Annotated in this window: 133 protein-coding genes, 8 tRNA genes, 1 other RNA gene, 1 pseudogene and 1 other annotated feature (1 of these 144 cut by a window edge); of the genes and pseudogenes, 127 read left to right on the forward strand and 16 right to left on the reverse strand. The window is 44.5% G+C overall.

The annotated features are described in order from the left end of the window. Positions 1 to 83 precede the first annotated feature (83 nt). The 10 genes from FFM75_RS02505 (at position 84) to FFM75_RS02550 (ending at position 7,549) form a co-directional block, all read left to right on the forward strand. Positions 84 to 156: transfer RNA gene (locus FFM75_RS02505), tRNA-Asn, on the forward strand. A gap of 47 nt (positions 157 to 203) precedes the next feature. Beyond that, a tRNA-Thr gene (locus FFM75_RS02510) sits at positions 204 to 276 on the forward strand. A 516-nt stretch (positions 277 to 792) separates the two neighbouring features. Next, entirely contained in the window at positions 793 to 2,265 is a 1,473-nt protein-coding gene (locus FFM75_RS02515) for a peptide MFS transporter (protein WP_137627629.1), read from the forward strand. A 77-nt stretch (positions 2,266 to 2,342) separates the two neighbouring features. After that, positions 2,343 to 3,188 (forward strand): metallophosphoesterase, encoded by an 846-nt coding sequence (locus FFM75_RS02520; protein ID WP_137627630.1) that lies wholly within the window; start codon positions 2,343 to 2,345, stop codon positions 3,186 to 3,188. 57 nt (positions 3,189 to 3,245) lie between these two features. Continuing rightward, positions 3,246 to 3,328: transfer RNA gene (locus tag FFM75_RS02525), tRNA-Tyr, on the forward strand. Between the two features lie 10 nt (positions 3,329 to 3,338). Next, positions 3,339 to 3,410 (forward strand) — tRNA-Gln (locus tag FFM75_RS02530). A gap of 166 nt (positions 3,411 to 3,576) precedes the next feature. Further along, on the forward strand, positions 3,577 to 4,515 hold the full coding sequence (locus FFM75_RS02535) for a helix-turn-helix transcriptional regulator (RefSeq protein ID WP_137627631.1): 939 nt from the start codon (positions 3,577 to 3,579) through the stop codon (positions 4,513 to 4,515). Between the two features lie 235 nt (positions 4,516 to 4,750). Continuing rightward, complete coding sequence (locus FFM75_RS02540; protein ID WP_137627632.1) at positions 4,751 to 5,947, forward strand: hypothetical protein; 1,197 nt, start codon at positions 4,751 to 4,753, stop codon at positions 5,945 to 5,947. A gap of 79 nt (positions 5,948 to 6,026) precedes the next feature. Then, positions 6,027 to 6,995 carry a helix-turn-helix transcriptional regulator gene (locus FFM75_RS02545; protein WP_137627633.1) on the forward strand — a complete coding sequence of 323 codons (969 nt, stop codon included), beginning with the start codon at positions 6,027 to 6,029 and terminating at the stop codon, positions 6,993 to 6,995. Between the two features lie 26 nt (positions 6,996 to 7,021). Further along, entirely contained in the window at positions 7,022 to 7,549 is a 528-nt protein-coding gene (locus FFM75_RS02550) for a hypothetical protein (RefSeq protein WP_137627634.1), read from the forward strand. 55 nt (positions 7,550 to 7,604) lie between these two features. Here the strand turns inward: FFM75_RS02550 and FFM75_RS02555 are convergent, their stop codons facing one another. Then, on the reverse strand, positions 7,605 to 8,096 hold the full coding sequence (locus FFM75_RS02555) for a GNAT family N-acetyltransferase (RefSeq protein ID WP_137627635.1): 492 nt from the start codon (positions 8,094 to 8,096) through the stop codon (positions 7,605 to 7,607). Between the two features lie 249 nt (positions 8,097 to 8,345). Between FFM75_RS02555 and proC the strand changes: the two genes are divergently transcribed. The 3 genes from proC to FFM75_RS02570 all read left to right on the forward strand — a co-directional run bounded on the left by proC (position 8,346) and on the right by FFM75_RS02570 (position 11,142). Further along, the gene (gene proC, locus FFM75_RS02560) at positions 8,346 to 9,137 is read left to right on the forward strand and encodes a pyrroline-5-carboxylate reductase (protein WP_137627636.1); all 792 of its coding nucleotides are present in this window, start codon (positions 8,346 to 8,348) and stop codon (positions 9,135 to 9,137) included. A gap of 140 nt (positions 9,138 to 9,277) precedes the next feature. Further along, entirely contained in the window at positions 9,278 to 10,417 is a 1,140-nt protein-coding gene (nagA, locus tag FFM75_RS02565; RefSeq protein ID WP_137627637.1) for an N-acetylglucosamine-6-phosphate deacetylase, read from the forward strand. 23 nt (positions 10,418 to 10,440) lie between these two features. Continuing rightward, positions 10,441 to 11,142, forward strand: a complete 702-nt coding sequence (locus tag FFM75_RS02570) for a GntR family transcriptional regulator (protein WP_137627638.1) — start codon at positions 10,441 to 10,443, stop codon at positions 11,140 to 11,142. A 61-nt stretch (positions 11,143 to 11,203) separates the two neighbouring features. Here the strand turns inward: FFM75_RS02570 and FFM75_RS02575 are convergent, their stop codons facing one another. Beyond that, a complete protein-coding gene (locus FFM75_RS02575) occupies positions 11,204 to 11,437 on the reverse strand; it encodes a hypothetical protein (RefSeq protein ID WP_137627639.1) in 234 nt (77 codons plus the stop codon). Between the two features lie 130 nt (positions 11,438 to 11,567). Beyond that, positions 11,568 to 12,302: a WecB/TagA/CpsF family glycosyltransferase gene (locus tag FFM75_RS02580; RefSeq protein ID WP_137627640.1), complete on the reverse strand. Its 735-nt coding sequence runs from the start codon at positions 12,300 to 12,302 to the stop codon at positions 11,568 to 11,570. Between the two features lie 160 nt (positions 12,303 to 12,462). On the opposite strand from FFM75_RS02580, the gene FFM75_RS02585 reads away from it, so the two are divergent. The 24 genes from FFM75_RS02585 to accA all read left to right on the forward strand — a co-directional run bounded on the left by FFM75_RS02585 (position 12,463) and on the right by accA (position 36,911). Then, entirely contained in the window at positions 12,463 to 13,929 is a 1,467-nt protein-coding gene (locus FFM75_RS02585; protein WP_137627641.1) for a nicotinate phosphoribosyltransferase, read from the forward strand. A gap of 14 nt (positions 13,930 to 13,943) precedes the next feature. Further along, a complete protein-coding gene (gene nadE / locus FFM75_RS02590; RefSeq protein ID WP_137627642.1) occupies positions 13,944 to 14,771 on the forward strand; it encodes an ammonia-dependent NAD(+) synthetase in 828 nt (275 codons plus the stop codon). Between the two features lie 312 nt (positions 14,772 to 15,083). Beyond that, entirely contained in the window at positions 15,084 to 17,735 is a 2,652-nt protein-coding gene (locus tag FFM75_RS02595) for a cation-translocating P-type ATPase (protein ID WP_137627643.1), read from the forward strand. Between the two features lie 47 nt (positions 17,736 to 17,782). Then, a complete protein-coding gene (locus FFM75_RS02600; RefSeq protein ID WP_137627644.1) occupies positions 17,783 to 18,217 on the forward strand; it encodes a hypothetical protein in 435 nt (144 codons plus the stop codon). Between the two features lie 108 nt (positions 18,218 to 18,325). Continuing rightward, positions 18,326 to 20,509, forward strand: coding sequence for a Tex family protein (locus tag FFM75_RS02605; protein WP_137627645.1), 2,184 nt, complete (start codon positions 18,326 to 18,328; stop codon positions 20,507 to 20,509). After that, the gene (locus tag FFM75_RS02610; protein WP_137627646.1) at positions 20,499 to 20,948 is read left to right on the forward strand and encodes a SprT family protein; all 450 of its coding nucleotides are present in this window, start codon (positions 20,499 to 20,501) and stop codon (positions 20,946 to 20,948) included. Before FFM75_RS02605 ends, FFM75_RS02610 begins: the two co-directional genes overlap by 11 nt. A gap of 71 nt (positions 20,949 to 21,019) precedes the next feature. Continuing rightward, entirely contained in the window at positions 21,020 to 22,306 is a 1,287-nt protein-coding gene (locus tag FFM75_RS02615) for a homoserine dehydrogenase (RefSeq protein ID WP_137627647.1), read from the forward strand. A 9-nt stretch (positions 22,307 to 22,315) separates the two neighbouring features. After that, on the forward strand, positions 22,316 to 23,191 hold the full coding sequence (gene thrB, locus FFM75_RS02620; RefSeq protein ID WP_137627648.1) for a homoserine kinase: 876 nt from the start codon (positions 22,316 to 22,318) through the stop codon (positions 23,189 to 23,191). Between the two features lie 53 nt (positions 23,192 to 23,244). Further along, positions 23,245 to 23,329, forward strand: a tRNA-Leu gene (locus tag FFM75_RS02625). A gap of 172 nt (positions 23,330 to 23,501) precedes the next feature. After that, positions 23,502 to 24,005: a Panacea domain-containing protein gene (locus tag FFM75_RS02630; protein ID WP_137627649.1), complete on the forward strand. Its 504-nt coding sequence runs from the start codon at positions 23,502 to 23,504 to the stop codon at positions 24,003 to 24,005. Continuing rightward, on the forward strand, positions 23,996 to 24,421 hold the full coding sequence (locus tag FFM75_RS02635) for a hypothetical protein (RefSeq protein WP_137627650.1): 426 nt from the start codon (positions 23,996 to 23,998) through the stop codon (positions 24,419 to 24,421). Before FFM75_RS02630 ends, FFM75_RS02635 begins: the two co-directional genes overlap by 10 nt. Positions 24,422 to 24,802: 381 nt before the next feature. Continuing rightward, a complete protein-coding gene (locus tag FFM75_RS02640) occupies positions 24,803 to 25,777 on the forward strand; it encodes a mannose/fructose/sorbose PTS transporter subunit IIA (RefSeq protein ID WP_137627651.1) in 975 nt (324 codons plus the stop codon). 33 nt (positions 25,778 to 25,810) lie between these two features. Beyond that, on the forward strand, positions 25,811 to 26,620 hold the full coding sequence (locus tag FFM75_RS02645; protein ID WP_137627652.1) for a PTS mannose/fructose/sorbose transporter subunit IIC: 810 nt from the start codon (positions 25,811 to 25,813) through the stop codon (positions 26,618 to 26,620). Positions 26,621 to 26,638: 18 nt separating this feature from the next. Then, positions 26,639 to 27,553: a PTS system mannose/fructose/sorbose family transporter subunit IID gene (locus FFM75_RS02650; protein WP_137627653.1), complete on the forward strand. Its 915-nt coding sequence runs from the start codon at positions 26,639 to 26,641 to the stop codon at positions 27,551 to 27,553. A gap of 149 nt (positions 27,554 to 27,702) precedes the next feature. Continuing rightward, a complete protein-coding gene (locus FFM75_RS02655; RefSeq protein WP_137627654.1) occupies positions 27,703 to 28,086 on the forward strand; it encodes a DUF956 family protein in 384 nt (127 codons plus the stop codon). A 117-nt stretch (positions 28,087 to 28,203) separates the two neighbouring features. Then, positions 28,204 to 28,416 (forward strand): bacteriocin immunity protein, encoded by a 213-nt coding sequence (locus FFM75_RS02660; RefSeq protein ID WP_137627655.1) that lies wholly within the window; start codon positions 28,204 to 28,206, stop codon positions 28,414 to 28,416. Between the two features lie 206 nt (positions 28,417 to 28,622). Further along, positions 28,623 to 31,484, forward strand: coding sequence for a sigma-54-dependent transcriptional regulator (locus FFM75_RS02665; RefSeq protein ID WP_137627656.1), 2,862 nt, complete (start codon positions 28,623 to 28,625; stop codon positions 31,482 to 31,484). Between the two features lie 68 nt (positions 31,485 to 31,552). Continuing rightward, entirely contained in the window at positions 31,553 to 31,972 is a 420-nt protein-coding gene (locus FFM75_RS02670; protein ID WP_137627657.1) for a PTS sugar transporter subunit IIA, read from the forward strand. Continuing rightward, the gene (locus FFM75_RS02675) at positions 31,969 to 32,493 is read left to right on the forward strand and encodes a PTS sugar transporter subunit IIB (RefSeq protein WP_137627658.1); all 525 of its coding nucleotides are present in this window, start codon (positions 31,969 to 31,971) and stop codon (positions 32,491 to 32,493) included. Before FFM75_RS02670 ends, FFM75_RS02675 begins: the two co-directional genes overlap by 4 nt. A 158-nt stretch (positions 32,494 to 32,651) precedes the next feature. Next, positions 32,652 to 33,623, forward strand: a complete 972-nt coding sequence (locus FFM75_RS02680; protein WP_137627659.1) for a ketoacyl-ACP synthase III — start codon at positions 32,652 to 32,654, stop codon at positions 33,621 to 33,623. Positions 33,624 to 33,633: 10 nt separating this feature from the next. After that, positions 33,634 to 34,020: an acetyl-CoA carboxylase biotin carboxyl carrier protein gene (locus tag FFM75_RS02685; protein ID WP_137627660.1), complete on the forward strand. Its 387-nt coding sequence runs from the start codon at positions 33,634 to 33,636 to the stop codon at positions 34,018 to 34,020. 2 nt (positions 34,021 to 34,022) lie between these two features. Continuing rightward, a complete protein-coding gene (locus tag FFM75_RS02690; RefSeq protein WP_137627661.1) occupies positions 34,023 to 35,342 on the forward strand; it encodes an acetyl-CoA carboxylase biotin carboxylase subunit in 1,320 nt (439 codons plus the stop codon). After that, complete coding sequence (locus tag FFM75_RS02695) at positions 35,339 to 36,145, forward strand: acetyl-CoA carboxylase carboxyltransferase subunit beta (protein WP_137627662.1); 807 nt, start codon at positions 35,339 to 35,341, stop codon at positions 36,143 to 36,145. Before FFM75_RS02690 ends, FFM75_RS02695 begins: the two co-directional genes overlap by 4 nt. Next, on the forward strand, positions 36,138 to 36,911 hold the full coding sequence (accA, locus tag FFM75_RS02700; protein ID WP_137627663.1) for a carboxyltransferase subunit alpha: 774 nt from the start codon (positions 36,138 to 36,140) through the stop codon (positions 36,909 to 36,911). The genes FFM75_RS02695 and accA overlap by 8 nt, the downstream gene beginning before the upstream one ends. Before the next feature lie 88 nt (positions 36,912 to 36,999). Here accA and FFM75_RS02705 read toward each other — a convergent pair whose 3' ends face one another. After that, entirely contained in the window at positions 37,000 to 38,160 is a 1,161-nt protein-coding gene (locus FFM75_RS02705) for an LCP family glycopolymer transferase (protein ID WP_137627664.1), read from the reverse strand. 283 nt (positions 38,161 to 38,443) lie between these two features. Between FFM75_RS02705 and FFM75_RS02710 the strand changes: the two genes are divergently transcribed. The 4 genes from FFM75_RS02710 to FFM75_RS02725 all read left to right on the forward strand — a co-directional run bounded on the left by FFM75_RS02710 (position 38,444) and on the right by FFM75_RS02725 (position 42,928). Continuing rightward, positions 38,444 to 39,397: an AEC family transporter gene (locus FFM75_RS02710; protein ID WP_137627665.1), complete on the forward strand. Its 954-nt coding sequence runs from the start codon at positions 38,444 to 38,446 to the stop codon at positions 39,395 to 39,397. A gap of 79 nt (positions 39,398 to 39,476) precedes the next feature. After that, positions 39,477 to 40,502, forward strand: a complete 1,026-nt coding sequence (locus FFM75_RS02715) for a DMT family transporter (RefSeq protein ID WP_137627666.1) — start codon at positions 39,477 to 39,479, stop codon at positions 40,500 to 40,502. 167 nt (positions 40,503 to 40,669) lie between these two features. Continuing rightward, positions 40,670 to 41,347 carry a 2,3-bisphosphoglycerate-dependent phosphoglycerate mutase gene (locus FFM75_RS02720; protein WP_137627667.1) on the forward strand — a complete coding sequence of 226 codons (678 nt, stop codon included), beginning with the start codon at positions 40,670 to 40,672 and terminating at the stop codon, positions 41,345 to 41,347. Positions 41,348 to 41,461: 114 nt separating this feature from the next. Continuing rightward, positions 41,462 to 42,928, forward strand: a complete 1,467-nt coding sequence (locus tag FFM75_RS02725; protein WP_137627668.1) for a multicopper oxidase family protein — start codon at positions 41,462 to 41,464, stop codon at positions 42,926 to 42,928. A gap of 57 nt (positions 42,929 to 42,985) precedes the next feature. Here FFM75_RS02725 and FFM75_RS02730 read toward each other — a convergent pair whose 3' ends face one another. The 3 genes from FFM75_RS02730 to FFM75_RS02740 all read right to left on the reverse strand — a co-directional run bounded on the left by FFM75_RS02730 (position 42,986) and on the right by FFM75_RS02740 (position 45,370). Further along, positions 42,986 to 44,317: a C1 family peptidase gene (locus FFM75_RS02730; protein ID WP_137627669.1), complete on the reverse strand. Its 1,332-nt coding sequence runs from the start codon at positions 44,315 to 44,317 to the stop codon at positions 42,986 to 42,988. Between the two features lie 66 nt (positions 44,318 to 44,383). Further along, positions 44,384 to 45,067 carry a ribose-5-phosphate isomerase RpiA gene (gene rpiA / locus FFM75_RS02735; RefSeq protein ID WP_137627670.1) on the reverse strand — a complete coding sequence of 228 codons (684 nt, stop codon included), beginning with the start codon at positions 45,065 to 45,067 and terminating at the stop codon, positions 44,384 to 44,386. Between the two features lie 24 nt (positions 45,068 to 45,091). Further along, a complete protein-coding gene (locus tag FFM75_RS02740) occupies positions 45,092 to 45,370 on the reverse strand; it encodes a GNAT family N-acetyltransferase (protein WP_137627671.1) in 279 nt (92 codons plus the stop codon). A 259-nt stretch (positions 45,371 to 45,629) separates the two neighbouring features. Here FFM75_RS02740 and FFM75_RS02745 point away from each other — a divergent pair, with 259 nt between their 5' ends. The 17 genes from FFM75_RS02745 (at position 45,630) to rplL (ending at position 59,141) form a co-directional block, all read left to right on the forward strand. After that, positions 45,630 to 46,166, forward strand: a complete 537-nt coding sequence (locus FFM75_RS02745) for a dCTP deaminase/dUTPase family protein (protein WP_137627672.1) — start codon at positions 45,630 to 45,632, stop codon at positions 46,164 to 46,166. Between the two features lie 114 nt (positions 46,167 to 46,280). After that, the gene (radA, locus tag FFM75_RS02750) at positions 46,281 to 47,654 is read left to right on the forward strand and encodes a DNA repair protein RadA (protein WP_137627673.1); all 1,374 of its coding nucleotides are present in this window, start codon (positions 46,281 to 46,283) and stop codon (positions 47,652 to 47,654) included. A gap of 19 nt (positions 47,655 to 47,673) precedes the next feature. Next, positions 47,674 to 48,882 (forward strand): PIN/TRAM domain-containing protein, encoded by a 1,209-nt coding sequence (locus FFM75_RS02755; protein WP_137627674.1) that lies wholly within the window; start codon positions 47,674 to 47,676, stop codon positions 48,880 to 48,882. 169 nt (positions 48,883 to 49,051) lie between these two features. Next, positions 49,052 to 50,542, forward strand: coding sequence for a glutamate--tRNA ligase (gene gltX / locus FFM75_RS02760; RefSeq protein ID WP_137627675.1), 1,491 nt, complete (start codon positions 49,052 to 49,054; stop codon positions 50,540 to 50,542). 284 nt (positions 50,543 to 50,826) lie between these two features. Next, positions 50,827 to 52,239 carry a cysteine--tRNA ligase gene (cysS, locus tag FFM75_RS02765; protein WP_137627676.1) on the forward strand — a complete coding sequence of 471 codons (1,413 nt, stop codon included), beginning with the start codon at positions 50,827 to 50,829 and terminating at the stop codon, positions 52,237 to 52,239. Position 52,240: 1 nt separating this feature from the next. Next, entirely contained in the window at positions 52,241 to 52,651 is a 411-nt protein-coding gene (locus FFM75_RS02770; RefSeq protein WP_137627677.1) for a Mini-ribonuclease 3, read from the forward strand. After that, positions 52,641 to 53,423 carry a 23S rRNA (guanosine(2251)-2'-O)-methyltransferase RlmB gene (rlmB, locus tag FFM75_RS02775; protein WP_137627678.1) on the forward strand — a complete coding sequence of 261 codons (783 nt, stop codon included), beginning with the start codon at positions 52,641 to 52,643 and terminating at the stop codon, positions 53,421 to 53,423. Before FFM75_RS02770 ends, rlmB begins: the two co-directional genes overlap by 11 nt. 2 nt (positions 53,424 to 53,425) lie before the next feature. Next, complete coding sequence (locus tag FFM75_RS02780; RefSeq protein WP_137627679.1) at positions 53,426 to 53,968, forward strand: NYN domain-containing protein; 543 nt, start codon at positions 53,426 to 53,428, stop codon at positions 53,966 to 53,968. 188 nt (positions 53,969 to 54,156) lie between these two features. Further along, on the forward strand, positions 54,157 to 54,714 hold the full coding sequence (locus FFM75_RS02785; protein ID WP_137627680.1) for a sigma-70 family RNA polymerase sigma factor: 558 nt from the start codon (positions 54,157 to 54,159) through the stop codon (positions 54,712 to 54,714). Between the two features lie 68 nt (positions 54,715 to 54,782). Further along, on the forward strand, positions 54,783 to 54,932 hold the full coding sequence (gene rpmG, locus FFM75_RS02790; RefSeq protein ID WP_137627681.1) for a 50S ribosomal protein L33: 150 nt from the start codon (positions 54,783 to 54,785) through the stop codon (positions 54,930 to 54,932). Between the two features lie 11 nt (positions 54,933 to 54,943). After that, entirely contained in the window at positions 54,944 to 55,129 is a 186-nt protein-coding gene (gene secE / locus FFM75_RS02795) for a preprotein translocase subunit SecE (RefSeq protein WP_137627682.1), read from the forward strand. Between the two features lie 104 nt (positions 55,130 to 55,233). Beyond that, a complete protein-coding gene (gene nusG / locus FFM75_RS02800) occupies positions 55,234 to 55,782 on the forward strand; it encodes a transcription termination/antitermination protein NusG (RefSeq protein ID WP_137627683.1) in 549 nt (182 codons plus the stop codon). Positions 55,783 to 55,806: 24 nt separating this feature from the next. Then, positions 55,807 to 56,694, forward strand: a complete 888-nt coding sequence (locus tag FFM75_RS02805; protein ID WP_137627684.1) for an alpha/beta hydrolase — start codon at positions 55,807 to 55,809, stop codon at positions 56,692 to 56,694. Between the two features lie 101 nt (positions 56,695 to 56,795). Beyond that, complete coding sequence (rplK, locus tag FFM75_RS02810) at positions 56,796 to 57,221, forward strand: 50S ribosomal protein L11 (protein WP_137627685.1); 426 nt, start codon at positions 56,796 to 56,798, stop codon at positions 57,219 to 57,221. 99 nt (positions 57,222 to 57,320) lie between these two features. Beyond that, positions 57,321 to 58,010 (forward strand): 50S ribosomal protein L1, encoded by a 690-nt coding sequence (rplA, locus tag FFM75_RS02815; protein WP_137627686.1) that lies wholly within the window; start codon positions 57,321 to 57,323, stop codon positions 58,008 to 58,010. A 57-nt stretch (positions 58,011 to 58,067) separates the two neighbouring features. Next, positions 58,068 to 58,184 (forward strand) — a sequence feature (ribosomal protein L10 leader region). A 29-nt stretch (positions 58,185 to 58,213) separates the two neighbouring features. Beyond that, a complete protein-coding gene (gene rplJ, locus FFM75_RS02820; RefSeq protein ID WP_137627687.1) occupies positions 58,214 to 58,717 on the forward strand; it encodes a 50S ribosomal protein L10 in 504 nt (167 codons plus the stop codon). Positions 58,718 to 58,772: 55 nt separating this feature from the next. After that, positions 58,773 to 59,141, forward strand: coding sequence for a 50S ribosomal protein L7/L12 (rplL, locus tag FFM75_RS02825; RefSeq protein ID WP_137627688.1), 369 nt, complete (start codon positions 58,773 to 58,775; stop codon positions 59,139 to 59,141). Between the two features lie 160 nt (positions 59,142 to 59,301). On the opposite strand, the gene FFM75_RS02830 is transcribed toward rplL, so the two are convergent. The 4 genes from FFM75_RS02830 to FFM75_RS02845 all read right to left on the reverse strand — a co-directional run bounded on the left by FFM75_RS02830 (position 59,302) and on the right by FFM75_RS02845 (position 62,341). Beyond that, positions 59,302 to 60,498, reverse strand: coding sequence for a tyrosine-type recombinase/integrase (locus FFM75_RS02830; protein ID WP_137627689.1), 1,197 nt, complete (start codon positions 60,496 to 60,498; stop codon positions 59,302 to 59,304). Between the two features lie 78 nt (positions 60,499 to 60,576). Continuing rightward, positions 60,577 to 61,476, reverse strand: coding sequence for a hypothetical protein (locus FFM75_RS02835; protein ID WP_137627690.1), 900 nt, complete (start codon positions 61,474 to 61,476; stop codon positions 60,577 to 60,579). A 23-nt stretch (positions 61,477 to 61,499) separates the two neighbouring features. Continuing rightward, a complete protein-coding gene (locus FFM75_RS02840) occupies positions 61,500 to 61,943 on the reverse strand; it encodes an ImmA/IrrE family metallo-endopeptidase (protein WP_137627691.1) in 444 nt (147 codons plus the stop codon). 8 nt (positions 61,944 to 61,951) lie between these two features. Next, positions 61,952 to 62,341: a helix-turn-helix domain-containing protein gene (locus FFM75_RS02845; RefSeq protein ID WP_223876594.1), complete on the reverse strand. Its 390-nt coding sequence runs from the start codon at positions 62,339 to 62,341 to the stop codon at positions 61,952 to 61,954. Positions 62,342 to 62,485: 144 nt separating this feature from the next. Here FFM75_RS02845 and FFM75_RS02850 point away from each other — a divergent pair, with 144 nt between their 5' ends. From FFM75_RS02850 to FFM75_RS03130, 60 genes and pseudogenes are all read left to right on the forward strand, one after another. Further along, complete coding sequence (locus FFM75_RS02850) at positions 62,486 to 62,710, forward strand: helix-turn-helix domain-containing protein (protein WP_137627692.1); 225 nt, start codon at positions 62,486 to 62,488, stop codon at positions 62,708 to 62,710. A gap of 37 nt (positions 62,711 to 62,747) precedes the next feature. Further along, a complete protein-coding gene (locus tag FFM75_RS02855) occupies positions 62,748 to 62,981 on the forward strand; it encodes a hypothetical protein (protein WP_137627693.1) in 234 nt (77 codons plus the stop codon). A 42-nt stretch (positions 62,982 to 63,023) separates the two neighbouring features. Further along, complete coding sequence (locus tag FFM75_RS02860) at positions 63,024 to 63,602, forward strand: helix-turn-helix domain-containing protein (protein WP_223876595.1); 579 nt, start codon at positions 63,024 to 63,026, stop codon at positions 63,600 to 63,602. Positions 63,603 to 63,607: 5 nt separating this feature from the next. Then, positions 63,608 to 63,898, forward strand: coding sequence for a helix-turn-helix domain-containing protein (locus FFM75_RS02865; RefSeq protein WP_137627694.1), 291 nt, complete (start codon positions 63,608 to 63,610; stop codon positions 63,896 to 63,898). 269 nt (positions 63,899 to 64,167) lie between these two features. Further along, on the forward strand, positions 64,168 to 64,461 hold the full coding sequence (locus FFM75_RS02870; protein WP_137627695.1) for a hypothetical protein: 294 nt from the start codon (positions 64,168 to 64,170) through the stop codon (positions 64,459 to 64,461). Then, positions 64,462 to 64,995, forward strand: a complete 534-nt coding sequence (locus tag FFM75_RS02875; protein ID WP_137627696.1) for a host-nuclease inhibitor Gam family protein — start codon at positions 64,462 to 64,464, stop codon at positions 64,993 to 64,995. It begins immediately after the preceding gene. 12 nt (positions 64,996 to 65,007) lie between these two features. Beyond that, complete coding sequence (locus FFM75_RS02880; protein WP_137627697.1) at positions 65,008 to 65,766, forward strand: ERF family protein; 759 nt, start codon at positions 65,008 to 65,010, stop codon at positions 65,764 to 65,766. Beyond that, positions 65,763 to 66,299 (forward strand): annotated as a pseudogene (gene ssb / locus FFM75_RS02885) (single-stranded DNA-binding protein). Before FFM75_RS02880 ends, ssb begins: the two are co-directional and overlap by 4 nt. A 42-nt stretch (positions 66,300 to 66,341) precedes the next feature. Next, positions 66,342 to 67,319, forward strand: a complete 978-nt coding sequence (locus FFM75_RS02890; protein ID WP_223876596.1) for a DNA replication protein DnaD — start codon at positions 66,342 to 66,344, stop codon at positions 67,317 to 67,319. A 2-nt stretch (positions 67,320 to 67,321) separates the two neighbouring features. Then, entirely contained in the window at positions 67,322 to 68,032 is a 711-nt protein-coding gene (locus tag FFM75_RS02895) for an antA/AntB antirepressor family protein (protein ID WP_137627698.1), read from the forward strand. Positions 68,033 to 68,034: 2 nt separating this feature from the next. Beyond that, positions 68,035 to 68,472: a VRR-NUC domain-containing protein gene (locus FFM75_RS02900; protein ID WP_307722389.1), complete on the forward strand. Its 438-nt coding sequence runs from the start codon at positions 68,035 to 68,037 to the stop codon at positions 68,470 to 68,472. Then, positions 68,469 to 68,882: a hypothetical protein gene (locus tag FFM75_RS02905; protein WP_137627699.1), complete on the forward strand. Its 414-nt coding sequence runs from the start codon at positions 68,469 to 68,471 to the stop codon at positions 68,880 to 68,882. Before FFM75_RS02900 ends, FFM75_RS02905 begins: the two co-directional genes overlap by 4 nt. Continuing rightward, positions 68,872 to 69,147 carry a hypothetical protein gene (locus FFM75_RS02910; protein ID WP_137627700.1) on the forward strand — a complete coding sequence of 92 codons (276 nt, stop codon included), beginning with the start codon at positions 68,872 to 68,874 and terminating at the stop codon, positions 69,145 to 69,147. Before FFM75_RS02905 ends, FFM75_RS02910 begins: the two co-directional genes overlap by 11 nt. A gap of 35 nt (positions 69,148 to 69,182) precedes the next feature. After that, complete coding sequence (locus FFM75_RS02915) at positions 69,183 to 69,542, forward strand: hypothetical protein (protein WP_137627701.1); 360 nt, start codon at positions 69,183 to 69,185, stop codon at positions 69,540 to 69,542. A gap of 1 nt (position 69,543) precedes the next feature. After that, entirely contained in the window at positions 69,544 to 69,912 is a 369-nt protein-coding gene (locus tag FFM75_RS02920) for a hypothetical protein (protein WP_137627702.1), read from the forward strand. Between the two features lie 12 nt (positions 69,913 to 69,924). Next, a complete protein-coding gene (locus tag FFM75_RS02925; protein WP_137627703.1) occupies positions 69,925 to 70,407 on the forward strand; it encodes a hypothetical protein in 483 nt (160 codons plus the stop codon). Beyond that, the gene (locus FFM75_RS02930) at positions 70,400 to 70,663 is read left to right on the forward strand and encodes a hypothetical protein (protein ID WP_137627704.1); all 264 of its coding nucleotides are present in this window, start codon (positions 70,400 to 70,402) and stop codon (positions 70,661 to 70,663) included. Before FFM75_RS02925 ends, FFM75_RS02930 begins: the two co-directional genes overlap by 8 nt. A 2-nt stretch (positions 70,664 to 70,665) precedes the next feature. Further along, positions 70,666 to 71,142, forward strand: coding sequence for a hypothetical protein (locus FFM75_RS02935; protein WP_130844037.1), 477 nt, complete (start codon positions 70,666 to 70,668; stop codon positions 71,140 to 71,142). Between the two features lie 17 nt (positions 71,143 to 71,159). Next, positions 71,160 to 71,300 carry a hypothetical protein gene (locus FFM75_RS13895; RefSeq protein WP_171001412.1) on the forward strand — a complete coding sequence of 47 codons (141 nt, stop codon included), beginning with the start codon at positions 71,160 to 71,162 and terminating at the stop codon, positions 71,298 to 71,300. 83 nt (positions 71,301 to 71,383) lie between these two features. Next, entirely contained in the window at positions 71,384 to 71,956 is a 573-nt protein-coding gene (locus FFM75_RS02940) for an ABC transporter substrate-binding protein (RefSeq protein WP_137627705.1), read from the forward strand. Positions 71,957 to 72,168: 212 nt separating this feature from the next. Then, positions 72,169 to 72,423: a hypothetical protein gene (locus FFM75_RS02945; RefSeq protein WP_137627706.1), complete on the forward strand. Its 255-nt coding sequence runs from the start codon at positions 72,169 to 72,171 to the stop codon at positions 72,421 to 72,423. Between the two features lie 10 nt (positions 72,424 to 72,433). Next, positions 72,434 to 72,745, forward strand: a complete 312-nt coding sequence (locus FFM75_RS02950; RefSeq protein ID WP_137627707.1) for a hypothetical protein — start codon at positions 72,434 to 72,436, stop codon at positions 72,743 to 72,745. Between the two features lie 78 nt (positions 72,746 to 72,823). After that, entirely contained in the window at positions 72,824 to 73,303 is a 480-nt protein-coding gene (locus FFM75_RS02955) for a hypothetical protein (RefSeq protein WP_137627708.1), read from the forward strand. A 130-nt stretch (positions 73,304 to 73,433) separates the two neighbouring features. Next, positions 73,434 to 73,505, forward strand: a tRNA-Asn gene (locus FFM75_RS02960). Between the two features lie 60 nt (positions 73,506 to 73,565). Then, positions 73,566 to 73,650: transfer RNA gene (locus FFM75_RS13900), tRNA-Ser, on the forward strand. 344 nt (positions 73,651 to 73,994) lie between these two features. After that, positions 73,995 to 74,066: transfer RNA gene (locus FFM75_RS02965), tRNA-Ile, on the forward strand. A 27-nt stretch (positions 74,067 to 74,093) separates the two neighbouring features. Next, on the forward strand, positions 74,094 to 74,390 hold the full coding sequence (locus tag FFM75_RS02970; protein WP_137627709.1) for a hypothetical protein: 297 nt from the start codon (positions 74,094 to 74,096) through the stop codon (positions 74,388 to 74,390). Between the two features lie 114 nt (positions 74,391 to 74,504). Then, complete coding sequence (locus FFM75_RS02975; protein ID WP_137627710.1) at positions 74,505 to 74,741, forward strand: hypothetical protein; 237 nt, start codon at positions 74,505 to 74,507, stop codon at positions 74,739 to 74,741. Positions 74,742 to 74,777: 36 nt separating this feature from the next. Continuing rightward, the gene (locus tag FFM75_RS02980) at positions 74,778 to 75,395 is read left to right on the forward strand and encodes a terminase small subunit (protein WP_137627711.1); all 618 of its coding nucleotides are present in this window, start codon (positions 74,778 to 74,780) and stop codon (positions 75,393 to 75,395) included. Then, a complete protein-coding gene (locus FFM75_RS02985) occupies positions 75,361 to 76,722 on the forward strand; it encodes a terminase large subunit domain-containing protein (RefSeq protein ID WP_223876597.1) in 1,362 nt (453 codons plus the stop codon). Before FFM75_RS02980 ends, FFM75_RS02985 begins: the two co-directional genes overlap by 35 nt. Positions 76,723 to 76,736: 14 nt before the next feature. Further along, entirely contained in the window at positions 76,737 to 78,473 is a 1,737-nt protein-coding gene (locus FFM75_RS02990; protein WP_137627712.1) for a phage portal protein, read from the forward strand. Then, positions 78,439 to 79,356: a structural protein gene (locus FFM75_RS02995; protein WP_137627713.1), complete on the forward strand. Its 918-nt coding sequence runs from the start codon at positions 78,439 to 78,441 to the stop codon at positions 79,354 to 79,356. Before FFM75_RS02990 ends, FFM75_RS02995 begins: the two co-directional genes overlap by 35 nt. A 110-nt stretch (positions 79,357 to 79,466) precedes the next feature. Beyond that, the gene (locus FFM75_RS03000; protein ID WP_137627714.1) at positions 79,467 to 80,096 is read left to right on the forward strand and encodes a capsid assembly scaffolding protein Gp46 family protein; all 630 of its coding nucleotides are present in this window, start codon (positions 79,467 to 79,469) and stop codon (positions 80,094 to 80,096) included. Beyond that, the gene (locus FFM75_RS03005) at positions 80,096 to 81,172 is read left to right on the forward strand and encodes a phage capsid protein (protein WP_137627715.1); all 1,077 of its coding nucleotides are present in this window, start codon (positions 80,096 to 80,098) and stop codon (positions 81,170 to 81,172) included. The genes FFM75_RS03000 and FFM75_RS03005 overlap by 1 nt, the downstream gene beginning before the upstream one ends. A gap of 15 nt (positions 81,173 to 81,187) precedes the next feature. Beyond that, entirely contained in the window at positions 81,188 to 81,526 is a 339-nt protein-coding gene (locus FFM75_RS03010; RefSeq protein ID WP_137627716.1) for a hypothetical protein, read from the forward strand. Then, positions 81,523 to 82,128 (forward strand): hypothetical protein, encoded by a 606-nt coding sequence (locus FFM75_RS03015; protein ID WP_137627717.1) that lies wholly within the window; start codon positions 81,523 to 81,525, stop codon positions 82,126 to 82,128. Before FFM75_RS03010 ends, FFM75_RS03015 begins: the two co-directional genes overlap by 4 nt. 2 nt (positions 82,129 to 82,130) lie before the next feature. Then, positions 82,131 to 82,439 (forward strand): hypothetical protein, encoded by a 309-nt coding sequence (locus tag FFM75_RS03020; protein WP_137627718.1) that lies wholly within the window; start codon positions 82,131 to 82,133, stop codon positions 82,437 to 82,439. A gap of 7 nt (positions 82,440 to 82,446) precedes the next feature. Further along, positions 82,447 to 82,806: a hypothetical protein gene (locus tag FFM75_RS03025; RefSeq protein WP_137627719.1), complete on the forward strand. Its 360-nt coding sequence runs from the start codon at positions 82,447 to 82,449 to the stop codon at positions 82,804 to 82,806. A gap of 7 nt (positions 82,807 to 82,813) precedes the next feature. After that, entirely contained in the window at positions 82,814 to 83,287 is a 474-nt protein-coding gene (locus tag FFM75_RS03030; protein ID WP_379831790.1) for a phage neck terminator protein, read from the forward strand. Between the two features lie 4 nt (positions 83,288 to 83,291). Further along, positions 83,292 to 84,395, forward strand: coding sequence for a hypothetical protein (locus tag FFM75_RS03035; protein ID WP_137627721.1), 1,104 nt, complete (start codon positions 83,292 to 83,294; stop codon positions 84,393 to 84,395). Positions 84,396 to 84,410: 15 nt separating this feature from the next. Then, on the forward strand, positions 84,411 to 84,905 hold the full coding sequence (locus FFM75_RS03040) for a hypothetical protein (protein WP_137627722.1): 495 nt from the start codon (positions 84,411 to 84,413) through the stop codon (positions 84,903 to 84,905). 74 nt (positions 84,906 to 84,979) lie between these two features. Further along, entirely contained in the window at positions 84,980 to 85,624 is a 645-nt protein-coding gene (locus tag FFM75_RS03045) for a hypothetical protein (protein ID WP_137627723.1), read from the forward strand. 151 nt (positions 85,625 to 85,775) lie between these two features. After that, positions 85,776 to 85,910 carry a hypothetical protein gene (locus FFM75_RS14120; RefSeq protein ID WP_263390547.1) on the forward strand — a complete coding sequence of 45 codons (135 nt, stop codon included), beginning with the start codon at positions 85,776 to 85,778 and terminating at the stop codon, positions 85,908 to 85,910. Then, positions 85,910 to 91,036 (forward strand): phage tail tape measure protein, encoded by a 5,127-nt coding sequence (locus FFM75_RS03050; protein WP_137627724.1) that lies wholly within the window; start codon positions 85,910 to 85,912, stop codon positions 91,034 to 91,036. Before FFM75_RS14120 ends, FFM75_RS03050 begins: the two co-directional genes overlap by 1 nt. Before the next feature lie 20 nt (positions 91,037 to 91,056). Continuing rightward, complete coding sequence (locus tag FFM75_RS03055; protein ID WP_137627725.1) at positions 91,057 to 92,253, forward strand: LysM peptidoglycan-binding domain-containing protein; 1,197 nt, start codon at positions 91,057 to 91,059, stop codon at positions 92,251 to 92,253. Next, positions 92,254 to 92,592 carry a phage baseplate plug family protein gene (locus FFM75_RS03060; protein WP_137627726.1) on the forward strand — a complete coding sequence of 113 codons (339 nt, stop codon included), beginning with the start codon at positions 92,254 to 92,256 and terminating at the stop codon, positions 92,590 to 92,592. Continuing rightward, positions 92,582 to 93,514, forward strand: a complete 933-nt coding sequence (locus FFM75_RS03065; protein ID WP_137627727.1) for a hypothetical protein — start codon at positions 92,582 to 92,584, stop codon at positions 93,512 to 93,514. Before FFM75_RS03060 ends, FFM75_RS03065 begins: the two co-directional genes overlap by 11 nt. Before the next feature lie 49 nt (positions 93,515 to 93,563). Beyond that, a complete protein-coding gene (locus tag FFM75_RS03070; protein WP_137627728.1) occupies positions 93,564 to 93,893 on the forward strand; it encodes a hypothetical protein in 330 nt (109 codons plus the stop codon). After that, positions 93,890 to 94,297: a hypothetical protein gene (locus tag FFM75_RS03075; RefSeq protein WP_137627729.1), complete on the forward strand. Its 408-nt coding sequence runs from the start codon at positions 93,890 to 93,892 to the stop codon at positions 94,295 to 94,297. Before FFM75_RS03070 ends, FFM75_RS03075 begins: the two co-directional genes overlap by 4 nt. Further along, positions 94,284 to 95,504: a baseplate J/gp47 family protein gene (locus FFM75_RS03080; RefSeq protein ID WP_137627730.1), complete on the forward strand. Its 1,221-nt coding sequence runs from the start codon at positions 94,284 to 94,286 to the stop codon at positions 95,502 to 95,504. Before FFM75_RS03075 ends, FFM75_RS03080 begins: the two co-directional genes overlap by 14 nt. Before the next feature lie 2 nt (positions 95,505 to 95,506). Continuing rightward, on the forward strand, positions 95,507 to 96,202 hold the full coding sequence (locus FFM75_RS03085) for a hypothetical protein (RefSeq protein ID WP_137627731.1): 696 nt from the start codon (positions 95,507 to 95,509) through the stop codon (positions 96,200 to 96,202). A 2-nt stretch (positions 96,203 to 96,204) separates the two neighbouring features. After that, on the forward strand, positions 96,205 to 97,044 hold the full coding sequence (locus FFM75_RS03090) for a hypothetical protein (protein WP_137627732.1): 840 nt from the start codon (positions 96,205 to 96,207) through the stop codon (positions 97,042 to 97,044). A 143-nt stretch (positions 97,045 to 97,187) separates the two neighbouring features. Beyond that, positions 97,188 to 97,607 (forward strand): hypothetical protein, encoded by a 420-nt coding sequence (locus FFM75_RS03095; protein ID WP_137627733.1) that lies wholly within the window; start codon positions 97,188 to 97,190, stop codon positions 97,605 to 97,607. Between the two features lie 10 nt (positions 97,608 to 97,617). Next, positions 97,618 to 97,935, forward strand: coding sequence for a hypothetical protein (locus tag FFM75_RS03100; protein WP_137627734.1), 318 nt, complete (start codon positions 97,618 to 97,620; stop codon positions 97,933 to 97,935). Next, a complete protein-coding gene (locus FFM75_RS03105) occupies positions 97,935 to 98,093 on the forward strand; it encodes an XkdX family protein (RefSeq protein WP_137627735.1) in 159 nt (52 codons plus the stop codon). Before FFM75_RS03100 ends, FFM75_RS03105 begins: the two co-directional genes overlap by 1 nt. 88 nt (positions 98,094 to 98,181) lie before the next feature. Further along, positions 98,182 to 98,589, forward strand: coding sequence for a hypothetical protein (locus FFM75_RS03110; RefSeq protein ID WP_137627736.1), 408 nt, complete (start codon positions 98,182 to 98,184; stop codon positions 98,587 to 98,589). Positions 98,590 to 98,635: 46 nt separating this feature from the next. Continuing rightward, positions 98,636 to 99,007, forward strand: coding sequence for a hypothetical protein (locus tag FFM75_RS03115; protein WP_137627737.1), 372 nt, complete (start codon positions 98,636 to 98,638; stop codon positions 99,005 to 99,007). Next, the gene (locus FFM75_RS03120; RefSeq protein ID WP_137627738.1) at positions 99,004 to 99,258 is read left to right on the forward strand and encodes a hypothetical protein; all 255 of its coding nucleotides are present in this window, start codon (positions 99,004 to 99,006) and stop codon (positions 99,256 to 99,258) included. Before FFM75_RS03115 ends, FFM75_RS03120 begins: the two co-directional genes overlap by 4 nt. Further along, complete coding sequence (locus tag FFM75_RS03125; protein WP_137627739.1) at positions 99,242 to 99,661, forward strand: phage holin, LLH family; 420 nt, start codon at positions 99,242 to 99,244, stop codon at positions 99,659 to 99,661. The genes FFM75_RS03120 and FFM75_RS03125 overlap by 17 nt, the downstream gene beginning before the upstream one ends. A gap of 12 nt (positions 99,662 to 99,673) precedes the next feature. Beyond that, positions 99,674 to 100,711: a DUF5776 domain-containing protein gene (locus tag FFM75_RS03130; RefSeq protein WP_137627740.1), complete on the forward strand. Its 1,038-nt coding sequence runs from the start codon at positions 99,674 to 99,676 to the stop codon at positions 100,709 to 100,711. 147 nt (positions 100,712 to 100,858) lie between these two features. Here the strand turns inward: FFM75_RS03130 and FFM75_RS13905 are convergent, their stop codons facing one another. Next, on the reverse strand, positions 100,859 to 101,023 hold the full coding sequence (locus tag FFM75_RS13905) for a hypothetical protein (RefSeq protein ID WP_171001413.1): 165 nt from the start codon (positions 101,021 to 101,023) through the stop codon (positions 100,859 to 100,861). Positions 101,024 to 101,427: 404 nt separating this feature from the next. On the opposite strand from FFM75_RS13905, the gene mprF reads away from it, so the two are divergent. Beyond that, positions 101,428 to 104,046 (forward strand): bifunctional lysylphosphatidylglycerol flippase/synthetase MprF, encoded by a 2,619-nt coding sequence (gene mprF / locus FFM75_RS03135; RefSeq protein ID WP_137627741.1) that lies wholly within the window; start codon positions 101,428 to 101,430, stop codon positions 104,044 to 104,046. Positions 104,047 to 104,089: 43 nt separating this feature from the next. Here the strand turns inward: mprF and FFM75_RS03140 are convergent, their stop codons facing one another. The 4 genes from FFM75_RS03140 to FFM75_RS03155 all read right to left on the reverse strand — a co-directional run bounded on the left by FFM75_RS03140 (position 104,090) and on the right by FFM75_RS03155 (position 108,309). Then, positions 104,090 to 104,665 (reverse strand): LOG family protein, encoded by a 576-nt coding sequence (locus tag FFM75_RS03140; protein ID WP_137627742.1) that lies wholly within the window; start codon positions 104,663 to 104,665, stop codon positions 104,090 to 104,092. An 80-nt stretch (positions 104,666 to 104,745) separates the two neighbouring features. Beyond that, positions 104,746 to 105,756: a class 1b ribonucleoside-diphosphate reductase subunit beta gene (nrdF, locus tag FFM75_RS03145; RefSeq protein ID WP_137627743.1), complete on the reverse strand. Its 1,011-nt coding sequence runs from the start codon at positions 105,754 to 105,756 to the stop codon at positions 104,746 to 104,748. 29 nt (positions 105,757 to 105,785) lie between these two features. Then, entirely contained in the window at positions 105,786 to 107,951 is a 2,166-nt protein-coding gene (nrdE, locus tag FFM75_RS03150; RefSeq protein ID WP_137627744.1) for a class 1b ribonucleoside-diphosphate reductase subunit alpha, read from the reverse strand. A 127-nt stretch (positions 107,952 to 108,078) separates the two neighbouring features. Then, positions 108,079 to 108,309, reverse strand: a complete 231-nt coding sequence (locus FFM75_RS03155) for a redoxin NrdH (RefSeq protein ID WP_130844851.1) — start codon at positions 108,307 to 108,309, stop codon at positions 108,079 to 108,081. Between the two features lie 226 nt (positions 108,310 to 108,535). On the opposite strand from FFM75_RS03155, the gene FFM75_RS03160 reads away from it, so the two are divergent. The 8 genes from FFM75_RS03160 to tmk all read left to right on the forward strand — a co-directional run. Next, positions 108,536 to 109,150, forward strand: a complete 615-nt coding sequence (locus FFM75_RS03160) for a class I SAM-dependent methyltransferase (protein ID WP_137627745.1) — start codon at positions 108,536 to 108,538, stop codon at positions 109,148 to 109,150. Beyond that, positions 109,147 to 109,653, forward strand: a complete 507-nt coding sequence (gene tadA / locus FFM75_RS03165) for a tRNA adenosine(34) deaminase TadA (protein WP_137627746.1) — start codon at positions 109,147 to 109,149, stop codon at positions 109,651 to 109,653. The genes FFM75_RS03160 and tadA overlap by 4 nt, the downstream gene beginning before the upstream one ends. Positions 109,654 to 109,706: 53 nt before the next feature. Further along, an RNA gene (gene ffs, locus FFM75_RS03170) (signal recognition particle sRNA small type) lies at positions 109,707 to 109,793 on the forward strand. 91 nt (positions 109,794 to 109,884) lie between these two features. Further along, positions 109,885 to 111,588 carry a DNA polymerase III subunit gamma/tau gene (gene dnaX, locus FFM75_RS03175; RefSeq protein WP_137627747.1) on the forward strand — a complete coding sequence of 568 codons (1,704 nt, stop codon included), beginning with the start codon at positions 109,885 to 109,887 and terminating at the stop codon, positions 111,586 to 111,588. 29 nt (positions 111,589 to 111,617) lie between these two features. Continuing rightward, positions 111,618 to 111,926, forward strand: a complete 309-nt coding sequence (locus FFM75_RS03180) for a YbaB/EbfC family nucleoid-associated protein (protein ID WP_137627748.1) — start codon at positions 111,618 to 111,620, stop codon at positions 111,924 to 111,926. A 31-nt stretch (positions 111,927 to 111,957) separates the two neighbouring features. After that, a complete protein-coding gene (gene recR, locus FFM75_RS03185) occupies positions 111,958 to 112,557 on the forward strand; it encodes a recombination mediator RecR (RefSeq protein ID WP_137627749.1) in 600 nt (199 codons plus the stop codon). A 3-nt stretch (positions 112,558 to 112,560) separates the two neighbouring features. Further along, a complete protein-coding gene (locus FFM75_RS03190; RefSeq protein WP_379831759.1) occupies positions 112,561 to 112,824 on the forward strand; it encodes a YaaL family protein in 264 nt (87 codons plus the stop codon). Positions 112,825 to 113,011: 187 nt separating this feature from the next. Next, positions 113,012 to 113,344, forward strand: the beginning of a protein-coding gene (gene tmk / locus FFM75_RS03195; RefSeq protein ID WP_137627837.1) for a dTMP kinase. It continues 333 nt past the right edge of the window; only the first 333 of its 666 coding nucleotides appear in the window; the start codon lies at positions 113,012 to 113,014; the stop codon falls past the right edge of the window.

Consider the following 113,344-nt stretch of genomic DNA (forward strand, 5'->3'; position numbering starts at 1 on the left):
CGAACACAGAAGTCAAGCTTCTTAGCGCCGATAGTAGTTGGGGGATCGCTCCCTGCGAGGGTAGGACGTTGCCATGCGAATATTCCGACATAGCTCAGTTGGTAGAGCGCTTGACTGTTAATCAAGATGTCGACGGTTCGAGCCCGCCTGTCGGAGTGACAGATGTTAGCCCCCATGGTGTTGACATCTTTTTTATATCATATGCCGGCTTAGCTCAGTTGGTAGAGCATCGGTATCGTAAACCGAGGGTCATCAGTTCGACTCTGGTAGCCGGCACTTGTGAGGTGAGATGTAATCTCACCTTTTTATTTACACGTAATTAACTTTTAAATTTAATAAAGCCCGTATACTCAGGACATGGTCATCGAGTATACGGGCTTTTTGATACTTTATGACCAAGCCAAACTAGCCAGTGATAACAAGGAAAAGTTTGGGTACTATGACGATTTTGATTACTGAAATGTCTAGGCAGACTCTTAATAATTATCTTAGGCAACCATTACCCTGACTTTAAGTTCTTATTTAAAATTAGAAGTTCATGGCATAAGTATCTTAATAAAGTTGGTCCCATTACTTATGATGATTGATTTTTCGCGTTTTTTAGCTCTTTTTATTTAATTTAATTAAATGAGATAAAAAAAGTATTATGGCTTGTAAATTAGAAATTAATTAAAGATATTGTTGAATAAGATTAAGGCTAGTATAATGGTTATTATGTTTAATTAAGAAACAAATATTGTTACTTTTAAACGAAAAGTATGATCTGTTTGATGCAGTCTGGAGGAAATTCAATTGGATAAAGAACAAAAACTGGATCGATCGTTCTTCGGTCAACCCCGTGGGTTACGGACCCTGTTCTTCACTGAAATGTGGGAACGATTCAGTTACTATGGGATGCGTGCGCTGTTAATTTTCTATATGTATTACAGCGTGGCCAAAGGCGGACTTGGTTTTGACCAAGGAACTGCCGCATCAATTATGTCGATTTACTCAGCATTAGTTTACGTCTCTAGTGTACTTGGTGGGTTCTTAGCTGACCGGGTCTGGGGGAGTCGTAAGACGGTCTTTATTGGTGGGATCTTGATCATGGTTGGTCACATCGTGTTATCGACACCATTTGGCGTCAGTGCCTTATTCGTTTCGATTGCCTTGATTGTGATTGGGACTGGGTTGTTGAAGCCTAACGTCTCAGACATGGTTGGTCAACTTTACACCGCTGAAGATACGCGTCGTGATGCCGGCTTTAGTATTTTCGTCTTTGGGATTAACTTAGGTTCCTTAGTCGCACCGGTCTTAGTTGGTCGGATTGGTTTAGGCGTTAACTTCCACTTAGGCTTCTCCTTAGCTGCGATTGGGATGTTCTTCGGGTTATTACAATATTACTTTGATGGTAAAAAGAATTTGAGTACGGCTAGTCTTTACCCAACTGATCCATTGGAACCAGGTGACTTAAGTAAAGTCCTTCGCCGAGTTGCGATTGGGGTCGTTGGTTTAGGCTTGATCTTGCTCTTAATGAAATTAATGAACGCGTTGACGTTAGCTAACATTATTACGTTGATCAGTATCTTGGTTATCTTGACGCCAATTGCCTACTTTACCTTGATGTTAACGTCTGAAAAGACCAACGCACAAGAACGTTCACGAGTTCGCGCTTATATTCCATTATTTATCGCCGCTGCTTTATTCTGGGCGATTGAAGAACAAGGTTCAGCTGTCTTGGCATTGTTTGCCGCTGATCGGACGAACTTACATTTCTTAGGCATGAACTTAGCTGCTTCTGATTTCCAAGTTTTAAACCCATTATTCATCATGATCTATACCACACCATTTGTTTGGTTATGGACGAAATGGGGTAAAAAGCAACCTAGTTCACCTGCTAAGTTTGCAGTTGGGTTAGTCTTTGCTGGGGCTTCTTACTTAGTGATGGCTGCACCAGGCTTCTTCTTTGGTACTGGTGGTAAGGTTAGTCCACTTTGGTTAGTGGGGAGCTGGGCCGTTGTCGAAATTGCTGAAATGTTGATTTCCCCAATTGGGTTATCAGTAACGACTAAATTAGCACCAAAAGCCTTCGCGTCACAAATGATGAGTATGTGGTTCTTAGCAGACTCTGCTGGGAGTGCCTTGAACGCGCAAATCGTGCGTTTCTACTCAACGAAGACCGAAGTCCCATACTTTGCAACGATTGGGATCGTAAGTATTATTTTAGGGATTGTCCTCTTCTTGATGGTGCCTTGGATTAAGAAAGCTATGCAAGGGGTTCGTTAACAGTAATTATTTTAAAGGTATGTTATCGTAATGATAATGTACCTTTTTTATTTGGGCAAAATAAGGAGTGGCGAGCAATGGTACGGATCGCATTTAGTAGTGATAATCATTTTGATGTTAATCGAGTGGATGCTTCAGTGATGATGCAGCAACAAGCGGCGTACTTGTTAGCCCATCAGGTCCAATGGTACTTAATTGCGGGTGATCTGTTTAATGACTTTCAACGTAGTCAACAGTACGTTGTTGATTTACAAGCGTTATTAGGGCCACAGACGCGTGTTTTATGGGTGGCTGGTAATCATGACATGGTCCACGGGGTTAGCTTTGACGAGCTGGAAAAAGGGGCCTTTGATGGCTACTTGCACAACCGGTTTATGGATATTCCCAATACGGACTGGCGTATCATTGGCAACAATGGTTGGTATGACTATCAATTTGCACTAGGCCAAGGAAAAGAAACCGCGCGGGACTATGCACAATGGAAATATGCATTTTGGATCGATCGGGCGATTAAGCAGCCTTTAAGCGACCCTGAACGAGCCACTTTAGCCCTCACACAAATTGAGACACAACTGGCCGCTGCACAGGCAGCTCACAAGCAAGTGATCTTGATGACGCATTTTGTTCCCCGCGCGGACTTCGTCCCATTAGGGCATGGCCATCATTTCTGGGAGATGGCACGCGCCTTAATGGGGACGCCACGACTGGGAACTTTGATTGATCAGTATCAGGTTGCACAGGTCTTGTATGGTCATCTTCATTTGCATCCCGCACCACGAACCATTGGGGTCACGACGTATTATGATCAAGCAGTGGGCTATGGCCGCCAACGACTCAATGAATGGCAGACTGATAACTTCATGGCTGAATGGCAATTGGAAACGTTTTTACTGGATTTGCCAAAAAAAATCAAAAAAGTTTGAAAAAAGGCTTGATTTTTTATTCAAAATTATGTATTCTAATATAGTTGAATGATTCATGGAGGGGTAGCGAAGTCTGGCTAAACGCGGCGGACTGTAAATCCGCTCCTTCGGGTTCGGTGGTTCGAATCCACTCCCCTCCATTTTTATTATTGGGCTATAGCCAAGTGGTAAGGCAACAGGTTTTGATCCTGTCATGCGCTGGTTCGAACCCAGCTAGCCCAACTAACGAACAGTCACTACGGTGGCTGTTTTTTTGTGTTTTCATGCGCAAATTTTGAATTTATATTAATCTCAGGGATTTATCCGGCCCCGGAGTTACCCGACATAATTTGTCAGATAAGTGCTATGATATTAGCATAATCAACCCAAATTGTGAGGAGGTGTGGCGATGACCAATACGGAGCGTGTGATTAATGTCTTACTTGATTTATTGCGCGGTGAAGCGTTAACTGCAGAAGACTTGGCGCTGAAGTATCAGGTGACGGCGCGAACGGTTCAACGTGATTTACGTAGTTTGCGTGATTTGTTAGCGAAAAATGAGTTACCTTATACTTATCAGCGTAGCGGCCATTCTTACGCGTTGACCGCGACCAATCAAGTGCAACCAGTGATGGTATTAGCGATTTTGAAGATGGTGTTGGGGACGCGGGCCCTCGGATCAACTGAAATCGATCAGTTGTTGACTCAATTACTAAGTTTGTTAGCTCCCGCTGAGCGCAGTCAGACCAAAAAACTCTGTGCGACAACGATTAATCAATATGTGGCTGTTGATGCTGGTAAACAAGCCTTGCTACCAAAATTACAACAGTTTGCGGACTGGATTGAGACGAAAACCACGTTAACGTTTCAATATCAACATGCTGATACGGGCATGCGACAAGAAACTGGCCTCCCGATTAGTTTATATTTTGATACGTTTTACTTTTATATCGTGATGTACAATACGACTAATCCGCATCGAGTCTATCGGTTAGACCGATTTGTCACGATTAAACTTGCTGATACGGATAAAATCCATTTAGATTATCAACGTAAATTAGATGAAGGGGTCTTTAATAACAAAACATATCTGACGCATGGTGGTAACGATGTGGTTTATCGGTTCCGCTACTGGGCCCATCCACAGACGGCTTTAGATAAGCTCCCACATTCGCGCCTCATTAAGGCCTATGCGGATGGCAGTGTTTTAATTGAAGCAGAGTCCTTTGAACAAGGGGCGTTGTTGTGGATTTTAAGCCAGGGGCCATCTTTACAGATCATTTCGCCACCATCGCTCATTGACCGTGTCAAAGAGACCTATACAGCCGCCCTTGCGCGCTATCAATAAAAGCCAGTGATTTCAATTTTGAAATCACTGGCTTTTTTCGTTGCGCTGAAAAATAAAGGGACGACTGGTGGTAGTTGCCGGTCGCTAGTCTGCACATTTGATGCCCTGATTAGCGTTAAATGCGGCGGCTTGAAATTTTTTTAAACTTTTTTCAACTCGGTCGCTAAAACGACATCAGGTGTCGCATCACTATGCTAGAATATGGCATCAGTTCAGGAAAGGCAGGTCCCGGTCGATGAAAGCAGCAGCAATTAATCAGGCACTGGCAACTCAGCAGTTAACGGTAACTTATCAGCGGTATCGATATAGTGACGCCGAGCTCATTGATCCTAGTGGCCCGATGACGCTATTGTCACCGGCGCCGCGGCGATTGACGCAAACGATCAATCGGCTACAAGTTCACGATGCGCAAGCCCAAGTTTGTTTAACTAATGTTGCAGAGCCCATGTTTGGTGCGCAATTAATGGCCTGGCTACAGACGCCAACGCGGGTAACTGCCGTGACGCTGGCTACAACTGCTACCATCATCCAGCAAGCGCAACGACGGGGACTAACGGTTACGGGTGTTCAAGTGGTACCAACGGCATGTTGGACCGTTACACACGAGCAGACCCTACTTGCTGATTTGGCGGCCCAACTAGTACCAGATGTGATGCAACTAGGGCCATACGATAATCAGCAAGCTTCGATGGTGATTGACGACCATCGTCAGATCGTGTTACGCCGGCAAGCCAATTTTGAACCGCAGCTAAGTTTGCCGGTAGTGCAATTTGCGATTCATAATGACCAAGGCCAATTATTATTGACCGGTTTGTCATTAGCTGATTTAGGCGCAGCTTTAGTCGGACTTCAGCTCGGATTAGACCCGGCAGCGTTAGTGACGATTTTACTCGGGCACCCCTTGCTGCCAGCAGCGACGCTAACACAAGCGCAATTGTGTTATGAGCAATGGCAGACGAGTGTCCCCCAGACGATGCAAACGGTCGCTGATTTAACAAACTTAATGACTGGCCCGGTATTACCAATGACAACGACGCAGCTTGGCCAATATCGCTATTGGCAACCAGCGATGACCCGACCAGTTTCAGCAGTGATTCCAGCGGCAGTCGTCTTGCCAGTTTTAACGGGTGTGTATTATGAGCCACAAGTTGTCGTACAAGCTACCGCGCGAGCCTTTTCAGCGGCGCTATTAAAACAAGCTTATCAGCGTTCATGGACGATTCAGCGCCGGACCCGCCAACTTGTCGGCTGTGGGACTGCTGACCGGCTACGGTTTAATCGGGGACAGTTACAAGGGTTTCGCCGCCTACCAACGCCACAAACGACGGCGACACCACTAGAAACGGTCTTTAAAATCCAACAGCCAACGAGTAAAGCAGCGATGGAATTGTCATTTAATACCTTAGTGACGACCTTAGCGATGACCAAGTAAGTTAACGCCCAAATGCTGGGCGACTACATAGGACCAATTAGGTTGATCAAACCAAATTATGAATAAGTGAGGGGCCAAAATGAACAGTAATGAACGCATTATCAAAACTTTTATTCGATTATTGCGGGGAAAAGCTGTCGGGATGACCGCTTTGGCGACGGAATATCAAGTGACGGCGCGGACGATGCAACGTGACTTAGCTAGTATTCGCGATTTACTAGCGGCTAGCGACCTAGGTTACAGTCTCGACTATCAGCGTTCAACTAAACAGTATACGTTGACCCATCCGAGTCAGGTTCAAGTCGATACAGTCTTGGCCTTGTTGAAGATTTTAGTCGGGACGCGCTCGTTGAACGCGACGGAACTGCAATTGATCATCACCCAACAGTTGGCTTTGTTGTCACCGACAGAACAAAGCTTAGTGCAAAAAATGCTGACGCCAAGCTTGGTGAAGTATTTACCAGTTGGGACTGGGACGGCTTTGTTGCCACGGCTAAAACAAATGGCCCAATGGATCGATGCCAAAACGACGTTAAGTTTTACTTATCGAAATAGCGTTGCTGGCAAGTTGAAAACTGGTCAGGGCTTGCCAGTGAGCCTTTATTTTGCGGATTTCTATTTTTATGCGGTCATCTATACAGCGCAAGATGTGCACGTGGTCTATCGGGTCGATCGCTTTGAAACGGTCGCGCCAACGACCACTAAAAAGTTGAAGCTACGTTATGACCGTAAATTAGATGCCGGCGAGTTTACCAATAAGACTTATTTATTGAGTGGTGGCGATGAGTTGACGTATACGTTCCGCTACTGGGCCCACCCACAAACGGCCCTCGATCGCTTGCCACATTCAAAAATCGTTAAACGTTATGCGGATGGCAGCGTGGCGATTCGGGCGGACTCGTTTGAACAAGGCACGTTATTGTGGCTACTCAGTCAAGGCTCGCAAGTGCAAGTCCTGACACCGCCACGACTGGTCGAGACCGTCCGTCAAGAACTGACGCGCGCCTTACGGTTTTATCCAGTACCGGCGACGGATTTAAAAAATTAGGTCTTAACTTATTTGGAGGGGTAAAGATGAAAGTGACAAAATTAGTGGGTGCGGTCATTGTTGTGACCACGGTCGGGACGGTTGGGTTGACGATAACGCCGGCCACTACAATGCAAGCACAAGCAAAGACGACTTTGGCGACTTTTCCGAAGTCGATTCGGGGGACTTGGTATAACCGAACACAGTATGGAAAGAAGCATCATTATCATGCAGTACGGTTTACCAAGAAGGGATTTGCATGGCAAGCTAATGTCGCGACTAAACTAGGCGGTTTGGCACCATTACATGCACACAAGGCCCCATTTTCAGGTAGCAAAACGAGTAAGCACCTTTGGTTATACGCTGTGAAGAAACAGGGTTTTACAAAAGTAGGCTGGTGGAATAATACGGTGACGTTGGAACTTGGTGGTTACTATAAAGTTATAAGCAAGCGATATAAAGGTAAATCAATTCGGGTGCTAGAATGTGCAATAGACCTAACAAAACCACGCTATTATGTTTACTATTACCCCAATAAAAAGATTGCGACTCACTTTCAGATGAAAGTAGATTAAAGTCAAATAAACAGGCAGCCCTGACCACTAATCGTGATTGGGACTGCCTATTTAATTAAAACAATTTAACTAAGTTATACCAAACTTCACCAGCATGATCAGAATCGGCCTGGCCTTCGTTCGTATAGCCATTCTTTTCATAAAATGGGACGAGTCGTTGCAAACAAGTTAACGTGATACCAGCGCGATGTTGCGCCTTGGCAACCCGTGCCAATTCAGCTAATAATTGACTGCCCAGCCCACTACCTTGGGTGTTGGGGGCGACCGCTAAGCTGAGGACGGTTTGGTAGTTAGCCGTGGCGACATTTGGGGTCACGGCCGCAAATAGATCGTCGGTGATGTAGCGGGCGTCACTGGCTGGACCAACGATATAGCCAGCAACATGACCTTGATCGTCTTTAGCCACGATAAAGGTGTCACTAATGGTTGCGATCCGTTGGGCCATGCTCGTTTCACTAGCGGCTTCGTCAGGCGTGAAGCCAGCTTGCTCAATCGCCATAATTTCAGTTAAGTCCGCTGCTTGTGCGGGGGCAAAAGTCATTGTCATGATAAAACCTCGAATTCTTAAGTTTGAAAGGATGTCACCTCTTAATTCTAGCCTAACTAACGCCGATTAGTAAAATAAACAGCTGGCATGGGCATGAATCGGCCGCAAAATAATTTTAATTTTGTGAAATTTATCGAAACTATTGGTATAGTAGGGGTAGCTTAAATCATGAGGGGCAACCCTTTGCGATTGAATGACCTAAATTAACTCACCATAATTAATTGGTTAGATTAAAGGAGCGATTTATTAATGAAAATTGGATTTATTGGTGCCGGAAACATGGGGCGGGCAATTATCGACGGTTGGTTAAAAACCAAAACCGTTGCCCCAGCAGATTTGTACATTCATAGTGCCCATGCGGCGAGCTATGAACCTTATGCGCAAGCCAATGGGCTAAATGCCGTTGACTCAAATATTGCGGTCGCGGAAGCCGCTGATGTGATTGTGTTAGCCGTTAAGCCGAACATTGCGTTACATGTGCTTAAGAGTGTCCAACCAGCAATGACTGCGGGAAAATGGGTCATCACGATGGTGTCAGGGATTGACTTGGCTGATTACGAAACGGTGGTTGGGGCGATGCCAATCTTACGGATCATGCCAAATGTGAACGTGGCCATTGGCGCTGGGATGACGGCCTTAGTCGGCAACGACGAATTGACGGCTGACCAATATGCTGCGGGGCAACACTTATTCGATGCAATCGGTGAAACTAGTGAAGTAGCCGAAAAAGATTTCAGTACCTTTTCGGCATTAGCTGGGAGTTCACCAGCCTACGTGTACTTTTTCATTGATGCGATGGCGCGCGCTGGTGTGAAACATGGGTTAGATAAAGCGACCGCGACGAAGATTGCGGCCCAAGCGACTTTGGGGAGTGCCAAAATGGTCTTAGCTTCAGATAAGATCCCATTTGACCTGATTGATCAAGTTTCGTCACCAGGTGGGACCACGGTGGCTGGGTTATTAGCCATGGAAGAAGCTGGCTTTATGACAGCAGTCGTTAAAGGCATCGATGCGACGATTACCAAGGAACTGGGCGAATAATTAAACGGCTAGAATGACTGAATAGTTGAAACGGGTGCGGCCAAACGTAACTTGATTGGCTGCGCACGCTTGTTTTTATGGTTGCAAAGTTGGTCTATACCGATTATAATATAACCAGTAAATCCAAGGAGGAATTATTCATGAGCAAAGTGTTAAAACATGCCATCATCTATACTGGTCTAGAAAAGATCGATGACGGCTATATCCGTTTCGGTAAGGAAATTGAAGCGGTTGGTCCAATGGACGAATATGTCGCCCAACCAGACGATGATATCGAATTCGTCAGTGGTAAGACGATCGTTCCTGGTTTTATCGATGTGCATAGCCACGGTGGTTATAGTTTTGATTCAATGGATGGTAATCCAGCCGAAATTAATGAAATGGTCAACGACATGGTGGCCCGTGAAGGGATTACATCATACTTCTGTACAACCATGACCCAATCCAACGAAAACTTGGATCATTCCATGGAAGGGATTAACAAAGCTGCACAAGAAAACCCAGTAATTCAAGGGGTCCATTTGGAAGGCCCATTTATCTCAGCAACCTTTAAAGGGGCTCAACCTGAAAAGTACATCAAGAACCCTAATGTTGACTTACTTGATAACTGGAACAAACTTTCGGGCGGCCGCGTTAGATTAATTACCTATGCTCCTGAAGATCCTGGTTCGCGTGAATTCGAAAAGTATTGCTTAGAAAACGACATCGTGCCTTCAGTTGGTCACAGTAATGCGACCCGGGAACAACTCTTAGCAAGTAAAGCGACTCACGTGACCCATTTATACAATGCACAACGTGAATTCAAGCACCGTGAACCAGGGGTGACTGGGCATGCCATGCTTGAAAACAACATGTACTGTGAATTGATTTGTGACGGGTTCCATATCGTACCTGACATGATCAAATTAGCTTATGAACAAAAAGGTGTTGATCGGATCGAATTAGTGACCGACTCAATGCGTGCCAAAGGTGAACCTGATGGTATTAGTGAATTAGGTGGCCAAAAAGTGATCGTCAAAGATGGCCAAGCCCGTCTTGAAGAAGGTAACTTAGCTGGTTCTGTTTTAACTTATATCAACGCCTTTAAGAATATTCAGAAATTCACTGGCTGTGGGATTTTTGAAGCCGTTAAGATGTCCGCTGTTAACCAAGCCCGCGAATTTGGGTTGACTAGCAAAGGGACACTTGAAGCCGGCAAAGATGCTGACATCAACATTTTAGATGGTAACCAAGACTTGGTTGCAACTTACAGTTATGGTAAAAAAGCCACAGCTAAATAATTAGAAGTAAGGGATGAGTACCAATGAGTTCGCCAATTTATATTCAAATTCACAACCAAATTAAACAAGCCATTGAAGCTGGTCGCTGGACGGTCGGTGATCGGATTCCTTCCGAACGGGAACTAGCTGGTCAATTTGATGTGAGTCGAATGACATTACGCCAAGCGATTCAAACGTTGGTTGATGAAGGGATACTAGAACGGCGAGTCGGCGCCGGCACCTTTGTTGCCAATCAAAAAGTGCAGGAAAAGATGTCTGGGGTCACCAGTTTTACCGATTTAATGCTGGCCCAAGGTAAAGTCCCATCTAGCAAAACGATTTCTTACCACGTGACGAGTCCATCACTATCTGAAAGCGAAAAGTTGGCCTTAAAGCCTAACGAACAAGTTTTACGGATGGAACGGATTCGTTATGGGGACGATGTGCCGATTTGTTTTGAAGTCGCCACGGTCCCAGAACGGTTAGTTAAGCAATTTACCAAAGATGAAGTGACGAGTTCGTTGTATCGGACGTTGGAAGAAAAAGCCGGGTTAATCCCGGGCAAAGCCCAACAAACGGTCTCGGCGATGTCAGCTTCGGAACGAATTGCGGAATATTTGTCCGTTCGGCGGGGCGATGCGCTCTTGCGGTTACGGCAGATTTCATATCTACAAACGGGGGATCCGTTCGAATATGTTCGGACCCAATATGTCGGCAATCGCTTTGAATTTTATTTAGAAAAATAAATTTTAAACACGAAGGTCCTGTTCAATGGCGTAGTTGTCAATTGAGCAGGACCTTTTGTGTTTAATGATGACGCAACTTGCTAAGGCGTCGGACATCTAACCAAAGCGCGGTGATCAGCAAGATTGCCATTAAGGGGGCTACTGGGGGAGCAGCATGCCAGACGAGACCAAGCATGCCTAAGAAGATCGGGGTCATGATCCAATAACGCTCGTAACCAAAGCGCTGCATGAGCTGATCCTGCCAGTGATTTGGCAACACCAACAACAAACTTGCTAAGATAACAAATGTGGTCATTGTGACCAACTCCTCTCTGCTTGCCGCTAGTTTACGGCGGACCACTAAAGACCGGGTAATCGGAAGGTTCGTATGGGAGTTGGTCGAAAAAACAATCAAAAAAGCCGATGTCAGTGGCGTCGGCCAGCAATCAAGCTTGGTGTTTGGCAATCTTTTTAACCAAATGTAGGTAACGCGGTAAGACGAGCATGCGCTTGAAGCGACTCGGTTCTTGAATCAAACGATATAACCATTCGATATGGTGCTGCTGCCAAAACCGTGGGGCCCGTTTAACGGCGCCAGCTAAGACGTCAAAGCTACCACCAACGCCCATCCAAAGGCCATCAACGCGGTGGCGATATTTCGCAATGAAGAATTCTTGCTTCGGAAAGCCGGTGGCAATAAAGATCATATCGGGTTTCGCAGCCGCAATTTGATCGACGACGGCGGCTTCATCTTGAAAGTAGCCATCTAAGGCGCCCGCAATGACGAGGTTGGGATACGACTGTTTGACTGTTGCCACGACTTGTTTTAAAACAGCTGGTTTCGCCCCGAGTAGAAAGACGCGCTGTTGGTGTTCAGCGCCCCAAGTCAGCAAGCTTAATAACGTATCATAACCGGTGATCCGTTCCGGTAACGGCGTGCCCAGAATTTGGGCGCCTTGGATCACGCCGATGCCATCGGGGGTGATGTAATCAGCTTGTTGCAATACTTCTTGATACTCAGGATGTTCGCGGGCGTACATTAAGATTTCCGGGTTTGCCGTGACGACAAAGCGGTTGCGATGCGCTAAAATATCGGCTTGTAATTGTTGTACGAACGCAGTGTTAGTGGTGTTAATAAACGGGACGTTTAAGATTGACACAGTAGTAAAAGGGGCTGACATAGGCGGTCTCACTTTCGTTTTTTATCGTAAAATGCAGTTAAATTAGGTTTTTTACAACTTTTTCAAGTGCTTACACTCACTCACTTGGTGAAAAATGATAGAATAGGCTTAACTTTATTGAACGTAATGTTCAGAACTTACGAAATGGAGAATTAAACTCATGACTCAAATCTATCCGGATGATAGTTTTACCTTGCATACGGATGCTTATCAGATCAACATGATGCAAACTTATTGGGAACAAGGCATTCACAACCGCCACGCGGTTTTTGAAGTCTTCTTTCGGAAGATGCCGTTCCAAAATGGCTATGCCATTTTTGCTGGTCTCGAGCGAGTAGTTAATTATATCAATAATTTGCACTTCACGGATAGTGATATCGCGTATTTACGTGAATCGCAAGCTTATTCGGACGGCTTTTTAGATTATCTCAAAAACTTTAAATTTGATGCCACCATTCGCTCGGCGCGTGAAGGGGACTTGGTCTTCAATAATGAGCCCTTGATGCAAGTGGAAGGGTCACTAGCGACTTGCCAGTTGATTGAAACGGCGATCTTAAATATTATTAATTATCAAACTTTGATTGCCACTAAGGCTGCGCGGATCAAGTCAGTGGTCGGTGAAGACGGGCTACTTGAATTTGGGACGCGGCGGGCGCAAGAATTTGATGCCGCGATTTGGGGCACCCGGGCGGCCTATATTGGAGGCTTTGATGCGACCAGTAATGTGCGTGCCGGTAAAATTTTTGGAATTCCCATCAGTGGGACCCATGCGCATGCGTTAGTTCAAACTTACCGTAATGATTATGATGCCTTTAAAGCGTATGCCGAAACGCATCATGACTGTGTCTTCTTAGTAGATACGTATGACACGTTGCGTAGTGGGGTACCGAGTGCCATTAAAGTGGCTAAAGAAATGGGCGACAAAATCAATTTCCAAGGAGTCCGCATTGATAGTGGTGACATGGCTTACTTGTCTAAGCGGGTGCGTGAACAACTGGATGAAGCGGGCTTCCCTGATGCCAAGATTTACGCTTCCAATGATTTAGACGAAAAAACGATTCAAAACTTGAAGATGCAAGGGGCCAAAATCAGTGTTTGGGGTGTTGGGACTAAGCTGATTACAGCTTTTGACCAACCGGCACTAGGGGCAGTTTATAAGATGGTCTCGATTGAAGATGATCACGGTAAAATGGTCGATACCATTAAATTGTCCAATAATGCTGAAAAGGTCTCAACGCCAGGTCGTAAGCAAGTTTGGCGGATTACTAAACGCGCGGATGCAAAATCAGAAGGGGATTACGTCACCTTGTATGATGAAGATCCACGCAATGAAGAATCAATCTACATGTTCCACCCAAGTTACATGTATATCAACAAAACGGTCAGTGACTTTGATGCCCGACCGGTCTTAACCCCAATTTATGACCACGGGCAGCAAGTTTATGACTTACCAGCATTAGATGAGATTAAGCAATATGCCTATGAGAGTTTAGATTCACTATGGGATGAATACAAACGGGACTTAAATCCACAAGATTACCCGGTTGATTTGTCACAAAAACTCTACGATCACAAGATGAATATCATTCATTCTGTACGCGATTGGGTAAGCAAGAAGGATTATTAGGAGGAATTTGCCGTATGCGGCCACTACAAACTGAAATTATTAATGCGTTACACGTTGCGCCATCGATCGATCCTCAAACTGAGATTCGGCGCAGTATCGACTTTTTAAAAGCCTATCTTAAGAAGAATACCTTTTTAAAGACCTATGTCTTAGGCATTTCGGGTGGCCAAGATTCAACCTTAGCTGGTAAATTGACCCAAATGGCGATTGCTGAAGTGCGCCAAGAAACCGGCGATGCTGAGTATCAATTTATCGCCGTGCGTTTGCCTTATGGTGACCAGGCTGACGAAGCCGATGCCATGGACGCGATTAAGTTCATGCAAGCGGATGTCGTTGACCGTGTCGATATTAAGGGCGCCACTGACGCGATGGTTGCTGCTTTAGAAGCCAATGACTTAACGGTCCATGACTTCAATAAGGGTAATATTAAGGCCCGGCAACGGATGATCGTCCAATATGGGATCGCTGGTGAACGCCATGGTGCGGTTGTTGGGACCGACCATGCGGCCGAAGCCGTGACCGGTTTTTACACGAAGTACGGTGATGGTGGTGCCGATATCGTGCCATTGTATCGGTTAGATAAACGTCAAGGTCGGGCGATGTTAGCTGAACTAAATGCACCAGAACACCTTTACAAGAAGGTCCCAACCGCTGACTTGGAAGAAGATCGGCCAGCTTTACCTGATGAAGTGGCGTTAGGCGTGCATTATGATGATATCGATGATTACCTCGAAGGTAAAACGATTGCTGATGATGCCGCTGAAAAAATCGAAGCATGGTATTTGAAGACGGCGCATAAACGGCATGCCGCCATCAGTGTCTTTGATGATTTTTGGAAATAAATTACATGGGCGACTGGTCATATTTAAGTGACCAGTCGTTTTTTAGATGGCGATTGATTAGGTAGTTAACAGATTGATATCAACTAAATCTAGGTCGATATGAGTAGACAGGATTAGGGTTATCCGTTATACTAACGGTACAATCATAAGGGAGTAACTAGCAGGTAAACCTGCGGCAATGTCGTCAGCAAGAAGCCAATCCGGTGTTGTCTTAAATAGTGAGACTTATGTATGTTCACATTTTTGCGTGCATACATGAGTCTCATTTTCTATATCTAGAAGATGAGACTCAGATGCGGGGAGGAGATTTACATGTCAAAATTAGTACCAAATTATCAACAACCGATGACCGTGATTTATCAAGATTTAGAGACGGATGAACACGGTTTAAGTCAAACTGAGGCTCAGCAGCGGCTGACGAAGTATGGGCACAATGCCTTGAATCAACAAAAGTCGACCACGATGCTGCAAAAGTTTATGGCACAGTTCAAAGACTTTATGATCATTGTCTTGTTGGCGGCCGCCTTGATTGCGGCGTTTACAGGTGAAGTTGTCGACGCCATCATTATTTTATTGGTGGTTGTCTTAAATGCTATCTTTGGGGTCTTTCAAGAATCTAAAGCTGAAGAAGCGATTAATGCGTTAAAAAAAATGGCCGCCCCGGATGCGACTGTTTTGCGGGATGGTAAGCTCCAGACGGTCAAGAGTGATGAGCTCGTTCCAGGCGACGTCATCACGTTAGAAGCCGGCGATATTGTCCCTGCCGATGTGCGTCTAATTGAGAGTGCGTCACTAAAAGTTGAAGAATCGGCCTTAACAGGTGAATCGGTGCCTGTTGAAAAGGATGCCACCTTAGTCGGCGATACCGAATTAGCGATTGGTGACCGTTTAAACATGGCCTACATGAACAGTAATGTCACTTATGGACGTGCCACTGGGATGGTCGTGGCGACCGGGATGCAAACGGAAGTTGGTCGCATCGCCGGTATGATCGAAGCGGCCGACGAAACCACAACGCCATTACAGGCTAACTTGACCCAATTAGGAAAATCATTGACGATCTTGATTTTAGTCATTGCCGCCGTGGTCTTTGGGATTGGGATGCTACGTGGTAGCGAAAGCTTGATCAACATGTTACTAACGGCCATTTCGTTAGCCGTTGCGGCGATTCCAGAAGGGTTGCCAGCAATCGTGACGATCACATTGGCGTTAGGCACGCAACGGATGGCCAAGCGGCATGCTTTAGTACGGAAGCTACCCGCGGTTGAAACATTGGGTAGTACTGATATTATCGCATCGGATAAGACCGGGACGTTAACGCAAAATAAAATGACGGTTGAAAAGCTTTACGTCAACCAACAATTAGTGGATGCCCATACGACCAAGTTAGCCGATGACAGTCGGTTAGCCCAAGTCATGATTTTAAGTAATGATACAAAAATCATGGCAGATGGCTTAGCTGGTGATCCAACTGAAACGGCTTTAGTCCAATATAACTTGGATCAACAGTATCCAGTTGACCAGTTGTTAACTGACCGTCCGCGGGTCAATGAAGTGCCATTTGATTCAGAACGAAAATTAATGTCAACGGTCCATCCATTGACTAATGGGCAGTTTTTAGTCGCCGTCAAAGGCGCACCTGATGAATTACTCAAGCGGGTGACCCAAGTTGAAGTTGACGATCAAGCCCAACCGATCACGAAACCATTACGTGACCAAATCTTGGCGACTAACCATGAGTTGGCAACGCAAGCCTTACGGGTTTTAGCATTTGCCTATAAAGTGATCGACGTGGTACCAACGACCGTCAATTCTGAAACCATCGAAAATGACTTGGTCTTTGCGGGAATGGTCGGGATGATTGACCCTGAACGGCCAGAAGTCGCCCAAGCGGTTGTTGAAGCCAAGTCAGCTGGGATTCGACCATTAATGATCACTGGGGACCACCGGGATACGGCTGAAGCGATTGCGGCTCGACTTGGAATTATTGAAGCTGGCGATGATGCCGCTGTGATCACGGGGGCAGAACTTGATGCCATGAGTGATGCGGAATTCGGTAAAAAAGTTGGCGATTATTCAGTTTATGCCCGGGTTGCCCCTGAACATAAGGTACGGATCGTGAACGCTTGGCAAAAGCGTGGTAAAGTCGTGGCCATGACCGGTGATGGGGTCAACGATGCCCCAGCTTTAAAGGCCGCTGATATTGGTATCGGGATGGGCATCACCGGGACCGAAGTCTCCAAAGGGGCTAGTGATATGGTCTTGGCCGATGATAACTTTGCCACGATCGTGGTCGCGGTTGAAGAAGGGCGGAAAGTGTTCGCCAATATTCAAAAAGCGATTCAATACTTGTTATCCGCGAACTTGGGTGAAGTGTTGACGTTATTTATGATGACGATGTTAGGCTGGCAAATCTTAGCACCGGTGCATATCTTGTGGATTAACTTAGTGACGGATACCTTGCCAGCGATTGCGTTAGGTGTCGAACCGACTGAAAAGAATATTATGCAACAAAAACCACGGGGGCGGACCTCGAACTTCTTCTCCGGTGGGGTCTTCTCAAGTATCATTTATCAAGGCTTGCTTGAAGGTGGAATTACCTTACTGGTCTACTGGTTGGCATTAACGTACCCAGTACATGCTAACGTGACCCAAGCGCATGCCGATGCGTTGACAATGGCCTTTGTGACCTTAGGCTTGATTCAGTTGTTCCATGCCTTTAACTCGAAGTCGATTCATCAGTCGTTATTTACCGTTGGCTTGTTCCGTAACAAGTTCTTCAACTGGGCGATTCTGATTGCCTTTGCCTTGTTAGCCATGACGGTCGTCGTGCCAGGCTTTAACAGTATTTTCCACGTGACGAACTTAGATGCGTACCAATGGGGTATCGTGTTTGCGGCTTCCATCTCGATGGTCGTGATTGTGGAAATCGTTAAATTCTGCCAACGGCGTGTGCTAAAATAAGACTAAGTTTTATCGTAGTCGATTTTAAATAGAAAAGAGTTCAAAACATGAAAAAAGCAAGTATGGCAACCTATATGCCAGTATTAACTAAAGTGATTGAAACCACTGAAAAGATGGGCGAACAAATGAATCCTTCTTTTGAAAAGATTCGTCAAGCTATCGATGACGATGCGGTCGCTAAGATGGTACCCGCTGAGTTCAATGATATTCAAATGGAATTCACGGATGGCACGGAACAGTACCAAACTAACTTGGCGAACTTGAAAAAAGCCCCAGTACCAGCTCGTCTGATTGGGAAACACCGGAACTTGATTGCCGCTTATGAAACTTATGTTGAAGCTTGTGCAGCCATGACGGCTAGCTTGAACATTGAAGACACGACGGTTGACGTCGCGGCCTTCAACCAAGCTGAAAAAGATCAAGAAACGGCCATGGATCATGTTTCTACCGATGTCCAACGCATTATGGCAATGGTCATGTAATCACAAGTTAAGCGTAGCTGGTTAATCCCAGTTGCGCTTTTCTTTCGCAAAAAAATCAATTCAAGCGCGTATAATATAGTAGATAAGCTAAAAGATTGGGTGAAATTTATGGATAATCAAATTTTAAAATTAGTCGAACAAACCATGACGACCTTGAAGCCGCAACAAATCAAAGCCGTCTTGAGTTTGATGGATGAAGGCAATACTGTGCCATTTATTGCCCGTTATCGAAAAGAACGTACTGGTGACTTAGATGAAGTCGCCATTCGAGATATCAAAGCTAACTATGACCGCTTAGCGACGTTGGAAGGCCGCAAAGCCGATGTCATTAAATTAATCGATGAACAACAACACTTAACGCCCGCTTTAAAGCAGGCTATTTTAAAAGCTGAAAAATTACAAGATGTCGAAGATCTGTATTTACCATACAAACAAAAACGGCGCACCAAGGCGACGATTGCAAAAGATGCGGGGTTAGAACCTTTGGCAGCGTGGTTATTGCGCTTTCCGCAAAGTGATGTGTTGGCGCAGGCCCAGCAATATATCAATGCGGCTAACGACGTCTCGGATGCTGAGGCCGCTTTAGCCGGTGCTCACGAAATTTTAGCCGAAGCGTTTGGGGATAACGCCCAATTGCGTAACTGGGTCCGTAACTATACCCGTACTAAGGGTGAACTAGTGGTTAAGGTGAAGCCTAAAGGCAAAGCGTTGGATGAACAAGGCGTGTATCAACAATATTACGACTTTACGAGTCCCTTGAAGCAATTAGTATCGTACCGAGTGCTAGCCATTAATCGTGGTGAAAAAGAAAAAGTGTTGCGTGTGAGCTTAACCGTGGACCAAGCGGGTATTGACCGGTACTTACATTTCCGTTTTGTGGGACAGCATCAAGGTCCCACAGTTGCGGTGATTGAGGCGGCGTATCAAGATGCGTATAAACGCTTTATTGCGCCTGCCATTGAACGCGAATTGCGGAATGAATTGACCGATGCGGCTGATGACCAAGCGATTAATGTTTTTGGTGATAATCTGTATCACTTATTGATGCAAGCGCCATTAAAGGGGCGGGTGGTCTTGGGCTTTGATCCTGCTTATCGGACGGGATGCAAGTTAGCGGTGATGGATGCTAACGGGAAGTTTTTAGATAAACTCGTGATTTATCCACATAAACCTGCACCGACGGCTAAACGCGAAGCGGCCGCTGGTGAGTTCAAAGCCTTTTTAGCGAAATACAACGTTGAAATGATTGCAATCGGTAACGGGACCGCGTCACGTGAATCCGAAGAATTCGTGGCGAACATCTTGAAGACTTTGGATCGCCCAGTCTATTACGTCATCGTCAATGAAGCTGGTGCTTCTGTGTATTCTGCCAGTGAGAATGCCCGCGCTGAATTTCCTGATTTACATGTGGAACAACGCAGCGCTATCAGTATCGGCCGCCGCTTGCAAGATCCATTAGCGGAACTGATCAAAATCGATCCGCAAGCCGTTGGGGTCGGTCAATATCAGCATGATGTCCCGCAAAAAGCCCTCAATGAACAACTCGATGTGGTCATTGAAACGGCGGTCAACCAAGTTGGGGTTAATTTGAATACGGCGAGTCCTGAATTATTAACGCATATTTCAGGGTTATCAAAGACGATCGCACAAAATGTCGTTGCTTACCGTAATGATAATGGCGAATTTAGTAGTCGACCACAGTTGAAAAAGGTGCCCCGCTTAGGCCCTAAGGCTTATGAACAAGCGGTCGGGTTCTTGCGGATCATTCATGGCCGCAATGTCTTTGATAACACCGACATTCATCCTGAAAGTTATCCTGCAGCTAAAGCATTATTAACTGCGGCAAACTTGGCCTTGACCGATGTCGGCACCCCGGCAGCCCAAAAGTTAACGCAAGTTGATTTAAATGCGGTTGCAGCGGCCACCGGTGTTGGCGAATTGACCTTAAAAGATATTATTGCCAGCTTACAAAAGCCGGGCCGTGATGTTCGTGACACGATGTCCGCACCATTGTTACGGCAAGATGTCTTGAAGATGAGTGACTTAAAGCCTGGAATGCAACTCCAAGGGACCGTACGCAATGTTGTCGATTTCGGCGCGTTTGTCGATATCGGTGTTAAACAAGATGGCTTAGTGCACGTCTCGAAGTTAACCAATAAATATTTGAAAGATCCACGCCAAGCTGTTGCGGTCGGTGATATTGTGACGGTCTGGGTCGAACAAGTTGATGAGCAACGCCAACGGATCGCCTTAACGATGATTGACCCGCAGGACGTCGCACATGACGAATGATGACCTGCAACAATTAGTAATGCAGATTTCGCTAACAGCGTTTAAACGGCCGTTCAAACATCAAGCGACTTTTAATGCTCGCTTGCGGACGACGGGTGGGCGCTATCAGTTAGAAAGTCACAATATCGATATTAACCCCAAAATGTTGACGGACTTTGATGAATCAGTGTTAGTCGGGGTCATTAAACATGAACTGTGTCACTATCATTTGCACTTAGCTGGCCGCGGGTACCAACACCGCGATGCGGCCTTTAAAAACCTGTTAGCCCATGTCGGTGGGTCACGGTATGCGCCAACGCCCAAGGCTAGTTCTAAAGGCCAACCGTATCGCTATCTGTATCAATGTCAACGCTGTGGTCAGCAGTATCCGCGCAAACGCCGGATGGATACGAGTCGCTATACGTGTGGCCGTTGCCGCGGACCCATTAAGTTGGTTTGAAAAGGTTTGCTTATCTGATGGGGATTCGATAGAATTAGCTTAACTATTTAGAAATTTGGAGGTTATCATCAATGGAAACTATCAAGATTGGGATCGTCGGTCTGGGGACAGTCGGCACCGGCGTGGTCAAAATGTTACAAGCCCATCAAGCGAAGATTTCTGAGATTACCGGACGGAATCTCGAACTCGCTTGTGTGGTGGTTCATAATTTAAAGAAACACCAAACAGCTGATTTAGGGGATGTGCGTTTGACCGACCAAATCGACACCTTGATCGATGACCCCGAAATTCAAATTATGGTCGAAGTGATGGGGTCGATTCATCCCGCCAAGGAATATATCACCCGGGCGTTGCAAGCAGGCAAGCACGTGGTTACGGCGAATAAAGATTTAATTGCCCAATACGGCCGTGAATTAGTCCAAATCGCCCGGGAAAACCATCGCGACTTGTTCTATGAAGCCAGTGTGGCTGGTGGGATTCCAATCTTACGGACGATTGATAACAGTTTTGCCGCTGACAAGATTCAACGGGTGATGGGGATCGTCAATGGGACGACTAATTACATCATGACGCAAATGTTAACGAAACAGTGGTCTTATGACCAAGCCTTGAGTTCCGCACAAGACTTAGGCTTTGCGGAGAGCGATCCAACTAATGATGTTGAAGGACTCGATGCTGCTTACAAGATGATTATTTTGACGCAATTCGCCTTTGGGATGAGCTTGTCGATGGACCACGTTAAAGTCCAAGGCATTACCCATATTAGCCCCGAAGATATTGCCGAAGCGCACCAACTCGGTTATACCATCAAGTTGTTAGGCATTGCCGAAGAAGTCGATGATCGGATTGCGGTCTCAGTCGGCCCCGTCTTAGTTTCTGATCAACACCCATTAGCCACGGTGCAAAATGAAAATAATGCCGTCATGGTTACGGGGACTGCCGTGGGCGATACGATGTTTTATGGTCCGGGTGCTGGGGAATTACCAACGGCCAACAGTGTGTTGAGCGATATTACCACGGTCACGAAGAATATTGCGTTGAATACGACTGGGAATACGTTTAACTCCTACCGGCAAGACACGGTGTTAGCCGCACCTGAAGATGTGATTTACCCGCACTTTATTGCTTTGAAGATGCGTGATGTGCCTGGGATGATGATGCGATTAACTGAAATCATGACGAAGGCGCAAGTTTCCTTTAGTCGGATCATTCAAAACCAACTAGGCGATGGCAATGCGCGGGTCGTGATTATTACCCATGAAATGAACGATCAACAATTGGCCGATATTACAGCGGCGATTGCGGGTCAAGCAAATATGCAACTGTTAGCAAGTTACAAAGTTTTGAAGAACGCGTAGGTGACGGCAATGTTAACAATTTCAGTACCGGCCACTTCTGCGAACTTAGGTCCCGGCTTTGATTCGATCGGGCTGGCGTTAGACATGCAATTAACGCTAACCGTCTTAGGCCCTAGTGCGACTTGGCAAGTGGATCATCCTTATGGTAGTCATGTCCCGCATGATGCTCGGAACTTAATGATCAAAACGGCGCTATCGTTAGTGCCTAATTTAACGCCACAACATGTGCAAGTGACATCCGAGATTCCCTTGGCCCGCGGGCTAGGGAGTAGTTCCACAGCCATCGTGGCCGGCTTAGTGCTAGCCAATGAACTTGCTGGAGCACCGTTTACGAAGCAAGAATTGCTCTTAAAAGCAACTGAATCCGAAGGGCATCCCGATAATGTGGCACCAGCGATTTTAGGTGGCTTAGTTGTGGCGACTTATGCCGACAAACAAGTTCAAGCGGTGCAATTGCCAACGCCAACTTGGTCTGCCAGTGTCTATGTCCCGAATGAAGAGCTATTAACGTCAGCGAGTCGTGAGGCGTTGCCTAGTCAGTTAGCTTATGGTGAAGCGATTGCTGCTAGCAGTATTGCCAATACGTTAGTGGCTGCGTTAGCCACTAAAAAGTGGGACTTAGTCAAACCACTGTTGGAACAAGATCGTTTCCATGAAACGTATCGCTGGAATCTAGTGCCAGCTTTGGGCACGATTCGTCAGACGGCGCATGCGTTAGGGCTAGTTGGTACTTATCTAAGTGGTGCTGGGCCAACGATTGTGACGCTGGGCGCGCAAGCTGACCTGGTCAAATTGCAACAAAAATTACAGCAAAATCCAGCATTAACGGGGCAATATCACTTATTGCCGATCGATGCTGCTGGCGTAAAAGTTCATAAATCTTAATTTAAGCTTGTCAGACTCACAACATTTTGTTAAAATGGTTTTTGTGAGTTGATGCGGCCATGGCGGAATTGGCAGACGCGCAAGATTAAGGATCTTGTCGGGGTTAACCCGGTGGAAGTTCGAATCTTCTTGGCCGCACTAAGATAAAGACGATGTTGGTAGTCAAACTATCAATGTCGTTTTTTTGTATTATTTAAGTAAATAAATGTATTGTTTCAGTAAATGCGAACATACGTTTCAAATGATATGCTAAGATACAAAGGAATCAGACAATAAAATAAAGTGTTGAACAATCATATGGGGCGTAAATATGACTTATACAGTGCAACAAATTGCGGATTGGTTTATTGCAAGTAGCCGTGCTGAGTTGCGATTAGATGACTTAGCCGAGCCATTGACTAAAATGAAACTACAAAAATTACTCTATTTTGCGCAAGGGATTAATTTAGCGATACACAACCAACGTTTATTTGATAGTGACTTTTATGCTTTTGCACATGGACCGATAACTCGTGAAATTCAGCAACGATATACGGGAAAAGATTTACCAGAATTTTCAGCTAAGGTTACTGAGCAACGCGAATATGCACTGGCTAATAACTATGATGAAGTTTCAAAAAATGAAGCTGTGACCGAAGTTTTAAGTTTTGTATGGCAAGAATATAGTGGCTATACTGCGGCGAAGTTGAGAAACCTAAGCCATATTCCGAATGGACCTTGGGCGAGTGTGTATCGGCGTGATGAAAAATGGATTAAGATGTCTGATCAAACGATTGGCCAGTTCTTTAAAAAGAATGTGGTTGAATGGGATTAAAAAGTCGGCACCAATCTACAACTGATCGTCATTGGTTACAACAGATTTCGGGAGATAAACGAGTTGCGTGGAATTTTTCTTTCTTATCAAAAGAGCCTCAATTTAATTTTCTAAATCAAGAACTAGTGTTGGCAACACTCCTGAAAAAAATGCAGGAGCTTAATGCTGTTAGCGTTGTTGCAATGTTAAATCTGCCTAAATCGGCAGGTATTGAGCGAATTGAATGCCGCAAAGTTAATGGGCCATTAAAACGAAAAATGATACCAATGGAATTTGGCAAATTACGTCAGCAATTGGCAGGAGATAAATATTGTATAATTCGCTTTAGCCGGAGTGGTCGAATCGTTGGTCAAATGATTGACCAAACCTTTTATCTTTTTTGGATTGATACGACGCATAGGTTGTACAATGGCTAAATAAACGATGGCTAGGGGTGAATATGAAAAAGCATCGAAGAATCATTATCAAATCTTAAGACATCCTATAAATCATCAAATTACTTAAGAATTTCTAAAGCAACCCCTAAAAAACAGCCGCGTTTTATAAAAAAACATAAAAAATACGCTAATTTGATACACAAAAAGTGATACAGTCTTCTGTATCACTTTTTGTGTATCAATATAAACCCTTTCATAGCGGTATTTACCAATTAGTGTATTTTGGCACGGAAGTTGCATATATATTAGTGAGTGCAAAAAAGATTGCGCTTACAGTATCACAATAAATTTAGTTACAGGCTATTTAGACATTATTTATTCATTTTCCTATGACTGTAACAAAAAATAGGAGGTACAAAGATGGTAGGCATTATCATTGCTAGTCACGGTGAATTCGCCAAAGGTATTTATCAATCCGGATCAATGATTTTCGGGGAACAAGAAAACGTTCAACCGGTTACGTTGATGCCAAGCGAAGGACCTGATGACATCAAGGCCAAATTGGAAAAAGCAATTGCTTCTTTCGATGACCAAGACCAAGTCTTATTCTTAGTCGACCTTTGGGGCGGCACACCTTTCAACCAAGTCAACGGCTTGTTTGAAGCACATAAGGACAAATGGGCGATTGTTGCTGGTTTGAACTTACCAATGTTAATTGAAGCATATGCGTCACGGCTTTCAATGAACTCAGCACACGAAATTGCTACTCATATTATTGAAACAGCAAAAGACGGTGTTAAGGTTCGTCCAGAAGCATTGGCACCTAAAGAAACCAAAGCTGCGGCAGCTGATACTTCAGCTAACGCAGGTCGTCCTGGGAAGTTCGAATACGTGCTTGCACGGATCGACTCACGTTTACTTCATGGTCAAGTTGCGACTGCCTGGAGCAAGACAGTTAACCCAACTCGGATCATCGTTGTTTCTGATAACGTTGCCAAAGACAACTTACGGACACAAATGATTATCCAAGCGGCGCCAAACGGTGTTAAAGCACACGTTGTGCCAATTGATCAAATGATCAAGTTAGCTAAGGATGACAAACATTTCGGTGGTCAAAAAGCCTTGTTATTATTTGAAACCCCTCAAGATGCTTTGAGAGCAATCAAGGGTGGTGTACCGTTGGATACCTTGAACGTTGGTTCAATGGCCCATTCAGCTGGTAAAGCACAACCAAACAAAGTTTTAGCATTTAGCCAAGATGATATCGATACGTACAAAGAACTTGAAAAGATGGGCATCAAGATGGATGTTCGTAAAGTTCCTACCGATGGTCAAGAAAACCTTGATCACATCATGGATAAAGCTGAAAAGATGTTACAAGAACAAGCTAAATAATTAAACTATCGGAGAAAAATGGAGGATTAAATCATGAATTTGAACGCGATTCAAATGATTTTAGTCGTATTCGTCGCATTTTTAGCTGGTATGGAAGGTATTTTGGATGAATTCCATTTCCATCAACCAGTTGTTGCCTGCACGCTTATCGGCTTAGTAACCGGACAATTAGTCCCATGTATTATTTTAGGTGGTAGTCTTCAAATGATCGCCTTAGGTTGGTCAAACGTTGGTGCCGCTGTTGCGCCCGATGCCGCATTAGCATCAATCGCATCTGCAATTATTTTAGTTCTTGGTGGTCAAGGCCGTGCCGGGGTTTCCTCAGCTATTGCCATTGCCGTACCTTTAGCTGTTGCTGGTTTATTACTTACCATCATCGCTCGTACTTTAGCAACCTTAATGGTTCATGCAATGGACCGTGCTGCTGAAGAAGGTAGCTTTGGTAAGATTGAAATGTGGCAAATTGCTGGTATCTGTATGCAAGGGTTACGTATCGCTATCCCAGCTGCTTTAATCTTAGCCGTTGGTGCTGGTCCTGTTAAAGCAATGTTGAACTCAATGCCTACTTGGTTGACTGATGGTTTGTCAATCGGTGGTGGGATGGTTGTTGCCGTTGGGTATGCCATGGTTATCAACATGATGGCTACTCGTGAAGTATGGCCATTCTTCGTTTTAGGTTTCGTCCTTGCTGCTATTTCTGAATTAACGCTTATCGCTTTAGGTGGTATCGGTGTTGCTATGGCCTTAATCTACTTGAACTTATCCAAGATGGGTGGTTCTGGTAACGGCGGTGGCGGTTCAAATACCGGTGACCCTGTTGGCGATATCATCGACAAGTATTAGTGAAGGAGGAAAACTAAAATGGCTGATCAAATTAAATTAAGCAAATCAGATCGTATTCATGTTTGGTGGCGTTCGCAGTTCCTCCAAGGTTCATGGAACTATGAACGTATGCAAAACGGTGGTTGGGCTTATACCTTAATCCCAGCTTTGAAAAAGTTATATACAACTAAAGAAGACCGTGCCGCTGCTTTGAAGCGTCACTTGGAATTCTTTAACACTCATCCTTACGTGGCTTCACCAATCGTTGGTGTTACCATGGCACTTGAAGAAGAACGTTCAAATGGGGCTCCTATTGACGACGTTACCATTCAAGGGGTTAAAGTTGGGATGATGGGTCCTTTGGCTGGTGTTGGTGATCCTGTGTTCTGGTTCACTGCTAAGCCTATCATTGGTGCCTTAGCTGCTTCCCTTGCATTGGGTGGTAGTATCATGGGTCCTATCTTGTACTTCGTTGTTTGGAACGTTATGCGGATGGCCTTCATGTGGTATACTCAAGAACTTGGCTACAAAGCTGGTTCTGCAATTACTGATGACTTATCTGGTGGTATCTTACAAGACATTACCAAAGGTGCTTCTATCTTAGGGATGTTCATCTTACCTGCCTTAATCGAACGTTGGGTCACGGTTGACTTCAGCCCGGTTAAAGTTTCAACGATCAAACAAGCTTCTGGTGCTTACATTGACTGGGACAAATTGCCAGCCGGTGCTAAGGGTATCAAGGAAGCTTTGACGGAACAAAAAGCTGGTTTATCATTGGACAAGTACAAGGTTACGACCTTGCAAGATAACTTGAATCAATTGATTCCAGGTTTAGCTGCCTTATTGATTACCTTCCTCTGCATGTGGTTATTGAAGAAGAAAGTTTCTCCAATCTGGATCATCTTCGGCTTATTCGCCTTTGGTGTTATCATGCACGTTCTTGGTGTTATGTAAAAAGCAATTAATTCAATCTGAGTCACTGACTTAGGTCGTAGGGATGGACTCCTTGGGGTTCATCTCTTTTTGTTAAACGGCGCCTTTGCGAAAAAGCTGCCGGCGCCGTATAATCGGTGTTATCACGAGAAAGAAATGGAGTAAGTCAAATGGTTCAATCTATTAATACGAAAGTCGACTTAGTAATCGCCGGCAATTCTCACTTGGGGTTAACCGATTATGGCAAGATTATGATCGGTGATAAAGGGTTTGAATTTTATGATGATCGCAATGTTAAAAATTATATCCAAATTCCTTGGGATGAAGTCGATAGTGTTATCGTTTCCGTGATGTTTAAAGGTAAGTGGATTCCACGGTATGCGTTAAAGACGAAGAAAAATGGGACTTATGCGTTTTCTTCCAAGAATCCTAAGAAAGTGTTGCGAGCTATTCGAAAATATGTTAAACCGGATCATATTGTTCGCTCGTTATCATTTTTCGATGTGTTGAAGCGGGCCTTTAAAGGTAAAGATCGCGATAGTTATTTGAAGTAATACCTTGAAAAGTTTGCCGTGATAAAGCGACAAACTTTTTTTGTTGGTGTCATTTGAACTTGAAAAGCGCGTATAATTAACCTTAAGAGAGAATCAGTAAAAAAGTAGGGTGATCAGATGTTAGTTCGAATGATTGGATTAATCTGTATTGCAGTTAGCATTTGGCAGTTATATGCAGTCCGCCAGGCATTTTTGGACGTTAAGCATCATGGTAATGCGGCGACTTCAACCTTTATTGCTTATGGGCTGTGGACTGGGTTAACATTCGCGATTATTTTCTTGATTGGCGGATTCATGTTAATGATTGCTGGTTTGAGTTGGTTAGGTTAGCGCGACAAAGTCGTCAGTGAAAGCTGATGGCTTTTTTAATACACTGTTTTTAGGGATAATGCGGTGAAGTGCAATTAGCTAGCGAAATAAACCGCTTTCGAGACTAGCAATAGTGTGTCAGCCACCGGTGTGTTAAACTAGACCATATTAAAGTGTATCTCGATACACTGATACTGTAAAACGGTTACAAAAAGGAGCGGACGTCATTGACTCGAAAAGCACGTATTTATGAGTATCTGTGTCAGCATGGGGACGCTAATGGGATGACCACCAAAACGGTGGCGGAAGCCTTGGATTTAGCGCGCTCAAATGTGAGTAAAGAATTGAATACACTCGTCCGAGATGGCGACTTGCAAAAGTTAACTGGTCGCCCAGTCCGGTATGTGCCATTAACTGATGGGACCGCGATGACGACAGCCATGCCTGATACCGACAGCCCAAGTACGACCAGTGCGACCACCACGGTGACGAAGGTGAAGCCGCGTCCAGCTGCGGTGGCGACGCCAAATTATGATACGACTCATGATATTTTTGACAGTATGATTGGGGCTCAAGAAAGTGAAAAGAATCAAGTTGAACAAGCCAAAGCGGCGATCTTATACCCACCGCGCGGGTTGAACACCTTGATTATTGGCCCGACTGGTTCTGGTAAAACCTACTTTGCCAACACCATGTACCAGTTTGCTGAATCCCAACAAGTGCTGACGAATGCACAAGGGTTGATTACCTTTAACTGTGCGGATTACGCCCATAATCCAGAACTTTTGATGTCACATTTATTCGGGTATATCAAAGGATCCTTTACTGGGGCCAATGAGGATAAAGATGGGCTGATCCAAGAAGCTGATGGCGGGATGTTGTTCTTAGATGAAGTGCACCGCCTGCCACCAGAAGGGCAAGAAATGATCTTCTACTTTATGGATCATGGGACGTATTCACGTTTGGGTGAAACAGCCAAGAATCATCATGCCAATGTGCGGTTAGTTTGTGCGACGACCGAAGACCCGAAGAGTTCATTGCTGCAAACCTTCGTGCGGCGGATTCCAATTACGATTCAGCTCCCAGCTTTTAACGAACGTTCCGCTAAAGAACGGCTGGAACTTTTAAAAGCGCTCTTATCACTGGAAGCCAACCGGATCAACAAGCAAATTCGCTTGACCGAAGACGTGGTGCAAGCGTTACTGGGCTCAGTGACGTTTGGGAACGTCGGGCAATTAAAGTCCAACATTCAGTTGGTCTGTGCCCAAGGCTTTGTGAATAGTCTGGAAAATGACAGTGAAATCGATATTACCATGGATGACCTCCCGGAAAACATTCGCGGTGGGCTCGTCACGGTCGCTTCTAACCGACATGAACTCGGGGCAATTTCAGAATTACTCGATCCATTTTTGATTGTGAAACCAAATGACGGGCCGACGCCGATTCGCAATAAGAATGACAACTACGAGTTACCTTATAATTTATATGAAATTATTGGTGATAAAGCGTCATTATTGCGGCGAGAAGGGCTCGACAAAGAACACATCAATCGGTTTATTACGACGGATATCAACTTACATCTGAAGTCATTTTATAAGCAGACGCAAATGAATGTGTCGCCGGAAAATAAATTGGCTGAAATCGTTGATCAAGATGTGATTGATTTTACCAAGATGGCCCAAGCCACGATTCAAGAGATGCTGGGATATAACTTTAAGGACAACTTTATTTACGCCGTCAGCTTGCATATCAGTTCCTTTATTAAGCGGATTCAGGCTGGTAAGCCAATGCGGCAAATGAGTGAAGATATGTTGGCGATGGTCAAAGATTATCCCGCTGAAATCAAAGCAGCGGAGTATTTGAAACAATCACTTGATGAACGCTATCACTTACCAATCCCGCAATCGGAAGTTTATTATTTAGCCATTTTATTGATTTCATTAAAATCGATGCAACTGGATGGTAAGGTCGGCGTGTTAGTCGCTGCGCATGGGATGAGCACGGCATCTTCAATGGCTCAAGTCGTGGGGCAATTACTTGATGACTACGATGTTGGGGCGTTTGATATGCCATTGGATATGGACCCGAACATTGCCTATACTCATATTAAAGATCAAGTCGTCAAACTAGATGCTGGTAACGGGGTCTTGATGTTAGTCGATATGGGGTCGTTAACGACGTTTGGCAAACGGATCGAAGCAGAAACCAAAGTCAAGATTCGCACGATCGATATGGTGACGACACCGGTTGTTTTAGAAGCGGTGCGGAAAGCCAGTTTGATTGATAGTAATTTGGAGACGATTTATCATGAGTTAGTCGGTTTTAAAGGGTATTCACGGATTTCACGTAATTTACCGACGGAAACTGAGGAAACCCCAACGCCAGTACCAGCGACCGCTGATGCGGACCATCGGGCCATCATTGCAATCTGCTCAACTGGCGTTGGCACGGCCGAACGGATTAAGACGATTTTGGATAGTTTGCTCGCGCAAAACTTCATTGAAGGCATTACGGTCTTCCCGGTTTCAGTCGTCAATATGCAAGAGCGTTTGGCTCAAATTGGCCAGTCGTATCAAATCATTGCGGCAACTGGGATTGCTAAGCCCGACTTAGCTGTACCGTTTATCTCGTTAGAAGAGTTGTTGCAAGGCGGTGGCGAGAAGTTCATCGACCAGTTAGCAACGGGGCTAAATGCGCCGCAAAGCAAGCTCACGGACTTACGCGAACTGACACCAGAGTTATGCGAACGGTATTTAGGCGATTACTTTACCTTCTTAAATCCGCGCAAGCTAACGACAATTTTATGGCAGTATAGTGAAACGATTAATCAAGCATTGGCTCAAGCGATGCCGAATGCCTTTCGCATCGACCTCATCATGCACTTAGCTGGGGCGTTGGAACGAACGGCGATTAAAGATGAGATTACCGCACCTGCCGAAGAACTGCCGACGCTGACGGATTCACCGTGGTATCCGATCGTTGCTAAAGCCAATCAAGAAATCACCGACCAATTACAATTACACTTTTCAACGGCGGAAACATATTATATTGTGCAATTATTGGAAACACACCAGGCCGACTTAAAGTGATACACTAATTGGCACGTTTCTTGCATCAATCTTAGTAGAGTGTCTTTATTAGGGAAGGGGCAGCAAAAATGCTAGCGTTTATCGTTGTGAGTCACGGCGAATTTGCAAAAGGCGTCGTGAACTCGTCATATATGATTTTTGGTCAGCAACAAAAAGTCCAAACGGTTACTTTTGAACTCGATGAAGGACCGGAAGATTTAGCGAAGAAATTAGATGCCGCCTTGGCGACGTTTGATGATAATGATGAAGTCTTATTCTTGGTTGATTTATGGGGCGGCTCACCGTTTAATGCGGCCAGTCGGATCGTGGCGGAACACGCCGACCGGATGGGATTAATTACGGGACTAAACTTACCAATGCTAATTGAAGCTTACACTGTCCGGGATAAACCAATCAATGAGGTTATTGCCCATTTGGAAGAAACTGGGAAGATTGGGATCAAACACCTGGAATTACTCCAAGATGGTGAGGAAGCGGAATTGCTATGACGATGGATGTCCGCTTAGCCCGTATTGATAGTCGTTTGTTACACGGACAAGTCGCCACGGTGTGGACTAAAACGGTTGCGCCCACGCGAATTCTGGTGGTCTCAGATACCGTCGCCCAAGATGCGTTATGTAAGTTATTGATTATCCAAGCGGCACCCCCAGAAGTAAAAGCCAATGTGATCACCGTTGATAAGATGATTGAAATCTATCACGATCCCTTATTTGACGGGGTGAAGCCATTGATTTTGACGGATACGCCGCAAAATATGGCGCGCTTAGTTGCCGGTGGCCTAGATTTTAAAGCTGTTGGGATCAATATCGGTAGTCTGGCGTATTCTGGTGGGATGATCATGGTGACCAATGCGATTGCAGTTGGTCCTAGTGAAGCCCGCGCGCTATATCAACTGCAAGCGGCTGGGCTGAAGATTTATGCCCAAAAAGTGCCAACGGATAAAAAAGTTGATGTCATGCCACTACTAGCTAAAAACGGCTTTCAAGCCACAACTGAATCAGATGATTAACGAAAACTCGTGATGGCTACTTAGTCGTCACGAGTTTTCGTTAGGATTTGACTAAAATTGACCGTGAAACTTTGACCGGACGCATTTTATTGATAAAATTAGGACAATTAGTATATTTATATTCGGAGCGCGTTTATCGCAGGCAGGAGGAATCGGAAATGCCAGTATATAGTAAGTTGATTGCGACTGGTCAATATGTGCCAGACCGGGTCGTGACCAATGATGAGTTAGCCGCGATTATGGACACCAATGATGCTTGGATTCAGTCGCATACGGGAATTAAGACTCGGCATTATGCCATGGGTGAAGAGAATACGTCGGACTTAGCCACTCAAGTCGCTCAACAATTATTGGCGAAAAGTGGGGTTGCGGCAAGTGACATCGATTTGATTATTGTGACCACGATTACCCCTGATGGGTTAACACCAGCAACCGCTTGTTTAGTGCAGGCCAACATTGGGGCCGATAATGCGTTTGCTTTTGACATGAGTGCGGCTTGTGCCGGCTTTACGTTTGGCTTAGCGACGGCAGACAAGTTTATTCGTAGTGGTCAGTATCAACATGTGATGGTCATCAGTGCCGAAGCTAATTCTAAAATGATGGATTTTCAAGATCGAACAGCGGCCGTGTTCTTTGGCGATGGGGCCGGGGGCGCGTTACTCCAAGCCACGACCAATCCTGATGAAAATAGTATTTTAGCTGAAAAATTACAAACACAAGGTAATGCGACCGTGATTCATTCTGGCCGGGTGCAACCGATTACCGCCGTTGCGGGTACGAATTACCCCAAAACCGATGCGTTTTATCAAGCTGGTCGGGATGTCTTCCAATTTGCCACGACCGTTGTGCCGAAACAGATGCAAGGCCTATTAGCGACCGCTGAAATCAAACCAGTGGATTTGCAATACGTGATTTGTCACCAAGCCAACTTACGGATCATTGAAACGATTGCGGCAAGCCTACAATTGCCAATGACGATGTTCCCACATAATGTTGAGACATTTGGGAATACATCTTCTGCCGGGGTGGCCATGGCTTTAGCTAGCGTTTTTGATGACTTGACTGGCCCGGTGTTGTTGACCGCCTTTGGTGGTGGGTTAGCATATGGGTCGATCGTGATTAAGAAATAGGTGAGTAAGAATGGACTTAAAAGATTTAGATCGCTTAGTTGCCAAGTATGCGCAAGCGGGGTATCAACACATTCGGGTCAAAGCTGGTGACCTTGAAATTGAAGTGAGTCATGCTGACGCCACTAAAGCTGACGCACCAGTGGCGGTGACTAACGCATCAGCAACTGTCGATGAGACGGTGATGACCAGTCCAATGGTCGGGGTTGTCCACTTGGCGCCTGAATTGGTGGTTGGCCAAGCGGTGCAACAAGGCCAAGAATTAGGACAGATTGAAAGTATGAAGCTCTTTAATCCGTTGCTGGCACCACACGCCGGGGTCGTGGCTGCCATTTTAGTTGCGGATCAAGCGGCCGTTGAATATCAACAGCCATTATTTAAGTTACGAAAGGATCGGTAGGGATGTTTCACAAGCTGCTAATTGCCAATCGTGGTGAGATTGCTGTCCGGATTATTAAAGCCTGTCGGCAATTGCATATTCAAACGGTGGCGGTGTGCTCAACGGCGGACCGTCAGGCTTGGTATACCCAATTAGCTGATGAAGTGGTCTGCATTGGTCCAGCTGCCGCGACGGCGTCATATTTAAATGCTGAAGCGATATTAATGGCGGCCATTAATACCCATGCCGATGCGATTCACCCGGGTTATGGCTTTTTAGCAGAAAATGCAGATTTTGCGGCGATGTGTGCGGAATGCGGCATTACTTGGATTGGACCAACTGCGACACAAATTCAGTTAATGGGCGACAAATCATTAGCCAAAGACTATGCGCGCCAACAAGGGGTACCGGTCTTAACTGGCCAATCGATTCAAGGATTGGCTTGGCCGCAAATTAAGCAGGTGGCCTTGAAGATGGGGTTCCCGTTAGTCTTGAAAGCCAGTCATGGTGGTGGTGGCAAGGGCATTCGCGTGATCGATGATGTCCACATGTTGCATCAACAACTCCGCGTTGCGCGAGCTGAAGCGGCAGCGTCATTTTTAAATGATGCCATGTATTTGGAACATTTTCTACCAACCGCCCGGCATATTGAAGTCCAAGTCTTAGGCACTGGTCAACAATTGTATATTTTAGGTGATCGTGATTGTAGTTTGCAGTTACATAAACAAAAAGTACTAGAAGAAAGTCCGGCTAGTATTTTGACCGCTGCACAACGCACCACTTTGTATCACTGGTCACGTCAATTGTTAGCCCAACTTGGCTACCAAAGTTTGGGCACGATTGAATTCTTATTTGCCGATGGGCAATTTTACTTTATGGAAATGAACACTCGGCTACAAGTCGAACACGGCGTGACCGAGTTGACGACCGGCGTGGATATCGTGGTCGCCCAGTTGCAGCAAGCGGCTGGCACACCATTAGCGTTGAGCACGGCGGATCTAACCCCTAAATGTACGGCCATTGAAGCGCGCTTGACTGCTAGTCTGCCAATTGAAAAAACGCTGATTGAACAGTTTAGCTGGCCGGCGCAAGTGCGGGTTGATACGGGGTATCGCCCAGGCGACCAGTTAAGTACGATGTATGACGGGTTGATTGCCAAATTAATGGTGACCGGTACGACCCGAAAACAAGCTGTCCAGCGCCTACAAACGGCGTTAGCAGCAGTGCAATTGACGGGGCCAACGACGAACTTGGCTTTTCTACAACAAACCGTTGCGCGTCCAGCTTATGTTAAAGACCAATATACCATTCACAGTTTGGCAAAATGGGGGGCAGCGATATGAGTCATTATCCAACAGCGGGTCGTTGGACGACCTGCTCAACTTGTGGCCGGCATGTGCATGCCAGTCAGTGGGGCCAGTGGCGGCAGTGTCCATACTGTCACACTTGGCAGCGACTAACGGCTGCGCAGCGATTAGCTCAACTTGTTGATGCTGATAGCTTTAAGCCACTACCGATGCCCGAACGGCCACAAAATCAACTCGACTTTCCCGGTTACTCAGAAAAATTGACCCGTGCGACCCAAAGTTCGGGGCTAACTGAGGCCGTCGTAATTGGGACGGCAACGCTTGATAGTTGGCCGGCAGTCATGGTCGTGATGGACAGCCATTTTATGATGGGAACGTTGAATACAGCGGTGGCACGGCGGATCATACAAGCGTTAAAAGTTGGTGAGCAGCGGCATTTACCGGTGATTATCGTCACATCTTCTGGCGGGGCCCGCATGCAAGAAGGGTTATACGCATTAGTTGGCATGAACTTGATTTTAGCCGCAGTGGCGCGCCTGGCCGCGGTGCCAGTCCCATTGATTACGGTGCTGACTGACCCGACAATGGGTGGGGTTTCAGCCAGTTTTGCGTTTAAAGGGGATGTTGTTTTAGCTGAAACTGGTGCGACAATTGGGTTTGCCGGGCCGCGCGTGATTCAACAGACTCAGCCACATCCCTTACCGGCCGACTTTCAATCGGCCGCAAACTTATATGCGGCTGGGGCGGTCGATGCGGTGATTGACCGACCACAGTTACGAGCACGGTTAGTCACGATTTTAGCTAGCTATGGCTATCGAGAAGGGGTGCAACATGGATAAACGACTGCAGCAGTTACGGGCCGCTGATCGCTTGAGTGCCCCGCTGGTGATCCAAGCGTTATTGCCGACTTTTGTCCCGTTACACGGTGATCGGGTTTTAGGTGACGCCCCAGCATTGACGGCCGGTTTTGGTCGGACGAGCACTGACCAAGCCATCACGGTTTTAGGTATCGATCGCGGATCAGATACGACGTCACGGCGTCAAAAAAATGGCGGGGCCTTAACGGTGCCCGGTTATCGCACGGCTTTGCGGGTGGTTGATCATGCCGAAAAGTTTGGGATGCCGGTCGTTAGTTTGCTCAATATGCCTGGCGCCGACGCCAGTCCAGCTTCAGAAGCGCATGGGCAAAGCCAAGCTATTGCGGATTTGATTGCGGCGATGGGGCAATTAACGGTCCCTAATATCGTCGTTTTCTTAGGCGAAGGCCATAGTGGTGGCGCTTTGGCATTTGCGAATGCCAATCGATTGATCATGTTAGATGACGCGTTGTTTAACGTCGCGTCACCAGAAGCAGTGGCGGCTATTTTACATGGCCAACAGACCGTTAGCGATGCGATTGATTTATTACCAATGACGGCGGCTGAATTACACCAACGAGGGTTGGTTGATCGCGTGTTAGCGCATCAACAGCCTGACTTGATTGCGGCGTTAATACAACAGCTACAATTGTTGTTGCAACCTTTACAAACAATGACACCAACTGACTTGATTGCCCAACGGGAAGCCAAGTTTCAACAATTCTTGGCACAGTGGCCGCTTAACTAAACCACATAACTAAATGAAAAAGGCTCGGTTATTCAAATCTGAATAACCGAGCCTTTATGAGTTTTTAGTTTGAAAGGGCAGTTAACAATTATTGTTGCCCATTAGTTGTTTGTGTTTGCGTGGCATCTGAAGTTTGTGTGGTATCAGTCGTCGTTGTTGTCGTGGTACTATCACTAGAAGACGATGAACTTGAACTGCTACCAGTTGAAATCGAGGCGGTTTCAGAATAATCACTGACGGTTAGATCACTAGTGGTTAATTGAAGTTGTGCTCGAACTTTCTTCGAAATCTTCAAGCGTTCTTTTGCCGAAGCAACTTGGTAAGATAAGCCATCAATCGTGGCATCGTCACCTTGTAACGTGTAGGATTTCGCATGATGGGTCGCATTTTTGTACTTTGTATCTAACGCCACCATGTCATTCCAAGTTAAATCAGTCCGCATGTTATTGGAAAGTTGCTTGGTGATCTTTTCGATGTTAGCAATTGAACCTAACGAATTAGATTGACTAACCATTGCCATAATAATTTGCCGTTGGCGTTTTTGACGCCCGTAATCGCCTAATGGATCATCGTAGCGCATCCGTGAGTAATCTAAGGCAGCGGCACCGCTCAACTTGATTTTGACGCCCTTTTTAACATTGGCATGACCATACTTGAACGTCATCTTTGGTGTGACGGTGACCCCGCCCATGGCGTTAACGATTTGTTTCAAGCCACCCATGTTAATTAAGACGTAGAAGTCAATTGGCACATTCAACAGCTTTTCAACTGACTTGACCGCGCCACTAGCGCCACCAATCGTGTATGCCGCGTTAATCTTTTCAGATTGACCATCGATCGTCACTAACGTATCCCGTGGAATACTTGTTAAGGACATGGTTTCTTTCTTCGGGTTGACCGTGCAGACGATCATCGTATCTGTTCGGGCTGAGAAGTTGGTCTTAGAACTCCGACCTAACGCCCCAGTATCGGTCCCTAACAGTAAGATCGAAAATGGCTTGTTTTTCTTGATAACCGCATCAACGTTACGTTCCTTAGAGGTCCCCGTTGATTGATAAGTCGTATTCATGGTTGTTTTAGCTGTGTTCCAGGTCTTATAACCCCAAGCTGCAGCTGCTGCAATCCCAAACGCCAATAAAATCAATAGGGTGATCAACCACGGCCGATGTCGTTTCGGTCGCAAGTGTGGGTTCTGTTGTCGCCGACGTCGCTCACGTGGGCCCATTGGTTCATTATTATTTTGTGACATATCCGTTCCTCGTTATTTCATATTTCCACTAGTCCATTTTATGCCGTTTACGAGCATTTCGTTCTAATTTACGGTTGATTTAAGAAGATTTTAAACTCTTGTGGCCGGATTAGTGGTAGCTTATCAACCTAATCTCAACATAATCAAAGAACACTATAAGTAAAATTATGGCTGGAGTCAAACGTTTACAAGTATTAACTGGCTTCAAGCGCTCGGAAAACAGTGGTATACTTAAACAATTCTCATTAAATTTTTATTAATTTGGAAAGGGGCGTCACAGCCATTGGGAATCTTTGTACATAGTATTCAAGGGGTCGTCATCATCATTGTGATGATTGCGCTGGGTTATTTATTAGCCGAATGGGGTTGGTTTAGTGAAGACTCAACCAAATTAATTGCCCGTTTGGTGACGCAAATTGCGTTACCAGCTTATATGATCGTAACGATCACCGAGCATTTTACCGCCCAAAAATTATTAGCGACGTTACCAGGACTACGCTTTCCGGTCCTGAATATGGCCATTTTATTTGGCCTCTCGTTTGGGGTCATGCGCGCGCTAAATATTCGCAAGGATCATCGCGGGTTATTTTCATCGATGTTCTTAAATTCCAATACGGTTTTTATCGGGTTGCCGGTTAACGAGGCATTATTTGGCGTGAGTGCCTTACCGTACGTCTTAGTGTATTACATGGCGAACACGACGATTTTTTGGACGCTGGGGGTTTATTTGATTCAGCGCGATGGCGTTGGGGCCGCGACTTTTAATTGGAAAAAGACCCTTGGTAAGATTTTTTCGCCACCATTACTTGGTTTTATGATTGGGGTCGTGTTGGTTTTGTTGAAGATTCAACTCCCCACATTTTTAATGAAAGACTTTTCGTACATCGGTGGCTTAACGGTGCCACTGTCGATGATTTTTATCGGGATTTCAATGTCGAATGCTGGACTTAAAAGCATGCGCTTTGACCGAGATAGCATTGGGATCTTGCTCGGTCGGTTTGTTTTTGCGCCAGTCTTGATGACGTTGATGTTGATGCCAATGTCGATGCCGATTGAAATGAAACAAGTTTTCATTTTACAATCAGCGATGCCCGTCATGACCAATGCGCCAGTGGTTTCGAAATTATACGGCGCCGATGCGGACTACGCCGCGGTGATGGTGACGGAAACCACCTTACTCAGTCTGATCGTGATTCCGATTTTAATGATGATCGTGCAGACCAATCTTATTCATTAATTTGAAAAGCACTTGAAAATGGTGCTATACTAAAAAGCGTTGACTGTTTAAATTTTTCTTAAAAGGAAGCGAACGTTTCGTGAAGAAAGCATATCTTTACATTGCAATTTCCACCTTGATGTTTAGCTCAATGGAAATTGCGCTAAAGATGGCCGGTAGTGCCTTTAATCCGATTCAATTAAATTTGATTCGGTTCATGATTGGGGCGGTGGTATTATTGCCATTTGCCTTGCGGGCTTTGAAACAAACTGGTCGGAAGTTAGTCGCGGCTGATTGGCGACTATTTGCCATTACTGGTTTGGCTTGTGTGATCGTCAGTATGTCATTATACCAATTGGCCATTACCGTCGATCAGGCTTCAACAGTGGCGGTGTTATTCAGTAGTAACCCGGTCTTTGCCTTAATCTTTTCCTATTTGATTCTTCACGAACGGCTGGGTCGTTCTAACTTGATTTCGGTCATTATTTCAGTGATTGGGTTATTGATCATTGTAAATCCAACGCATCTGACGAACGGATTAGGATTAATCTTAGCTATTGGTTCAGCAATTACGTTTGGGTTATACAGCATTATTTCGCGGTATGGGTCGGTCAAGCGCGGGCTCAACGGCTTAACGATGACGTGTTTCACGTTTTTTGCTGGGGCCTTTGAATTATTGATCCTCGCATGGATCAGTAAGATTCCAGCCGTGGCGAACGGTTTGACGTCCATTGGCATGCGCCAATTTGCAGCGATCCCAATTTTAGTCAACGTTAACATGAATTATTTCTGGCTCTTATTCTTCATCGGGGTTTGTGTGACTGGTGGGGGCTTTGGCTTTTACTTTTTGGCGATGGAGAAAACAGACGTTTCAACGGCATCATTGGTCTTCTTCATCAAACCAGGGTTAGCGCCAATTTTAGCCGCTTTGATTTTACATGAAAAGATCGTCCCAGCAACAATTGTCGGGATTGTCGTCATTTTGATTGGATCAGTGGTAACCTTTGTGGGGAACCGATTCAAGGAACGCGACAGTACGATGGGCAAGATGGCCCAAGCCAACAATACCGCTGGGGTGCATGCGAAGATGGCGAGTCATTCCAATGCAATTGAGCAAGAAGATTAGCGTAGCAAGCGGAGTTGGCAGTTCGAGCGAACACGTTTCAAAAAAACAAAAACCAACCAGGATTGCGCCACAGTGGCCGCAATCCTTTTTTCATCGCGTGGGTTGCGTCACGAACCCCTAATCGATTATGATAGAGCTATTGAAGGTAACAGGTGGAGAGAGAAATTATGACAGAATTGGTAATTGTCCGACATGGTGAAAGTACCGCTAATCGTGATAATACGTACACGGGATGGAGCGATGTGCCGTTAACAACGGTCGGTGTTGACCAAGCCCGTCACGCGGGCAAACGGCTTAATGAAGCTGGCATTCAATTTGATGCCGTGCATACTTCGGTGCTGAAACGGGCCATTGTGACTGCAAATATCATTTTAGATGAGATTGACCAATTATGGTTGCCGGAGTACAAGACGTGGCGGCTCAATGAGCGGCATTATGGCGCCTTACGCGGGCAGAATAAAGATGAAACGCGCCGGATTTACGGGAAAGCGCAAGTACAGCAATGGCGCCGGAGTTTTTATACCGTGCCACCATTATTGACGCCAACTGAATTGAGTAACGATCGGCGCTACACGAAGTATGGTCCCGCGGTCGAACCGCGCGGTGAAAGCTTAAAAATGGCGTATGACCGCATCATGCCGTATTGGATCGATGTGATCGCACCACAATTGTTACAAGGAAAAAATCAACTGGTCGTCGCCCATGGCAGTACGTTACGAGCACTGATCAAGTATTTGGAACATATTAGTGATACCGGCATCGATGGTGTCGAAGTGGCTAATGGGGTGCCGATTCGATACGAGTTTGATAATCAGTTAAATATTATTAGTAAAGCTGAACTTTAGAGAGGTATCCGGTAAGGGTATCTTTTTTTATTTGCCAATTGTTTACAGTTGTAAATAAAGGCTGAATCATTTACAATTGTAAACAAAATAATTGACGCGCGGGGGGCAACGAAGATGCAATTAAAAAATTGGGGTTTATGGGGATTAGTGGCGGTGGGCTTGATTGGCATGGGGACGACTTATTATGTTCACCAACGGCCAACCACGATGATGGGGACTAATGGGGCACATGGCATGATGATGGGACGGACAACTAGCACTAAGTCGACTGCGACATCGACGACAGCGCATCAGATGGCATTGCCACCGTTGTTAAAGCCGACCCGGCAAACCACGCAACAGGTCGCTTACACGGTCACTGCGCAACGGGGCAAGATGGCTTTTTATCAAGGACAAAAAACCAACACGTTAGGTTATAACGGCAATTATTTAGGGCCGGTGCTCCAGGTTAACCGGGGCCAAACGTTAAAAATCAAAACGCAAAATCATTTAACGACGACGACTAGCTTTCATTGGCATGGCTTGGTCTTGCCAGGCGTTGACGATGGTGGCCCCAATCAAACGGTCGCTGCTGGGCAAACGAAGACCGTCCAGTTTAAAATCAAGCAACCAGCCGCCACACTGTGGTTTCATCCGCATGCCATGGGTAGCACGGCCAAACAAGTCTATCAAGGGTTGGCTGGTCTGATTTATGTGCGGGATGCGGCGAGTCAAAAGCGACATTTACCGCAAACTTACGGCGTTAATGATTTTCCAGTTATTATTCAAGACCGTCAATTTACCGCTGACCATCAATTAGACTATGAACAGGCGTATCAAGCTGATGGCACGACGGGATCAACGTTGTTAGTCAACGGCACTGTGAATCCCTATCTCAATGTGACGACTAAATTAGTGCGCCTGCGGCTAGTCAATGGGTCGAATGCCCGAAATTACCGATTAACACTAAGCAATGGTCAAGCGATGCAGCAAATCGCTACGGATGGTGGGTTATTACCGCACCCGGTGGCAGTGAAAACAGTGCGCTTATCGCCGGGAGAACGCGCGGAAGTCGTGATCGATACTGCTCGATTTAAAACAGGCCAGTCAGTGACCTTACAAAATGGCCACCAGCAAGTCTTGGCATTGCGTACGGCCAAGCATCTAAAAACTGATGGGCGTTTGCCTGCCACGTTGACCACATTACCGAAAGTCTCAACGGCCAATGCACAACACCAAAGTTTAACGTTTAGTGGTATGGGGCACATGGTTGCCATTAATCACCAGACGTACCAACGTAACCGGATCAACTTAACGGCCCAAGTTAAGCGGCCTCAAGTTTGGACGATCCGCAATACGAGTGGCATGATGGGCGGCATGATTCATCCGTTTCATTTGCATGGGGTTCAGTTCCGGATTTTGAGTATCAACGGCGCCACACCACCCGCCAATCAACGTGGGTGGAAAGATACCGTTGCGTTGCCGCCAGATGGTGAGGTCAAAATTGCGTTTACGTTTAAAGATAAAGGTATTTATATGTATCATTGCCATAATCTCGAACATGAGGAAAATGGGATGATGGGACAAATTAAAGTCAGCTAGCAAAAAAACGGTCGATCATCGGGTAAAGATGATCGATCGTTTTTTAAGTGTGAGTAATTAAGCCAAGGCACCCATTGGATCCCAAGGCGCTAAAACAGTTGGTGTTTCAGCTTGCGCTTGTTTGAGTTCATCGGGGAGGAATTCTTTGTTCACAACAACTTGGTAGCAGTATTCATCCATCCAAGCGTCGCTCATGACGAAGAAGCCTTTCGTCCCGACTTTGTCGCCCCAGCTGTTTTCAACCTTCCATTTGGTTGGTTGACCATCAACTAAGTCGACCCCGGTGATGACCATCGCATGGGTCATCAAGCTTTGACCGTAGTCTAGGCGTTCAGCTTTTGACATTGCTAAATCAACGTCAAATAATTCGTCAGTGCCATAGACATCCGTTGCCATGACCCCTTTTTGACGATCAGAAGACTTGCCAACATCACAACCGAACCAAACACTTTGGCCGGCTTGAAGTTGCTTGATGGCTAATTGTTTGAAGTCTGCCATTGAGACATTCAAGTGCTTCACTTCACGGCCGCCTAACACGTTACCTAACATTTCGATCGTGTAGGTATGGTTATAAGGCTTGTCATCAGTTGGGGCATTGATGATTGAGACATAATCGTCTAAGTTCCAGCCGATATATTTGTCGAAGAAGCTTTGGGGCGTCAGGCCTTGATCGATATGATAATTCTTATCATCATCGCGGTATTCCCAATCAAATTGCGTAACTGGTTCGCCAAAGGCAAAGGCAAGCATCCGATAAACTTCGTTCAACATTTTTTCTTTACGGGCTTGGATGTCGTCAGCACTCGTCTTAGCGGCAACTAATTCCCGTAATTCAACAGCGTCTTTACGTAACTTTAAGTTTAAAGTGCTGTTGATTTCAGCAGACTTTGAACTGTTATAAGTTTCAGGCATAACGCTCTTAGGCACGATCCCATATTTTTGAATGATCGCAACTAACATATCCCATTGACCACCATCTTGTTGTGGTGTGGCCATTAACCAGGCAACTTTACGACTGCTGGTTGGTTGGTCCGCCGTTGCCAAGACGTTTTCGTAGAAGTAGTTCGCCTTTTCGAATTTATCCCAGAAGAACGTATAGTTTTGTGATAATTCAAAATGTTTCAAGTTAAACCGGTCGGCTAGTGAATGACGCATCGTGTTCAATGCGGCAAACATCCAGCAACGCCCACTTTGTTTTTGGTTGGCAACTTCACCAGTGTCCAAATCAATGGAGAATACTGGGGTGGTTTGGCTCATGGCTTGGGTATCTTGGCTACTAGCTAAAATACCGTTCTTGGTTACTGCTCGTTCGATCACTTTGGCAGCTGGTCGTGAATCTAAATCAGCTTGGAAATTAGCGATTTGATCCATACTAATTGCTTTACTCAAAAAATCACGCTCCTTTAATCTAATTTTAATTGTATCGGTTTCAAAGCAAGACGGCAAGTGCTTTGATTATGGCCGGGTTTCAATGACTTCAGGGCCATCTTCGTGGCCGACGATGACGGTGTTGACCATATCTAAGAATAAGCCGTGTTCCACGACGCCAACCATGTGAATCAAGTCTTCAGCTAGGGCGTGGGGATCAGTGATGGGATTTAAATGCAAATCGATGATGATGTTGTTAGAATCGGTCCGCACGAATTCACCATTCACTTTGCGGAATTCAGGTTGATAGCCTTTAGCAGCCATCTTTTCAAAGATATGTTGGCTCCCATAAGGAATGACTTCAACGGGTAAACCAAAAGCGCCGAGTTGATCAACCATTTTGCTTTCATCAACGATCCACATGACTTTGTCCGAGTTGATGGCCACGATTTTTTCAAATAAGAGGGCTGCACCGCCGCCTTTGACGCCTTGGAAGTCGGTCGAAATTTCATCGGCCCCATCGATCGTCAAATCGAGATGGTCAACTTCATCGACAGATTTCATTGGAATCCCTAAGCTTTTAGCTTGGGCGGCGGTCCGGTCAGAAGTGGAGACGCCGACGATGTTTAAATGTTCATTTTTGACACGTTCGCCAAGGGCATCGACCATAAATTTAACGGTCGAACCGGTGCCAAGGCCAACTTGCATGCCGTCTTTAATGTATTCAACGGCCTTTTGACCAACGAGTTGCTTTAACTGATCTTGATTCATAATAAGTAAGCTCCTTAAAGAGATTTAGTGAACTAATAAATCAGCATATTCTGGATGGTTATCAAAATATGCCTTGGCATACGTACAGAGTGGTTGCAGCTGATGATGCTCGGCTTTTGCCGCCGTGATCACCGCCAAGACAAGCTGGGCCGCTAAACCTTGGTGACCGAAATCTTCGCGCACAAAGGTGTGTTCAATCACCCAAGTTTGATCGTCATTGATTGCCGGAAAGGTGATCTCGCCAGCTAAACGGCCAGTGTCATCATTGAAATAAATGCGATTGGGTTCGCGGATAAAGTCCATCGTTGTCACCACCTTGAAAGGGTTTTAATTGTTACTACTCACATTATCCCATCAAGCTCGAGCGTCTACAAGCCGATGTTCATGAAAATTAAGTGCACACAAACGTATGTTCTTGATGCTGTTTTTATGGTATTCTGAATATTCAACGATTGAAAGGGCAAAGCGGGCACTAAAAACCGGCCCGTTTGGGCAACAAAATATCGGCTTAAGTATGGTAAAATGTGAACAATATAACGATGATAGAAAGTAGGGCTTATCAATGGCACGTGGATTTGAAATTGTTAGTAAATATGCAGACCAAGGCTTGCATTTGCCATATCGCACCACGAAACAAGCGGCGGGGTATGATTTTGAGGCCGCAACGGACTTCACATTACCGTCAATCTGGAAATTGAATTTTGTGAAGATCTTGTGGCAATTACGGCATGGTGAAACGAGTAGCGAAGCGGATCTAGACGCAGCTGCGAAGACATTGAAACCGTATTTAGTGCCAACTGGAATCAAAGCGTATATGAATGATGGGGAATATTTAATGATCGCCAACCGGTCAAGCAACCCCTTAAAGCGAGGCTTGATCTTGCCAAATGGGGTCGGGGTCATTGATGCCGACTACTACGACAATCCAAATAATGAAGGTGAAATCTTTATTCAACTGGTTAATTTGGGGATTCGCGATGTCCACATTAAAAAGGGCGAACGCTTAGGTCAAGGCATCTTTACGCCTTATTTAACGGCGGATAATGAAGCTCAAGTGACCACGACTAGAACTGGTGGGTTTGGGTCGAGCGGTAAATAACTAAAAAATGGTTAAAAGCGGCGTTTTTACCGGCTTTAAAACCGATTAATGGTAGAATAAAACATAGTTGTGTTTAATTAATCACACTAATCATTGGCAAGGGAGGCCTAAGTCGTGGCAAAAGCGAAAACACAATTTGTTTGTTCCAACTGTGGTTATGCCACGCCCCGTTATTTAGGGCGGTGTCCAAACTGTGGCGAGTGGAACACGTTAGCTGAAGAACATTTCGACACTAAACCCGACCGCAAGTCACGGGTTAGCTTTGCTGGTAAAGCAGCCAAGCCGCAACGACTAAAGGAAGTCTCACTGACCAAAACCCCTCGCGTTACCACGAAATTACGGGAATTTAACCGGGTTTTAGGTGGCGGTGTGGTACCCGGGTCGCTAGTTTTAATCGGTGGTGATCCTGGAATCGGGAAGTCAACCTTGCTGTTGCAAGTGTCGGGACAATTGGCCGAAACTGGTGGCTCGGTGCTTTATGTGACCGGTGAAGAAAGTGCGTCTCAAGTGAAGATGCGCGCGGATCGGTTGAACGTCGATAGTGAAGATTTTTACTTATATCCCGAAACTGATATGAGTAATATTCGGGCCACGATTGAATCCATGCATCCCCAATTTGTGGTGATTGATTCAGTGCAAACGATGCAAGAACCAGATGTGCAATCCGCGATTGGTTCGGTTTCACAAATTCGTGAAATTACCGCTGAATTGTTACAAATTGCCAAGACTAATGGCATCACGATTTTTATCGTCGGTCATGTGACTAAGGGCGGGGCGATTGCCGGGCCGAAGATTTTGGAACATATGGTGGATACTGTCTTGTATTTTGAAGGGGACTTGCATCACACGTACCGGATCTTGCGGGCGGTCAAAAACCGATTTGGCTCAACAAATGAACTGGGCATCTTTGAGATGCGGACTGCTGGTTTATTTGAAGTTGCCAATCCGTCAGAGATTTTCTTGGAAGAGCGCTTAAAAGACGCCACTGGTTCAGCGATTGTTGTGTCGATGGAAGGGACCCGGCCAATCTTGGTCGAAGTGCAAGCTTTGGTTACCCCGACCGTCTTTGGCAATGCGAAGCGCACGGCTAGTGGTTTAGATCATAACCGGGTTTCCTTAATCATGGCGGTGCTGGAAAAGCGGGCTAACTTAATGTTACAAAACCAAGATGCGTATCTAAAAGCTGCTGGTGGCGTGAAACTAGATGAACCGGCGATTGATTTAGCGATTGCGATGAGTGTGGCATCTAGTTATCGTGACCAACAAACTCGTCCCAGTGATTGCTTTGTCGGGGAAGTCGGCTTGACCGGCGAAATTCGACGCGTCAACCGCATTGAACAACGGGTCGGTGAGGCCCAAAAATTAGGGTTTCAACGGATCTTTATCCCGAAAAACAATTTGCAAGGTTGGGATATTCCTAAAGGCATTGACGTCATTGGGGTCAGTACGTTAAAAGAAGCGTTACAGTTAGCATTACAACAAAATTAATTAAAAAGGGGCTGAAGCTATGAAAAAATTAACGGTGCGGCTAGTTTTCATTGTGGTAGGTGGGACCTTAGGGTTAACTTATTTACCATATTTATGGGAAAACCTCTGGTCGCAACCAAATGCATTATTAGATAATATCTTTACCAACTTCCTACTTGGGGCGTTCATCTTATGGGTCGTATCCTTGTTCTTAGCTAACGCGACGATGCGGTTAGTCGATCGGGTCGAAAAGAACTTGTCAAAACAAAACCCGATGACGTTACTGTTTGGGAGTGTCGGGTTTATTATTGGGTTACTGATCGCGGTTCTGATTTCGCAATTATTCAATCGCAGTCCACTATTCTTATTGAACACGGTCGTCCCAATTATTTTAATGCTGTTCTTTGGTTACATTGGTGCCCGCGTTGGGACCACGCGAATCGACGAATGGCGGAAGGTCTTTAATTTCCGGCGGCGGGAAAAAGAACCGCAACCAGATATTACGGATGCGCAGCCGGATCAAAATTACCATCATTATAAAATCTTGGATACCAACATTTTAATTGATGGCCGAATCTATGATTTGATCAAGACCGGCTTCTTGGAAGGCACCTTGTTAGTGCCAAACTTCGTGTTGTATGAATTACAATACATTGCGGATTCAGCGGACAGTATTAAACGGGTCCGGGGTCGTCGCGGGTTGGATATTTTGAACAAGCTCCAAAGTGAAAAAATCATTCCCGTTGAAATGTATGAAGGTGACTTTGAGGATATTCCGGAAGTTGATAGCAAGCTGATTCAGTTGGCTAAAAAGGTCAACGGGGTCATTGTGACTAACGATTACAACTTAAACAAAGTCATCGAATTCCAAAATGTTCAAGTGTTAAATATCAATCAATTGGCTAAATCACTTAAACCACGCGTGATTCCTGGTGAAGAAATGAACGTGATGGTCGTTAAAAACGGGAGTGAACGGCAACAAGGGGTCGGTTACTTGGATGACGGGACGATGGTCGTTGTGGAAGATGGGAAGTTTTACATCAACGAAAAAGTCGACGTCGTGGTTACCAGTGCCTTACAGACCGATGCTGGACGGATGATTTTTGCACGTTTGGCGCATGCTAATCGCGGGATTACGGACAAGCCAGACAGCGAAAAGGCACCGACTAAACATCAAGGCCAAGCCCATAATCAGCATAATAATAAAGGCAACCGCCCGAATAATCGCAATAAGTCAGCGAAATCGTAGGCAGAACTTTATTTTTAAGCGTAAACATTGTAAACTGAACTAGCAGAGTGCGTCCTGGAAAACTTAGGTTAACTAGGGCGCACGGTTCGGTTGAACCCGAAAACCGGGAGTTCAGTCAGCTCCAATTTGTAGTAAGTTTGACAAAAAAATGAAAGAGGCGTTAATCACATTGGCAAAGAGCAAGATTCGTGTGCGTTACGCACCAAGTCCAACTGGCCATTTACACATTGGTAATGCCCGGACAGCGTTATTCAACTATTTATTTGCCCGGCATAATAAAGGAAAGTTCATTCTTCGGATCGAAGACACCGACTTAAAGCGAAATGTCGCTGACGGTGAAAAGAGTCAAATGGATAATTTGGCTTGGTTAGGAATTGATTGGGACGAAGGTCCTGATAAGGGTGGTAAATTTGGCCCTTACCGTCAATCCGAACGGAAAGATATCTACCAACCACTCATCCAACAATTGATCGATGAGGGTAAAGCGTATGAATCTTACATGACCGAAGATGAATTACAAGCGCAACGGGAAGCCCAAAAAGCACGCAAAGAAATGCCCCATTACGTTTATGAATTTGCTGGCATGACTGAAGACGAAAAACAAGCTAAGATTGCCGCTGCAAAAGCAGCTGGGATTACGCCAGTGATTCGTTTCCACGTCCCAGAAGGTCAAACTTATGCTTGGGACGACATGGTTAAAGGGACGGTTTCATTTGAATCCAAGACCGTTGGTGGCGACTTCGTCATTCAAAAACGTGACGGGATGCCAACTTATAACTTTGCCGTGGTTGTCGATGATCATTTGATGCAAATCAGCCACGTTTTCCGTGGGGATGACCATGTTGCCAACACACCAAAACAATTGATGATTTATGAAGCCTTTGGCTGGAACCCACCAAAGTTCGGCCATATGAGTTTGATCATCAATACCGAAACCGGTAAGAAGTTAAGTAAACGTGACGAAACGGTCTTACAATTCATCGAACAATATCGTGAATTAGGCTACTTGCCAGAAGCCATGTTGAACTTCATCATCTTACTCGGTTGGTCACCAGTTGGTGAAAATGAATTGTTCAGCAAACGAGATTTCATTAAGATGTACGATGAAACGCGTTTGAGCAAATCACCAGCTTCCTTTGATGGTAAGAAACTCGAATGGGTTAACAACCAATACATTAAAAAGGCAGACGAAAATGAAGTCTTTGCCATGTCAATTCGTCAATTGATCAAGGCTGGGCGCTTACCAAAACGGCCAACGATGGATCAAATCGAATGGACGCGGACGTTAGTGTCACTGTTTAAGAACCAAATGAGTTATACTGGTCAAATCGTTGACTTGGCTGACTTATTCTTTAATGGTCCGGCTGATATTAATGATGAAGCAAAGGCTGAATTGGCTGCTGAAACGGCGCCAACGGTCTTAAAAGAATTCCGGCAACGGATTGAAGACGTGGATGTCTTTGAAGCAACTGAAATTCAAAAGACCATTAAGTCAATTCAAAAGGATACTAAGATCAAAGGGCGGCAATTATACATGCCAATCCGAATTGCGGTATCGCATGAAATGCACGGGCCTGAATTACCAGAAACGATTGAACTTTTAGGACGGGAAACCACGATCAAGCATCTTGATGCCATGATCGCTGAACTCGCCAAATAACTGTTTGATAATAAGAGTAGAGTCGTAGTCGTCAACAGGGAGCGATGATCAGTGGAACCATCGTGACGACCGAGTCGAACGTGCGATTATCACGAAAACAGCCGGGTGGCCGTTATCCCAGTAATGAGGCCGGTCAACCGGTGAAACAAGAGTGGAAGCACGCTAAAAGCGTCTTTTGTATCAGTACAAATGGGTACTGGTATAAAAGACGCTTTTTTGTTAAAACGTGCGACCCTAAACATGTTAAACTTAATGCATTCACTTTTTTGAGAGGAGCTGGCAACATGATTTCAGTTTTTAATACGTTAACGCGGCAAAAGGAACCCTTCAAACCGATTACTCCGGGACAGGTCAAGATGTACGTCTGTGGCCCCACGGTGTATAACTATATCCATATTGGTAATGCGCGGTCGGCAATTGCCTTTGATACGATTCGGCGGTACTTTGAATATCGTGGTTACCAGGTCGATTACGTTTCTAACTTTACTGATGTGGACGATAAGATGATTAAGCGAGCTAAGCAAGATCATACGACGGTGCCTGCGATTGCTGATCGGTTTATCAAAGCATTTATGGCCGATACGGCTGCGGTCAATATCGAACCGGCAACGGCCCATCCCCGCGCTTCAGAAAATATTCCAGAAATCATTGATTTCATCAAAGTGTTGATTGATAAGGGCTATGCGTATGAGTCTGCTGGCGATGTGTATTATCGCGCGCGGAAATTCAAACATTACGGTCAATTATCAGATCAACGGATTGATGATTTGGAAGTCGGGGCGAGTCAACATACAACTGATGAGGAAACCGACCGCAAAGAAGATCCTATCGACTTTGCCTTGTGGAAGGCAGCCAAAGCTGACGAAATCTCATGGGAGTCACCGTGGGGTGCCGGTCGTCCGGGCTGGCATATCGAATGTTCAGTAATGTCGACCAAGTATTTGGGCGATACGTTTGATATTCATGGTGGGGGCCAAGATTTGGAATTCCCACATCATGAAAATGAAATCGCCCAAAGCGAAGCTAAGACGGGGCAGACGTTTGCCCATTACTGGTTGCATAACGGGTTTGTCACCGTTGGCGATGACAATGAAAAGATGAGTAAGTCTTTAGGTAACTTTGTGACGGTCCATGATATTATTAAACAAATCGATCCACAAGTATTGCGCTTTTTCATGGCGACGACACAGTATCGGCGACCAATTCAATATAGCCAAAAGAATCTGGATGAAGCGGCCAATAACTTGAATAAGTTGCAAAATGCTTACACGAACTTAACGTATCGGTTGAACGACGCGGTAACTGGTAGTGATAATGAAATTGCCAAGCAATTGTTAACGTTGAAGGGGAACTTTGTCCAAGCCATGGATGATGACTTTAACGTGCAAAATGGGATTGCTGCGGTATACGAATTGGCGAAGTTAGCCAATGTTTATGCCGCCCAAACTACCGTAAAGACGGTGACAGTCCAGGCGTTAGTGACGGCGTTAACTGACCTTGCCAGTGTCTTTGGCGTCACGTTTAAAGCGGCACCCGCGGCACTAGCCGATGCAGATATTCAAGCGTTGATCGATGATCGCCAAGCAGCGCGGCAAGCCAAAGACTTTGCTAAAGCTGACCAAATTCGTGATGACTTAAAAGCCCAAGGGATTATCTTAGAAGATACGCCACAAGGGGTTCGATTCAGAAAGGAATAACATGACAGTTGATTATCAACAACTAAACGGGATTGCCTTGGCTTATTTAGGCGATGCCGTTTACGAACCATTTATTAGACAGCATATGATTGAATTAGGCTATACCAAGCCGACCAAGCTGCACCACCATGCGACACATTACGTTTCAGCGAAAGCTCAAGCAGCGTTAATTGAACGGATGCAAGCTGAAGATGTCTTAACGGATACGGAAGTGGACGTTTTCAAGCGTGGTCGTAATGCAAAGAGTCATACGTCAGCCAAACATACCGATGTCTTGACCTATCGGATTTCAACGGGGTTTGAAGCAGTTTTTGGTTATTTACAATTGACGGATCAATCAGACCGGATTGCGGCACTCGCCCACTGGTGTATTGAACAAGTCGATGAAGGGAGGGTTTCTAATGTCAACTAATGAACGTCAAACACAAGCTAACGAAACGGAATCCGCTGATTTCGTGATTGGTCGTCATCCAGCGATGGCTGCCATTAAAAGCGATCAACAAATTAATAAGGTCTTTATTCAAAGTGGCCTCCAAGCCGATGTGTTAAATGATATTGCCAAAATTGCGAAGAAACGGCATTTAATCGTGCAATATGTGCCTAAACAAAAACTCGATCGTTTAACCAATGATGCCAACCATCAAGGGGTGGCTGTTGGGGTTGCAGCATTTGAATATGCCACAATCGATGAGTTATTTGCGGTGGCGAAAGCGAAAAATGAACCCCCGTTTTTCTTGATCTTAGATAATATTGAAGATCCGCATAACTTAGGGTCAATCATGCGGACCGCCGATGCCGCTGGTGCTCACGGGATTATCATTCCTAAGCGCCGCGCTGTTGGCTTAACGAGTACCGTCGCAAAAACGTCAACTGGTGCGATTGAACATGTCAAAGTGGCGCGAGTAACGAACCTGGTTCAAACAGTCAAACAACTACAAGAACAAGGGTTATGGATCTTTGGGACTGATATGAATGGGACTGACTATCGTCGTTGGGATGCGAGCGGGGCCGTCGGTTTAATTATCGGTAACGAGGGCAAAGGCATTTCACCATTGCTAAAGAAGAGCGTCGATGAAATGTTGACGATTCCGATGATTGGTCATGTGCAAAGTTTGAATGCTAGTGTGGCAGCCAGTCTTTTGATTTATCAAGGCTATACGTCACGGCATCCCCTCGGAAATTAATTATGAAACAACAACTACTGATTGTGGATGCATATAATATGATTGGTAACTGGCCAGAATTGAATCATCTCAAACAAACTGAACGGTTGCCGGAAGCCCGCGATGAGTTATTGGCAGCGCTCAGTGAATATAAAAAAATCACCGGCTTAAATATAACTGTGGTTTTTGATGCGATGTATGTGCCAGGCAATTCTAAAAGTTATCGGCAAGCTGATTTAGAGATCGTTTGGACGAGTAAAGATCAAACGGCGGATAGTTATATTGAAAAATTAGCGGGTGATAAACAGTCCCGCGTGTTACAAGTGACGGTGGCGACTAGTGATCAAGCCGAGCAATGGGTGATCTTTTCAGAAGGTGCCTTGCGGATTCCAGCATTAGAATTACGGAAACGTGTTAAAGAAGCCTTACAAGAAGTTCGGCATACAGCCATCAAGTCACAAGATTTGGGCTCGGTTCGCAAGTCACCTTGGAACGATCGCCAACTCTCAGAATTAGACCGGTTTCGACAACAGTTAGAGCAGTCAACTAAACCACGTCATAAATGATAACAACGGGCCAAAAGTTGTTTTTTAATAAAGCCAGTTAACAATTGAAATTTAAGAAATTAATAGTGTGATTTCCCTGTGAAAAGTAAAACGTACGTTCGCTTGTGTACAATTAAATGCCTCGGTATATTAAACTCACAGATGCGACTGGGGTGCGGTTTCTGTAATTTACACAGGGGGAGAGTTACATGGAGGAACACCAGTTAATTGATTTGGCGGCGCAAGGGGATAACCATAGTATTGGGTTATTAGCTGAACAATATGCGCCAGTCATGTTGAAGTTGCAAAGTGACTACTTTATTAAGAATTATGATCATGATGATTGGTCACAAGAAGCGTTGATTACGATTCATCGGGCTGCGCGCCGGTATGATGCGGCCCAATTGGGGACTTTTGGCACATTTTATCGGTTATTGCTTAGTCATCGCGTCATTGATTTGATTCGCCGATCGCGTGCGCATAAACGGCACCCGGAACGTGATTTATTATCGTTAGATGTTGAAACTGATGATGTGCTTGAAGCGTTATTGGTCACGCATCAACAGCCAGATACGACGGTGCATGTGCGTGAAGTCGTGGCGGCATTTCCGGCATCGTGTTCTGAGTTTGAAGCCCAAGTCTTTATGGAGTTAGTGGCTGGGTCAACGCCAGAACATATTGCCGTTAAGTTGGCAGTAGAAGTCGCCCCGGTGGTCAATGCGATTGATCGCTGTCGGCGTAAGTTACGACAACAGTTAGCAAGTTAGTGGGTTGATTGACATTCAAAAAATTCCATGATACTGTTAAACCTGATTAATGATGGAGGTCAGTATCGATGGCACAAAAGAAAGTTGCATTGGCATGTACGGTTTGTGGTTCACGAAACTACACGATTGATGCCAATCCGAATCGAACTCACCGCTTAGAAGTAAAGAAATTTTGTGAATTTTGTGGTCAACACACACTTCATCGTGAAACGCGGTAGGGGGATTTTAAATGCGATTAGTTAAATTTTTTGGTCAAGTAGGACAAGAAATGAAAAAAGTAACCTGGCCAACTTGGAAAGAAAATCGACGGGATTCTTGGACCGTTATTTCGGTATCCTTGTTCTTTACGGCTTTCTTTGCCTTGTTTGATTGGATTATCCAATTATTATTGAACATGTTAACCTCATGGCATTAATGGTCTTTTAACAAAAAATTTGTTATAATATGGTTATTGAAGAAAAACTTCGTCTCGGCGAGGTTTTTTTATTTTACTTAAAAACACTTCAAAGGAGTTTAATCATGGTCGAATCTGTTGAAAAAAAGTGGTATGTCTTACACACTTATGCTGGTTATGAAAATAAAGTTAGTTCCAACTTGGAATCACGGGCCCAATCAATGGGGATGGAAGATAACATCTTCCGCGTGGTCGTTCCCGAAGAAGAAGCACACGAAGTCAAAAATGGGAAAGATAAAGTTGAAATGAAGAAAGTCTTCCCTGGCTATGTGTTAGTTGAAATGGTCATGACCGACCAAGCTTGGTATATCGTCCGGAACACACCTGGCGTTACTGGGTTCTTAGGGTCACATGGTCAAGGGAGTAAGCCAACTCCACTTTTACCAGAAGAAGCCGAAAACATCTTACATCAATTAGGGATGAGTGCCCGGCATACTGAATTGAATGTTGAAGTTGGCGAACAAGTAACTATCATTGATGGTGCCTTTTCAGGGTTGACTGGTGAAGTCACTGAAATTGACAACGAAAAGATGAAGTTAAAAGTTAACATCAACATGTTCGGTCGCGAAACAAGTACCGAATTAGACTTTGACCAAGTTGATCAAATCCAATAATTTACAGTAAGCTGGTGGTCAACGGTGGCAGAAGTGATCTTAATCTTGCTGGCGGTCATCATTGTGGCGATCGTTAGCCGGATTACTTACAAGTTTATTCAATATGGGCGTCCGCAACATTTGCCCCAAGCCCCGTTACCTCAGACGGCTGATGATAGTGCCGTCACCTTATTTATCCCGGGGTATGCGGGTAATCGATTTTCATTTGGCGGTATGCTCCAACGGTTTGTGACCGGTGAGATTGCCAATAAGTCGTTAGTCGTTTTAATCGATCGGCATAATCATCCGCATGTGACGGGCCAGTTAGATAAGTATCGACCGATGGTACAATTGGTATTTGCGACGCCACGCGTTTCCGTGCGGCAACAAGCCCAAGGTGTCCTAGCGGTAGTCAAATACTTATTGGCACATGAGCATGTGCAGACGATGAATCTCGTGGCCCATTCAATGGGTGGTGTGGTGTTGTTTCAGTATTTAACGACGGCCGCGCGGCTCGTTAATTTACCTGAAGTACGCAAAGTCGTAACGATCGGCGCGCCATTTAACGATAGTGAAGTCGGGCAAAATACTTACCCGATTGAAAATCATCCGTTAACGGCAACCGGGCCGGCAAAAACCACGCCAGTGTACAATTACTTTTTGCGGACCTTACAACGGTTGCCCAATACGATCTCGTATTTGAATATTGCGGGTAATATTGGTGACGATGCGCAAAGCGATGGTGCTGTGGCCTTAAACAGCGCGTTATCATTACGTTTTTTATTACGGCCCGTCGTAGATCAGTACCAAGAATTCGTTGTGCATGGTAAAAATGCGCGGCATTCACGGCTCCATGAAAATTATGAAGTTGATCGGCAAATCGTCCAGTTTTTATATCCTGAGAAAACAAAAACGGTTGCCGATGAAAAATGAATATGATACAATAGCGTTTGTGCGTCACGTATGCACGTTTACGTGGGAGGAGCAAAAACTCAGCTCCATTTACCACATCACGGACTAAGGAGGAATGTCTCGTGGCTAAAAAAGTAGCTAACGTTGTTAAATTACAAATTCCTGCGGGCAAAGCAACACCTGCTCCACCAGTTGGCCCAGCATTAGGTCAAGCAGGTATCAATATCATGGGTTTCACAAAGGATTTCAATGCTCGTACCGCTGACCAAGCTGGTATGATCATCCCTGTTGTGATCACGGTTTATGAAGATCGTTCATTCGACTTTATTACCAAGACCCCACCTGCTGCCGTTCTTTTAAAGAAAGCTGCCGGTGTTGAACATGGTTCTGGTGAACCTAACACGAAGAAGGTTGCTACGGTAACCGAAGCGCAAGTTAAGGAAATCGCCGAAACTAAAATGCAAGATCTAAACGCAGCTGACGTAGAAGCAGCTATGCGCATGATCGAAGGTACTGCTCGGAGTATGGGATTCACCGTCGAAGGCTAATTCAGTACTGAGAGTATGTCGGACACTTCACTAAAATGAATGTGTCAAGTGGGAGGAAATCTCCGTTTGAACCACATTTGCAAGGAGGAAAACACTTAGATGGCAAAGAAAAGTAAACAATACCAAGAAGCCGCTAAGCTCGTTGATCGTGACAAAGCTTACGATGTAACCGAAGCGGTAGACTTGGTTAAAAAAATGGATTTCGCAAAATTTGATGCAACTGTTGAAGTTGCCTTCAAATTAAACGTTGATACAAAGCAAGCTGACCAACAACTTCGTGGTGCAGTTGTCTTACCTAACGGTACTGGTAAAGAACAAACAGTTATCGTTTTTGCTAAAGGCGACAAGGCTAAAGAAGCTGAAGCAGCTGGCGCTGACGTCGTTGGTGAAGCTGACTTAGTTAGCCGTATCCAAGACGGTTGGTTAGATTTCGACGTTGCAATCGCAACCCCAGACATGATGGCCCAAGTTGGTCGTTTAGGTCGGGTACTTGGACCTAAAGGTTTAATGCCTAACCCTAAGACTGGTACGGTTACGATGGACGTTGCTAAAGCGGTTAGCGATTCAAAAGCTGGTAAGGTGACTTACCGGACCGACCGTGATGGTAACGTGCACGTTCCTGTTGGCAAGGTATCATTTGATACTGACAAGTTAGTTGGCAACTTCAAGACAATTGAAGACGTCATCGTTAAAGCTCGTCCAGCCTCAGTACGTGGGACTTTCATCCAAAACTTAGTTGTAACTTCAACCTTCACTCCAGCAGTTCGGGTTGACTTAGCGACATTTTAAGGATTAAATTTTCTGAAAACAATTGACCCCTTGGTAGATCTGTGATAGATTACTAGAGGTTAAGTAATATCTCTACCTAAGACTCAGGCGGCTGAAAAGCCTTAATCTGATACCTGCCGAGGACATTGTTTTTTCTCTATGTCTTGGTGGACATAGGGATTTTTTTATAAATCCCTGAACCAAAATTCTGGGAGGTGAATCTGTTGAGTAAAGAAACTGTTGCTTTAAAAGCAAAAGAAGTTGAAGAAGTCACAGAACAATTGAAGAGCGCCGTATCTGCTATCGTTGTAGATTACCGTGGTTTAACAGTTGAACAAGTTACTGACTTACGTAAGCAATTACGTGAAGCTGGTGTTAAGATGCGCGTTATCAAGAACAAAATCATGGTGCGTGCAGCTGAAAAAGCTGGTTATGCTGACTTAAATGATGTTTTCTCTGGTCCTACTGCCGTTGCCTTCTCTGAAGAAGACCCAGTTGCACCAGCTAAGATTTTAGCTAACTTCGCAAAGACTGCCGATGCCCTACAATTAAAGGGTGGTATGATCGAAGGTAAAGTTGCAACGCTTGAAGAAGTTCAAGAATACGCTACGATGCCATCACGTGAAGAATTATTGGCTACTATCGCTAACATGTTACAAGCACCTGTTCGTAACGTGGCATACGCTGTTAAGGCGGTTGCTGAAAAGGGCGACGAAGACGCAGCTTAGGCTGACGTTGTGCGAAAATAAAAAAATTAATTTCACCTAAATGGAGGAACACAAAATGGCTTTTGATAAAGATAGTATTATTGCTTCATTAAAAGAAGCATCAATCTCAGATTTAAACGACTTAGTTAAGGCTATCGAAGAAGAATTCGATGTCTCAGCTTCAGCTCCAGTTGCTGTTGCTGGTGCTGCTGGTGCCGATGCTGGTGCTGCTAAGGACTCATACGATGTTGAATTAACTGAATCCGGTGACCAAAAGGTTAAAGCTATCAAGGCTGTCCGCGATATCACTGGTCTTGGCTTGAAAGACGCTAAGGGTCTTGTTGACAACGTACCTTCACTTGTTAAAGAAGGCGTTTCAGAAGACGAAGCTAACGACATCAAGGCTAAGCTTGAAGAAGTTGGTGGCGTTGTAACCCTTAAGTAGTCAAATACTTTTGGTAACTACATCAGCCCGCACAAACCATTGCAAAATGGCCTGTGCGGGCTTTTTTTATACATAAATTTTTGAATAGAAGTTGATACACGCTGGTGAAAAAATGGTACCAACTTGGTACAAAAAAATGGTACCAAGTAGAATAGACATTTTAGGCGTTTTTGTCTATTTTGTTATCGACTAGTAAAGTAGGCTGCATACCGTCAAACACATTCAGCGCGCCGCGCACATTTTCACGAGTATAGCTTTGAGTCATCTTAAGTGATGAGTGGCCAAGCCAGTGCATGACGTCAGTTTCAACTTGCCCACTGGTCATAGCCATGGTTGCAAAGTAGTGTCTGAAAACATGGGGATGAACGTGAATGCCGGTTTCTTTTTGTACTTTTTCAAGCAGTTTATTGGGATAAGCGGGGTAGACGGGCATACCCGTTTTGTCGTTGACCAGCAAGAAACTATCCTCCGTGATATGACGATTGACGCGTGCACAAATATTTTTGCTAGCCGTTATCATATACCTACATAATTTTTCCATTTCCCCACGGACGTAAATAGTTCGATAACTGCTTTCATTTTTAAGCGCACCGCCGTTAATTTCCCCACGAGTACGCCCAGTTGAAAAGGTGATTGCGCAAATGTCTTCACCGTTCCATTTATCGAATTTGAAAGAGCTGTATCGCAGTCCTACGAGTTCCTCACGCCGTTCACCTAAAGTTAGAAGTAAAATCATTCCGTATTTATAAGGTGAGAAAATTTCTTTGGCTTTTTTCATGATCGTATCAAAATCCTTTTCATTTAAAGAAACGTCAGCAGGTTGGGCACCACCGTCAATTGAAATACTACGAAGCTTGTTTTTGGGTATCACGTCATTTAGTTCCGCGTCATTCATGATGATCTGCATTAAAGAGTTAGTGGTTACTATTGTATTTTTGGCATAGCCTTTTTTTATCAAGCCATCAATAAAGTGCTGGTACGATTGCCGTGTAATATCGCTAAGCCGTTTCTTGCCAAAGATAGGGGATAAATGATTTTTCCAGTATGCTTCTTTTTGCAGCACTGTGTTTGGCCGCCATTTTCCAAGTTCAACGTTACGTTTTTTAATTTTCTGATAGTACGATTCTAAAGTCACATCACCCGTCAGTGACTCCGTTAGTTCGCCAGCACTTAACTTAGCCTCAAATTGCTTTAGTGATATATCAGCCTCACGCCAGTTAGTAAAGCCGGATTTAGACCAGTAAACTGTTTTGTGATCCGCGTTAGTATAGCCGCGGCGGATTCCGTATTTTTTACCCTTTTTGGTTTCATATTCAAATAATCCGGGGTGTTTCTTTAGTGCCTTCCAGCCTCGCATATAAATCATCCTTTCATGAACATGTGTTCTTTTTACAATTAAATCAAAGGCCCTTAGTAGCAGGGCCTCCACAATATCTTATTTACTGATACGGTCAACGATAATATCAGTTTTTAAATCCTTACCATTAAGCGTAACGGTGTTTTCTAGCACTGATCCGTACACGGTGATATGGTCGCCTTCATGAATTGGGGTGGCTTCCATAGTGTCAATATCAATTTCCGTTACGCTACCGTGTCCCTCAGAATATCCCGATGAAGAATACTTGTCTTTAGGGGCGATGACAACATAGTACATATTTTTGTCGTCCGGATTCTTTTGAATATACATAACCGTTCCGGATGTTTTAATCAATTTTGAATCATATTTATAAGGGTCTTCCGTGATAGACGAAAGGCTAACGTATTTGTAATTTAAGCCGGTTTGTTTTGTATCACTCTTTTTACTTGATTCCTTTTTAGCGCTGGCCTTTTTGGCCTTAGATTCAGATACTGATTTAGCCTTACTTGATGCGATTCTTTCACTAGAAGCTTTAGCCTTGCTGGAAGCAGCGGCTTTACTTGATGCTTTAGCCTCACTGGCAACTTTGGCCTTACTACTTGCTGTTTTGTTAGCGGCGCGTTTCTTAGAAGCCGATGCGGCTTTTTCACTTGAAACGGTACGTTGACTTGATGCTACTTTAGATTCAGATACCTTTTTAGCACTGGCACGTTTTTCCGATGCGAGTTTTTCTCTCTTTTCGGATGCAGCGTCCGCCTTATCTTGTTTATCCTGGGCCGCTTGTTGTGCTGGTGTCATGGTTGCACCGGTAGCAAAAGCAAGTACCGGTACAGCTATGAAGGATGCTAAGACAATCCAACCAGTTAGAAATTGCCAAAAGTGTTTATGAAGCACCTTTTTAATAATCCAAGCTATCGCAAAAACAAATAGTGCGATTATTGAAATCCCCGTTAGAAGCATAAATATATTTGAAACCATTCTAAAAATTCCTCCAAAATAAGTTAGTTAAAAAACAAATCGAAAAATTCTTGTGGCACCCCGTATGCCAACTGTAAATCTTTAAAGCTATCGGGACGTTCCCCATATTGTTCTTGATAAAGTGCGGTCAAGTCGCTGCACGCAAATGCGTTGGCCTGATACTCCATTTTATTTTGTAGCTGGTTACTTACCGTATATAGCGCTACACAATCCGTATGATCTAAGCCATGATCCAATTCGTGAGCCAGCACAGTATAGCGTGTTGGTAATTCTCTAATTTTGTCTGATAACGCGATATACACGTCACCCAGATAGCTAGTCGTACATAATCCCTGTAACTTACCTATATCAGCATATCGAACATGGTAGCCTAGTCCGCTTGCAATTTTAAAAGGGTCGAAAGTGCCAAATTGTTTGGCTAGCTGATGACTACGAAGGTAAGTCTTGTAACTCGTGTTGCCTTTCATAGAAACACCTACTTCTTACCCTCATTTTTCATCTTTTGTTTTTCTTCCCAGAAAATTCCCGTTATAAATGCCCGGACTTTTTGACGTGTTTCTTTGTCTAAGTCAATTCCTTGAAAACCCATCGGGATGTTTGACTGTAAATACTGATCCAAATCAATTTTATCTTTTTCAGACGCCCATGAAGGAACCGTATTAATATCTTCATATTTTCCAAGTAAATAGTCAGTTGAAACATTGAAAAAATTTGAAATGTTGATTATATCTTCATCCTTAATTGCTCTTGAGTCGGTTTCCCACATGCCAACGGTACTAGAACTCACATGTAATGCTTTAGCCAAAGCAACTTGGCTAAGATTTTTTGATTTTCTTAATTCAGCGATGCGTTGACCTTTTGTCACAATTATCACTCCTAGTATTTATTTCAATGATACTATCACTTAGAGTGAAAGTTAATTGTTTTTAGCTATTTTCACTCTAAGTGTTGACAATCACTCTTAGTGGTTGTATATTATTCACGTAGAGTGATGAAGGGAGGTAATGAAATGAATAATCTACAAAAGATACGTCATAGTAAAAATTTGACTCAGCAGGATGCTGCAAAAGCTATTGGTATCAGTTATTCAACCTTAACCAAAGTTGAAAATGGTTATCGTGGCGCATCTAAAGAAACCATGGAAAAGTTTTCAAATTTTTATGACAAATCAGTAGACTATCTTTTTTTCTCCAATTCAATCACGGAGAGTGAACGAAAAGAGGTCGCTAAGTGATTGCTATTAAGTTTTCAAAGAACGGAGGTGAAACAGTATGACTAATGAAAATATGATCCAATGCGTCCGAGTAGCAGCCATGAATCGTATTTGGGAACAGGTTCGCGAGTTAATGGTTAGCAATACAAAGCTTAATCACACTAGTGGGACATTACACGAACCGTTAGAAAAGTTTCCATCAATTGTTGATCGATTGGAAGGCGCGGGCGTTGTAGTAACTGGCGATGAAAATAATTATCGACTTGATTGGTCAAATCTCCATAACGCCTAATTTTATTATCGCGGTATTGCGATTCAATTTATAGGTGGGAAATTGAAAGGTGATTTTATGCAAGGTAAATTTCAACCGTCAGTTTCCGCATTTATCGGGCCGATGTTGTCAGACGCTATGAAGCACAACAATATTGGAACCCAAGAACTAGCGGAGCGATTGCACTTCACGCCGTCATATATTTCAAAGGTTAAGCGTGATAAGGCTAGGCTACAAGTTACCGCGGTGGTCGATTACTTAGAGGCGTTGCCAGAACAAAACCAGTTTTTCGCGATTGATGCGGCTAATAAACTGGTTGGCATAACCACGCCGGTTATTGATGGTGATCGGATCATGAAAGAGCCACTAGCAATGGCCGTCAAAACCATGCCAGAACTTTCGGAAGCGATGGCCGCAATTCAGGACTCACTTGATGAGTTAACGATCCCTAAAGAGGATTTACGGCCAGAAGATTTTGAAGATCCTACAAAGTTGGTTGGCGAATGTTTTGACGCGGTGCTTTATCTGCTTAACTTGATCGCTTATGTATGCCGAGGTTTTAATTTCTCAATGCAGGATGAGCTTAGCGAACGTATGCAGCTATGGGTGCGGAAAGACATTATAAAAAATAGAAGGGAGTGATAAGAATGATGCAAATGCAAAGTGAAATCACCGAGGAACAATTTGCTTCAATGGTTGCCGACAAGCTAGTTAATAAAGTCATGCCACAAATTGAAGAGTTGGTTAAGCATTATCACGAGTCCGATCAGGGACTGGATCAGAAAGCAGCGGCCAAAATGTTGGGATGTGATCGAACAACTTTCGTTAAGTATTACCTAAGTCAACCGGGGTTTCCGCATTACATGAAGAATAGTCAAATGATGTTTTCACGTAAGGCGATCGAAAAATGGTTACACGATAACCAAGTTTATGCGTAGGAGGTTTAACGATGATGGAACTACTACCAGTTTTAGCGGCATTAATTTATATCGACCACAAAGGTTGGGACGTCACAATAGCCAAGCTGTTTGGAGGAAATAATCTTGATGATTAGCAAAGTACCTGTGAGCGCGATTCATAGGTATAAAAAAAGCCTTGTAAGCACCGCAAATGCTCACAAGACCAATCAAAATCACTTAGCAGTAATTTCAAACTGTATTTATTTTATCCCTAGTAGGAAGCATTTACAAGGGAGGGGGCGTAAGAAATGGTAGGAAGCTTAAACGGTGCCCCGTTGCCACCAGAACCGCGCGTAGTGGCCCATGACTATCAAGGCCGGGATTTATACAGCGGCACAAAAGTATGGGAGTATGGCGGTAAATTCTATCTCTATGACGATGATGAAGCCTACAACGACCTGTTACTAGCTATCACCATTGAGAATGGCGCCAAGGACTTCATTGAGTCAATTATTGATGACTTTAGAAGTAGTGATAAACCTAGTTTTTATGCGCTGGATGGCGTGCTTAAGGACTATGACGCGATTGAGGAGGTAATTTAAATGATTAATGCAATTCTAAAAGATGAATTAAAAAGTGTTAACGAACGTGAGGACGAGGGCTTTCAGATTAACTCACTTCAAACTGCTGATTGGGCAATGCGTAAGTTGCAAGCAATTGATGAGCAAGACAAGGAAACCGCGGCCACGGCCCAAGCTGATTTAGACAAAACGATTGCATGGCGCGATCGCAAATTGACAGAAAACCAAGCTAGTCGGGAATACTTCCAAGGCTTGCTTAAAGATTACCTGTATCGCGAACGCAAGCATGATAAGAAATTTAAGATTGACACACCGCACGGTAAGGTAAGTACACGTAAGAATGCAGCTGGCCTTAATTACGATGATGTAACTGTAATTAAATCTCTTAAGAAACAAGGTGCTACCGATTTTATTCGGGTCAAAGAAGAGCTTGATAAGAAGAGTCTTAAGAAGCAAGGCCAGATCATCAACGGTAAGTTTGTTCTTGATGATGGTGAAGTCATTGATGGTGTCACTGAAAAGCCCGCTACTGAATCAGTTAGCTTTAAGTTTTAGGAGGGGCAAACGATGACCGAAAAATTAAATCTAGTTCAGAAATTGAATGAAGCTTCAAAGATGATTGGGCCTATCGGTAAGGATGGCGATAACAAATATCAACACTATGCCTTCCAGTCTGAAACGGCTGTTAAATACGCGGTTGAAAAGGCGATCCGTGAGGTTGGTATTAGGATCATTCCTAAATATGAGGTGATTAATCAGTATGACCACCAATCCAATAAGGGTGGTAACAACCACTTTGTTGATGTGATGGGGACTTTCACGATAACGGACGGCGATGCTGAGATTGTTGGGACTATGCCCGGTAGTGGTCAAGATACTGGTGAAAAAGCCATGGTTAAAGCTTGCACGACCGCACAAAAGTATTTTTACAAGCAAATATTTAATATCACTGATAAGGATGAAGACCCAGACGCTGACGACAGTAATGGCGGCCAAGGCGGTTGGAATGGTCAGCCACCAGTTAATCAAGGCGGTTATCAAGGTAATCAACCGCCACAAAGCAACGGACAGGGTGGCAATGGTAACCAACAACAAGGATTTTACCCACCAACAAATGAGCAGCGGACAACGTTAGATGGGCTGTTTAAAGCCACAGCTAAAGTTACCGGTAATCCAATTGAATCAATCAAAAGCTATTATGCTGGCACCTTTGGCGTTGATGACAGCTTAGGCAATCTTAGCCACGATCAAGCCAATAGTTTAATTGAAACCGTAACGCAACAATTAAATGCGGTTAACAATCAGAAAGGAAGTAAATCAGCATGATTAATCGATCAGTTTTAGTAGGCCGCTTAACTCGTGATTCAGAATTAAAGTACACGCAAAATAATACGGCGGTAGCCACGTTTTCTTTAGCCGTTAATCGGAGCTTTACTAACCAGAACGGCGAACGTGAAGCGGATTTTATCAATTGTGTTATCTGGCGTAAGGCGGCCGAAAGTTTGGCTAATTTCACCCATAAGGGTTCACTAATTGGTATTGATGGCCGTTTATAAACACGAACTTATGAGAATCAACAAGGCCAAAAGGTCTTTACGACCGAGGTTGTCGTTGAAAACTTTTCACTATTGGAACCCAAGGGCAATGGGCAGCAAGGCAATCAACAAAACCAAGGCGGCCAAAATGGCAACGGCTACGGTAACCAAAATAACCAGCAACAACGTAGTTCTAACCAAGGTGGCGGCTACGGTGGTCAAAACCAGAATCAAAACAATCAGGGTTATAACGGCAATTACAACAACGGGTCCAATCAGGGTGGTAATAATGCCCCAGGCGATCCGTTCGGCAACTGGCAATAGAGACATGAGAATCAAGAATAAAACGGGTTAGGGGGTGTCAGCTTGGATTACTTCAAACAAAGACGAGCGTACCGCAATTTTAAACTATATGAAGCGAGTATCAGTAACGGTCAAAATAATCTGTATCGCGAGTTATTAGACTATGCGAACGATGAGTACAAGTTGGATGACTTGTTTTCTATGAAAAATTCGGCGTTGCTTAGTCTTACGGGGCTATCAGAAGCTGGCATGAAAAAGGCTCGCAATGAATTGGTACAAATGAAATTGATTAAGTACGTTAAGGGTAAGAAGAATACCCAAGCACCACAGTATCAAATTATTCAGCTTTACAAGTTAAATCAGGGTATGGCTACCAGTTGGGCTACTTCAAAGGGTGAAAAGTATCCCAACAAGAACGGTAACAGTAGCTCAACTGGTTCGGATAAAGTAGCTCAACCAGTACCCCAAGGGGAAGCTCAACCGGAAGCTCATAAAGATCTTACTAGTACCTTACCTGACGGTACTGTAACTAAAAAAAATAATGATCCGTTTGCTAAACTCCTTGCGGAAAGCCCACAAGAACCCGAAGACCCTCGCGACAAACGCCGTCAGGAATTTACTGAACAGGTTTGGGGTATCTATCCGCGTCAAGAGAAGTTTGGCGAGGCTTGGGAAGCGTACTATCGGGCCACAATTACGGGTAATAACCCCGCTGGTAAGACGACAAAAGAGGCCATTATTGCCGGGATTGAAAAGTATAAGCGGCACTTAGAGGTTAAGGGCACACAAGGCCAATTCATTCAGCAACTAGCTAATTGGCTTGATAACGCTGGGTGGTTGAGCAATTACGATATGACGCCGCCTAAGCAAAAATCAGTCCAAGGAGGACGCGCACCACGTAAAGAACTAGTACCGGGCTGGCTCAAGGATGACGATGCACCCAAAACAGAGGAAAACGATGCAAGTGTAGACCGTAAGGCGTTAGCTGATCGGCTTGCTGGTTTGGATGCTAAACGAACTGAAAATCAAAGCGAGGGATAGACATGGAATTAGCGAATATGATCCGTAAAAATGATGACAAGATTGCCGTTGATGGTCGCGAACTGCACGAGTTTTTAAAAGTGGAAACGCCGTATCGAATTTGGTTCCCACGGATGTTGGAGTACGGATTTACTGAAAACGTTGACTACGTGGGTTTTGAACAAAAAAGTACGAAACCTACGGGCGGCCGTCCCCAGATAAATCATGCTATGTCTTTGGATATGGCTAAAGAAATTTCAATGATCCAGCGAACCGATGAGGGCAAGAAAGCACGGCAGTATTTTATTGCGATGGAAAGCCAAGCCAAAGAGTTACCGATGACACCAGCCGAGAAAATTCACTTGCTACTGCAAAATAGCGATAGAACTAATCAGCGGCTAGATAAAATTCAGGCTCAAGTGATTGAATTACGCGATCACCAGCCACTTAATCCCGGCGAATATAACCGGATTAGCCGTAGCGTTAACTACGCTGTTAGACGCTACGTTGACGATCACAGTTTGAAATTAACACGAAAACAACGTGCTGAGCTTTACAAGGATATTAATAACGGCGTGAAGCAAGTTACTGGCGTTAGAACCCGATCACAACTACGGCAACAGGATTTTGATAAAACTGAGGAGTTTATACAAAGTTGGGAACCGTCAACGGCAACCAAGCAAATTATTCGGCAACTAGATGAATCGGCTGAGCAAATGCGGATGGAGGTATAGCGGTGACAATTAAATATCCCGGTGACCAAATTCGAAAGTACTACAAACCCACTAAGGAAGGCGGCAAGGAACGTGTTGTTAAAAAGAAAAAACGTGGCCCCGGCCCAGAACATGTCATTCAAGACAACATCCGGATCGCATTAACTATGCGCGGCCACACTGTTTATCGGGTCAACGTTGGTCAGGTCAAGATGGAAGATGGACGTACCTTTCATTCTGGCGTGCAAAAAGGATTCCCGGACTTGTGTGGCTTTCGGAAGGGTGACGGCAAAATGTTTTTCATTGAGGTCAAAACCAAGCAGGGCAAACGTAGCCCCGCACAAGTTTACTTTGCCCGTGAGATAGCGTCCAAGCCTGTTATTTACGGCGTAGCGCGGTCGGCAGAAGAGGCGCTAGAGATTGTTGAAAAGGAACTAAATCGAACGGAGGACGTTAAATGATCCCATTTAAGGATAAGCAAACAGAGAACGAATATTGGCGGGACGTAAAAGAAGTATATGAGCCTACCGGAAATGTTGTTGTTTCATTACCACAATTTGTTATTGATCGTGTGAAACCATGTGTTGATGAATATGAAAACGGGCTAACAATGATGGGATCGCTAATCTGGGTGGATGTCCGCGACCTCGCGACTAATAAAAAGTTAGAAGATGATCCCGAGTGGTGGGACAGCGCACCAATTGATATGCCAAAGCTTACCCCAGAATTTGAAGCATGGCGAGATGAAACGTTATTCCGTTCAATACGTCAAATGAAAGTAATACTAGCACTTATGTATCGGTATCAGTTGGAAGATGTAACGCCGGGCCAAACGTCACTAGATTTGGAGGATAGTAGCGATGAAGATTAAGTTAAAAGATCCAAGTGAACTTGATGATAGAAAGTACACCATGTTTCAAGTGGGCAATGTGATTGGATGGGGCGATAACGTGTATCTCGTTATGAAACGCAATATGTATTCAGAAGCTGGAACTGCGTTTTCTCTAGTGAGCTTACAAACTGGCTGTCAATCTAGCTTTGATTATAGAAGTTTGAGAAATGTGGCTGATGCACTTTATAGTGGTGGATGCCATTTAATTATTCGACCAAAGCTAGTGGAACGCGGTATCAAATAAGACGACAGTTACAACAATTTAGGAGGGTATTAATTATGAAAGAACCAGATTTGAAAGATGTATTAGGTCAGATTTTCGATGAAACGTTTGGGGAAGGTGCAAAGGAATTGTCAGGCACTGATTTGGCAGCCAAAGCCTTTTATTCAGCCAAAGGTAAGCAACAACTAGTCATTACGTTAGATGAAAATGGATTTACCGTTAAAGATCCGGAATATAAAGAGATACTCCCGCTTATGCTAGATAAATTTATTTCAACGTACATTAAAGGCAACATGATTAATGAGGAACGCGTTGCTACAATGATTGGCATGATGAGTGATGTTGTTAACGGTTATGTTGAAATGGTTGTGCACAATACGATGGTTGATGCAGAACAAAAGCGGCGGGGTGAATAAGATGGATAAACGTATTTACCTACTGATGACGGCTAAGCACGCTTCAAAGACACACCCCTTATTCTGGGGTTACCGGACTAAAAGCGATGAACCACGGTCGTTTGGTGGCTATACACCGGACTACCAAAAGGCCGAGTTGTATACGATGGATGAAATTCTTTCAAAGTTCGGTGCCATTATACCAGCGGAACCAATTAACACCACGTTGCCAACCTATAACATGCTCCCGATTGAAAACGACAACTTAGAAATTCAGGAATTTAGTGATACCGCTTGGAACAATCAACCTGACGATGAAGAACGGCTAGTATTTGTAATTCCATATGCGGCTGTTCAAAACCGGACGGAAACAACTTTTACGCTTAGATAGGGGATTGATGAAATGAAATTAAGTGAATTAGAGTCAGCAATTACGGCAAGCTCTTTACAATGGACGATAGACAATTCTGGTACGTTCTTGACTATTGGTGATCCAATGCATGACGGTTATCCGTATGCGAAGCTAAGGTTAAAAGGCGTTTACTATGAGATAGCCAATTTACTTCCATCTTTGGCCCGAAATATCATTGAATTCATGGCGACCCCCATTAGTCAACGTGTTATCAGCGTTAAAAAGTGGAATGTTGTTATTGGTGCTGATACAGACGATCCGGATTATATAAGTGTATATTGCAAAGGCGAACATGAGGGCGATTTTAATGTAGATGCTGCGGCTATAGAATGTGATTTGACTTGCGATAGAAGTTGTCAATTTACAGACAAAGAATTTAAAGACCTGATTAGTGCCTTAAAAAAGCAGCCACATGGTGACGTGCTAGCTAAGATAGCCGAATTGGGGAAACGTGAGGTTGAATGCGATGAGTAGCGTGTTAATAGTGACCATTGGGTTGATCGTGATATTAGCGGGAAATTTATATTATGAACGAAAGCAAAGAGAATTATTTGAGCGTGCATATCGAAGCATGTGTATTCGGTTCACACAACACTTAGCCGATGACTACAAAGGGAAGCGGATGGTTGTAAAGGTGAATGGAGGGATTGGCAACATGAGTAACGTTGGAGTTGTTGAACCTACCGATGAATTGCGGCGGCAAGTGTTTGAATTGTTTGGGGAGGACTAAAAATGAAACTAGCTATTAATAGACAATTTGGTGGATTTCAACTGTCGATGGCTTCACAAATTCATGTGGCCGAACGTAAGGGTATCAAAGTTTACCCATATATTTCAAAGCTATTTTCAAGGGCGGATTATATGGACATGACTAAAACGTATATAAAGTACACCGGCCTCGCCGAAGAAGCATTTGATCAATTGGAACTATTTCAAAAAGACCCCCAAGTTGATCAATTTGTGTTGAAAGACATGTCCACCGACTGGGATGGATATATACAAAAATTTAAACCTTGGAAGTGGGAACCTGATAAAAACCGGACTGATAAGGATTTGATTGCGACTATTCTGGCGGATGGTGATGCTGCTAATACCCGAGTGTCTGAACTTAAGATCGTTGAGGTGCCAGACGGCTATGACTATAAGATCGATGACTATGACGGTATGGAAACGGTATACATTGGCAAAGATTTAAGAACAATTAATTGAGATTGGGAGGACTAAAAATGAAAATTAAGGTGTTTCAGTTTGCTGATGGGCAGTATCTGCTAACTAAACCTGAAATGGTTCACAGTGGTGGCATGATGTCTAAAGCAATTATTGGATATAGAAAAACGAACGACTTATTTGATGCTTACCAATTTTAAAAAAACGAAGAGGTACCATGGCTAAATGATTTAAATGGTGAGCTAGTGGCTTTAAAAATTTCAGTGGGTAGAGAGGACTAGAAATGAAAAAAATTAAGTTGATTTCAGTACTGATGTTATGCGGGTTGTTAGTGTCTGGGTGTTCTAGTAGCACGGGTGCTATGCAAGGCAAGGTCGTTTCTAAGGAGCACCTTAATCGGAAGATTACCATGGCAAGCCCTAAGATGGTGCCAGTGTTTGCACACGTTAGTGGAGGGCATGTTTCAACTGGTGGCCACGTTTCTGTTGGTCATACAACCGGCGGAACGCATACGACAACCCACGTTACTACAGAACATACAACGACCCACGTAACTGAAACCGAAGGAACGCATACGACTAGTGCCGGTAAATCAACACCGGCCGTAAAAAGTGTTAAATCGGGAACTAAATCAGGTTTTAGCACTAGTCACCAGTCGTTATACAGTCATTCTTACTACCCATTTTGGTACACGGGGGCGATGACTCGTCATGATAATTCAGAACGCTATGTTTTGACAGTATCAATTAACGGCAAGCATAAGCGTTTATCAGTTTCTAAGCGTCAATATGAGTCTGTGAAAGTGGGTCAATACATTAGTGTTGACGGCAAAAACTTCAAAGTAATCAAAAAGTAGGTGAAAACCATGTTAACTAAAGAGGAATGCCCATTTTGCCATGGTAAGGCTGATTTAAATGATCCGTCCAATAGCAGATTTCAAATAAATGTAGATATTAGCGATCCTAACTATCCAATGATTAGCGTTAGCTATATGAATGATGATGACTATGACTATACACGAGTCATTAATTATTGCCCAATATGCGGTAGAAAGCTGGGTGTAATAGCGTGATTAAAACTTTGAAAGTAGCGAACCACTGGTTTAATGACAGCGGCGATGTTGAGATTGTCTTGCTAGTGCCACTTGATAAAAGCAAAGAGCTTAGAAATGATTTATTCTGGTATGACGGTAATAATCGGCCGTTATGGTCACGTGGAACTGAACTTACTGACAAAGACGTTTTGAAAACTCACTGTTATAAGCAACGTAAAATGTCATCAATTGATGACATACCTAATGACTGTTTTATGTCTATGACTTAGGAGGAATAAAATGATTAAAGTTTATAAAGGCTGGGCTTTTGATGAGGATGAATATAAGAAACGTGATATTAACAGAGAGTCGTTTAAACAATTAATTGAGCGATACAAAGTGGGCTATGGTGAAGAAAATGAATTATCGGAATATTTTGCTTTTGACGGTGAATTTTTAGAAACAAAGCACTGTGAATTTAATGAATTAATGGTTGCTTTTAAGCGTTTGCCACCAACTTACAATGAGAGTCATGCACAAGTCATTATTAATAAGCCACGATTAGAAGATGACGTTATATGCATTACGATTTATGACGATTATGTAGAATAAAAAAACGCCGCCACTAATGGCCGCGCTACGATTAATCCCGAATAAATTAATTATAGCATAGCTTAAGGGGTGGCGGCTTTGATAGAACCGATTTTTAGAAGTAGTGAATACGATGATGATGCGACACGTAAGAACGTTTTGCACGCCTTACGGGGATATAAAGGGCTAATCATCAAACGGCAGCAGTTAGAAGCTTACCACTTATCTGGGCAAGCCTATGATGGTATGCCACACAGTACAACCAATATAAATCATGAGGAAGAAAAGGAAATGAAACGGCTGGAGAAACAGGAAGCCAATGAATGGGAGATCACGTTGCTTAACAATGCGTTAAAGCTTATGGGGCAAGTGGACGATCACAGCGAGCAACTGGCGGACGTGTTGCGGCTGCAGTTCTTTGAATTTAACAAAGTTGAAGTGTGCTGCTATAAATTCTCGCAAAAGTACAAGTTACCAGATTTTCCACGACAAACCTTTTACGACTACCGTAAAGAGGCACTGTTAAAGTTTCCCTTATTTTACCCGCGTGAATTACGAGTTAAAAAGGATGGAAAATAAATCCGTACATTATTCGTACACTTTTCGTACTAAATCCGTACACAGTTCGTACCAAATTAGCGTTTTAGGGGGTTATATTTGTATTATCGAATGTTAGGTAAGCCACCCCCGGCTGATACCTAGCATTCATGTGGCTTTAGCTCAATGGCAGAGCGCCGGTCTGTTAAACCGGATGTTGCTGGTTCAAATCCAGCAAGCTACGTTGTCCTGCGGGTGACATAAAACCTAGCGTTTGTCCTAATAGTGACCGAAAACCTATTAGGGAGTGGTAAGCATAACGGCATTGCAGCGGTTTACTAAACCGTTACGCCTGACCGGCGTTGCTGGTTCAAGTCCAGCTCACTCCGTTATCAGCCGTGAAGCTCTGGCAGATCGTTGGTGAGAAAGGTGTCGGAACCTTTCAAAACTGCCTACGTTGTGATAGCTGAGTTCACAGACGTGTGGCTCAAAGGCTGATAAAAATCCAACTGTGCTTGTGGCGGAATGGGTAGACGCAGAAAGACAATAGAGATTAGGTATGGAGCTGGCCAGAAAATTCCAAACTAGTCATGTAGGGTTCAAATCCCTACCAAGCACATTAGACAGGTAACTACATTGATACAATTTTTGATTGCTAAATAAACACCTCCTAACTTATATAACATTGTTGCCTGTCTTAACCCCACTAGTTCAGTAGCTAGTGGGGTTATTTGTTTCTGTAACTAAATGGTAGAGTGCCCACCTTATAAGTGAGAGGTTGCCGGTTCAATCCCGGCCAGAAACATTTAAACAAATTTACGGAGGCGCCAAAATGAAAGTTAAGTTCAAAATTATCAGCACTTCACTGTTACTGTGTAGTGCAATTGCCCTTTGGGGACTCGCGTTTAAAGTAATTGATAATATTGTAGGCCCGCCTAATTACAGCTTTACTATATATGTTTTTATGGCAATTTTTGTCATTGCATTTGTAGTCATGACTAATTTCGATGAACCGATATTTGATTTTGTTGACTGGCTATTGACGATTTCGATCATGTCAATTACGAGTTCAACTTGTTTATTGGTAATAGTTGGAATTATTAAATTGTTTGTATGGTGGCTAGCATGATTAAACGGACATCCGAGGGACTACAGTGGCCCATTGATCGCAAGGTAAACCATGACTTGCGTGATTGGCCGTGTGATCGTAAGAAGCATAGTAAATCGAAGGAGATTGGTAAGCATGGCCCAAAAAGCAAAAACACTTACAGAACGCCAATACGAACGTGGTATTTGGAATCCGAAAATGGTAGCCACCGCAATTAGCGAAAAAGTTAACAGTGAAAACGTGACGGGGATTGGTGCAGTTGTCATAAAGGGTGACGGGACTGCCGAATTTCTTTCGAGTTCAGATAATTCGTTCGAGTTACTAGGTGCCATCGACTTGCTTCATCAAAGTATTCGCAATGAAATAGATTAGCTTAAGGCCATGTTTAAGGGGGTGTGGTGGTATGTAATGAAACGTAAGTTAACGCTCAAGCAACAGAATTTTGCTGATGAGTATATTATATCTGGAAATGCCGCGGATGCCGCGCGTAAGGCCGGTTACAGTGAGCATACGGCCCGTTCAGTCGGTCAAGAGAACCTGACAAAACCTGACATAAAGGAATACATTGCTGCACGACTTAAAGAGTTGGAAAGCAAAAAGGTTGCGACCCAACAAGAAGTATTTGAGTTTCTAACGCGCATTATGCGCCGCCAAGAAATTGAGCAGGTGGTTGTCACGCTTAAGAAGCCTACCACGGTTAAGATGACGAACGCAAAGGGTGATACCTACGATAAGTTTGCCTATGAAGATGTTGACGATATTGTAGATGTGCCTACCAAGAATTCGGATGCTATGAAGGCCGCTGACATTCTGACGCGTGTGCTTGGCATGAGTAAGGGCATTGATCCGGAACTAGGCAAAGCGCAAACGCGTAAGGCTAATGCTGAGGCTACGGTTGCGGAAGCTAAGGCCGCTCTTGTTACTAACAATCAGAACGATCAAATGAATGCGCTGGATCGCTTGCTTAATACCATTACCGATGGCATTAAAGATGATGGGAATGAGGGTGATAAGGATAGCAGTTAAATTAGACAAGCTATTTAATCCCAAGCAAATGCAGGTTATCAAGCAGGAACTCACCAGCCAAGAATGGAAGCTGATGATAAATTACGGTGCTGTCCGGTCGGGTAAGACTTTCGTGGATAACTTTGTATTTTTATTTGAAGTGAGACATGCGGCCGAAGTAGCCAAGCGACTTAAAATTGCTGAGCCACTTTACATTTTGGCGGGTGTGTCTAGCAAGTCGATTTATAACAACATCTTAGTCGAATTGCGGAACACGTTCGGGCTGACGTTCAAGTTTGATAAGCATAATTCGTTTGCTGTTAAATTTAGTGGTTTACCGCCCGTTACAGTCGTCCAAGCGTTTACCGGCTCAATTGCCGGGCTAGGTTCTGTACGTGGTATGACGGCCATGGGAGCGTACGTTAATGAAATCTCAATGGCTAATGAAGAGGTGTTTGTAGAAATACGGCACCGGTGTTCACGGCCGGGTGCCCGTGTGGTTGGTGACACCAATCCGGATATACCGACTCACTGGCTGAAAACTAAATATATCGATGACGATTCACCACGGATCATTAGCAATCATTTTACGATTGATGATAACCCGCGGCTTGATCCGGATTATGTGGCCTCACTTAAAGAAACTACGCCTAGCGGCATGTTTTACGAGCGTGCAATTAATGGTGAGTGGACGGCCGGCGAAGGCTTAGTTTATGGCGACTTTGACAAGAATAAAAATATCATCACGGATGAAGCCTTTCATGAGCGCACCAAGGATAAGCGACTGCATTACTATGCCAGCGTTGACTTTGGCTTTGAGCATAAAGGCGTCATGGCCGTTCATGCGGACGATGAGGATGGCAACACTTACTTAGTCAAGGTGGTCACCAAGCAATTTAAGCAGATAGAGTATTGGTCTGAAATAGCTAATCAAATCTGCAAAGAGTTTGGGCGTGGAATTGCATTTCATTGTGATTCAGCACGTCCGGATCACGTTGCCCACTTGCAAGACGATGGATTTAACGCTGACAACGCATTTAAAGGGCGCCTAAGCGGTATTGAAATCATTGCAGGCAAGATTAAGGCACGCCACTACTTAGTGCTTAAGAGTGTTGCTGACGATGCAGATAACCATTTCTTAGATGAGCTTTACCAATACGTGTGGGATAAGGCCACCGGGTTACCAGTCAAGCTAAATGATGATGTGATGGATACCGTCCGTTACGGCGTGGCTACGGAAGTCATGAACGTACGTAACGATGCAATTAATCCAGAACCGGATTACGAGGAACAAAATACCTACTTGGTCGATGAGGGTCTTGTTGATCCTGACGATCCATGGATATAGGAGGTGATACTTAGATGGCAGAAACAAACGACCGTAACGCGCACTTGCGTTCGTTACGGCCAACTTATAATTCAATCACCATGCTTGACGGGCGCCGCTATGGCGGGCGATACTCATTTGATTCCAATCAAGTGTACTCAATTCCAGCGAAGGACTGGGATGACGTATACGACAGCGATGGAAAAAAGAAAGAGATGATCGAACTTATTCAGTGGTACGTTAGCGATCACTTTGCACACCAACTACCGCGCATTCTGGAACTTGAACGCTACTATGACGGCGATGAAAATATTCATTACTGGCGAAGTGGTAAGGGGCCTAAGCAAGCCGATGAGCGGATTACAAGCGGCTACCCGCGTTACATCACCACGATACACGTAGGGTACGAGTTAGCTAATCCGTTAGCTTTTGGCTATTCTAATCCGGAAGACGATGGGGATACTGGTGAGGCGTTGCTTGACCGTATCAAGCTATTTAATCAGCGTAACGATGAGGCCTATCACGACATGGTGATGTTTAAGAACGCCTGTAACACTGGGCGAGCCTATGAGCTAATCTATTGCCCAGAAGGCAGTAGCGAGCCACAGATGGCTCCCATTGACCCTAATCAGGCTTTTGTAGTGTGGTCGGCTGATGTCAAGCCTGTGGAATTGTTTGCCGTGCGTTACTACGCGGTTAACGTGCGTGATGAAACCTCCTATCGAATTGAAGTGTATACCAAGGATCACATCTTTTATTTCAAGGCCGGGGAAGATCCGGCAAGTGGATGGACGCTTGATGATAATGCCGAGCATTTACTTGGTAGCGTGCCGCTGATTGAGTATTCGATCAATGACGAACGTTCTGGCATTTTTGAAACTCAAATGGATAATATCGATGCTTATGACATTGCTAAGTCGGAAATGGCGAACAGTCAAGAAGACTTTAGCAATAGTAAGTTAGTCATTAGCGGGATGATCCAGCACAAGAAACAGCCCATGACCGATGGCAATGGCGACTTTGTTTTTATTGATAATACTAGCGGTCGGTTCACTCATGAGGCTAAGGACAAGAACGGCAAGGATAATAAGCAGGCTGTGCAGAGCCTTGTTGATACGCAAGCCAACACAATGTTTCTTAAGCCTTACATGTATCATGATGCCAACGGAAACAAAATGTTTAGCAGCACTTCTGCACAATATCTTACTAAAGAAGTCAACACGACTGACTGGAAGACCTACACGGATGAAATTAAGCAACAGATTCTCATGGGAACAAACACGCCTGACCTAAGTGATAGTAGCTTTGCGCAGGATCAGACTGGCGAGGCTTTAGCATATAAGCTATGGGGTACCGATCAGGCACAAGCGTCAATGCACGACATCTTTAAGCGCGGTCTAATGGAACGCGTAAAGCTACTGGCGATGCAGTGGGCAATGGCCGGCAAAAAGGATAAAGACCCTAAGCTAGTGAGTCCGCCCGACTACCAAAACGTCACCATTAGCTTTACACCAAACTTGCCTAAGAATGACGATAAGAAGGTTGAATTAATTGGTAAATTACTTGGTACGGGGGCCATTTCTGATGAGACTGGTCAAGATATGGCTGCTGATGTCACTGGCGTGCCTGCGTCCATGGAAAAGCAACGAATGGGCGACCAAAAGAAGCGCGATGGTGGCGATACCGGCAAAATGTTTAAGGGCAGTTTAGCCGACTTCCAAAAGGGAGGCGATGGCGATGCTGACTCAAGCAGCGGAGAAAGCGCGGATTAATGAGTTGTTACGTCTAGATGAGGCTAGCAGCCAAACATTTACCATGTACCAGCAGCAAGCCTTAACGGAGATTAGCGACAATTTACAACGCTTCTATATGCAGTACGCGGATGAAAGTGGATTGTCACTTGCACAGACCCGTCAAGCCGTTAGTCGCTGGGATATTGCACAGTGGCAGCGTGCCATTGACCAGCTTGATATGACTGACTGGGATGACAATGCTAAGTATCTCGCTGGTGAGTACGCTTATCAGGCTGGCTATGACCGCACCCACTTGATGGGGGCCATGGTTGGCATGTCACTGATTAGCATGACGTCAAAGGTTCAACAGCATATCACTGACCGCGTTAAGACGGATGCAGTGGATCAAGAAGAGCATTTGAAACGATTACTAGACGGCCCACCCATTCGCCCGATAGTTAAGTCTAAGCCAGTGAGCATCATCACACAGGACGAAACAACAGCACTGTGGAGTGACAGCCTGTGGCTCAAAAGTGAGTCCATGGCTAATGATGTGCAATCACTAGTCAACTTGCACTTACGGCACGGCATGAGTATAGACGACCTGAAAGGGATGCTAGTACAACACGTCAATCCTAGACAGTTTAGGCCCGGTAAGTCGATTGCCGATCGCATTTCACAAATGGATTACCAAGCGGAGCGGATTTTGCGGACGGAATCAGCGCGGCTAGTTGATGAAGTCAACATGACCACCTACAGTATGCAAGGCGTTATCTGGGTTGACTGGATAGACGAGCCGGGTGCGTGTGAAATGTGTGCAGCCCTTGCTGATGGTGGCCCATATCCTTTAAATGACGTGCCAAGCATTCCCGGTGATACTCACCCCAATTGTAGATGCAGTAAGATACCACACACTCGCTAAGGGTGTTTTTTTTATGCCATTTTTTCGGTTGCTGGCGCTAAAGAACGGCCGATTCAGTGATTCGCACTTAAACCGATATAGTCCACGCGACTTAAAACGGAGGGATACCCATGAAATTAAACTTACAATTCTTTGCTGATCCGGATGACAAGAAGGGCGAGGAAAAGAAACCCAAGGCCAAGGCTTACACGCAAGAAGACGTCAACAAAATGATGGCAGCCAAAGCTAGCGAAGTCGCTAAGGCTCATGAAGATAAATGGTCCAAACAGGCCGATGACCTTAAGGCCAAGTATCTGCGTGAAGGCGAAGAGCGTGCCAAAATGTCGGCTGATGATAAGGCTAAGGCCGAATTAGCTGATCGGCTTAAGGCTTTGGATGACAAGCAAGCCGAACTTGATAAGCGTGACGCTGAACAAAAACGGGAAGCCGCTTTAAACGCCACGCGCACGCTGTTGGTCAACGAAGGCTTACCAGCCAACTTTGCCGCGCAACTGACTGCTGACGATGAACCTACACGCATGAGCAACGTTACGGCGTTTGCTAAGACTTTCAAGAGTGCAGTGGACTCAGAAATTTCTGATCGTGCTAAGGGCAAGGTTAACCCACAAACTGGGGCACCGGCCGGCGGCAATTCCAAGGTTACGCAAGAAGAATTTGACCGCATGGGTATGGAGCAACGAATGGCCCTTTATAAAGAAGATAAGGCGACTTATGAAAAATTGAAAGGAAGTAATAATTAATGTCTACAATTAGCGGGACGATCACAGACTTAGAAGCTAATTTCATTCCAGAAGTTTGGCTTGATTGGGTCTACGAGCGTATCACAGAAACAAACAACTTTTTTAGATCTGGCATTTTAGCCAACGACCCTATTCTAGGTAATCAATTACTTAGTCGGGGTCTTTTTGTTACCATTCCACACACGGCTCATATTGATACCACAATTGAACCACAAGATTGGAATAACAAGCACGATATTACGACTAGCGGGATGGACTCTTTCACCGAAAACGATGTAAAGATGACAGATGCACAATCGTTTGGTAATTCGGACTATGACGATATGGTAACTGGCGCTAAAACATTGGCTCAAATTACTAGTCAATTTACGGATTACTGGTCTGTTGTTGATACCCAACGGCTTTTGCAAGTGCTTAATGCGACATTTTTAAACACTGATATTGCAACAGCCAAGTCTTTTGGCGTTGGCAGTGAAAAGGACTTTGCAGCACTAGACTTTGTAAAGGCTATGGCGCGCATGGGTGACGTTGCGTCTGGTAAGCCTACACAAATGGCTGTTAATTCCGGAACTTATAACTACTTGGTTGCTCAAAACTTAATTGATTTCTTACAACCTAGTGAAGGCGCTATGCCTATTGGCACGTACAACGGTTTGACGATCGTTCAGGATGACCAAGTACCATTGACTAAGGATGGTAAGACTTGTGCTTATCTCTATGGCAGCGGTGCGGTTAACTATGGTGTTGCAACGCCTATCAACGGTGTAACGACTGACCGGGATAACTTAAAGCAAGGTGGGATTTCGGCTATCACCCATAAGCGTGTGACTACAATGCACGTTGCTGGGACGGCTGCTGATATGACGATTGAAGATGATCCGACTAAGTGGAAGTCCGATTTAAAGGATGGCACTAAGGCGCTTTATAAGGCCGCTGATGATGTTCGTAAAATTGGCATCATCAAATACGGATTCACAATTGATAAAGGGTTCGTTGTGCCGGGTGTCAATACAACTGATACCGCTACTACAACACCCAGTGGCACAACACCCAGTGGCACAACAGCAACTAAATAACTAGGAGGGACATGATTGGCGGCAACTAATGAGGACGTAAAGGGCACCTTAAAGATATTTCAAAGTTTAACAGACGAAGAGGTAACTAAGGCGATCAACCGTGCTAACCGTAAGGCGGAGCACGATGGGCTAACTGATGCAGCTCTTGATGATGGCACCGTTGATTATGCCCGCCACTTGCTATTTATTGAACACGCAATGAGTTATGGCCCTGTGCAGTCAGCCGAAACGTTTGGTAATCAGCAAACGAATTTCGACAAGCTAAGTGGCAATGACTCTTTTTTAATCGAATATAACGACCTTGTGGAAGCCTTTGGCAGTGGTGCGAACTGGGGAGATGTTTGGACGGAATGACTGAAATTAATCCGATGCCGCGTATCATACGTGAGCTGGAGCAATTGCAAAGTGCACGGATCGTTGTGGGTGTGCCGCGGTCTGATAATCAGTTAACGATGATTGCACTGGTTCAGGAATATGGCAAGACAATCCGCCCAGTGCATGGCGATTGGTTGGTGATTCCTACTTCAAATGCCCGCAAAATGGGCGTCACACACGCTAGCCAAGTACCCGGCATGTTTAGACCTAAAGGTAAGAATATTCTTGCTATGAAGGATGAAGGTGCCGAGAACGGGCTTAAAGTGATGTTCATTTTGAGAAAAGAAGTACGGATTCCAGCACGGCCTTTTTTACGTCTAACTTATGAGCAAAACCTACAGTTATGGGGCCATTACGCCGCTATCTTAGTAAGCAAAATGATTGCCGGTGACCTAAGTGCTACGGAGGTGCAAACCTTACTGGCTAAACGAATAGTGACAAATATGAAGAGCACCATCCGTTACTTTAGCAAACCGGGCAATGCTCCATTAACTACCGAGGCCAAGGGCTTCAATGATCCACTGATTGACAGCCAAAAGCTGTTAAATTCTATAACTTACTTTTTAGAAGGAGAGATTTAATTATGACTATGAAATTAGGAATTGCAGACGGTACCATCACTAAACCAACGGCGGATGACGCCAAATTTACAGGCGTAGTAGGGGATGACGGCAAATATACGGCTACCATCACCGGCTTAGAAACCGGTGCAGAAGTGGCAGCGGGTACTTACCAAGCCTTTTTCTTTGATGACACCACCAAAGAAGTCTTAGGCGATTACACCAAGCTAGGCGCGTTCACCTATGAAGGTGGCTCAACACCAACCAAAGTTACCACTTCATCAAGTCCTGATGGGGAAAATGTGACGGCTGACCCCAACGCAACTAAGTAGTTAGCCTATGTTCAATAATTTTGACCAGTTTGCCTATGGCTTTGACATGAACGCGGTTCCGATCGAAGTTACGGTGCCCACGGGTGTCAAGCAACGCGATGAGTTAGGGCAACCAATAGATGCACCGCAGCCAGTACAGCACCTTGTGGAACCAATTATCAACAACAACAATCCAAATATCAACTTTCAAATGGTTGGTGGCGGGTCAATTGAGGTCGGCACGGTTATCTGGGTTTCAAAAACAGATAGCTGGCCGGTTGATACACGAGTTGTAGCTAATGGATGCACGTATCACGTCACGGATCATGGGCAAGACTTTGGTGCAGAGCTGACGTACTACCAGCTTAAGGAGGCGGCGAAGAATTAGCGATAACATTTTCAATGACGTTGAGCGAAACTTGATTGCGCAAATCAAGAAGTACCGGCCTAGCTTGGTCGTGTCTGATGCTGACGTTGTTGGTGAAGCACCGGACTTTCCTTATGTTGAATACGATCAATATATGGACCCGATCAGTGAAACATTTGAGGCTATGGAAAATGATCCCGTGACAATCGGGATTCAACTGAAAGCCTTATCTAATGTCAAGAATGAAGCTAAAGAGATAGCCTACTGGATGTCTAAGCTTTATCGCGAACAACAGCCAGCCTATGAGTTGGAGCAAAACGGAATAGTGATACAAGAAGCCACGATGTTACCGCCCACCACGGACGATTTAACAGCGGGCTTTATTTTTACTTCCGGCGTTGACTTGCGAGTTGAAATTATTGATGGCTTCACTGATGACACGCAACCGGGACAAATTGGGTCGGTTGATGTGTTGATGACTAAAGACACAAAGGAGGAATAAATTAATGTCGATTAAGGTTAAACATGAATCTGACGTGAATTTGACAATCAATATTTTGCGCCCGGATACAAGCCTTGGTACGCCCTTGATTGAAATTTTCACCAAGGGAGACAAGCCAACCGGTGTATACGGCGATACTGATACACTTGCCGAAGATTATGACGAAACGACCGAGGTATACAAGAAGGCGGCCGCTATGTGGGAACTTGACAGCTATACCGCACCAATTGAGGTGGTTAGCGTTCCCACAGCTTCACGACACACCCCAGTGGTGAGCGTGGATAAGGATGGTGTTGTAACAGCGACTGACACCATCGAACTAGGAATCGTGACGGGGGCTAAGAACCATCTCTATGATGGTGCCCTATACGTTCTTTTGGACGATAGTTTTACATCCGATGAGGTTATTGCCTTGTCGGATTTTTTGTATGACCAACAACGCTTAATGCTAATTGTAAAGGTTGCAAGCATTGACGAATTAAAGCCGTTAGCTGCTCACGTATCAGCTTATCAAGCCGCAACCAATGTTTTAAGCAATACGGCGGCCATGGTAGTGCCACAAGTAGGCAATTACTCACTTGACCAAGCGGCAGCTTATGCGGCGTCTAACGTGCCTACCGACTGGCAACACATTGGTGGCGCCACGTTGACGGAATTCGATCCAAACAGTGGCTTGACGATTGACGACAGTGCTGATATTCAAGCTTTACGCGGGATGACGGTAGTTAACAAGTCCGGCGACAACATGCTTTTGAATGGTATGGCGTTGGGCAATAACTACATTGACCAATTTGTACACACCATGCTTGTTGGTGATGCGATCGAAACCGCAATTCAAAAGTATTTAAATCATCATAATTTTCCAAACTATGACGATAACACGATCAACGAGCTTAAAGAAACCATCTTATCAGTAACCGATGGCTATTTAACGCAGGGCGTCTTAGAAGCACAGTCTGACGGCACTAGTGCCATTATCAGCGTGCCTAAGCGTGCCAACGTATCAAATGCGGATGTGGCTAACCGGAAGTTGAAAAACATCACGATTAACACCACCACGGCGGATGACGTTGACACAGTTGACGGCAAGTTAAACGTCACATTATAAAAGGAGGCTTACTAAATGCCAGTAGATTCAAACGGGAAAACTTTCGACCTTAGTGCGGCCCGCTATATGCAAACTTACTTGACCTTTCACAGTCAATCACTTTTGCTAACCGGGTTTCAAAAAGGGGAAAAACTGAACGTGGCGCCAACTGGGGATATTGTCACCGTTCAACAGACTTTTGAAGGCGATGGGATGTTCTTTATCAGCGATGACCATACTGGGAACGTCAACTTAACGACAGTGCCTAGTTCCCATATCAACAACTTATTTCAGTATTTGCTTGATTTTATGAACAGCGCTGATATTTCAGATCCTTCACAAGACCCAACTTTTATGTTGAAGAGTATCAACCGACTAACCGGACGAGTTATTCATGCTGAAAATTGTCTGTTCTCTGGACAGCCACAAGAACAGGACAATGACGGTGCAAATACACTCGCATGGAAAGCTCTTTCAGGCAACTGTTTTGTTACCCGTCCTACACCAGATGAAATTGCATTGCTTCAATAAAATGCGCAGCGACCTTACTTGTCAAAGGGTAAGGCCGCATTGTTTTACTAAAAAATTCAAAGGAGTTCTAACTTATGAGTGAAGAACAAAATAAACATACTGAAACAGCACCAAAGCCAAATCTAATTGCTGAAATGGCTGGCGCCCAAGTCGAACGTACAGTGAAGTACAAGGATGAAAACAATAAGGACGCCACACGGAAAATCACGGTTACCAATCCCGATATTGGCCCATCTATGGAAATCATGGATTTAGCCAATGTGGGCAATGATGAAGCCAACTATGGTCAGTTGTTTGGACGTATCATGTCTGATGTGATCGCGGCCCCAGTCATGGACTATAAGACGCTTAATGATGACTTACCAGATAAGTACAAGTCAAAAACGGTCACTAAGAAGAATAAACGCGGCGACACCGTACAGTTGCAATTAGTATTCCCCGGTTTCCAAACCGCAATTGACATTGTGATGGATGCTAACCGGCCATCCGGTGCCAGTAATATTTATGGAACACTTACCACGCTTGATAAAGAAGTGTTCCGGAAGGGTACTGACAAGTTGGTTGTTCGTGAAAGCTATTGGAATGCTGGCGGCGAAGGCTATGGCTTGGGCGGTGAAGCGATCAAAGAAGGTCTTGAATTCTTAACTGATGCTATTAGCTATAAAGGTAACTTCCAAGCCCTATTAGAAGGGTACCGATTTCTTCAGAACTTGCTATAGCGATAAGCATATAAAGTCTTACTTTCACACTGACGATGCTGACAGTGAAAGCGGGATTGATGACGAGACACTAAAGAATCTTAGCAAAGAAATGTTTGATTTGATGACCCCGGTAATCTGGGGGATTTGTAACCGAGAGGACTTAGCAAAAATGAGCCGTGATGAATTCATGCTAGCAAGTAGAGTTGCCAACATGAAGAAAGAAGGGCTTTTTGATTTGATTAAAAATGCGGTTCACGCCGGCATTTATGAAGCTTTTGAAGGAGGGAAAGAGGGTAATAAGTAATGACGGAAATTAGAGCGGCAGATATTGGGATTGGTTTTAATCTTCCTGATATTGATAAGTTTAAGCAGCTTAATCGGTCGATCAATCAGTTAATCAAACGTGGCGATGATATAACCGCGCTGGGGCCAAAGTTTAAAACGCTTTTTAGTGAATTTGACCAAGGCACGGTTACCCGTGTTAACTCGGTCTCGGATTCACTAGACGGCATTAACCGCGCGATTAAGGGCTTAACCACATCTTCAAATAGCTTTAAAAGTACGTCAAAAGATACTTTTGAATCGTTCCGGCGTGCTAGTCAAGAATCAACCGAGGGTGTCACACGCGAGCAACGTAAGTATCAAGATTCCCTAAATGAAAGCCGCCGCTACGTAAAGAGCCTTTCAGATTCTAACCGAGCCTATGTTGATCGGCTTAAGGCTGAGGGAAATCAGGAACAGCTAACTGCTGCTAAGGTCGATGGCTTAAAGCGTAGTCATGGCGGTCTGATTGACCTACTTAAGAAAGAAAAGGCCTATCTAAATCAGGTTGAAAACGCCAGCGGGAAGAGTTCCAGCGCCTACAATGAGCAGGCCACACGGGTTAACAAGCTACGGACTCAGATAGCCAAGAACAACGCTGAGCTTAGTAAGTCAGAACGATCCATGTCGCGAGCTGCTACTAAGAGCGACCGGTTAAATAGCCGTGGCAAAAAACTAAGCGATACTTTTAATAACGTTCAAAGTTCGTTAGCCGCCGCTGTTCCGGCTGTGCTTGCAATCGGAGCCGCTTTTAAAAAGTCTGCTGATGAAGCAACCGAACTTCAAAACAACTACACCACGATCAAGAACCTTTTAAATACTGGTGGTGAGTCAGAAGCCGAGTCTAAACGCGAAACTAAGGCCATGGAAAAGGAAAACAACGGCTTTGCATTAAAGTACGGTGTTTCGCCTATTGACATGTCTAAGGGTGGCGAAGAACTTATCCGGCGTGGCTATAACGGTAAGCAAGAACTGGCTTCACACAAGTCATTCTTGCAAGCCGCACGGGCTTCCGGAGACGATTATGGTTCTGTTGTTAATTACGGTGCGAGTGCCTTAGAAAAGTTTGGCTATAAGACTAAGGCCGGCGACAGCATTAAGAAAATGCGTCAGTATACCAACAGTGTACTTAACAAAATGGCCTATGGTGCCGATGCCACCGCCACTGATTTCACGGGGATGGGGAACGCGCTGAATATGGCGGGTGCAACGAGTCACTCAACCCACCAAACGCTATCTGATACGGTTTCAGAACTTGGCGTGATGAGTAATAATGGGCTGGATGGGACGTTGGCAGGTACAGGATTGCGAAAGGTTTTAAACGCCTTTGCGTCACCTTATACGTCACTTAAATCCCGTCAAGGGCAAGCGATTAAAGAGTACGGCATTGATACCAAAAAGTTTTACGACAAGAAACATAATCTTAAATCTTTACCAGACTTACTAGATTATTTAAACGGCCGAACAAAAGGCTTATCGGACTCGCAAAAACTTAAATTCCAAAACAAATTTTTCGGGGCTACCGGGCAAGAAGCCGGTAATTTCTTGATGGGGAATACGAAGCAAATTCGTAGTCTTAGCAAAAAAGTAGACGGTGCCGAGAATCAAAAAGGCGGCGGATACATTGCCAACCTGTCTAAGAAAAATATGAAGTCTTGGAAGAATCAACTGGCAGTTACCAAGCAGTATCTGGATCAGTTTGGGCGGCAGTTTGCCGTTAAAATCATGCCGGCCGTTACTAAGTTGCTAGGAATTGTAAACAAGGTTCTTAAGGCTATCAGCAAGTGGCCTAGCGGCGTGAAAACGTTCGTTGGGTCGCTGGTGGCTGTCTCAACCGCCATAGCTGGGATTGTCACAAGCTTAGCGGTTGTTCGCAAGGCTAAGGCACTGCTATTTGGTAAGGGTGGTGCCAAAGCAGGCGAAAAGGTCGCAACAGACGCCACTGAGGCAGTGACCGGTAAAGAAAGCGCCACTATTTTTGGTGATGGACTCAAAGCACTCAAAGGTGGCGGCAAACGTGGCTTATCAAAGCTACTTAACTTTAACTCCGACAAGGGTATTTTTACCGGTATCAAGAATAACCGTAGCTTACTAGGCGGCGGATCAAAAAATATTTTTGCCGGTTCTAAGGCACTATTTAAGTCTGGCGGCTTAAAGGCCGTTATGGGTGATAGTGCTAAAGGGCTACTTAAAACGGGTGCACGTGGGCTGCTATCGGCTACGCCACTTGATGCTGTGCTATCAGCAACCGAACTTATCGGCATGAACAAAAAAAATGCCGGTACAAAGATTGGCCGTGCCGGTGGATCATTTGCCGGTGGGGCTGCTGGTGCCGCGATTGGTACGGCAATTCTTCCGGGAATTGGTACCATCTTAGGTGGCATTGGCGGGACAATGCTGGGTACTAAGCTAGGTGGCAAACTTGGCAAGGGTATTCAAAAAGCGATGCCGGGCGTTAAAAGGTCAATGGGCAAGCTATTCACTGGCAAGTTCGGTTGGGAAAAATCAATAGGTAAAGCCTTAAGTAGCGCGTTTAGCAATACCGGTAAGTTCTTTACCGGTAAGCTTGGCTGGGAGAAGTCACTAAGTAAATCCATTAACAGTGCAACTAAGAGTGTCAGCAAGTTCTTTGCACCGATGGTTAAGAAATTTCAAGATGTCTTTAAAACTATTAAGGGCGTCATTAAAAAGTTCACTAGAGGCTTAGTTACGGCCTTAGTTGTCCCGATTGCGTTAGTAGTCTGGCTAGGAATTAAGGCATGGCAGAAGTTTAGTGGCCCAGTTAAGAAAGCCTTATCACCAGTCACCAAGTTTATTTCAAAAGAATTTAATTCGATGAAAAAGACGATTAGTGGCGTTTGGAAATGGGTCACTAAAACAACAAGCTCAGTCTGGAAAGGCTTTAAGAAGAACGTTGTTAATCCAGTTCAACAAGTTGGTTCGGCAGTTGGCAAGTGGATCGGCAAGAAGGTTGTTGGCACTGTTTCCGGTGCATGGAATGACGTTAAGAGTGGAACTAAAGCCGCATGGAATTTAGTCAAGAAATACGTTGTTAATCCCGTCAAAGATGTTTATTCCGCAGTTAATAAATGGATTGTCAAACAAGTTGTTGATCGTGTTAAAGACGCGTGGGATGACATTAAAAGCGACACTAAAGCCGCATGGAACCTTATCAAGAAATATACCGTTAATCCTATCAAGGACGCTTATGACAAGGTAACGGACATTATGGGCGACCTTAAGAAAGGTATCTCCGATAAAGTCGATGACATTAAAGACAAGTGGGATAAAACTTGGCAAGCCATGGGCGATAAAATCGGGTCTATCTGGGACTCGGTTAAGAAACATACTTCTAAAGGCCTTAACGATGTTATAGGCGTCATCAACACCGGTATTGGTGGTATTAACACGGTTGTGCATTCTTTTGGTGGCTCAAAGTCAGCAATTGAAAAGATTCCAAAGGCCAACTTTGCGACTGGTACCGGTGTCTTTAGTAACCAGCGCCGGGCAATCACTAAGCCAACACTTGCCACTTTAAATGACGGTTTTGACTCGCCCGAAACGGGTAATCGTGAAATGCTGATTCATCCAAACGGAGCAAGCGAGTTGATTAGTGGGCGTAACGTGCAGCGGTTCTTAGAACCCGGTGCTGAGGTCTTAAGCGCGACTGAAACCAAGTTTGCCATGGGCCACTTTAAAAAAGGTACTGGGTTGTTTTCCGGTGTCTCCAAAGCCGTTAAGGGTGCTGTTAGTTTTGCTGGCAATGCCTTTAATAGTGTGACCAGCAAGCTTAAGACGATTAAAAAAGTAATCGCTAACCCGTCCGGATTCCTTTCCGGACTTCTAAAGAAGCCCACTGGTGACAGCGATGTCATGAAGCAATTTGCCAGTGGATTCTATAAGAAGATGAAGGGCCAAGCTTCCGATTGGTGGAGTCAGCTTTGGTCAATGGCGTCCGGTGCGCTTGATGACTCCGGATCATCTTCCGGTTTACTGGCAGCAATGCAGAAATATGGTGAAGGTCACAAGTATGTATGGGGTGCCACTGGCCCGGACACGTTTGATTGTTCCGGGTTGGTTCAATACGCCTTACAACATGCGTTTGGCATTAGCTACCCACATTATTCCGGTGCACAAATTTCCAAGGCTAAGAGCGTTAGCCGCGGTGATGCTAAGCCGGGTGACTTAATCGGTAATGGTGAGCATATCGGTGTCTATGCCGGTAATGGAAATTATTACTCCGCAATGTCTGACAAGTCACATCCTAATATAGGTATGTCACCAGTTTCAACGTTCCCAGGCACGCCGCGTTATGGACGTGTTCCGGGTGTTACTGAAAAGGATAAAAGTTCCAAGAAGTCCGGTAAAGCCTCTAAGGGGCTTAGCGGGCTTATTAGTCGTGAAACCGGCGGCATGATGGCATGGATCAAGAAATTCTTAGCGCCTAAAGTTTCCGCTGCTGGTAACCCCGGCGGTGCTGGGGTCGAACGGTGGAAACCTTACGTTAAGAAGAACTTGGCAGCCTTACACCTATCAACATCCGACAGCATGATCGCCAAGGTCTTGCGGCAAATTAATACAGAATCCGGTGGCAATCCTAAAGCTATTGGTGGTACTGATGGGCTAAGCGATGGGCGCGCTATGGGGCTGATGCAAGTCAAGCCTGGCACGTTTGCGGCTTACGGCAAGAATAGCCTTGGTAAGTGGGATAACGGTAACGCGTCAATTTATGCCGGGTTAAATTACGCCAAGCATAGATATGGATCAGATTTATCTTTCCTTGGTAACGGTCACGGTTATGCCAAGGGTGGCGATGTTCCCGCCGGCCAGCTTTCAGTAGTTGGTGAAAAAGGTTGGGAACTGATCGCACCTAAGCAAAGTAGCCACGTTTTTGACCACAAGACTTCTAAGAAGATTCTTAGTGGCAAGGGTGGCGGCAGTACCACAATTAAGGTTACTGGATCGCCTGTAAGTATTACCGTTCAGGGTAGTGTTGACGACAAAGCGATTGCGGACATGCAGGACGCCTTTAATGAATCGAACGATAATTTAATCGATAAGATCCGTGAATTAATGGGGTCTAACGAAGATGGCGGATTAGCAATTTAGAAGGGAAGAAGGTCAATGAGATGGCAAAAACCACCACCAAGAAAAAGGTGGTCTCACTAAAGGGACGCAGCGAGGCTTGGTTATCCAAAGAGAGTGGCAAGAAAGCGGCGATCGTTGAGCAAGACGCAACGCAGATCGCTAAGCTTAGAACCACGATGAATAACCAGAAAAAGATCATGGATACTGCTGATGATTTCTTAAAGAAGACTAATGGCTACAACAGCCAGAAGGAAGCCTACGATGCCGTAGCTACACAGCTCAAGGCTGAACGGGCTAAGCTGGCAAAGGCCAAGTCGAAGGATAAAAAATCCATCAATGCGAAGATCAAAAGTCTTCAAAAACAGCAAACGAGTATCGCAACGACAATCAAAAATATTTCTAATTCCGCTGAGTATAAGAGCCAGTGGAATAAGCGTAAAGCGGCCAAGCTAAAAGGTGAGCAGGCGGCGCAAACTCTTATCGCTAAGCAAGCAAAAAAGGCTAAGGATAAAGATACCGCGGCCAAGTACAAAAAGGCGCTTAACGATAAAAAAGCGGCCGCTCATAAGAAGCTGGTTAAAAAGAATAGCGCCGCCATCCAAAAGAAAATTAAAGCCTCTAAGAAAGCTAAGGGCTGGAATAAAGGTTATACAACCGCAGTTTATCGCGCAGACAAGAAAACGTCGCGCGTTTTTCTTTTGGGCGAGGTTTCACCGTCTGAGTCGGTCGAACAAAATCATGTTACCCATTCGGTTGATGCTAAAGATACACGGATTACACACGGTAACCGTAGCAGTAAGCAATTGTCTGGAACTTATTATTTACACGGTAAATCATTCCGAGAAATGGATAAGCTTTATAACATTTTTCAAGGTTGGCAACGAAAAAATATTGAGCTTGAAGTCCGTGGGTTCTCGCGGTGGAATCACGCTTATATATCATCCATTGGTAAAACTATGGATGCGCCTTTGAAAAATGTGTTAGCCATTCCGATCACTTTCGATTATGAAATGCGTGCTCACATTAAGTCAGCCAAAAAGTCTAAGAAGAAGACTAAAGCTAGCGCGTCCAAGAAAAGGGGCAGCACTAAATCGAAGAAAGCATATGTCACTATCAAATCGGGCATGACTTACTGGTGGATTTCTCAAAAGTATGGTGTTTCAATTTCGTGGCTTGAGAAAAACAACAAGTGGCCGGCGCGGGCCATCCCAATTGGTGTGAAAGTGAGGTACAAGTAAATGGCTTTACGGGACACGATTGAAGTTGTGCCGGATGACATGCCTTATAGCCAAGAGATCACACTTGATAGTGGGGTCTATTTTTTTACCTTCCAGTACAACAAAATCGACCAACAATTCACGATAGATATTGCAGACCTTGAGGGTAATGACATCAAGACGGGCATTGTCGTCATGGCAGGCCAACCACTATGGACGGTCAACAAACCGGGCTTGCCGGCTGAAACAATTATCCCGATGGATGAATCTGGAAATGAAACCGAAGTTACGTTTGGCAACTTTGGCGACACGATGAACTTAGCAATTGACGGGTCGGAAGGTGATTTAAGTGACACTTAAAGTTAAAACTGAGGGCGATTATTTCGGATATAAAACTTCTGTCACAATCACCCATAATAACGAAACGTTGACTTTTGCCACGGCTAATCACGTTGATATGGACTATGAGGTCACAAGCACGGACACCGGTGAACCCGGTACGTGTATTGTGACCTTTTATAACATATCAAAAGGCCACCGCGCGAAAATCCATAAAAACGATCACTTGGTACTTAAGACTGGGCCAACCACGCTTTATGGGAAGTTAACGGCTGGTAGTATTACAAAAATCAGCCCGGAAACCAACAATGACGGCGATTATAGCTTTCAGATCACATTTACTGAGGGTGGCGACTACTCTAAAGATAAAAAAATTTACAGTAGCTTTAACGGGTCAAAATTAGTCAAGAAAACCGTCAAGGAAAGTAATGGGAAAACAGTTAGTTATACGGTCAAGAAGACCAAGAAACTTAACATCACCTTTGCAAAAGGCACGCACGCCAGTCAAATAATTAGGCGGATCATGCGTGATACCGGCATGAAAATAACGCCGCTTGATTTAAAGCATAACAAGGTTTTTAAAAAGGGCTACACACTATCTGCTAAGCCGCTTAATGCGGTCAAAGCCTTGGCTAAAGAGTGTGGCAGTAAGTGCTATGTACGTGGCGATCACTTGGTTATTGAGGACGGTTCTAAGCCTAATCCTTACAACGAGCATATCTATTTTGATCGTGCCAATGGGTTGCTTAGCGAGCCAACGCTTAATGATAACGATAGCGGCAAGAAAACATACGCGTTAGAAGCCGCCGAAGATCCTCGCGTTTATGCCGGTTCAGCAATCTATGTTAAGTCGGAAGCTATTACAGGGCTAAAGCGCGTTGCGAGCGTGACACACAGCAAAGCGGATGCTGATTACAAGATGGAGGTGACTATTTACGGCTAAGAAGAAGAGTAAAGTTGTTGATCCTAAAAACAAATTGTACCAATTTCTCATGACGGAGTTTGTACCCTACATTAGTGCCGGCATTAATTGCCACATGATGGGCCGAATTATCAGTTATAGCCAGTCTTCACATACTTGTGAGGTTCAGCCGTTGCCACTACAGTCCGATGGCGACAAACGGGCACCACTTACCGAAGTAATTGTGCCGGCGTCAATTTACAAGATTGCTGGCTTAAAGATTAAGCGCAACTCGGTTGTGTGGATCGGCTATTGTGATCGTGATATGGATAATTGGACTGGGGCCAACAACTACAAAATTGAAACTAAACGTATGCACAGCATACAAGATGCCGTGGTTGAGGCGGTGATTGAAGAATGATTGCACTTAAGTTAGATAGTACCGGTGACATTGAATTTGATGCCAACACCGGTACTTTTTCTATGGTCGCTGACGATGATGAGGTGGCCCAAGCACTGGAGCTGCTGCTAGGAATCAACCTAGGTGAATTGGATTGGAACCCCGATTTAGGGCTTAATCATATGGATGTGCTTATTAATGGTGATGATAAAGACGTTGTTGAGGCCATTATTAACGACTACTTAAGCGACCAATTGGGTGAAGCCTTTGATAGCTTTGAAATCACTGATTTTAAGATAGATAAGCTTAATCGCTTGACGTCCCTAGTTGGGACAGTGGCGATTGACGGTGACACCTATAAAACCGATGTGGCTTTAAGTCAGGCTGAAATGGAAGGGAGTGACGAAGAAGATGCCAGTGACTGATACAGGCTTTAAACGCGATGAAATGGACGACTTGCGGGAAATGGTAAACCAATTTTTCATTGACCAGTATGGTGATGGGATTGATATGCAGGACAATCAAACGACCGGCTTACTTGCCGGCGTTTTGTCTAAGTTCTGGGATATGTTTGAGTCAACGGCTCAAGGCGTCTTTAACGCTCTCTTTATCCTTAAGTGTAAGGGTGGCAACTTAGATGATCGGGCCGCCGAAGAAGGCATAAACCGCAATCCGGAAACTTATGCAGCCGTTGAGCTACAACTCACTGGCTACTTGCAAGCGTCAATCCCGGCCGGCACCGAATTTTCAACGGAAGCCGGCCAGATTTTTGCCACTGATGCCGATGTGACGATTACTAGCCAAGCTAGCACCACAACTGATGGTGTTGCCGAGCCGTTGACCGATGATGACGGAGAACCGCTAGGACAAATCACGGTAGGCGCTAACGCCCTTGAAACCGGCGTAGATAGCAATGTTATGCCCGGCACTATCATCAATAGTGAAGAATCACTAGATGGCTTTTATGGTGTGACTAACCCCAATGGTGCGACCGGCGGGGCGGAAGCCGAAACGGATCAAGAGTTGCAGTTACGAGTGATTGCAAACCGTACCAGTAAGCCCAATTCAACCGATAACGGTATTCAAACGGCAATTAAAAATATCGCCGGCGTTAAGGATGCCCGATTGATTGACAACAAAACTATGGCAGTTGATAGCTACGGTAACCCCGCCAAGAGTGTGCATTTATATGTGATTGGTGGCGATGATGTGACGATTGCACAAACCTACTTTGATTACTTGCCGCCGATTACTGACACGGTTGGCAAGGTATCGGAAACTGTAACTGATGTTGGAAATAAAGAAGTAGTCATTAACTTTGACCGGGCCGAAACGGTGCCGGTCTTTGTTGTAATTGGACTTAAGGTTGACGGCACTAGTTTCGATACAGACGCGGGGCCAGATACTATCAAGCAGAACATCATGAGTTATTTTGACACGCTGACCATGGGCGATGGCGTACCGTACTCCAAAATGTTTGGCCCCGCGTATTCGCCAGCCGGCGTTAAAGATGTGACTGTAGCGCTTGGGACAACCACGGACGCGACTAAAGAGCAGGACATTGCGGTTACTGACTTCCAGCTTGCCGTTACGTCCGCTGATAACATCACGGTCAACGTTGAGGAGGGGTAGCGATGTTTCAGTCAGAAACCCCAATGGATGACGAGACTTGGCAGCAAAACATACTTAGTAGCCTACCGGCTGATATGAATCAATCTGATGGGTCAAATAATCAGAAGATTCTTAGTGTCTTTGCGTCAATCATTTTAGCAGCTAAGAAAGACCTGCTTGATATTTCGCAGGTTTCGCTATTGGATCACTGCTATGGTCAAACGCTGACCGAGTTAGCGGCCGAGTATGGGATTACACGCATTGATAGTGACGATGACTTTTTGCGGTTTCAAGTCCGCTTACAGTGGCTTAAAGGCCGTATGGGCGTGACGACTAACGACTTGAAAAAATTAATTTCAACGGTCTTAGGTGTGGATATAACGTCATTTGATATCGTTGGAACTGATAACCCACTTGAAATTAAAATCGTTAATTTACCGTTTACTTTCACGGGAACAAAGCGAGAAATTAAACGCAAAATTTTAACGGACTCATTGCAAGAAATGTTGCCAGTTGGCTACTTACTGGCGGACGTCCAGTTTCAAGGAATTGCGGCGGCTACGATTTATATTGCAGGCGCTGGCAGCCGCTACCGGCAACATGTCGGCATGATGGATTACTACTTAGGCCGTTCGCATGAAGCGACCGTAGCGCCAACCTATGCAGCACTGGTGTCTAATCATGGTCGCACCCATGTAGCGACAGCAAAGGAGGGATGAAATTGCACTTTGATACGATTTATTACACCAACAAGGGGCTAGAATTGACGGCCATGGCTGATGCTGGTGAGTGCCAGATTCAATTTACAAAGGCCGTAGCGTCTAACCGTGACTATTCGGCAACTGATCCAAACGATTTTAAAACGATTACTGGGATCGAAGACATTCAACAAGAAGAACCATACACGCGAGTTATCCGGACAAACAGCACATTGATTACTGCACAAGCAGATTTTCCATCTAAGGATGTTAAAACAGCTTATCAACTTTACACGGTAGGCTTTTACGCCAAACCGATCAACGGCAGCGATGGCACGGAAGTTCTTTATGCGATCATGCCGAGTTCTTATCCGGACTATGTAGCAGCGTATGACGGTCATTCTAACGTGTCCGATTCGTTTGTAATGAAAACCACGGTTTCAGATACCCAAGAGGTAAGTATCACTGTGGATCAGGCCGGTGCCGTTGTGCAGGCTGATATAGCCGTAGAACAGCTTAATGACACTGAGTACACGATTGATACTAGCGGCCTTGGCATTAACGACTATCCGAGATTTATCGCCTATGGCTATTACAATGGCGCCGGTATTGCACAGACGGGTGATGGGTATGCCGGGGTACCTGAAATGTTTCAGTTAAGTATGAGGGTCAATTTAAAGAAGAATGGTGAAGTAATGTTGCCACGTTTTTGGCTATCTGAAATATCGAAGTACCTACCAGATTTTAATACGGCAAACTTTGAAGTTAATTATGGTAGTGATGGAAGTTGGCTGTATTTAATTTCAGCACCGGCAACAATCGGTATTCAATGTCTTAACGCAAAATTCAAGGAGGTAGCATAAAATGAAACAAATTAAATTAAGATTAGAAAACGGGGGGGTAGAAACCTAGTAATACCAACGTTTCTAACCACTCTATCATTTAAGCAAGTAGGTGACTTTTATGGATAGCCTACCAACTTTAGATTATGAAAGGAAGTTCAATTATGAGTGTGATTTTACACGATTTTAAAAAAGGTGAGTCTGATTGGGTTGACCCTTTAAATGGTAATTTTAAAGCACTGAATCAAGACACAGGATGGGTAGCGCTTACTCTGATCGCCCCTGCTACTTTTGGCTCTGCGGAAACTACTAAGCCACAAATTTGTTGTATAAATGGACGGGTTCAAATGTTGGGAAATCTTAGTGTTTCTTTAACGAGTGTTCCAGATGTGGCAAATGGTGTGCGTATCGCTACATTTCCAACCGAATTTGCACCTACACAGGGGTGGGTGTACGGAAAACTACCAATCACGCCAACAGGCGGAACAGTGTCATTTCATGTCAGTGCCTCCGGACTTTATTTGCATGACACGGTATCATTATCAAATGTTGATTTAGGACAAATCACGTATTTACAAGCGTAGAGGTGAAAAAATGAAAGCATTATATTTTTATGACGAAAATAAAGAGTTTGACCATATAGAACTGGTTGAAGACGAGGCGCCAATACAAGAAAGATCAACATTTGTTGCACCCAAAAACGGTTTGTTTGAACCCATTACTTGGGATGGCGAAGCGTGGAACGGAATTACCGAAGAAAAATGGCTGGCGGCTCACCCGGCACCAACACCAGTGCCAACAGAGGAGCAACAAATGGTGATGCAACAGGCACTTGACATCAATCAATTGAAACAGCTTGCTATGGCGCAAGCCAGTCAAATCACAACTTTAAGTAAAGGGAGTGCAGAGTAATGACAATCTATCAACAGTGCTTAGTTTTCAAGTCGTGGGGCCAAACCAGCGTTGACTTTTATAAATCATTTGTGGGTGCTGGTTTAACACAAGATCAGTTTAAAGAGATCACCGGCGAAGACTATGAAGCGGAGGCAACAACAAATGTGCAAAATTAAAAACAGATTAGAAAAAGTCGGGGGGGGCAGAATGTTGATTTAACAGCATTCCTAACCCTTTTGTTATCTAGTGACGGAGGTGGTATCCGTGGCTAACTTAAAGAATATTGATATGGGCCAAGCAGATTGGGTTACCCCGCTAATGGATAACTTGAACCTTGTAAATTACAATACGGATTGGATTTATGTACCTTTGACAAATACAACTGCTACAGGCTTGGGCGATTATCTAATTGTACGAAAAACAAATTATCATGTAGATATTAAATCCCAATTTGCAGTGCCGGCAGCTGGTAATATCACAATTGGGATTATCCCCACGAATATGCTACAACCAGACTGGCGTTTCCTGCAGGGCTTTGCGGCTGGTCAAAGTACAATTTCTATTACAATTGATGAAAATAATAATGTCATTGCTCACGTACCGACCGGATCGGAAAAGCGAACAATTGACGTTGATACCACTATTTCATACACGGCACTACGCGTACACTAAGAAGATGTTCCAATGAATCGCAATTAAATAGTAAGGGGGTGAGAACATGTTTGAGCGTGCGAAACAAAATGTAAATCACATTTTACTGGGAGCTGTCCTTATGGGGGTGGGCCTCTTTTTGATGACAAAACAAAACTATTTTTCGTGGCCGCCAGTTATGGCCAAGATAGAAAATTCGGACACTTTCGGGTGTCTTTTTATTTTGGTCGGAATTGCGATGATTTGGTGGGCACTGGATAAGAAAAAATCGGCGCGGGCTAATCACCTTATTTTAATTTTTGCCTCATGGCTAATGACGGTGCTAGTGCTTTTTCAGTTTTTCCATTGGGCAATGGTCGGGCTACCTATGCCATGGATCAGTAATTTGGGCTTGCTAGGAGAAATCATGTTGCTTGCTAAAAGGAGTGACAGCCAATGACGCCTAGCTTTTGGTCTAGCCTACCGGGGATTATCACGGCGCTAGGTAGTGTTGTGACTGTTATCGGGACTTTTTTTCTCAGTCAACAGAAGTCAAATCACGAAGAACAGCAAGCGCTTTATGGCCGGATGAAGCAAGAACGTGATGAATCTTATACCAAGTGGAAAAAGTCGGAATCGGAAAATATGAAATTAAAATCCGAAAATCTGGAATTAAAGAAGGAGTTAAATAGATATGAAAACAACAACTGATATTATCAACTGGATCACGGGCGGCGGTTTAACGCTGGTCGCTTTTGTCGTAGCCTCTATGCTAATTAAAGCATGGCCGGTCATTAAGTCGATTCTTGATGCTAAGGAGGCGGCTTCTAAGGACGCCAAAACCAAGTCACGTTATGAACAGCTTGAAAAGTGGGCACAAAATGCCGTAGCGGCCTTGTCAGTTTATCAAGACGTTACCGGTGCAGACAAAAAGAAAGAAGCTATCCGGATCATCAACAAGCAGTTAGCCGACCATAAAATTGACATTGATATTGAAAATGTTGGCAATGCAGTAGAGGCGGCATATCAAGCTTTCAAGACTACTCAACCGACAACGGACACGGTGGCCACTGCACCAACTACGGAAGATACTGACACGACCACACAAGAATAAGGAGGGCTATGTATGGCTGATTTTAATGATGTTTCAAACTTCCAGCCTAAGACCAAGGCCTACTTTCAAAAGCTAAAGAGTTATGGCAGTAAGGGCGTCTTAGTGAAGCTGACGCAAGGGAGCGCCGGCGGATCGGCTTACGTGAATCCGAGTGCTAAGGAACAACTTATCAACGCCAAAGCGGCCGGGCTGGCCGTGGGTGCCTATCATTACTTGCAATGCAATTCAGCCAAGTATGGTGCTGCTGATCCGGTGAATGAAGCTAAGTGGTTCGTTAAGCACTTGGTAGCCTATGGCGTAAGTGTCACTGCACCGGTTGTCGTGGACGTGGAAGACAGTTCGTTGATGAGTAATGCAACTAAGGACGTTAAAGCGTTTGTGGCTTATGTGGAATCCCAAGGCTATAAAAATGTTTGGGTTTACACGATGGGGAGCTGGTTCGGCAGTCGTTTATCTGCTAGCCTTACTAAAAATTGGTGGATTGCTAGCTATGGTATTGCCAAGCTAAACATTGCGGCAGCCAAGGCATGGCAATACACGGACAACTGGAAAGGGTTAGGCGTTGACGGTAGCCACGGCTATGAAAAGATGTTTACTAGCAGTACGGTGAGCGCCACTAAACCAGAAAACGCTACCTATTATAATTGGAATCCGAAGCTAGTCCAAACGCTAACGAAAATCGGTATTTATAAGGACGTGGAATTTAAGCACCGCGTGCGCTACTTTAAAGCGGGCACACAATTCAAAATTAAAAATGTTGTCAAGACTAAAGCCGGAACACCGCGACTACTTACGGACTCCGGCTTTTATATTACCGCCAACCGTGTCAACGTCAAAAATTGGTACTATGTGGATAATCCTAAAGCGGTGAAGATTATCAAGGCTACCTATCTATATAAGGACAAAGACCGAACATCACGGATCCGGAAATATGGAAAAGGTACGGTTTTTACCATCACAAACGTCATTAGTTGGGGGTGTGTCTGGATTCTTAAAACGGAATCCGGATATTATCTTACGGCAAACAAAGACTATGTGAAAATTATGTAATTTAATCCCCGTACTGACCTCAACTGGTTAGTGCGGGGATTTTTTTGTTTGAATATAACCCGATAAAATTTTATGTTATACTGTGTGAGTATCAGTTGTGGCACTATGCTATAACTTTGGGCGTTCCAATCATGGGGAGCGTCCTTTTTATTTTGCCTGGAGCATAAAGCAAAGAGCATCTTCATAAGACCCAAAATGTTGTGCTCTTACCAGCTCGCCATTCACCAAAAAATAAATGACGTTTGAAATCTGTATCCTAGTCCCAAAATTCGTAGTGATCACATTTGAATCGATATTGAGTTCTTCAAACATAAAACCACCTCCTTACGTGATTAACTACGCGGGGAGGTGGTTTTTTACGTGAACTTGGTACGCTTTTGGTACATGGTGCCCGAATGCCTTATGTATCAACAATCGGAATTGTTACCCTTAAGTAATTTCATTACTTAACTTACAATTCCGAAGTCCGCTTGAACCATTGCAAAATGGCTCAAGCGGGCTTTTTTTGTCTATTTTTTTTAATGCCTGAATGTCACGTAACGTTCCGTTACTTCGTTTTAAGTCAGTGCCCAAGAATTTGCCTTAGTTTTGCGTAGTTTACTTTTGAAGTCGGGGTGATTAACGCCTAAAGCTTTGATTAAAGCGTTCTCAGTCGGTTGTGTAAATCCGCTAAGATTGCGATAATAGGAACAATTAGAATTATTGGGGGAATGATTTTGAAGGCAGCGTTACGAAAAATAGGGGCCGTCATCAACAAACGGATGGGTTTGATCAAAGCACTGTTTGTCTTTTCAGTTTTACTATTTGTGATTACTGAAGTTGGAAAGATCGCCAAAGAAGTGTCTGGTGAACAGCTCGGTTTGGCGTTGGCCTCGCAAAGTTGGTGGCATTTATTAAGCATGGTTGTCGTCGGTATTGTGGCCGTCACGCCAATGCTCACGTATGATGTGATGATCACCAAGTTTTTACCGAATCATTATTCATTAGGGTATATCGCCAAGGCTGGGTGGATCACGAATACGTTCACGAATATTGGTGGCTTTGGTGGCGTCTTGGGGGCCTCACTCCGGGCTAATTTTTATAATAAAGGGGCTTCTAAAAAAGAAATTGTGTTTGCAATCTCTAAAATTGCCCTGTTCTTGGTTTCTGGTTTATCGCTATATTGTATGATTTCATTGGTTTTAGTTTATGGTTTTGGCATTGGACAAGTTTACGATAGTTATTGGATTTGGCTTGTTGGTGGTGCGATTTATTTTCCAGCAATCTTTATCTTTACGCGCTTAAACGATTCAGAATTTTTTGATGGGTTAACGCTCGGCAATGTGGTGCGGTTACTCAGTGGCTCATTTGGGGAATGGACGGGCTGTGTCCTGTTCTTCTTGTTGATTGGGAACTTTATGCACTTACCGATTGATTTTGCCGCGGTCGTGCCGTTGTTTGTCATTGCGTCAGTCGTTGGGGAAGTTTCGATGGTCCCTGGGGGCATCGGGCCTTTTGATGTTTTCATGATCTTTGGCTTGGGCGCCGTTGGGGTGTCACGGCCAGATGCGGTCGCTTGGCTGTTATTTTATCGTCTGTTTTATTACATTATTCCATTTGCGATTGGGCTAGGGCTCTTTATTCATGATACCGGGCATCGCATCAATGTGCACTTGGAAGGCATTCCGCGAGCAGCTTTACAGCGGTTTGCCCAAATTGTGCTAACCTTGTTTCTATATATCTCAGGGTTCTTGATGTTATTGATGTCGACTGTGCCGAATTTTGCTTACAACAATAAGTTGTTTTTGCGGGTCTATCCGTTTACCTTTTTCTTCATCAATCAGGCCAGCAGTATTGTGATGGCCTTCTTATTGATTGGGGTCGCGATGGGGACGGCTGGTCGGGTCAAGAAAGCATTCTGGCCGACGGTGATCGTGTTATTGGTGGCCATTTTAAATATAGTGCGGTGGCTAGTGGTTTATGATGCCATTTCAATGAAGTTTATTATCTTTTTAGTACTGATTCTAGGTTTTGTGGCCTTATCACGACGGGCTTATTATCGGGAACGACTGGCATTTTCTTGGGGCCGGACCTTATGGGTGAGTTGTGTGTATGTGGTGACTTTTGTGCTCTATACGATTGTCGGCATCTATAACGCGCCGCAGATCCACCATCGGCATACGGTACCAGATGCGCTATTTTTCCCGTCACAAAAACTCTGGTTGTTTGGGGTCATTGGGTTGGTGATTGCGGCATTGATCTTAGTCACGATGGAGCGCTACTTTGCGAGTGGTCATAATGCGCGCTTAGGGTTAAAACTTGATGCTGAGCGGGTTAAACAAGTGATCACGCAGTTTGGTGGTAACGAAATTTCACAACTGGCCTTTTTAAATGATAAGTTGGTCTATTACTATCAAGTTGATGGGGTTGACCAGTTGGTCTTTTTATACCAACAGAAGGCCGACAAATTGATTTTAATGGGTGAGCCGTTTGGTAACCAGGCATTGTTGCAGCCGGCCTTAGAACAGCTAATGGACGATGCTGACAGCGATGGGTATTCGTTGGTCTTTTATGAGATCAATGAAACCTTAACGATGCGGTTACATGAAATGGGCTTTGATTTCATTAAAACGGGTGAAGAAGGTCACGTTAAATTAAGTGAATTCAGTCTAGCTGGTAAGCGGCTACGTGGTGAGCGTGCCTTGATGAATAAGTTCAAACGTGATAATTATACGTTTGCGGTGTTACAACCACCATTTAGTGCGGCTACAATGACGGCGTTAAAGGCCGTCTCGGATAGTTGGCTGCATGGTGAAACTGAAAAAGGCTTCTCATTAGGGTTCTTTGACGAGACTTACTTGAATCAAGCGCCAGTGGCGGTCGTCTATAATCCAGAACACGAGATTGTGGCGTTTGCCAATGTGATGCCCCAAGGTAATGATCAAGTGACGTCAATTGATCTGATGCGCTCGAGTCAAGCCGCGCCATCAGGGATTATGGATACCGTGTTTGTGCATCTGTTTGAGCAAGCGCGTGATGACGGCTATACTTACTTCAATCTTGGGATGGCGCCATTAGCTGGCGTTGGGGTGTCGCGGTATAGCTTTATTCAAGAAAAGATTGCCCACTTGATTTATGAATATGGGTATCAGTTATATGGGTTCCAAGGCTTACGCTCCTATAAGGAGAAGTATGTCACTGAATGGGCCCCGAAATATATCGCTTATCGTAAGCGTAACTCGTTGATCTTTACGATCCTGCAACTATTGCAAGTGGTTAACACGCGTGTTAAAAAGCCCCATGGTCGGCATAATATTTTAATGCCGAAGTGGTTACAAAATAATCCGCACCATTAAAAAAATGCGCATCTCGATTTTTTCGAGATGCGCATTTTGACGTTTAATTAGTGTATTTAGGGGGTAAGACATGCTTGAAGTTTTGAAAGCCGTCGAAGATATCGGTCAAAGTGCGACCATTGATAAACAAATTGAGGTTTTCTTTAGGTGCAAAGCCCATCTTAGTACTCATCTGCATCATGTCGACCATGGGATCGTAAAAACCATCGATATTATAAAGCGCGATTGGTTTTTGGTGAATATCCATTTGACTCCATGATAGCATTTGCAAAAATTCTTCGAAGGTCCCAAAACCACCTGGTAAGACAATAAAAGCATCCGCTAAGTGGAGCATTTTTTCTTTACGTTCAGTCATCGTTTTGGTTTCAATAAAGGTCGTCACGGATTTTAAAGCTAGTCCACGTTCTACCAGAAAACGGGGAATAATCCCAATGACGCGACCGTCAGCGGCTAAGGTTGCGGTCGCCAGCTTGCCCATTAAACCATGATCGCCACCGCCATAAACGAGTTGATAATCATTTTCAGCCAAATATTGTCCTAAGGCGACCGTTTTAGCGGTGAACTTAGGATCTAAGCCAGAGTTAGAGCCACAAAAAACACAAATATTATGAATTGCCATCGTGTGAACACCTTTCTATTTAAACGTCGGGGTCAAAAAAACGCACGGGCTTGATGCACCATGCGTTTACTGTGACGAGCTTAATCGTCTGGTTCGCCAATATCGTAGTCAGTATCTTGCATGGCTTCAACTTGACCTAAGCGGTAACCATTACCAACTTGTGAGAAGAAGTCATGGTTAGATGTCCCAGTAGAAATCCCGTTCATTACAACCGGATTAACATCTTCCGCGGTATCTGGGAAGAGGGTATCTTGACCTAAGTTCATCAAGGCTTTATTCGCATTGTAACGACTGAAAGTCAAGACTTCATCAGACCAACCAACTTGATCATAAACTAAATGAACATAATTTTCTTCATTTTCATAAAGCTTGTACAAGAAGTCGAACATCCAGTCTTTAAATTCAGCTTGTTGTTTTTCAGAACGTTCCTTAAAGCCTAATTGGAATTTATACCCAATATACGTGCCGTGGACACTTTCATCCCGTAGAATCAATTTGATGATTTCGGCCACGTTTGGTAATTGGTTATGCCCCAAGTAGTAAAGTGGGGTATAGAAACCAGAGTAGAATAAGAAAGTTTCCAAAAAGACGTTCGCAACTTTTTGCTTCAATGGATCTTCATCAAGGTTATCGTAAAGCTTGTAAATCCATTGGGCTTTGTTTTGTAGGTATTCTTCGCTGTCGCTCCAGTCGAAGATTTCGTTAATTTCGTCAGGCGTATTCAACGTTTCAAAAATCGTTGAGTAACTCTTTGCATGAACGGATTCCATAAATTGGATGTTGTTCAAAACGGCCGTTTCATGTGAGGTTAAGACATGCCGACGTAATGATTGTAAGCCATCTTGGGATTGCAAGGTGTCTAACAAGGTCAAGCCACCAAAGACATGGCCAACTACCCAACGATGGTCGTCATCTAAGTCTCGCCAGTCTGCCATATCATTAGAAACCGGAATCCGAGTATCTAACCAGAATTGTTCGGTTAATTTTTCCCAAGTACTTTTATCAATTGCATCTGAAACGCGGTCCCAGTTGATTGCTTTGTAGTTACCGTTGTCGAGCAATTTTTGGTAGTAAGCCAAATCTGTTGCCATAGTGAGTGTCCTCCTAAAAATCTAATGTCCTAAATGACGCAACTTTCACATTCATTGACGCCGACTTCACCATCGTCATCAGTAAAGGTCCGAATATAATAGATCGACTTAATGCCTTTACGGTAAGCATAGTTTCGTAAGATATTTAAGTCCCGGGTCGTCATCTTATCTGTGCGACCATCTTTCCATTCGTATAAGCCAGCGGGAATCGTCGAACGCATAAACAAGGTTAAACTCATACCTTGGTCCACATGTTGTTGGGCCGCAGCATAGACGTCAATGACCTTCCGCATGTCGGTATCGTAAGCCGACTTATAATAATCAATTGTATCATTAGAGAGGTAAGGAGCGGGATAATAAATCTTACCAATTTTCTTTTCTTGGCGTTCTTCGACCCGATTGATGATTGGATGCAAGCTAGCGGTCGTGTCATTGATGTATGAGATCGACCCATTTGGTGCGACTGCCATCCGGTTTTGGTGGTACAACCCATCACGCATCACATCAGCTTTTAAGGCTGCCCAATCATCACGGGTTGGAATAAAGATGCCCTTGAACAAAGCGGCCGTTTTATCAAACTTAGGTTGCCAATCTTGTTCGGTATACTTATCGAAGTATGAGCCATCAGCATATTTAGACTTATCAAAGTTTACAAAAGTTTCATGCCGTTCACGGGCAATTTCATTAGAAGCTTTTAACGTCCAGTAGTTCAAAAGTAAGAAGTAGATGTTGGTAAAATCAACGGCTTCTTTACAGCCATATGCCATTTGATTTTTGGCAAAATAGGCATGGAGACCCATGGCACCTAAACCAATCGTATGAGCTTGATGGTTACCTTTTTGAATCGAAGGCACGACGTCAACATTAGAATTATCAGTTACAAAGGTCAATGCTCGCACCATGGCTTCAACGGAATGACCAAAGTCTGGAGACTGCATTAAGTTAACGATGTTAGTTGAACCCAAGTTACAGCTAATGTCGGTCCCTAACTTTTCGTATTCTTGTTGGTCGTTGATCATCGATGGGGTTTGGACTTGCATCACTTCAGAACACAAGTTACTCATCACGATTTTACCGTCAATTGGATTGTCACGGTTAGCGGTATCGACATTGACCACGTATGGATAACCGGATTCTTGTTGCAATTTACTGATTTCATTTTCCAAATCGCGGGCTTTGATCTTGGTCTTCTTGATGTTCGGGTTCTTAACCATGTTGTCGTATTCTTTTGTAATATCGACGTAAGAGAATGGCACCCCGTATTCGCGTTCAACACCATAAGGGCTGAAGAGGTACATATCAGCATCGGCTTTAATCAAGTCATAGAACTTGTCAGGTACGGTGACACCAAGTGACAATGTCTTTAACCGAACCTTTTCGTCGGCGTTTTCTTTTTTCGCAGATAAAAAGGCGATGATGTCTGGATGGAAGACGCTCAAATAAACGACCCCAGCGCCTTGACGTTGGCCTAATTGGTTAGAATATGAAAAACTATCTTCCAATAACTTCATTACGGGGACCACGCCACTAGCCGCACCTTCAATATGCTTGATGGGGTCACCAGCACCCCGTAAGTTACTGAGGTTGATCCCAACCCCACCACCAATTCGGGAGAGTTGCAACGCTGAGTTGATCGTCCGACCGATTGAGTTCATATCATCAGTCGATTGAATCAAGAAACAAGAAATCAGTTCGCCACGCCGTGACCGGCCAGCGTTTAAGAAACTAGGCGTCGCTGGTTGGTAACGTTGATGAATGATTTCATCGGCTAAATCCATCGCTAACGTTTCGTTACCATCTGCAAAGTACAACGCATTCATTGCCACGCGATCGATGTAGTTTTCCAAATAGTAGTCGCCATTGTTAGTTTTTAACGCATATTGGGCGTAAAACTTGTAAGCGGCCATGAAGGTCTTAAAGTGGAAATCTTGTGACCGTAAATAATCGTAGAGTTTTTCAATAAAACTAAAGTCATACTTGGCCAAAAAGCCAGTTTCTAGATAATCGTGCGTTTCTAAGTAATCAAACCGCGCTTTTAAACTGTCAAATTGCTTCGTATTTGGACGGACGTTTTGTGCCAAGAAAGCGGCTAAAGCTTCTTGGTCTTTGTTCAACGGAATTTGGTTATCAACCGGAATGTTGATCTCGTTGTTCAAATCATAATACGTGACGTCGGATAAATTTTTTAGGGTCATGCGAGTTCCTCTTTCTTCATAAAATTAGGCCAAAAATGGACGACCCACAATCAGTAGCTTCCTATTGATTGTGGGTCGGCATCTTCATTAACAAATAATATGTAGCAACACAAAAAAGCGTTGACCACTAAACGGCTAATTGCTTCAAAGCATCTGGCCGGAAACCAGCAATACTGCTTTCGCCATTGATTTCAACAACGGGAACCGCATGGAAACCTTGGTCTTTTAAGTAGTCCACGTATTCAGGGTTAACGTTGATATTCTTTTCTTCAAACGCAATGTTGTGCGCCGTCAAAAACTTCTTGGTCATCTTGCATTGCATGCAGTTGTTTTTAGTAAATACAGTAATTTTTTTCATAATTGGTTCCACCTTTAATTCGTTTAATCGATAAATTTAGTATACAACAAGATATGGAAAATACAATTAAAAAAACACAACATCTAGTAGTTTAAAATTCATAAAACCACTAGGTGTTGTGTTATGGCGAGCGATAAGCCCTAAATTAATTTTATTTAAAATAATTGTCGTTTGTTCGATGAATCAGTTATCATAGATATAGCCTAAAAACTCGAGGAAACTATTCATGACTAATTACTATTATACACACAATCCAGACGTTGTGCATGACGAAAAACAATGGAATTTTGAAATTTTTGATCACCAATTTACGTTCACGACCGATAATGGCGTCTTTTCGAAACGGACCGTGGATTACGGTTCGCGGACGTTACTCGCGGCATTTGATCCAACGCAATTACCGGCCGGACCACTGTTAGATCTTGGGACCGGTTATGGGCCAATTGGCATGGCATTGGCTTACCAGTCACCAGAGCGAACGGTTGATATGGTTGACGTTAACGAACTAGCTTTAAGTTTGGCGCGTAAAAATGTGGCTTTGAATCAGATTGAAAATGTCCATATTTTCACGTCTGACCGCTATGACCAAGTAACGACGACCAATTATGCGGCGATTGTGACCAATCCACCAGTCCGCGCTGGTAAAGCGGTTGTGGAAGCAATGCTGACTGGCGCCTATGATCATTTGACCACACAAGGCACGTTGACAGTCGTCCTACAAAAAAAGCAGGGTGCACCTTCTGCTAAAAAGTTAATGACCACGACGTTTGGTAATTGTACCATTATCAAGAAAGATAAGGGGTACTACATCTTACAAAGTGTTAAGGAGGCGATCGCGTGACTGACAGTGAACCTGAAAAGTGGATGCGCGAGGCACTGCAAGAAGCTAAATTGGCTTATTTGATTGGCGAAGTGCCAATTGGGGCCGTCGTGGTCCATAATGGCGAGATCATTGGCCGGGGGCACAACTTACGTGAACATGGTCAAGATGCGACGCTCCATGCTGAAGTCTTGGCGATTCAAGAAGCCTGTGAATATTTGCATAGTTGGCGGCTAGAAGATTGCCAGCTGTATGTCACACTTGAACCTTGCATTATGTGTAGTGGTGCCATCATCAATGCGCGGATTCCGGTTGTTTATTATGGGGCGCGTGATCCTAAAGCAGGCGCCGTGCATAGTTTGTATCAACTGCTGGGTGATGAGCGCTTGAATCATCAAGTTGAGGTACATGAGCGGCTTTTGGCGCGACCTGCTGGTGAGTTATTACAACGATTTTTCCGCGGGATTCGTGAACGGCAAAAAGCAGCTAAAAAAGCCCGCCGCCAAGCTACCGAAAAAAATTAGGCTGATGGCTAGCATTCTAGGTCTAAATCATGTATTATAGTATTTGCCGCAAGGCCTTAAGGCAAGGGTGGATTTACGAATCGTGTCAGGTCCGGAAGGAAGCAGCACTAAGTTTGCTTCATCTTGTGCCTTAAGTTTTTATGAAATGTAACAGCTCTTAGCCGTTTGGTTGAGAGCTTTTTATTTAAAAAAATATGGTTATTTTTAGGCTAGTGAGAAAGGAAGATTCGCGTGTATCGGGCACTATATCGGGTTTGGCGGCCGCAACGTTTTGATGACTTAGTGGGCCAGCAAATGATTACCCAGACATTGAAAAATGCCATCATGACCCATCAAACGAGTCATGCGTATTTATTCACGGGGCCACGAGGCACTGGGAAGACGTCGGCTGCTAAGATTTTTGCCAAGGCGATCAACTGTCATCACTTAGTTGACGGTGAACCGTGCAACGAATGTGCGACTTGTAAGGCCATTACGAACGGTCAATTAAATGATGTTATCGAAATTGATGCGGCTTCCAATAACGGGGTCGAAGAAATTCGGGATATCCGTGACAAGGCCAAGTACGCGCCTACGGAAGCTGATTATAAGATTTATATCATTGATGAAGTGCACATGCTGTCAACGGGAGCATTTAATGCCTTATTAAAGACTTTAGAAGAACCGCCTGCTAATGTGATTTTTATTTTAGCAACGACAGAGCCACATAAGATTCCGTTAACGATTATTTCGCGGACGCAGCGGTTTGATTTTCGCCGGATCAGTGCGAAAGATAGTTATGATCGCATGGTCTATATTTTGCAACAAAAGCAAGTTGAGTTTGACGAAAAAGCGTTACGCGTCATTGCTCAAGCCGCAGAAGGTGGGATGCGGGATGCCTTAAGCATCTTGGATCAGGTTATTTCATTTGGCGACAATACGGTGACATTAGACGATGCGTTAATGGTTACTGGTAGTGTGACGAAGAAGTTGATTGCTGATTATATGGAAGAAGTCACCCAGCATGTGACGAAACCCGCGCTGGAGACGATGCGGCAAATCTTACAAGAAGGTAAAGATGCTAACCGATTTATCGAAGATTTAATCAGTTATACGCGGGATGTGCTATTGTATCAACAAGCCCCCGAAATGGTCGACAGTGTCGCCATGGGGGAAAATGATCAACGGTTTGCGGATTTTGCGAAATCAATCGATGCTGAAGTCTTGTATCAAATGATCAAAACGCTCAATGATATTCAACAACAAATGCGGTTTACAACGCATCCGGATGTTTATCTAGAAGTATTGACCGTCAAACTAGCACAGCTAGAAGCCCCCGTTAGCGGTGCTAAACCGACAGCGGCAACAGCAGCTGTGCCAGATACGGCCGCTGTCCAACAATTGACGACGAAAGTGGATCAATTACAGGCTGAATTACAAGGCCTTAAAGCGAATGGGGTTAAAGCCGCGCCAGCTAAAACCGCACGGGTCAAACAAAATAGTAATGGGCCAGTGATTAAGAAAGTTAATGTTAGCCAAGTGTATCCAATTTTAGGTGCCGCCACCAAAGATGATTTGGTACAGGTGCGTGAGGTTTGGGCGGACTTGATGAACATTTTAAGCATCACCCAACGGGCGTTAATGCACGTGGCCCAGCCAGTTGCGGCAAGTGATGAAGGCGTCGTCGTGGCATTTGATTATCCATTCTTATATCAAAAGGCGATTGATGATCAAGCGTTGATGGATGCACTTGGTAATGGGTTGGATCGCTTAATGGGCCATGCACCGAAGTTAGTGTGCGTGCCCAAAGAACAATGGCCGCAAATTCGGCGTGACTTTTTAGCCACGCACCAACCGGAGAATAGTCCAGCAGCGAGTCAGGCGCCCGCTAAGCCGGCGGTCGTCGATCAAGCTGAGCAGTTATTTGGCGATTTAGTTGAAGTTAAACCAGATTAATGTTTTGAAATTGAAAGGAACTGATAAATATGATGCGTGGTATGGGTAATATGCAAAACATGATGAAACAAATGAAAAAAATGCAACAACAAATGACGGCTGAACAAGCGGCCTTAAATGAAAAGACCTTTACTGGGAAAGCCCCCGACGAAATGGTCACGGTCACATTTACCGGTGACAAAAAGATGCAAGATATCACCATCAATCCAGCAGCCGTTGATCCTGATGACGTGGATATGTTACAAGACTTGGTCGTAGCGGCAGTTAATGATGCCTTGGCTCAAGTTGATGACCAAACGCAAAGTACGATGGGCAAGTATACCCAAGGATTAAACTAAGCGAAGTTAAAGATAGTAGTGAGGTAAAAGCATGCAGTATCCAGAACCAATTGCCAAGTTGATTGACAGTTATATGAAGCTCCCCGGGATTGGTGGTAAAACAGCAACACGGTTGGCATTTTATACGATTGATATGGCGGGTGACGATGTGACCGAGTTTGCGAAATCACTCGTCGCTGCCAAACGGGATCTGCATTTTTGCAGCATTTGTGGCAATATTACCGAGGATGATCCATGTGTGATCTGTAAAGATAAGTCCCGCGATCAAAGCACAGTTTTGGTCGTTGAAGAGGCTAAAGACGTGATGGCCATGGAAAAAATCAAGGAATATCAAGGTCTCTATCATGTCTTACATGGGGTGTTGTCGCCAGTTGATGGTAAAGGACCAGAAGATATTAATATTGCCAGCTTATTAAAGCGACTTCAGCAAAATGATGCGATCAAGGAAGTCATTATTGCGACCAATGCGACACCAGAAGGGGAAGCAACCGCGATGTATATTTCACGGTTAGTTAAACCAGCTGGGATTAAAGTGACCCGCTTAGCGCATGGGCTATCAGTGGGGAGCGATATTCAATATGCGGATGAAATGACGTTGTTCAAGGCGGTAGAAGGCCGTCAGGAAATGTAATAGGTGGCGAGGATAATTTTTAAGCGACGGAAGAAAATTAAACAAGCGCAAGCGGTCTATGATCAACAATTGCTAACGTTACTGGATGCAGCGAAGTTAGATTGGGATCGGGCCAAGCAAAATGAACAAGCAATCTATGACAACAATACGAATGAATTAGTGACTCAAACGGCATTAGCGCGCGCAAAGTACTTGTATTTGTACCGTGAAGCACGGCGGCGGCAAGTCCATGGTCAGAAAATTCAACAGTCCGTGATTGATAAATAAACGTAGCAAAATCTGATGTCATGTGGGCATCAGATTTTTTTTACAATTAAATAAAAACCACAATTGCTAGTGGTAAATGCGGTAAAATAAGACCACGACCTACCTTCACTAGTAGGACCGTGATTAGACACCTTGGTAGTAATCAAGTACAATTATTACATATACGAATTTTTAGATGGGATTGGGAATTGTGACTGGAAAACTAATAACCTTTGAAGGACCAGATGGTGCGGGCAAGACGTCCGCTTTACAAGCAATTGTGGCTGAGATTCAACCACAACTAGGGGATCGCTTGGTCGTCACACGCGAACCGGGCGGCAATCAAATTTCTGAGGCGATTCGCCAAATTATTTTGGATCGTCACAACACAGCGATGGATGATCGGACCGAAGCGTTATTATATGCGGCTGCGCGGCGCCAACATATCGTGCAAAAAATCTTGCCAGCCCTGCAAGCGGATCAACTCGTTTTGTGTGATCGCTTTATCGATAGCTCGATTGCCTATCAAGGCGCTGGTCGG

Origin of the sequence: Lactiplantibacillus daowaiensis, assembly GCF_005405085.1 — a bacterium.
Classification (GTDB): domain Bacteria; phylum Bacillota; class Bacilli; order Lactobacillales; family Lactobacillaceae; genus Lactiplantibacillus; species Lactiplantibacillus daowaiensis.

What these genes read in the sequence shown, in the direction of transcription:
- FFM75_RS03155 (WP_130844851.1), bottom strand. Translation starts at nt 108,309, where the DNA reads ATGAAAAAAATTACTGTATTTACTAAAAACAACTGCATGCAATGCAAG.
- FFM75_RS03120 (WP_137627738.1), top strand. Translation starts at nt 99,004, where the DNA reads ATGACGCCTAGCTTTTGGTCTAGCCTACCGGGGATTATCACGGCGCTA.
- FFM75_RS02985 (WP_223876597.1), top strand. Translation starts at nt 75,361, where the DNA reads ATGATGGGAATGAGGGTGATAAGGATAGCAGTTAAATTAGACAAGCTA.
- FFM75_RS02675 (WP_137627658.1), top strand. Translation starts at nt 31,969, where the DNA reads ATGACGATGGATGTCCGCTTAGCCCGTATTGATAGTCGTTTGTTACAC.
- FFM75_RS02615 (WP_137627647.1), top strand. Translation starts at nt 21,020, where the DNA reads ATGGAAACTATCAAGATTGGGATCGTCGGTCTGGGGACAGTCGGCACC.
- FFM75_RS02575 (WP_137627639.1), bottom strand. Translation starts at nt 11,437, where the DNA reads ATGACCACATTTGTTATCTTAGCAAGTTTGTTGTTGGTGTTGCCAAAT.
- proC (WP_137627636.1), top strand. Translation starts at nt 8,346, where the DNA reads ATGAAAATTGGATTTATTGGTGCCGGAAACATGGGGCGGGCAATTATC.
- nadE (WP_137627642.1), top strand. Translation starts at nt 13,944, where the DNA reads ATGCGGCCACTACAAACTGAAATTATTAATGCGTTACACGTTGCGCCA.
- FFM75_RS02970 (WP_137627709.1), top strand. Translation starts at nt 74,094, where the DNA reads ATGAAAGTTAAGTTCAAAATTATCAGCACTTCACTGTTACTGTGTAGT.
- FFM75_RS02550 (WP_137627634.1), top strand. Translation starts at nt 7,022, where the DNA reads ATGAAAGTGACAAAATTAGTGGGTGCGGTCATTGTTGTGACCACGGTC.
- FFM75_RS02920 (WP_137627702.1), top strand. Translation starts at nt 69,544, where the DNA reads ATGGATAAACGTATTTACCTACTGATGACGGCTAAGCACGCTTCAAAG.
- FFM75_RS03020 (WP_137627718.1), top strand. Translation starts at nt 82,131, where the DNA reads ATGACTATGAAATTAGGAATTGCAGACGGTACCATCACTAAACCAACG.
- FFM75_RS02905 (WP_137627699.1), top strand. Translation starts at nt 68,469, where the DNA reads ATGATCCCATTTAAGGATAAGCAAACAGAGAACGAATATTGGCGGGAC.
- FFM75_RS03040 (WP_137627722.1), top strand. Translation starts at nt 84,411, where the DNA reads ATGCCAGTAGATTCAAACGGGAAAACTTTCGACCTTAGTGCGGCCCGC.
- FFM75_RS02605 (WP_137627645.1), top strand. Translation starts at nt 18,326, where the DNA reads ATGGATAATCAAATTTTAAAATTAGTCGAACAAACCATGACGACCTTG.
- FFM75_RS03085 (WP_137627731.1), top strand. Translation starts at nt 95,507, where the DNA reads ATGTTTCAGTCAGAAACCCCAATGGATGACGAGACTTGGCAGCAAAAC.
- FFM75_RS02935 (WP_130844037.1), top strand. Translation starts at nt 70,666, where the DNA reads ATGAAACTAGCTATTAATAGACAATTTGGTGGATTTCAACTGTCGATG.
- FFM75_RS03130 (WP_137627740.1), top strand. Translation starts at nt 99,674, where the DNA reads ATGGCTGATTTTAATGATGTTTCAAACTTCCAGCCTAAGACCAAGGCC.
- FFM75_RS02830 (WP_137627689.1), bottom strand. Translation starts at nt 60,498, where the DNA reads ATGCGAGGCTGGAAGGCACTAAAGAAACACCCCGGATTATTTGAATAT.
- FFM75_RS03125 (WP_137627739.1), top strand. Translation starts at nt 99,242, where the DNA reads ATGAAAACAACAACTGATATTATCAACTGGATCACGGGCGGCGGTTTA.
- FFM75_RS02695 (WP_137627662.1), top strand. Translation starts at nt 35,339, where the DNA reads ATGAGTCATTATCCAACAGCGGGTCGTTGGACGACCTGCTCAACTTGT.
- FFM75_RS02630 (WP_137627649.1), top strand. Translation starts at nt 23,502, where the DNA reads ATGACTTATACAGTGCAACAAATTGCGGATTGGTTTATTGCAAGTAGC.
- FFM75_RS02680 (WP_137627659.1), top strand. Translation starts at nt 32,652, where the DNA reads ATGCCAGTATATAGTAAGTTGATTGCGACTGGTCAATATGTGCCAGAC.
- FFM75_RS02725 (WP_137627668.1), top strand. Translation starts at nt 41,462, where the DNA reads ATGCAATTAAAAAATTGGGGTTTATGGGGATTAGTGGCGGTGGGCTTG.
- FFM75_RS03105 (WP_137627735.1), top strand. Translation starts at nt 97,935, where the DNA reads ATGACAATCTATCAACAGTGCTTAGTTTTCAAGTCGTGGGGCCAAACC.
- rpiA (WP_137627670.1), bottom strand. Translation starts at nt 45,067, where the DNA reads ATGAATCAAGATCAGTTAAAGCAACTCGTTGGTCAAAAGGCCGTTGAA.
- FFM75_RS02840 (WP_137627691.1), bottom strand. Translation starts at nt 61,943, where the DNA reads ATGAAAGGCAACACGAGTTACAAGACTTACCTTCGTAGTCATCAGCTA.
- accA (WP_137627663.1), top strand. Translation starts at nt 36,138, where the DNA reads ATGGATAAACGACTGCAGCAGTTACGGGCCGCTGATCGCTTGAGTGCC.
- nrdE (WP_137627744.1), bottom strand. Translation starts at nt 107,951, where the DNA reads ATGACCCTAAAAAATTTATCCGACGTCACGTATTATGATTTGAACAAC.
- FFM75_RS02980 (WP_137627711.1), top strand. Translation starts at nt 74,778, where the DNA reads ATGAAACGTAAGTTAACGCTCAAGCAACAGAATTTTGCTGATGAGTAT.
- cysS (WP_137627676.1), top strand. Translation starts at nt 50,827, where the DNA reads ATGATTTCAGTTTTTAATACGTTAACGCGGCAAAAGGAACCCTTCAAA.
- FFM75_RS03140 (WP_137627742.1), bottom strand. Translation starts at nt 104,665, where the DNA reads ATGGCAATTCATAATATTTGTGTTTTTTGTGGCTCTAACTCTGGCTTA.
- FFM75_RS02520 (WP_137627630.1), top strand. Translation starts at nt 2,343, where the DNA reads ATGGTACGGATCGCATTTAGTAGTGATAATCATTTTGATGTTAATCGA.
- secE (WP_137627682.1), top strand. Translation starts at nt 54,944, where the DNA reads ATGCGATTAGTTAAATTTTTTGGTCAAGTAGGACAAGAAATGAAAAAA.
- FFM75_RS03060 (WP_137627726.1), top strand. Translation starts at nt 92,254, where the DNA reads ATGGCTTTACGGGACACGATTGAAGTTGTGCCGGATGACATGCCTTAT.
- rpmG (WP_137627681.1), top strand. Translation starts at nt 54,783, where the DNA reads ATGGCACAAAAGAAAGTTGCATTGGCATGTACGGTTTGTGGTTCACGA.
- FFM75_RS13905 (WP_171001413.1), bottom strand. Translation starts at nt 101,023, where the DNA reads ATGTTTGAAGAACTCAATATCGATTCAAATGTGATCACTACGAATTTT.
- FFM75_RS02595 (WP_137627643.1), top strand. Translation starts at nt 15,084, where the DNA reads ATGTCAAAATTAGTACCAAATTATCAACAACCGATGACCGTGATTTAT.
- FFM75_RS02580 (WP_137627640.1), bottom strand. Translation starts at nt 12,302, where the DNA reads ATGTCAGCCCCTTTTACTACTGTGTCAATCTTAAACGTCCCGTTTATT.
- FFM75_RS02870 (WP_137627695.1), top strand. Translation starts at nt 64,168, where the DNA reads ATGGTAGGAAGCTTAAACGGTGCCCCGTTGCCACCAGAACCGCGCGTA.
- FFM75_RS02950 (WP_137627707.1), top strand. Translation starts at nt 72,434, where the DNA reads ATGATTAAAGTTTATAAAGGCTGGGCTTTTGATGAGGATGAATATAAG.
- FFM75_RS02650 (WP_137627653.1), top strand. Translation starts at nt 26,639, where the DNA reads ATGGCTGATCAAATTAAATTAAGCAAATCAGATCGTATTCATGTTTGG.
- FFM75_RS02940 (WP_137627705.1), top strand. Translation starts at nt 71,384, where the DNA reads ATGAAAAAAATTAAGTTGATTTCAGTACTGATGTTATGCGGGTTGTTA.
- FFM75_RS03050 (WP_137627724.1), top strand. Translation starts at nt 85,910, where the DNA reads ATGACGGAAATTAGAGCGGCAGATATTGGGATTGGTTTTAATCTTCCT.
- rplL (WP_137627688.1), top strand. Translation starts at nt 58,773, where the DNA reads ATGGCTTTTGATAAAGATAGTATTATTGCTTCATTAAAAGAAGCATCA.
- nrdF (WP_137627743.1), bottom strand. Translation starts at nt 105,756, where the DNA reads ATGGCAACAGATTTGGCTTACTACCAAAAATTGCTCGACAACGGTAAC.
- FFM75_RS02705 (WP_137627664.1), bottom strand. Translation starts at nt 38,160, where the DNA reads ATGTCACAAAATAATAATGAACCAATGGGCCCACGTGAGCGACGTCGG.
- FFM75_RS02770 (WP_137627677.1), top strand. Translation starts at nt 52,241, where the DNA reads ATGACAGTTGATTATCAACAACTAAACGGGATTGCCTTGGCTTATTTA.
- FFM75_RS02570 (WP_137627638.1), top strand. Translation starts at nt 10,441, where the DNA reads ATGAGTTCGCCAATTTATATTCAAATTCACAACCAAATTAAACAAGCC.
- FFM75_RS03075 (WP_137627729.1), top strand. Translation starts at nt 93,890, where the DNA reads ATGATTGCACTTAAGTTAGATAGTACCGGTGACATTGAATTTGATGCC.
- FFM75_RS03025 (WP_137627719.1), top strand. Translation starts at nt 82,447, where the DNA reads ATGTTCAATAATTTTGACCAGTTTGCCTATGGCTTTGACATGAACGCG.
- FFM75_RS02930 (WP_137627704.1), top strand. Translation starts at nt 70,400, where the DNA reads ATGAGTAGCGTGTTAATAGTGACCATTGGGTTGATCGTGATATTAGCG.
- FFM75_RS03160 (WP_137627745.1), top strand. Translation starts at nt 108,536, where the DNA reads ATGACTAATTACTATTATACACACAATCCAGACGTTGTGCATGACGAA.
- rplA (WP_137627686.1), top strand. Translation starts at nt 57,321, where the DNA reads ATGGCAAAGAAAAGTAAACAATACCAAGAAGCCGCTAAGCTCGTTGAT.
- FFM75_RS02555 (WP_137627635.1), bottom strand. Translation starts at nt 8,096, where the DNA reads ATGACAATGACTTTTGCCCCCGCACAAGCAGCGGACTTAACTGAAATT.
- FFM75_RS02610 (WP_137627646.1), top strand. Translation starts at nt 20,499, where the DNA reads ATGACGAATGATGACCTGCAACAATTAGTAATGCAGATTTCGCTAACA.
- FFM75_RS03180 (WP_137627748.1), top strand. Translation starts at nt 111,618, where the DNA reads ATGATGCGTGGTATGGGTAATATGCAAAACATGATGAAACAAATGAAA.
- FFM75_RS02780 (WP_137627679.1), top strand. Translation starts at nt 53,426, where the DNA reads ATGAAACAACAACTACTGATTGTGGATGCATATAATATGATTGGTAAC.
- FFM75_RS02925 (WP_137627703.1), top strand. Translation starts at nt 69,925, where the DNA reads ATGAAATTAAGTGAATTAGAGTCAGCAATTACGGCAAGCTCTTTACAA.
- FFM75_RS02785 (WP_137627680.1), top strand. Translation starts at nt 54,157, where the DNA reads ATGGAGGAACACCAGTTAATTGATTTGGCGGCGCAAGGGGATAACCAT.
- nusG (WP_137627683.1), top strand. Translation starts at nt 55,234, where the DNA reads ATGGTCGAATCTGTTGAAAAAAAGTGGTATGTCTTACACACTTATGCT.
- FFM75_RS02640 (WP_137627651.1), top strand. Translation starts at nt 24,803, where the DNA reads ATGGTAGGCATTATCATTGCTAGTCACGGTGAATTCGCCAAAGGTATT.
- FFM75_RS02915 (WP_137627701.1), top strand. Translation starts at nt 69,183, where the DNA reads ATGAAAGAACCAGATTTGAAAGATGTATTAGGTCAGATTTTCGATGAA.
- FFM75_RS02685 (WP_137627660.1), top strand. Translation starts at nt 33,634, where the DNA reads ATGGACTTAAAAGATTTAGATCGCTTAGTTGCCAAGTATGCGCAAGCG.
- FFM75_RS02670 (WP_137627657.1), top strand. Translation starts at nt 31,553, where the DNA reads ATGCTAGCGTTTATCGTTGTGAGTCACGGCGAATTTGCAAAAGGCGTC.
- FFM75_RS02910 (WP_137627700.1), top strand. Translation starts at nt 68,872, where the DNA reads ATGAAGATTAAGTTAAAAGATCCAAGTGAACTTGATGATAGAAAGTAC.
- FFM75_RS02720 (WP_137627667.1), top strand. Translation starts at nt 40,670, where the DNA reads ATGACAGAATTGGTAATTGTCCGACATGGTGAAAGTACCGCTAATCGT.
- FFM75_RS02740 (WP_137627671.1), bottom strand. Translation starts at nt 45,370, where the DNA reads ATGGACTTTATCCGCGAACCCAATCGCATTTATTTCAATGATGACACT.
- FFM75_RS02995 (WP_137627713.1), top strand. Translation starts at nt 78,439, where the DNA reads ATGCTGACTCAAGCAGCGGAGAAAGCGCGGATTAATGAGTTGTTACGT.
- FFM75_RS03035 (WP_137627721.1), top strand. Translation starts at nt 83,292, where the DNA reads ATGTCGATTAAGGTTAAACATGAATCTGACGTGAATTTGACAATCAAT.
- thrB (WP_137627648.1), top strand. Translation starts at nt 22,316, where the DNA reads ATGTTAACAATTTCAGTACCGGCCACTTCTGCGAACTTAGGTCCCGGC.
- FFM75_RS02875 (WP_137627696.1), top strand. Translation starts at nt 64,462, where the DNA reads ATGATTAATGCAATTCTAAAAGATGAATTAAAAAGTGTTAACGAACGT.
- FFM75_RS02990 (WP_137627712.1), top strand. Translation starts at nt 76,737, where the DNA reads ATGGCAGAAACAAACGACCGTAACGCGCACTTGCGTTCGTTACGGCCA.
- FFM75_RS03115 (WP_137627737.1), top strand. Translation starts at nt 98,636, where the DNA reads ATGTTTGAGCGTGCGAAACAAAATGTAAATCACATTTTACTGGGAGCT.
- FFM75_RS02975 (WP_137627710.1), top strand. Translation starts at nt 74,505, where the DNA reads ATGGCCCAAAAAGCAAAAACACTTACAGAACGCCAATACGAACGTGGT.
- FFM75_RS03070 (WP_137627728.1), top strand. Translation starts at nt 93,564, where the DNA reads ATGACGGAGTTTGTACCCTACATTAGTGCCGGCATTAATTGCCACATG.
- FFM75_RS02645 (WP_137627652.1), top strand. Translation starts at nt 25,811, where the DNA reads ATGAATTTGAACGCGATTCAAATGATTTTAGTCGTATTCGTCGCATTT.
- FFM75_RS03000 (WP_137627714.1), top strand. Translation starts at nt 79,467, where the DNA reads ATGAAATTAAACTTACAATTCTTTGCTGATCCGGATGACAAGAAGGGC.
- FFM75_RS02635 (WP_137627650.1), top strand. Translation starts at nt 23,996, where the DNA reads ATGGGATTAAAAAGTCGGCACCAATCTACAACTGATCGTCATTGGTTA.
- FFM75_RS02690 (WP_137627661.1), top strand. Translation starts at nt 34,023, where the DNA reads ATGTTTCACAAGCTGCTAATTGCCAATCGTGGTGAGATTGCTGTCCGG.
- FFM75_RS02660 (WP_137627655.1), top strand. Translation starts at nt 28,204, where the DNA reads ATGTTAGTTCGAATGATTGGATTAATCTGTATTGCAGTTAGCATTTGG.
- nagA (WP_137627637.1), top strand. Translation starts at nt 9,278, where the DNA reads ATGAGCAAAGTGTTAAAACATGCCATCATCTATACTGGTCTAGAAAAG.
- FFM75_RS02655 (WP_137627654.1), top strand. Translation starts at nt 27,703, where the DNA reads ATGGTTCAATCTATTAATACGAAAGTCGACTTAGTAATCGCCGGCAAT.
- FFM75_RS03095 (WP_137627733.1), top strand. Translation starts at nt 97,188, where the DNA reads ATGAGTGTGATTTTACACGATTTTAAAAAAGGTGAGTCTGATTGGGTT.
- FFM75_RS13895 (WP_171001412.1), top strand. Translation starts at nt 71,160, where the DNA reads ATGAAAATTAAGGTGTTTCAGTTTGCTGATGGGCAGTATCTGCTAACT.
- FFM75_RS02755 (WP_137627674.1), top strand. Translation starts at nt 47,674, where the DNA reads ATGAAAAAATTAACGGTGCGGCTAGTTTTCATTGTGGTAGGTGGGACC.
- recR (WP_137627749.1), top strand. Translation starts at nt 111,958, where the DNA reads ATGCAGTATCCAGAACCAATTGCCAAGTTGATTGACAGTTATATGAAG.
- FFM75_RS02880 (WP_137627697.1), top strand. Translation starts at nt 65,008, where the DNA reads ATGACCGAAAAATTAAATCTAGTTCAGAAATTGAATGAAGCTTCAAAG.
- FFM75_RS02895 (WP_137627698.1), top strand. Translation starts at nt 67,322, where the DNA reads ATGGAATTAGCGAATATGATCCGTAAAAATGATGACAAGATTGCCGTT.
- FFM75_RS14120 (WP_263390547.1), top strand. Translation starts at nt 85,776, where the DNA reads ATGAGCCGTGATGAATTCATGCTAGCAAGTAGAGTTGCCAACATGAAG.
- FFM75_RS03080 (WP_137627730.1), top strand. Translation starts at nt 94,284, where the DNA reads ATGCCAGTGACTGATACAGGCTTTAAACGCGATGAAATGGACGACTTG.
- FFM75_RS02585 (WP_137627641.1), top strand. Translation starts at nt 12,463, where the DNA reads ATGACTCAAATCTATCCGGATGATAGTTTTACCTTGCATACGGATGCT.
- FFM75_RS03015 (WP_137627717.1), top strand. Translation starts at nt 81,523, where the DNA reads ATGACTGAAATTAATCCGATGCCGCGTATCATACGTGAGCTGGAGCAA.
- FFM75_RS02600 (WP_137627644.1), top strand. Translation starts at nt 17,783, where the DNA reads ATGAAAAAAGCAAGTATGGCAACCTATATGCCAGTATTAACTAAAGTG.
- FFM75_RS03055 (WP_137627725.1), top strand. Translation starts at nt 91,057, where the DNA reads ATGGCAAAAACCACCACCAAGAAAAAGGTGGTCTCACTAAAGGGACGC.
- FFM75_RS03100 (WP_137627734.1), top strand. Translation starts at nt 97,618, where the DNA reads ATGAAAGCATTATATTTTTATGACGAAAATAAAGAGTTTGACCATATA.
- FFM75_RS02535 (WP_137627631.1), top strand. Translation starts at nt 3,577, where the DNA reads ATGACCAATACGGAGCGTGTGATTAATGTCTTACTTGATTTATTGCGC.
- FFM75_RS02545 (WP_137627633.1), top strand. Translation starts at nt 6,027, where the DNA reads ATGAACAGTAATGAACGCATTATCAAAACTTTTATTCGATTATTGCGG.
- FFM75_RS02855 (WP_137627693.1), top strand. Translation starts at nt 62,748, where the DNA reads ATGACTAATGAAAATATGATCCAATGCGTCCGAGTAGCAGCCATGAAT.
- FFM75_RS02850 (WP_137627692.1), top strand. Translation starts at nt 62,486, where the DNA reads ATGAATAATCTACAAAAGATACGTCATAGTAAAAATTTGACTCAGCAG.
- FFM75_RS02745 (WP_137627672.1), top strand. Translation starts at nt 45,630, where the DNA reads ATGGCACGTGGATTTGAAATTGTTAGTAAATATGCAGACCAAGGCTTG.
- rlmB (WP_137627678.1), top strand. Translation starts at nt 52,641, where the DNA reads ATGTCAACTAATGAACGTCAAACACAAGCTAACGAAACGGAATCCGCT.
- FFM75_RS02865 (WP_137627694.1), top strand. Translation starts at nt 63,608, where the DNA reads ATGATGCAAATGCAAAGTGAAATCACCGAGGAACAATTTGCTTCAATG.
- FFM75_RS02540 (WP_137627632.1), top strand. Translation starts at nt 4,751, where the DNA reads ATGAAAGCAGCAGCAATTAATCAGGCACTGGCAACTCAGCAGTTAACG.
- FFM75_RS03045 (WP_137627723.1), top strand. Translation starts at nt 84,980, where the DNA reads ATGAGTGAAGAACAAAATAAACATACTGAAACAGCACCAAAGCCAAAT.
- FFM75_RS02835 (WP_137627690.1), bottom strand. Translation starts at nt 61,476, where the DNA reads ATGGTTTCAAATATATTTATGCTTCTAACGGGGATTTCAATAATCGCA.
- FFM75_RS03005 (WP_137627715.1), top strand. Translation starts at nt 80,096, where the DNA reads ATGTCTACAATTAGCGGGACGATCACAGACTTAGAAGCTAATTTCATT.